Here is a 114182-nt window from a genome sequence, read left to right on the forward strand (position 1 = left end):
ATTTGGTCCCCCCCGCGCCGGGGGGTTGACCCAAGCCGCCGGCACTCCACCCCCACGGTGTGGGGCCTGCGGCTCACAACCCCCCGGGGGGGGTCGCCGGGGCGAGTCTGCCGCTGGCGGGGTGGAAGATCCCCGCTCGATTCCAGAGCCGGTGCGCCCGGGTCATTCGAAGTCGGCGGTAGGGCTAGCCGACGTTCTTGGCGAGCAGGAGGTCGAGGACCCGGGTGTATTGGTCGGGGAAGTCCATGGGAACGATTCCGTAGTGGGCGGACTGGGTGGTGTGGGAGGTCAGGTAGTCGGCGAGTTTGGGCATGATCGCCGCCGCGTTGTCCTTGGGCCAGGCACTGTCGGCGAAGCTGGTGAAGTTGATGTACTCGAGGGTGTTGGCGGGGTCGGCGGCGGCCTTGTCGAGGCAGGCTTTGACGTAGTCGAATTTGTCGCCGCCGGAGGAGCCGAAGTTCGAGGAGCCGGAGTCGAGGCCGGCCAAACCGTGGTCCTTGTAGTGGTCCTGGAGATGGATCCGGTCGGTGGTGAAGACGCCGTTGTCGCCGCCGGGCCATTGCAGGCAGCCGAGGGAATTGGCGAACTGGGCGATGAGGACGATGCGGCCGCGGGCCTCACCCAGCGCGGGGAAGCGATTCTCCAGCCAGAACAGTGAGCGGTAGCCCTTGGTGTCCAGGTAGCCGTTGAAGATTCGCGCGAAATCGGCGCCCACGTCGTTATTGGTGCCGTCCTCCTTCTTGACCCGCATGACGAGGACTTCGCCGGGATTGCCGGCCAGGAAGGTTCGGCACTGGTCGAGCACCGTATCGAAGGTGATGCCCTGGTAGAAGGCGCTGTGGTACACGCCGAAGGAGTCCGCGGTGTGGTCCTGCAGGCCGTTGCAGCGGATGTCCAGGAAGCGGATGCCGTGCGCGAATTGGTCCGGGAGCGACCAGTTCTGGGTGTGCGCCCACTCGGTGCCGTTGGTGGCGCTGGTGCAGCAGGAGTCGTGGGTGCCGGGGATGGTGAGGCGCAGCAGCGAGGTGGCGTCGGGGAGCGTGGACATCCACGCCTGCGGTGGTGCGCCGACGGTACGCGCGTGCGGGATCGCCTGCGCCGCAGGGCTGGTCAGGCCGGTGGCGAGCGCGCCTGCGGCGGCGGCCAGGGTGGTGCGGGCGAAGTCTCGGCGGGTCAAGCTCATAGGGCGGGGAGCCTAACCTGGACAATGGACCAAGATTGCCGTTTTGCTCGAATTGAGTGATCAGCCCGGTTCGGTGGTCACCGTGATGGTGGTCCAGCCGCCCACGTGGATGCGGTCGCCTGCCTGGAGTGGCACAGGAGTTTTCGGCGGGATGGGTTGCGGGCTGTCATTGAGGCAGGTGCCGTTGGTGGAGCCCAGGTCGGTGACCGTGAGCGTCCCGCCGTCGATGTGCAGGATGGCGTGCGAGCGCGAGACCGCGATATCGGCGGGCGCGACCGAGAGGTCGATATCGGGGTGCACGCCCTGCGAGACGCTGCGCTTGCCGATCAGGATATTGGGCCCCTGCAAGGGGATTCGGCGGTCGGGGTAGTAGGCGGGGAAGTCGACCCGCTCCAGATCGGGCCCTTTCTGCGCCTGCATGCGCGCGTAGTGCGCCCGGTCGGCGGAAATGGTGGCGACCCAGACCAGCGCTGCGGCACCGTTCTCGACCGCCCCGGATTCGCCGCCGGTCGTCGCCGGTTCCGCGCGCACCGGTGGCGCGGGCGGAGGCGCCGGCAGCGCCGAGTCGTGTCCGCAGTTCTCGCAGAATCGCCCCTCCGAGGGCGCCCCGCAGGACGGGCACACCGCGAGTTGCGGTGCGGCGCCACCGAATGGAGCGCCCATCGGCGCACCACAGAAATCGCAGTAGTCGGTGGCGGCGGTCTCGTGCCCCTCGATGCAGAGCGCCATCACGGCTCCTTGCGGACTCGGGCGGTCTTGGTGGAGCGGACGTCGAGGGCCATCTCGTCGGCGGGATCGATCTTGTTGCGCAGTCGGATGGTCCCGGTCCGCTCGTCCACCACGTCGACGACACTGAGCAGCAGCTTGGCGGTGTTCTCATTGCCCGACTCGCTGGCCAGGTGGTACGCGCGCTGGAGTTTGGCCGTGGCCGTGGCGAAGTCGCCCTGTTTGCGCGCGGTCAGGCCCTCCTGAACGGTCTGGGCCAGCTCGGCCTGTCCGGTGTAGTGCGCGACCCGGCGGCTGATGATCGCCGACTTGTCGGTATCGGTCGTCCAGGCCGCCTTGACCAGACCCTGCCCGAGCACGTCGCCCTCGGCCAGCACGCTCACCCGCGCGGCCAGCTTCTCCCGATCCGGCGCGGCAGGCTCGAGCTCCAGCTGGATGTGATAGTCGCGATCCTCGGCGCCCCAGGAGCCCAGCGGATATTCGCCCACCTGCGGTCCCACCTCGGTGCGTCGCGCGGTGAGATCCTCGATGAACGGCGCGACCTGCTTGAGGAACACGATCTTCGCACCCACCGGTGTCCACACCCGCATGGTCAGGTCCGGAATCGCCTTCTCCATCGACGATTCCATCGTGGCCGCGAAATCCTGGGCCAGCAGATCCGCGGTCGCCACGGTGTCGATCGTCCCGTGCAGCGCGGAGGCGATGGGGCGCACCTCGTTCGGCTCCCAGTCCACCCCGACGCCGCGGCAGTCGCAGGTGAAGACACCGATGGACTGGCGGATCTCCTCCGCCAGCCGCTCGGGCGTCTCGTGCTCGTTCTTGCCGTCGGTGAGCAGGATGGCGTGCACCATGGCCCCCGGATGCTGCTGGGCGATCAGGCGTGACAGTCCCAGCCAGGTGCCGATCGCGGTGCCGCCGTGCGGAACCAGCTTGTCCAGCGCTCGCCGTGCGTTGGCGCGCTCCTGCGGGCTGGCCACCGCCGAGGGCCCGCGGTGCGGGAACACCACCTGCGCCTTGTCGGTGCCCTCCACGATCGCGAACCGGGTGCCGTCGGGCATGACGTCCAGCGCCGCCAGCGTGGCCCGCCGGGCGCCCGCGAACTTGTCGGCCGCGCCCATGGACCCGGAGGTGTCGATGATCAGGATCTCGACCCGCGGCGGCGGCACCACCGACACCACCAGATCGCCGGTGGCCTCGACGGTGACGATGGCGTCGACCGTGCGCACCCCCTCGGCGAGGAAGGCGTTCTGGTCGATGGCTACCGAAATGCCTTTGTTCTCAGCGGAAGTCACGGTGTGTCTCCTGACGGTGCGAGGGACGGGACGGGTACGAGGGCGACGGTGATGTTGTCCTTGCCGCCCGCACCGAGCGCGTGCTCCACCAGGGCGCGCGCCGCGGGCAACGGCGCCAGCGAGCCGGTGAAGCGGGACAGGGCCGCTGCCTCCGGGAGGTAATTCCACAACCCGTCGGTGCACACCAGCAGCACCCCGGGCGCGTCGGTGTGCAGGGTGCGCACGCAGGTGGGCGACCACTGGTGTTCGCTGTCGGCCCCCAGCCAGCGGGTGAGCACGTGCGCGTGCGGGCCGTCCATGGCGGTGGCCGCGTCCAGCACGCCGTTGTCGACCATGGCCTGGGCGAGGGAATCGTCGACGGTGAGCCGGTCGGAGTCGTCGCCGCGTAGCCAATAGGCGCGGCTGTCACCGACATTCGCGACGGTGATGTCCGCGCCGCCCTCGGCGTCGAACTGCACGATCGCCGACACATAGGTGCACGACGGCGCTTTCCCGCCCGGCGAGCCGACCGCCTTGACCGCGTCGGCGGCGGCGGTGAGCCCGGCCATGACGCAGTCCTCGGCGGGCTGGTCCGCGGCGAGGGCGGCCAGGCAGGCGTCCAGCCCCGCCCGGGCCGCGGCACCCGAGGCGGCCTGCGGATCCTCGGAGGTCGACACCCCGTCACAGACCGTGATGACCGCGGCGGCCGGACGATTCGGCACCGCGCCCTCCAGCACCGCCGCCGCGACCGCGTCCTCGTTGCGGGCGTGCAGCAGGCCGCGATCGGTGATCAGGCACGCGGTGCCCAGGTCGAATTCGAAGCGATCCCGCTCGGGCCCGAGCTCACCGCAGGTGGCGCAGTAGCCGTCCGGGTCGAATTCGCTTCCGCCGCAGCCGGTGCAGTCGGGCGGCGGACCGGATTCGACGGTGGCCGTGGTGCCGGTGGGGGCGAGCCGGGCACTGCGCGCCGCCTCGGCCACCGGCACGGTCGAGCCGGAGCCGGGCCGGAATTCCTTGGGCGGCAGCGCGATCGCCCGGATGCCGAGTTTGCGCCCGCAGGCCTCGCAGAACCGGTCGGTGTCGGCGACGAAGGTGCCGCACTGCGGGCAGCGGGCCGTCACAGCAGCGTCCTCGGGCGCACCGCATTGGCCTGCTCCACCAGGGCGATCCGTTCCCACATGTCCTCGGTCTCGTGCGCCAGGTCGCGATAACAGCGTTCCAAACCGGTGCGTACCCCTTGTTGATCGAGCGCCACCCCCAGCAGCGGGGAGTGGTCGGTGGGCACCCTGCCCAGGCGCAGCCAGCGCAGCGCCGCGTCCAGGACTCGCAGACGGGCCTGCGCGGCACGGCGTTTCGAGTCGAGGGTCAGACTATCGATGCGTTTGCCGGCATCGCGAACCAATTGTTCGGTCAGCTCGGCGGGCTCGGCGACGGCCAGCAGCGTCTCGACGGCGGTGACCCCGGCCTCGGTGTGCACCGCCGAGGCGGCGTCGACCTGATCGAGCACGGTGACCGCGCCCGCCCGGTCGCCGGTCGCGCGCCGCAGCCGGGCCGCGCCGAAGGCGGCGCTGGTGAAGGAGCGGTCGGTGCGCCAGACCAGGTCGTAGTAGCGGGCGGCCCGCTCGCGCGCGGTCTCGGGGTCCAGTCCGTCCGCGGCCATGAGCTCGGCGGTGACCGCCAGGGCCAGCTTCGGGGCGGCCTCGCCCGGCAGGGCGCTGTAGAGGGCGTCGAATTCGGCTGCGGCGGAGGGCCAATCGCGCTGCAGCAGGCGGGCCAGGCCCGTGAACCAGGTCAGCCGCCAGTCGCCGGACAGCGTCTCGCCCACCGCGTCCAGCCGGCGCAGCGCGTCGTCCGGATCGCCGAATTCCAGTGCGGCGCGGATCAGCCGGAGCGGGATCTCCACCGACTCCTCGCGGCCGGTGACCACCGACTGCAGGCCGGCGGTGATCTCGCGCTCCAGGTCCTCGGGCGTGACCGCGCTGGTGGAGGCCAGCAGTGCCGCGCCGCTGTCGCTCGGGTCGACCAGCGGAACCGGCAGCGCCGCAATGAGGGCGCGAGGATCGCCGGGCAGCTGGTCGCCGACGCCGAAGACCCCGCGCGGCGGGCCGAACCGGGTGGACAGTCCCGGCCGGGGCCGCCCGTCCTCGGTGGCCAGCACCTCGCGCAGAATGCCGGTGAGCTGATCGCCCATCTCGGTCATGGAGGTGAAGCGCGCGTCCGGCTCGATATCGGTGGCGCGCACCAGGAACCGGTACAGCGATTCGTGGCGGGCCATGAGCGGTTCGAGCTCGGGACCGGGCAGCGGGCCGAGTTCGTTGTTCACCGGAGGGATCCGCATGATGAGCGCCGCCAGCGTGCGGCCCACCGTGTACACCTCCGACGCGACGGTCGGGCCGGTCTGCGCGATCTCCTCGGCCTGGTAACCCGGTGTGCCGTAGATGGTTTCGGTCTGATCGTGCAGGCCGACGACCGCGCCGAGGTCGATGAGCTTGAGCTGCTCCTCGGTCTGCATCACATTGTCGGGTTTGAAGTCGCAGTAGGCGAGCCCGCGGTCATGGAGGTACTCCAAGGCGGGCAGCATCTCCAGGATGTAGGCGATGGCCCGCGCGGGCGGCAGATACCGCTGATCGGCCGTGCGCTGTTCGCGCAGCAGCTGTTTGAGCGACTTGCCGCCCACGTACTCCATCACGATGTACCCGACCGGCTTGCCGTCCGGCCCGGTGTCCTCGGCGAAGTTGTAGATCCGCACGATATTCGGGTGATCGACCTGCGCGAGGAACCGCTTCTCGGCCACGGCCGCCCGCATGGCGTCCGCATCGCCGGTATTGAGCAGGCCCTTGAGGACCACCGGCCGGTCGTCGACCTTGTGGTCCACCGCGAGGTAGATCCAGCCCAGGCCGCCGTGCGCCAGCGGGCCGAGCACCTCGTACTGGCCGCCCACCACATCCCGGCCGGACAGCTTGGGGGTGAAGGAGAATCGCGTCCCGCAGTGGGCGCAGAAGCCCTCGGCGCGGCCGGGCTGACCATTGCGACTGCGCCCGACCGGCCGATTGCACCTACCGCATTCGCGATGGTTCTCCGGCACCTCCGGATCGACGAGCACGGCCTCTGCCGGATCCCGGCGCGGCACCGACGGCACCTTGACCATGCCCGCGCCCAGCCTGCCGCGGCTGGCCCCGGAGGCTCCCGACCGTCCGGTGCGCACCGAACGCCCACTGCGGGATGACCGGCCGCTGACCGTCGATCCCGTGCTCATCGCCGACGCGTGCCCGGTGTCGTGCGCGGTGGCGGCCGGCGCCGACGGCGGCGCGGGCGCGCTGCCGCACACATCGCAGTAGCCGTCGAGAATCGTTCCGGTGCAACCGGGTTCGGCACAGCGGTCGGAGCCGACGGCGCTCGCCGCGCCGGCAGCGCTCGTCCCGGTCGATGTGGTCGGCCCGCCCCCGGTGACCGCGGGCGCCGCGCTCGGGGCGGTGCCGCAGACGGTGCAATAGCCGTCCTCGATGGTCCCGGTGCAGCCGGGTTCGGTGCAGTTCATGATCGCCTCCCCGATTTCTGGTCGATGAGCTGGCGGTAGTCGGTGATGGCGCGGGTGACCGCGGCCAGATCGCAGGGCCGGCGCGAGAGCAGCCCCGCCGCGATGCGGGCGGCGGCGAGCACATCCTGGTCCTCGGCCACCCCCAGCCGGGCGGCCTTGGCCCGGTAGGAACTGAACCGCCCCTTCAGTTCCATCCGCCGATCGAGCAGCCCCTGCGCGAGTTGTTCGTTGCGGGTCGCGGTGTCGAGTGCCCCGGTGATGCGTTGCCGCAGCTCCCACAGCACCGTGGGCACGGACGGATTGGCTTCCAGCGCGGTCAGTTCCGCGCTGTACACGGCACTGTCGTCCGGATGCCGGGGGAGCGGCGCGGCCAGGATGGTGCGCTCCACCTCGGTGCGGGCGCGATCAGCCCGCTCGTAGGTCTTGCGCAGCGCCTCGACCCGGGCCCGGGACCGTTCGATCGCCGCGTCCCAATCCGCCGAGATGGCCCGCAGTTCGGTCAGCACCGTCGCGGCCTCGCGCATACGCCGGGACAGCTCGCCCAGGCGGCGGTCGAGCGCATCGGGTGCCAGCGCCAGGGGATCGGTGGCGACCTGCATGGCGAGGGCGTCGATATCGCTTGTCAGCGACTGCAATTCGGGAATCGACATGCCGGTGCGGGTCAGCTCCGCCTGCAGCGGCGCGATATCGGTCATCACCCGGGTGTGCACCGCCTCCACCGCGTCGAGCACCCGCACCACGGTCGGGAAGGCCGCGCGCATGCGGTCCAGCATCTCGGTGATGCCGATCAGCTCGATCTGCTCGCGCGGCCCGCTCAGCGAACGCTGTGACATCGGAATCGTGCTGCGCGACACCTCGACCGGCTGTCCGCGCAGCAGGCGCGTGAGCTCCGCCCGGTCCAGTGCGTCCAGGCGTCGCCGTCCGCGCGCGGTCCGGGCCTGGTCCAGCACGGTGCCCAGCCGCCCGAAGTCCTCCCACATGAGTTCCAGCGCCGCCCGCGCCGGCGCCCAGCGCTGCTCGGTGACACCGGTGGGCGGGAAGCGGCGCAACAGCACCAGCCCGGGATGCTTGTCCAGCTCCACCAGGGTCGCGGCGATGGTCTCGATTTCGCGTGCCCGCTCGGCGATTTCACGATCTATCTCGGCGACGCTGAGAATGTGCCCAGGATTCTCGTGCATGACCGGCTCAATCGCTGTACTTGGGCGCCGGGGGACCGTTGGACGGCCCGAGCACGCTCAGCCGCTGGTTGTAGATCCGCTGCCAGGTACCGTCGGCGCGCACCCGCTCCAGCACGCCATTGACGAACCGCACGAGATCCGTGTTCTGCTTCTGGACTCCGATGGCGTACACATCGGTGGCCATGGCGTCGCCGACCACCTCGAGATTCGGGTCCTGGATCTTCAATCCGTACAGCAGCGGCAGGTCGGTGCTGGCGGCGTCGACCTCGCCCTGCTGCAGCGCGGTCAGGCAGTCCAGCCAGTTCTCGATCCCGATCACGATGGGGCGCTGGGGAAGTGCGAACACCGCGTCCAGCGTCGTCGAGTTGGGGATGCCGCACACCTTCTTGCCGCCCAGATCGGCCGCCGAGCGAATGCCCGAGCCCTTGGTCACCAGCACCCGCTGGTCGGTCTCGAAATAGACGGCGGAGAACTGGACCTGCTGGCGGCGCGAGCAGGTCGGTGTGAAGTTCTGCACGACCAGGTCGACCTCGTTCTTCGCCAGCGCATCCGCGCGGTGGGCGGAGTCGATGGGATGCAGGTCCACCCGGCCCGGGTCGCCGAACAGGTCGCGGGCGATCTCGTGGGCGAGATCGATATCGAAGCCCTCGAGCTCGCCGGTCGACGGATTGCGGTAACCGAACAGGAATTGGTTCTGGTCCACCCCGATCCGGATCTTCCCGCCGGCGACGATGTTCGCCATCGTCGACCGGGCGGGCATGGACCCCGGCTGCGGTTGCGGACTCAGCGGCCGCAGGCTCGCGGTCGGGTTACAGGACTGGTCGGCGCGCTGGTTGGGCGCGGTGGCGAGGACGGTCGCGCCCACCGGCAGCCGGCTGCCGGACGGCAGCTGGAAGGGCGCGGCATCCGGCGTCGACCCGCACGCGGCGGCCAGCAGCGCCACGGCTGCCACCATCAGCATCCGCATCCGCTTCACAGGAACTCCTTCAACCGCGGCCACACCCCGACGACGATCGATCCCGCCGCCGCCAGCAGCAGCACCAGCGTGCCCAGCGGGCTCAGGGTGAGGGCATTTCCGGCCGTGTTCACATCGTCGCGCACTTCCTGGCGGGTGCGCTCGAGTTCGGTCTTCAAGGCGTCGTCGAGGGCGGTGAACTGGGCCGCGGATCCCGCGCCGTCGGTCTTGATCGACTGGTCGACCGCCCCGCGATAGTCGTTGGACTTGTAGGCGGCGAGCTCCTTCTGATGGCCGTCCTGCCAGCCCGAGAAGGCCTTCGACGCCGCGGAATTGCCGCTCAGCAGGCCGGCCAGATCCGCGCGCAGCTGGTCGCTGCCGGCGGTGAAGCGCTGCTCGCTGGCGTCGAGGTCGCCGCGGGTGATGAGCTGCAGCGTCTCCTCGGTGCGCGCCTGCTGGGCGAGAATCCTTGCCTGCGCGAGCTTTTCGAAGCGGGCAGTGGCGCCGGTGTCGATGGCCGCCGTGGTCGCGGCCGTGGTGGCGAGGATCCATAGCAGCGCGACCACCGTCAGACCGCCGGCCGTGACCACGCCCGGATTGATCCAGCGGTTGGTGCGCCGCACCAGAATCCACGAGCCGTAGCCGCAGGCCGCGAGCAGCAGCACCAGCGTGCCCGCGCTCCACCAGGGCAGCCCGGTGATCGCGCCCTGATCGCTGTGCAGCTGTGCGAGGCGAATGTGCTCCAGTTCGCCCGCGTCCTTCAGGATCGAGCCCTGCATGAGCGCCGACGCCTGCCGCAGATACGCGGAGCCGACCGGCAGGCCCTGCCGGTTATTGGCCCGCGCCGCCTCGACATAGCCGGTGTAACTGGGCAATTCGGCCGAGATCCGGCCCAGGATGGTACGGGTCTCGGCGTCCGCGGCGCCGGTGGTGGCCTCCGCGAGCGCGGCGGCCGCGTCGGTCAGCGCGTTCTCGTAGCGGATCCGCACCTCGGGCGACTCGATCCCGCCCGAGAGATAGGCGGTGGACGCCGCCGCGTCGGCCGTGGACAGTGCCACGTACAGCCGCTGTGCGGCATTGGCCAGCGGTTCGGTGTGCGCCAGGACGGTGTCGTGGCGAGTGATCTTGGTGCTCTGCTGATCGGCGGTCACCAGGCCGCCGAGCAGGGCCAGCAGTGCGAGGGCAGCGCCCACCGCACCGATGACGCCGGGCGCGGTGCGCACGAAGCGTCGCGTCCATTGCATGCCCCCGCGAGTGATCGCCGCTGAGCGACTGCGAATGGTCGCCGGTAAGCGACTCCTCAACTCCGTTTCCCCCGTTCGACCGGCCGGTGCTCCCCGTAGCCAGATCGTACGGTAGCGATCGCACCCTGTCGATCGAGTTCCAACCGGTCGGAATTCGCTGAGTGGATCCATCATTTCGAATGCACGTGCATTCATGACCGGACCATGAAATCCAGATTTAACCGCGTGTAATCGCCGGGAAATGTTCCGGCACAACACTTGGTTCACCCGATGTGACCTTAGACACCTTATGTCACAACGTAATTTAGTGCTGGAGCGAGTCTGGTGCCTGCCCGCTCCGCGGTGAGGTAGCGCTGAACCATGTCACCGTATCCCGACTGGCTGAATCCCGGCGACAATGCCTGGCAGTTGGTAGCCGCGACTCTAGTCGGCCTGATGAGCATTCCCGGTATCGCGATCTTGTACGGCGGTCTGGTGCAACGCAAATGGGCCGTCAATACCATGCTCATGGCGTTCACCGGATTCTCGCTGGTCCTGGTGGTGTGGGTGCTGTGGGGCTTCAAGATGGGGTTCGGCGAGCCCGTCAAACTGGGCCCAGGAATACTGCGGGCCGCAATCGGCAAGCCGCACACAATTCTGAGTTCCAATAATCAAGAGCAGGCCGTGATTCCACTGCTCGACGGACTCATGCCCAAGTTCCGATTCTCCCAGACCACGCTGGCCTACTTCCAGTTCGTGTTCGCCGGCATCACACCGCTGTTGTTCCTGGGCAGCGTGATCGGGCGCATCAATTTCAAGGTGTGGCTGATCTTCGTCCCACTCTGGTCGACACTGGCGTATTCGGTCAATGCATTCCTGATCTGGGGCGGCGGCTGGTGGTCGCAAATGGGTGCGCTCGACTACTCCGGTGGATATGTCATCCACTTGGCCGCGGGCACCACGGGCTTCGTGGCCGCGGCGGTCATCGGCCCGCGGCTGACCCGCGACCGGGAACGAGCGGTGCCCAACAACCTGCCCATGGCCGCGGCCGGGGCGGGCATCCTGTGGCTGGGCTGGAACGGCTTCAACGGCGGCGACCCGTACTTCTCGGGCGCGGATGCCTCACTCGCGGTGATCAATACCAATCTCGCCACCGCGGTCGCGGTGCTGACCTGGGTGATCTGGGACATGCTGGCCGGTCCGTCGCGGCGGCCCAATTTCCTGGGCGCGGTCAACGGCATGATTGCCGGCCTGGTCGCCATCACCCCGGCGGCCGGCTTCGTGAACAGCTTCGGGGCCATGGTGATCGGTCTGATCGCCTCGACCCTGGTGTGGCTGTCCTGGAACAAGCTCGGGCGCACCCGGCTGTTCCGCAAGGTCGACGACACCCTCGGCGTGGTGCACACCCACGGCGTGGCAGGGCTGGCGGGCGGCATGCTGGTCGGTGTGCTGGCCGACCCGAACATCCGGGTGTACCTGGGGACCGGCGGCGCGGCCGACGCCACCTACGGCGGCTGGCTCTACGGGCACAATCCGAAACTGCTGCTCTGGCAGGCGGGTGCGGCCGCGACGGTGATCGTCTGGGATGCGTTGGTCACCTTCGTCATTCTCAAGGTGCTGAGCCTGTTCATGAGCCTGCGCATGCCCGACGAAGTGCTCGAGACCGGTGACGTCGGAGCACACGAAGAAGAGGCGTACCCGGACGACACGCTCGTCCACGCGCAACCGTCCGTGCGGAAAGCGGTGCGAACGGAAGCGGCGGTGCGGCAGGACGGAGCGGAGATTCCGGCCAAGGAATCCTGATGTCGGCGCCGCTGCACCTCGGCGGCATGATCGGTTATCACAATATGGACCCGGGCGGCGGTGCGGACGCGAAACTCCTCACGCTGGTGGTGCCGCCCGGCCTGTTCGATCAGATCAAACAGGCCCTCGCCGCCTTCGGTGTGCGGCGCATGGTGGTCACCCAGGTCTATCGCGTGGACGACCGTGACAACCGCGTCGAAAGCTATCGCGGACAACGCTTCGAAACCGATGTCTCCGCCGGCCTGCGAGTCGAATTACTCGCCCGGACCGAGGATGTCACCGATCTGGTGCGCATGATCGGCCGGATCGGCTCCAACCACGAAGCCTCCAATATCCAGATCTGGATGATCGACGCCCGCCGGTTGTGAACGGCGGAAAACTCGATTGCCGCGCTCCCGCCCCGATCGCATGGCCGGGGCGGGAGTGTGCCGTGCTGATTCGAGCCGGCGCGGCAATTCGCCTGTGGGAGTTCTGGTTTGGCGGTGCTGTCGGCCTTCGGCGTGGTCGCGGCACGTGATCGGCGCGCCTGGCTGGTCGAGACGGGGGAGGCGATCGACCACGACGGGCCCGAGGGCGCGGCGGTCGTCCTGGGCGCATGGGACAGCGATCCCGCCCGCGTGGCCATCGCCTGCGCCGACCTGGCCGGGCTCATCGAGCTCGGCGGCACGGTAATCGCCGGGGCCGGAATCGATCTCGGCGACGGCTCGCAGTGGGCAGTCGGCAACAAGATCAGGGAGCTCTCAGCGGGGGAAATCGCCGACAGATTTCCGCAGTGGGTGCTCCCTGATCGTGGTTGCTGCGTGCTCGTGATTCGGTCAGAGCTTGGTGACGGCGTCCAGGACTTCCTCGGTGGTGGCGGTGACGCCGAGGCGGGGGAAGATCTTTTCGACGGAGTGGGCGTGGGCGGCGGGGTCGCGGTCGGCGGCGGCGTCGGTGGCGACGATGACGTGATAGCCGTGTTCGTGGGCGGCGCGGGCGGTGGATTCGACGCCGATGCTGGTGGCGATGCCGCCCAGGACGATGGCGGTGACACCGCGGCGGCGCAGGTGCAGGTCGAGGTCGGTGCCGTGGAAGGCGCCCCACTGGCGCTTGGTGATCCGGATATCGGTGGGCTGGATGTCGAGTTCGTCGAGGAGTTCGTCCCAGCCGGGCGGCGGGGTGAAGGCGCCGGCGGGCTGCATGGTGCGGCCGGGCGGCATGTCGCTGCCGTCCGCGGCGAAGGTGACGCGCACCAGGACGACCGGCAGGCCCTTGTCGCGGAAGGCCTTGGCCAGCTCGGTTCCCCGGCGCACCACCTCGTCCGCGGGGTAGGGCTGGGTGGGGGCGGCGACGATACCGCGTTGCAGGTCGATGAGGACCAGAGCGGTGTTGGGATCGAGCAGGGTGTCGGTCAAGGTGCAATCCTTCTCTGGGAGTGGTGATTCCGGTCAGTCTTCGGTGAGCCGGGCGAGCAGCGGGATCGCGGCGATGAGCGAATCCTGTTCGCCGGGCGAGAGTTTGGTCGCGATCGCGGTCGCCAGCCAGTCTTCCTTGGCGTCGTGCGCCAGCCGCAGCAACCGCTGCCCGGCCTCGGACAGTGACAGCAGCACCTGCCGCTGATCGGTCGGATGCGGCGCGCGCACCACCAGCCCGCGCTCCTCCAGCACGGCGAGGGTGGTGCGCATGGACTGCGGCCGCACCCGCTCGGCCCGCGCCAGATCGGCGACCGACATCGGCCCCTCGTGTCCGAGGCGGCTCAGCGCCACGGCCTGGGAGGGTGTCATCTCGATTCCGGCCCGGGCCGTCCGCAACTGCCGCAACAGCCGGCTCGCCGCCACCCGCAGCTCGCTCGCGGCGGCGGCCACTGCTGCGGCCGACCTGTCCTCTCCGTTCGTGCTCACCGGCCCAGAGTGCCATAAACGAAGTCAAACTTGCAAGTTTGCCTGTCGAATTTGTGATCCGGCCACGTGGTCGCGGAGGAAGCTGGTGATCTCCGCGCGCGCCGCTCTGGCCTGTGGGACCAGGCCGGGCATCGTGATGAAAGCGTGTGTCGCACCGGGGTATTCGGAAAGCTGTGCGAGCGTGCCGGACTCGCGCAGCCGCTCGGCGTAGCGACGGCCCTGGTCTGCCAGCGGGTCCAGGGTCGGCACCACCACCAGCGCCGGGGCCAGCCCACCGAGGTCGTCGGCACACATCGGCGATACCGCGCGAGGATCGGAGCCGGGCGGTACTGCCAACCGCCGGAACAGGTTCAGCTTCGGCAGGCTGAGCGTCGGACTGTCCGCGTACCGGGAGATCGACGCGTAGTCATCGAACGACCCGGCCAGATCGCTCGCGGGGTTGACCAGTACCTGTGCCCGCAGCGTCAGGCCGGACGCCTTGGCGCGGATCGCGGACAGCGCGGTGATCAATGCGCCCGTGCTCTCCCCGGCGACGGCCACCCGTGTGGGGTCGATTCCCCATTCCCCGGCGTGATTCACGATGTGCCGCAGCACATCCCATCCGTCATCGGCGGCCGCCGACAGCGGAATCCCCGGCGCGAGCAGACGATGCTCGACCGACACGACGACCGCGGGCAGCCGCGCCGCGAGATGACTGTTCCCCCAATCGCATTGCGCCGCCGTTCCCGCGAACCCGCCACCGTGGACGTGAACCACCAGTGGCAGCGTGCCGCCGCGTTCGCCCGACGGCCGGTACACCCGGACCGGGATCACACGATCACCCAGCGCCACCTCTTCCCAATCAATAGTGGTGCCGCGCTTCGGAAAACCGGTGATCACCCGCACTGCCCGCGACCCGAAGAGACGATTGGCCGCCGCACTGTGGCTAGCCAACTCCGCCGCCGTCAGCGTCTCCCAATCCGGGTCCTTGCGCAGGGCGTGCAGCAGCCGAATGCCCAGCGGCGGCCGCTCGCCCTCGCCCGCCCCGTTCGTGTCATTCCTGTCGTGTCTGAACATGCCCCTCAGCTTCGGCGGCACGCCGCCGGAGGTATTGAACAAATGTTCTCGATCCGGGCCACGGGGGCCCGGCTGAAGTCTGTCCGAATGCCGCCAACGCGATGGCTGATTCCCGCCGGTCATCGGGGATCGGCTGGGCCAGAGTAGGTGAGGAAGAGAGAAGACGACGAAGGAGGAAGCGATGCGCGTGTACACGACGATGGCCAGCCCGGTCGGGGAGTTGCTGCTGGTCGGGGAGCTGCGGGGCGACTCGGTGGAGCTGACCGCGGTGTCGATGGCCGGGAGCAAGAGCATTCTGGTGGAGGGGGAGTGGACCGCGGACGCCGAAGCGTTCGCCGAGGTGGTGGGGCAGCTGACCGCCTACTTCGCCGGGGAGCGGAGCGAGTTCGATCTCCGATTCGGCAGCGCCGGAACCGATTTCCAGCGGCGCGTGTGGAGTGCCCTGGAGGAGATCCCCTACGGGACCACCACCACCTACGGGGAGATCGCGGCGCGCATCGGCGCGCCCAGGGCAGCCGTACGGGCGGTGGGTTCGGCCATCGGCGCGAATCCGCTGCTGATCGTGCGACCCTGTCACCGCGTGATCGGGTCCGACGGCTCGCTCACCGGCTACGCCGGGGGAGTGGAGCGCAAACAGCAACTGCTAGACCTCGAGCGGGCGGCATGACCACCGCCGCCCTCGGCTCGGTGTGGGCCGGCCGGGTCGCCCAGCAGGAATGGGCGGCCCTGGCCGGCGAGCTCGACGACCAGGGCCACGCGCTCACCGGTCCGCTGCTCACCGCCGCCGAATGCCGGACCCTCGCAGGGCTTTACGACGAGGAGGAGCATTTCCGTTCGACGGTCGACATGGCCCGCCACCGCTTCGGCTCGGGCGAATACCGCTACTTCACCCATGACCTCCCGGAGATCGTTGCCGAGCTGCGGTGGGCCCTGTATCCGAAACTGCTTCCCATAGCCCGGGATTGGGCCGTCCGGCTGGGCCGGCCCGGCACCTGGCCGGAACGCCTGGACGAGTGGATCGCCCAGTGTCATCGGGCCGGTCAGGTGAAGGGCTCGCAGATCCTGCTGCGCTACGGTCCCGGCGACTGGAATGCCCTGCACCGGGACCTGTTCGGCGACATGGTGTTTCCGCTCCAGGTCGTGATCGGCCTGGACGCACCGGGCGTGGACTACACCGGTGGTGAATTCCTCATGGTCGAGCAGCGCCCGCGCGCGCAATCCCGCGGCGCGGCCATGGCGCTGCCGCAGGGCCACGGCCTGATCTTCACCACCCGCGATCGCCCGGTGCGCGGCACGCGCGGCTGGTCGGCCGCGCCCATGCGGCACGGGGTGAGCCTGGTGCGTTCCGGTCAGCGCCACACCCTGGGCCTGGTCTTCCACGACGCCTGAGAGGGAGAGCGATGGCGTACACCCTGCTCGGCGCGGACGGCCGCCCGTATGCCAGCCGGACCCCCGGCGTCCTGGGCGGCCATCGCCGCCTGAGGATCTACGGCCGCCTGGACTGTCCGGCCGCGCTGCGTGCCCTCGCCCGCGGCGGCTACACCGCCCACCGGGTCTTCTTCGCGGACGAGGCGACCGCGGTCGCGGCCGGCTATCGCCCCTGCGCGGTGTGCTCGCGGTCGGCCTATCGGGAGTGGCGGGCCGGGCTCGTCGACTGATCGAGACCGGTTGGTAGCTAATACGCTGGACCCCATGCTGACCACGTTGGCCGTGGAGAACTACCGGTCCCTGCGCAAACCGCGGGTGCCGCTCGGCCGCCTGAACGTGGTCACCGGCCCCTGGGGCATGGTCCCGCACCCGACCGCAGCTGCTGGTGCTCAACGAGCCCGTGACCAGCCCGCATCCGGACCTGCCCACCCGCTGGGCCGGCTCGTCGCCCGCGCCGCCGAGGACACCCAGCTGGTGGTGAGCCATTCGGACGAACTGATCGGCGTCATCGACGAGTACGCCGACGACGCGACCATGATCGAATTGCTCGAACAGGAAGGCGTGACGACGGTGGCGGGACAGGAAACAGCGGATGAACCGCCCTGGTCTTGGCAGGACCGGTAGTCGCTCGGTGACGTGGAAACCTATTCTGGGGACGTGAGTGTGGAAACCATCGGTGAACCGGGACCGCTGCCGCGTGGCCGGCACGGGCTGACCCGCGAACAGGTGGAGGCCTCGCAGTACCGGCGCCTGTGCACCGCCGTGCTGGAGGCGGTGGGTGAGCTCGGCTTCGCGGCCACCACGGTCGCCGATATCGTGAGCCGGGCGCAGGTGGCGCGCCGCACCTTCTACGCGGTATTCGGCGGGAAGGACGAATGTTTCGCCGCCGCATACGATCTCGCGGTCGGCGCGGCACTGGAACAGTTGCAGGAGACCGTCACGGGCCTCCAGGGCGTGAATTTCGCCGACCGGGTGCGGATCTCCTTCGAGATCTATCTGGGCGTGCTGTCCATGCAGCCCGGCGCGGCCCGCGCGCTGTATGTCGAAACCCTGGCGGCCGGACCGGGATTGGTGGAACACCGGCTGCGCGTCCACGAGCGATTCGCGGACTACATCATGGCGGTGGCCCGGGTCGGCGTGCGGGACGGCGATCTGACCGCCGAACCCGATCGGCAGCTGGTCGACATGCTGCTCGGCGGCATCGACGATCGGGTGCGCGCCTGCCTGCACACCAAGGGCGCCCAGGCGCTGCCCGAACTGGCGCCGTTGTTCACCCGCACGGCCATGGCCATTGTGAACACACCCGCCCCCTGACGGCTGTTGGTCGCCACAATCGCCCGGCATCCACGCCGGGCCGCGCTGTCACCTGGCACAGCGCCCGTGACACGGGCCACAGCACGCTCCTACGGTCGCAATCGGATTCGACGCGTTCGGTCGGATCCGCCGGACGCAGTAGGAGATTTCATGAGGCCGACCATCCGTACCCTCGGCAGTGCCGTATTCGCCAGTGCCACCGCCTTCGCGGTCGCGTTCTCGACCGGCGTCGCGCGCTCCGAGCCGGATTCCATCGCCGACTCCGGCAGCAGTTCCGGCTCGGCGACCGTCAGCACCGCCTCCGACACCGTCGGCGTGGGCCCGGAGATGTCGTCCTTCCTGGCCGCCTTCGGCTACGGCCTGACCCACCCGGATGCCGCGCCGCCCGGATCCAATGACTGGAACTGCAAACCGACCCCGGAGCACCCCAACCCCGTGGTGCTGGTGCACGGCACCTGGCTCAATACCTACGACAGCTTCTCGTTCCTGTCCCCGCAGATCGCCCGCGCCGGATTCTGCGTCTACGCCTTCAATTTCGGCCGCGAGACGCCGCTGGGCGGCGGCGGTGTCGGGCCGATCCTGCCGGGCCGCTTCGGTGTCGGGCCGATGGAGGACTCCGCCCGGCAGCTCGGTCAGTTCATCGATCGGGTGCTGGCCGCCACCGGCGCGCCCGCGGTCGATGTGATCGCCCACTCCCAGGGCGGACCGGTCACCAGCCAGTACCTGAAATTCGAGGGCGGCCTCGGGAAAGTCGGCAAGGTCATCAGCTTCGGCGCGACCACCCACGGCACCTCGCTGCTCGGCATCGCCACCCTCGGGCGCATCATCACCGATCTCGGCCTGAACATCCTCGGCTTCTACGAGCCGCTGATCGGCCAGGCCAATACCGAGCAGGTCCTCGGCTCGCCGTTCTACGCCAAGCTGAATGCCGGCGGCGACACCGTGCCCGGCGTGGCGTACACCGCCGTCGGCACCACCCACGACGAGATCTCCAACCCCTACGAGTGGACCTTCCTCACCCCGGGCCCCGACGCCCCCGTGGAAAACATCACGCTGCAACAGGATTGCTCTGAGGACGTCTCCGACCACCTCACCATCATGTACTCGCCCCGGGCGGCCTCCATCGCGCTGCACGCCCTGGACCCGGCCGCCCATCCCGACCTGGTCTGCACCTTCAACCCCTGGATGATCGGCGGCAGCGGGCACATCTGAGCGACGTCCGGGGGCTCTCGCTCCCGAATCACCAGCACGAGGGAGGCCGGGGACTTGCCCCGGCCCTCTGGCTTCTCTCCGAAAGGATCACGATGACGATCGGCGATGCCGTCGAATCCGGCAGTTTCACAATGGAATCCGACCCGCCGCGCGGGCATCCTCTACTACCCGGTGAGGATCCGTTCTACCGTTCGCCGATCGACCTGGGATCGGTTGCGCCGGGCACGATCCTGCGGTCGCGGCCGGTGCGGCTCGGCCTGTTCGGGCGCATTCCGCAGCGCGTCCGAGCCTGGCAATTGCTGTACCGCAGCACCGATCTCAACGGCCGGCCGGAGGCGGCGGTCACCACCGTCCTGCTGCCCTGGGACGCGGAACCCTCCGCTGATCGCCCGCTGGTGTCGTTCCAGTGCGCCATCGACGCCGTCGCGCCGAAATGCTTCCCCTCCTACGCTTTACAGCACCGCGCTCGCGCGCTGGGCGCCATCCCGCAGGTGGAGTTCCCGCTCATCGCCGCCGCACTGGCCCGCGGCTGGGCGGTCTCGGTGCCCGACCACGAGGGCATCAACGGCCACTTCGGCGCGGCCCGCGAGCCCGGCCACCGCGCCCTCGACGGCGTGCGCGCCGCCCTGCGCTTCGCACCGCTGGGCCTGCATCCGCGCACCCGAATCGGCCTGTGGGGCTACTCCGGTGGCGGTCTGGCCACGGTGTGGGCGGCCGAACTCGCCGCGAGCTACGCCCCCGAACTCGATATCGTGGGCGCGGTCGCGGGCTCACCCGTGGGTGATCCCGCCTCGGCCTTCGTGCGCCTGAACGGTTCTCCCTTCGCGGGATTCGCCATGGTGTTCACCTCCGGGCTGCGACGCGCCTACCCGGAACTGGACGACTGTGTCCAGGGTCTGGTGTCGGCGGAGTACCTCGAACTGCTCGACCGCGCCGAATCGATCGCGACGTTCCCGCTGCTGGCCCGCTATGCCGGGCGAAATGCCAACCGGCACATCAAAGGTGGCCTCGGCGCGCTGCTGACCCGGCCCGAGATGCGGGCGGTGCTCGAGGACATCCAGCCGGGCGCGCAGGCTCCCGCCATGCCGCTGTTCGTGGTCCAGGGTGTCAACGACGAGGTGATCGCGGTCGCCGATGTCGATGCGCACGTGCGGCGCTATCACGCCCGCGGCGCGCACGTCCGCTATCTGCGCGACCGGCTCAGCACGCATCTTCCCTTGCAGTTCATCGCGATTCCGGTGATGGTGGACTGGCTGGCCGACCGTCTGGCCGGCCGCCCGCTGCCGCCGTCGGAGGTGCGCACCGTCTGGTCGGTGGCCGCGTCGCGGCGCGCCCTGTCCGAGCACCGTCACTTCGCCGCGTTGCTGGCGACCATGGTGTCCGGCCGCCCGATCCGCACCCGCTCGGACTTCCGATAGCTGCGCGCCACCAGCGCGGACCGCAGGTACCACAGCCCGGACGGCTGGGCCGGATCGAATCCGGTGAGCTGCCCGATCCGTTTGAGCCGATTGTCGACGGTATTGGTGTGCACGCCCAGCACGCGCGCCGTATGCCGTCGGCTCAGGTCGTTGCCGATATGGCGGCGCAGGGTTTCCAGCAGTTCCGGGTAGGCGTCCAGCGGATCGAGCAGGGTGCCGAGGTATTCGCGGGCCGGGCCCGGCCGGGTCAGCTGGTACTCCATGGCCAGGTCGTCGAAGCGGTGCAGGCCGGGCGCGCACTCCAGGCGGTGCACCATGTCCAGCAGCTCGTGCGCCTGCTCGGCGGCCTCCGGAATGCGATGCGTCTCGGTGTGGATGACGGTGGCGGTCACCGGAACCTGTGCGGCCGTGGACAATCCGTCGACCAGGTCGCCGATCTCGGCGGGCGTCACCTCGGCCGCGGGTAGCAGCACCGTGCCTCCGTCGGCGCTGAGCAGCGACAGCGCCCGGCCCCGACCGCCGCGGGCCAGCTCGGACTGGACCCGCCGCAGCTTGCGGCGGGCCACCACCTCACCGTCCACCCGGGGATCGTCCTCGCCCGGATGCGACGGAATGCTCAGCGCCAGCACGTAATACGACTCGTCGATCTCGATGCCGCCGGCGCGGGCCATGGTCGAGGCGGGATGCCCGGCCAGCAGGGCCGACGCCACCGTGTGCACCGCGGTGTGATGCTCGGCCACCACCGCCCGGTGCTCGCGCACATAGGACACCGCGAACGCCGAATCCACGATGGCCAGCACCTCGAACAGCCGGCGCGCGGTGACCGCGAGCCGGGCGTAGTCCTCGGGCCCGGTGGCGTCCACGATGAGATCGAAACCCACGGCGAAGCCGTCGTGCACGGCGCGGTGGATGGTCCCGATGGGAATGCCCTCGCGCGCCCAGTCCGCGCCCGCGCGCTGCAGGCGTTCGACCTTGGCGCTCACGTCACGGCCCTCCAGCACCCCGGCCGCGAGTTCCAGGCAGGTGCGGGTGACGGCGGTGACCTCCCCCCGCAGCGCGTCCCCGGGCAGGGTGCCGCAGCGGGCCACATGTTCGGCGAAGTGCGCGACCAGGGCGGCGGACAGGCCGCGCGCATCGCGTAGCGGTCCGGAAATCGGTGCGGCCGTGAGGGGTTGCGTTGCCTTGATCATGCGCGAATCCTCCACAGCTGTCTGGGAACGCGAGCGTTCCTACTGGCCCGTAACTGTAGCGTGGGTCACCTGACGCGGCAATATCGATTGACCGCTTCCGCCGCGGGCGGCCCATTGCCGCGGCCGTTTCCGGCACGGGTCAGGAGTACGATCGGCCGTATGGAAAGCGCGGTTCCGGCAGCGGATGCCACCGAGATCACCGACAAGCGACTGCTGCGCGGCTCGCGCACCCGCAAGGTGGTGCTCGGCCGGGCCGTGGACATCGCCTCGCTGGACAGCCTGGAGGGCTTGAGCTTCGGTCGCCTGGCCACCGACACCGGCCTCAGCAAGGCGGGCATCCAAACCCTGTTCCGCACCAAGGAAGCCCTGCAGCTCGCCACCATCGACTACTTCCGCGCGGTCTTCATCGACACCGTCACCCGGCCCGCCCGGGCGAAACCCCGTGGCGCCGAACGCCTGCGGGCCCTGATCGAGCTGTGGCTCGACTACGCCACCGGCCCTTGCTTCGAGGGCGGCTGCTTCCAGTCCGCGAACCTGGCCGAATTCGACAGCCGCCCAGGGCCGGTGCGCGACGCGCTGGTGGCCAATCAGCAGGACTGGCTCGACCTGCTGGCCGGTGAGCTGTCCTACGCCTGCGACCATGGCGAAATCGCCGCTCTGGATGCCGATCTGGCGGCTTTCCAGATCGACGCGGTGCTCGCGGCGGCGAATACCGCACTGCGCCTGGGGGACGACAGTGCGGTGTCGAAGGTGCGCCGGACCGTCGAGGGCTTCCTGGCCAAACCCTGATCAGCGGCTGCGGTCCTTCGGTTTCGGGCCCCCGCGCACGATCAGCAGCCGGGCTTGGTCCAGAACGCCGTGCCCTCGACCTGCACCACCGGGCATGCGGTCTTGTCCCGGCTGCGTCCGGCATTGCTGTCGACCGTGCTCACGAGGGCGTCGGCCCGGGTCCGGCCCATCAGCGGGTGATTCTTCAGCACCGCGTCGACGGTGCCGCCGTCCGCCTCGATGGTGAACGGGCAGGACACCGTCGCCGTCCCGTTTCCCGGCATCGGCTGGACGCCGGCGCACAGCGGTGTCGGCATGACGATCCCGTTGACAGTGAGCACCATCTGGTACCACACGGAGATCTCGTCCGGGTGCGACGCGGGGATCGCCGCCGCGCCGAAGGGTTGCCGTGCGCTGGTCAGGGTTTCGATCGCGGTGCAGTCCGGTCCGCACGGGTCGCTCCAGCTGCCCGCGACGGTGATCTTCGTTTCCGAGTCGGTGGCGTTCTCGGTCTCCGCGGCCGCGGTCCGGAGATCGCGGTAGAGCCCGGCCACCTCGTCGGCGCTCAGGGGCGCCACCCGGATGTCGAAGGCCGGCTCGGTAATTCGATCGACCTGGCCGGAGCTCACATAGGTGGTGATGGCGCCGCTGATGATCGGGGTGGACCGGTGGCCGTCGATGGTGATGGGCACGCCCGCCGTGACCGGCCGGTGCGCTTCCGCATTGGGGTCCAGATGCCGCCCCAGGGTCGAAGGAGTCAGGGCCGCCGGCAGATCGAGGCCGCCGATCGCCGGGGGTTCGAGCAGCTGCTGGCCGTCGGAACGGGCGGCGTCGTCGGCGGAGAAGCCGTAGGCGATCCAGGCCTCGGTGTTGCCCCGCACGAAGGTCTTGTCGCCGATTCGCTGGTACGACAAGGCTTTTCCGGGAGCGAATTCGAGAGTCCCGGACGCGTCACCGACATTCGTGACCCGCAGGTCCACAGTCGCCTTCTTCCCGTCCTGCCCGGTCAGGCGGCCGGTGTAGTGCGCTCCGGGCGCATTGATCAGGGCCAGCCGGGCGCTGTTCAGATCCGCGCGGGAGGCCGCGGCCGGCGACCGGTGTGACTGCCCGATGAGCAACCATCCCGCGATCGCGAAACCCGCCACCAGGACCACGACCAGGAAGAGGATCACCGGCCACCAACGCCGGCGATCGCCGGGATCCGCCGCGGCCCACATTCCGTGCACCGACTCCACTGCCGGGTTCTCGACTGTCATTCCTGCCCATCCACATACCGATCGCTCGCGCGTTAGCGCCGCGTGCACTATAAGCCGCCCGAAGCTGTGAACGGGGTGCGAAATGGCCTGTCGAGTGGGCGAATTGTGACAGTCACGGCATGATCGGGGAGTGGTGAGTTTTCCCGGCAGCAGTGTCCTCGTAGGGCGGGCGGCAGAGGTGTCCGCGCTGGTCGAGGCGGTGGGTGATCCCGGTACACAGACGGTGTTGATCGCGGGGGAGGCCGGGATCGGGAAGTCCCGGCTGGTGGGGGAGTTCACCGAGCGTTTGGACTCTCGGGCGCTGGTGCTGCTCGGTCGCTGCCCGGAGCTGGGGACCGGGGGTGTGGCCTACGCGCCGTTCCTGGCGGTGCTGCGCGGGCTGGTGCGGCAGCTCGGCGGCGAGGCGGTGGCCACGCTGCTGCCACCGCATCCGGCGCTGGCGAACTGGCTGCCGCAGTTGGCCGTTCACACCGGCGGCGCCGCCCCGGAGGCCGACCGCATCCGGCTGTTCGGCGAAATCCTCACGCTGCTGGAGCAACTGGCCATGACCCGGCCGGTGGTGCTCATCCTCGAGGATCTGCACTGGGCCGATGACGCCAGCCGTGAACTGCTCACCTTCCTGGCCGCCAATCTCGCCGACGCGGACGCCCTGCTGGTCGGCACCTACCGTCCCGGCGAGGCCGGCCCGCTGCGCGGCCTGGTCGCCGAACTGCGCCGCAATCCGGGCGTGCGGGTGCTGGAACTGCACCCGCTGACCCGCCACGAGGTGGGCCGCCAGCTCGCCGCCCTGCTCGCCCGCGAGCCCGAACCCCGGCTCATCACCAAGGTTTTCGAACGCAGCGGCGGCAACCCGCTGTTCGTCGAGGCGCTCGGCCAGTGCCCCGACCAGCTGCCCGCCGATCTGACCGACCTGCTGCTCGGCTTCCAATCCGGCCTCTCCGCAGACGCTCTCGCCGTGGTGCCCCCGGCCGCCGTCCTCGGCTCCCCGATCCACCACGAACTGCTGGCCGCCATCGTCGACCTACCCCCGGGCGAACTGGACCGCGCCCTACGGGAATTGGTCGACCGCCACCTGCTGCACACCACCGAGACCGGCTACGAATTCCGGCACGGCCTCATCCGCCAGGCCATCTACGACCGGCTGCTGCCCGGTGAGCGCACCCGCCTGCACGCCCGCGCGGCCGCGGCGCTGCGCGCCCGCGGCGAGGCCCTCGACGCCGAATCCCGTGCCGACCTGGCCCGTCACGCCCGTGCCGCCGGCGATCTGGAGCAGGCCCTGCGTGCCTATTGGTCGGCCGCCACCACCGTCCCCGCCACCCACCCGGAACGCCTCCGGCTCCTCGAACAGATCCTCGTCCTCTGGGATCGGGTGCCCGATGCCGAACAGATCCTGCCTACCACGAAACTGGCTGTCCTGGAACAGATCGTCGATGTCGCCGTGGCCTGCGGCGCGACCGAGCGCGGCATCGCCGCCGCCGACGCGGCGCTGGCCCTGCTCGACCCCACCGGCGACATAGCCCCGGCCGAGTCCGCCACCGGAAGTACCGAGTCGAGGTCGGGCCACCGCTCGGCCGACCGGGACGATGGCGAGCGCGCCGTCGATGCGGACGCCGACCGGTGCGAGGTCGAGCGGGTGGCGCGCATGTATCGGCGGCGGGCGTACCTGCGGGGGACCACCGGAGCCGGACCGGGAACGGATCTGGTGCGGGCACTGCAGCTGCTGCCGGTGACGGGTGCCGGTGCGGAGCGGGCGGAGGCGCTGGTGCAATCGGCCTCCGCGCGGATCTTCCGAGGGGACGCCGCCGGGTCGGCGTCGGACGCCCGTGCGGCGCTGGTTATCGCCCAGCGACTGGGGGCGGACGCCCTCGTGGCGCGGGCGCACGCCCATCTCGGGCTGGCGGGTGCCGCCGCGGCGGAGGTGGCGGGGGATGGTTCATCCGGGCCGGAATCGGCGGCCGCGAATGAAACCGACTGGGCGCTGGATCATTTCGCCGAAGCTCACCGGGCGGCCGCCGGGGCCGGGGACGCGCGGATCGTGGTGGATGTCGCCACCTGGGAATCGGCGGTGCTGGTCGCGGCCGGGCGGTACGACGCCGCCATCGCCGCCGTCCGGCAGGGACTGCGGGCCGCGCACGAGTCGTTCCGGTTCTCCGAGTCCGCACCGATCCTGTTCGTCAAATGGGCGCAGGCGCTCGCCGCGCTCGGCCGCTGGGACGAGGCCCGGGCCGTGGTCGACGAGACGCAGTTCGACCTGTTGCCGCCGCTCAGCCGGGCGGCGCTGACCCTGTGCCTCGCGCGAATCTCCCTGGCGGAAGGGAACATCGGCGCGGCGCGGGCAGCGGCGGCCGAGGCCGGTCGGTTGCTGGGTGACAGCCGGTGGGCCGCGCAGTATCGGCTAGAACTCGCCGCATTGACCTGCGCCGTGGACTCGGCGGCGGGCGACGAGACCGGGGCGGCGGCGGTGCTGGCCGGCGTGCTCGCCCAAGGGGACGGTGCCGCAACCCTGTTCGCGCATCCGCACGACGCATGGCCGCTGGTGGCGCTGGCCGCCCGAACCGCCGGAGCGCCCGCGGAACTGCTCGCCCTGGGGGACACGCTGCCCGCGGTGTCGCCGGTCGATGCCGCCTATCGCGCCGTCTTCACTGCGCGGCTGGCCGGTTCGGCGGCGCGCTGGTCGGAGGCGGTCGCCGCCTGGCGCGCCGTCGAGCGGCCGCACGAGATCGCCGCCGCGCTGCTGGACGGGGCGGAATCGTATGCGGCCGAAGGGAATCGAGCGGCTGCAGACCTGGCCGTGCGCGAGGCCGCCGAGATCGCGGCCAAGCTGGGTGCACTGCCCCTGCAGGAGGCGGCCGCACGGCTGGCCGACCGTGCCCGCCTCACCGCCGGGCGAACGGCGGAAGCGCCGAAACCGCACGGTGGCTCCATGTCCGGCCGGCACGGCCTGACTCCGCGCGAGCTGGAGGTGCTGCGGCTGGTCGCCAAGGGCATGAGCAATCGCGGCCTGGCGGCCGAGCTGTTCATCAGCGCGAACACCGCCGGTGTGCACGTCTCCAGGATTCTCACCAAGCTCGGCGTGGCCAGCCGGACCGAGGCCGCGGCCTTCGCGCACGACCACGGCCTGCTGGCGTCCTCCGATGACAACGACTGAGGCTCAGGGCAATCGGGACGGCAGGTCGAAGAGCCGGAAGATCTCCTCGACCTGGTAGGCGATCAGGTTCGTGACCAGGCCGTCGCGGATCGTGAAGACCTGCAGGGTGTGCAGGGCGTACCCGTCGCCGTCGCGGACGTAGGCCGCCAGTGCCGGTTGGCCATTGGCCCCGATCGGCACCAGGCGCCAATCGCTGCCGTTGATGTCGAAGACGCGCGCCATGAACCCGATGTAGTCCGCGCGCCCGACGTACCAATTGAGCATGGGCGGCATCTCCATGATCACGTCGTCGGACAGCAGCTTCTCCAGCGCCGCCAGATCGGCATTGCGGAAGGCGGCGACATAGCTGTCGACCACGGCCCGCTGCTCGGCGCTCTCGGACACCTCGTCCTCGCGAATGCCGCTCTGGCTCAGCGTCTTCCGAGCTCGCTGTAGCGCGCTGTTCACCGCCGCCGGGGTCATGTCCAGCGCCCGCGCCACCTCGGCGGCCGGCCAGTCGAGCACCTCGCGCAGCACCAGCACCGCCCGCTGCCGGGCGGGCAGCTGCTGCATGGCCGCGACCAGCGCCAGCCGCAGACTGCCCTGGGCCACCGCGGCTTCCGACGGATCGCCGAGCAGCGCGTCCGGAATCGGTTGCAGCCAAGGGATTTCCCCGCCGTGCACCAGTGCCTCGCGCGGGTCGTCACCGGGTTCGTGGCCGAGTCCGGAGGGCATGGGCCGCCGCCCGCGCTGTTCGAGCGCGGTCAGGCAGGCATTGGTCGCGATCCGGTACAGCCAGGTCCGCATCCCGGCCCGCTTCTCGTCGTAGCTGTCGCGTGCCCGCCAGGCCCGCAGGTAGGTCTCCTGCACCAGATCCTCGGCGTCCTGCACCGACCCGAGCATGCGATAGCAATGCGCGAGCAATTCCCGTCGGTAGCGGCCGGTGTCCGCCTCGAAGTCCACGTTCGCCATGCTCTTGCTCCTCGAATCCGGGCCTCTGCTCCTCGAATCCGGGCCCTGCCGAACTTTGTACACCCGCGGCGATGAATCGGGCACGGCCCGCCGGTAGGTACTCGTGAGCCGCTCACCGCGGCCGCGATCCGAGGAGGAAACCATGACCGACACCGCCGTACCGACCGACCGCGAGGCCGTCCTCGACGTCCTGACCAACCTCTACCGCGCCTGGGCCGCCAATGACGCGGATGCCTTCGTCGCCGACTACGACCCCGACGCCACCACCGTCGTGCGGGGCGTGGTGAACGTGGGCCGCGAGGCGGTCCGGACCTCCATGGCCGCGGGTTTCGCGGGCCCGCTGCGGGATTCGCACACCGTCGACGAACCGCAATCGGTCCGCTTCCCGGCCCCCGGCACCGCCATCGTGGTCAGCCGCAGCGCGGTGGTGCCCGCCGGGGAGACCGAGCCAGCGGCCGACGGCTGGATCGTGGCCACCTGGGCCCTGATCCAGCGCGACGGCCGCTGGCTGGTGACCTCGTACCACAACTGCCCGGTGTAGCCGCCCGAATGTCCGGCGCGACCCGGACATGAGCGAACCCCCTCCGGACAGGCGCCGGAGGGGGCTCGCACACGCATTCCCGTCGCCGTTACGGCACGACCTCGACGGTGTCACCCGGGTTCAGGTAGTTGAAGAACTCGCGCGCCCCGTCCGGCGTCATGCGGATGCAGCCGTGCGACTTCTTGTCCACCGGTCCGATGTGGAAGGCGATGTCCCCGTTGAAGAACACCGCGTATTCCATCGGAGCGTTGTGCATGGTGCTCCAGTGGAACGGCTTCTTGAACGACACATGGAATACGCCCGGCGGCGTCTCGAATCCGGGCATGCCGTGCGAGATGGGCGTGGGGCCGAAGACGACCTTGCCGTTGTCCATCAGCCACGCTTCGTTGCTGCCGAGCTTGAGGCAGGCGCGAGTACCCGCCGTCTGGCACGGCGCGTTGACATCGCTGGGTGCGATGCCGGGGACGATCGCCGGAACACCGGGAACGTCCGGACCACCGGGCCACAATGGTTCGGCTTGCGCGGGCGCGGCCGCGAATCCTGCGACCGCCACACCGGCGATGACCGCCGATCGCGCCGCCAAGCCGAGGGAACTTCTGCTCATCATCGAGTTTCGACCCTCTCCTAACCTTGGCCCGCCACCCTGTTCGATGCCGCTCTCAGGGCAAAGGGACATTGTTCGTTGGCACAAGCATGGGACCACTGGGTACCGGTGATCATTCTGACTGGTGGAAATCGAGATTCGCGGGATAAACCGCGACAGGCGCGCCGACACGCCCGAATTCACCGAACAGGTGGCAGCGTGCGCTGATTCGGGTCGACTCCGGTCGGCCGGTGCGCGCCATTGTTGGCGACATCCGGGCGCGGCGCGTTGGCGGATCCGCGAATCTGCTGGTCGTCGGGCGGATTGTCGCAGTAGTTCCAGCTGCTGAAGACGGGCACCGTGGCGATGGACGGGGGCACGGTCCGGGTCGGATAGTTGCACCACGGCCGCAGCCAGGCGTCCACGATGGTGTAGAACTCGCCGTCGTGGGCGGGCACGCCGATGGCGGAGGAGCCGACCACCAGCGCCGGGAAAAGGGCGCGCAGCGCGGGCACCCGCAGCAGCGCGGCCCGCACGATGGCGGACATGGTGGTGGCCAGGCTATGGATCGGATCCATGTTCCGGTCCAGTACCGCATCGAAGATGCCCAGCTGTCCGGGTGCGCGGTCGAGGAGTTGCCGCAATTCGGCGTCGGCGGCGCGGGCCTGGTCGACCACGATCGACGTATTGCGGGTCAGCGTGCCGAGATCGGGCTGCGCGTGCGAGGTGGTGCCCGCGATGACGCGCAGATTCTCGATGAGGCTGACCGTCTGCGGCAGCCGGTTGTCCAAACCCGTGGTGGCGATGCTCAATCCGTCGATGAGTCCGCGCAGCTGATCGGGCCCGCCGCTGAGCGCGGTGTCCAGATTATCGAGGATCACCGCGTACTTGTCCGGATCGATCTGCGCGATGAGTTCGCTGGTGTTCGTCAGCGTCTCGAAGACGGGTGTCGGCGTGGTGATCTTGCCGGGGTTGAACCGCACCACCTGCCCATCGCGCAGATAGGGCGGCTTGTCGGTGTTGGGCCGGAAGTCGATGTACTGCTCGCCCGCCGCCGACAGCGCCGAGACCGCGATCTTGCTATCGGCCGGAATCCGGTACCGCTTGTCGATTTCCGCGACCGCCGACACCAGGGCGCCGCCGTCGCCGATCTGGATCGCCTTGACCGATCCCACCCGGTAACCGCGCCAGGTGACGTCGTTACCCACCTGCAAACCGCCGGAGCGATCCAGCTGAACGGTGACGGTGTAGGTGCTGCCCGGTGCGCGCACCCGCGCCACATGGATCGCCAGATACGCCGCCCCGACTGCGAGTAGCAGGATCAGAGCCAGGTTCGACATCAGTGTCTTGTGCCCGCGCAGCACGCTCAAATGGCCCGCCTCCACCGCTGATCAGCGCTAAAAGGATCGATGCATAGCAAACACCAGGCGAAACTGCGCGCTATCTAACCACAGTCGGGGCGTGGAATCCGGCGTGGGCGGGCCCGGGCGGGGCGGACCGCCCTCGGGCACAGGGTGAGTGGTGGATCAGCCCTTCCCGTGTGCGGCCAGGTGGGCCTCGATGGCCTTCACGGCGAGGCCGACGCCGTCCTCCGCGGCGATCCGGGCGGCGAGCCGAGTGGCATTGTCGCGCAGGGCGGTATCGGTGGTGGCGCGCGTCAGCGCGGCGGTGAGCCGGTCCTCGGACAGTTTCGAGTAGGGGATGGTGGCCGGGCTGACGCCGACATCGATCAGGCGTTGCGCCCAGAACGGCTGGTCGGCGTACACCGGCGCGCCGATGGCCGGCACGCCCGCGCGCAGTCCCGCGGCCGTGGTGCCGGCCCCGCAGTGGTGGACCAGCGCCGACATGCGCAGGCCCACGCCCAGTCCCGTCAGCGGGGCGATGTCACCGCGGCTGCCGATGCCGACCAGGATGATCCTGCTCATGGCACCGCCACGGTCTCGAGGATCGACAGCCACCGGGTGACGATGGCCCGCATCCGCTCGGCGCCCAGTCCGCCGTCGGGCGAGTGCACCGAATAGTGCACCTGCTCAACGCCTTCGGGCTTGCTGGTGCCGAGGAACATGCTCAGATCGAACATGGTCAGCCGGGACTGTTCGCGCGACTGCGCGTCCGGAATCCACACGCCCACATCGCCGAGGAAGTTGAAGTAGAACTTGGGGAAGTTGAAGGTCAGGAAGTGCGGCCAGCTTTCGGGGTGATGCCAGCAGAGCAGGGTGAAGTCCTCCGGGTGCGGCGGATAGGTGGCGATGGCGTCGCGCAGGCGCGTCCCGAGGCTGCCCGATACCGGCCGCAGCAGCCAGGGGTAGTCGTCGGAGATCCAGGCGACCGTGCGCGACAGGTCGGTGCCCGGCCGCAGGCGGCTGTAGCGGCCGTGTTTCTGCACCTGGATGGGCCGCGCCACACCGGTGGCGTCCTCGATGGCCAGTCCCAGTGCCACGAGCAGGATCCGGGTGTAGCTGGCGTCGTACGCGGCGGGCAGCTCGACCAGCAGCCGCTGGGCGAGCGCGCCGTCGATGACGCCGTCGAAGTGCGCCGATTTCGGTGTGGCCGAACGGATCTGCTGGTTGGGTTCGCTGTCGGATGCCGCCAGCCAGTAGTCCCGTTCGCCCACCCGGGTGGGTGCGTAGCCGTCGAGGAACTCCGCCCATTCCGAGCCGGTGGTGGTCTCGGGCGGTAGCGAGATCGCCTCTCCCGCTTCCCATTGCCGGACGTAGGTGGCGATGTCGTCCCACAGCACCCACATGGCGACGCCGTCGATGGCGACGTGGTGGGCGGTGAACAGCAGAATGTTCACGTCGTAGGAGCGGGTGAGCAGTACCGCGGTGACGACCTTCCCGGCGGGCGGATCCAGCCGCAGGTTGGCCCGGGCGGACTCCGCCTCGATCAGTTCCATGAGCGCGCCGGGGTCGAGGCTCTCGATATCGATGGTCCGCACGTCGACGCGGGCCGGGTCGATGACGCCACCGGATTCGGGTTCGATCTCGCAGGCCGCGCCCTCGCCGTAGCTGTAGCGACTGCGCAGGGCCTCGTGCGTGTCGATCAGGGTATTGACCAGCCGCTGAGCCTCTTCCAGCCCCATCGCCACCGGCACCGGGCAGGGAATGGTGACGCCGAAGACGGCCGGGTTCGGGTCCCAGGTCAGGAATTTCTTGGTGGCGGCCGTGAGCCGGCCGGGGCGCAGATCGGTCATGCTTGTCCTAGCGATCGGGTACTTCGGAAGCGAAAAGTGGTGTGGGCCAGGGTGACCGGTCGATGCCGGTGGGCTATCCGACGGCGGGAGCGAGCTCGATGCGTGAGAGCACTTCGTCGCCGAGCAGGCGCAGGGCGGCCCAGCCCTCCTCGATCGGCAGCCCGCCGATCAGGGGGTTGATCAGGATTTCGGTACGGCCGCCCGCGATCTGGTCCCGTAGCTCGCCGGGGGTGAGGATCTCCAGGTAACCGTGCGCCCGTAGCGCATCCACCGAATCCGGCACCGTCTCGTGCGGGCGCGGCACCCCGTCCCGCCGCCACGACGCGTACTCGCGGATCTCGGTCAGAATGTGCGGGCCGTAGCTGTGCCAGGCCGCGTCCGGATCGGTGTGCAGCAGGGTGAGTCTGCTGCCGGGCTCGGGCTTGTGAACGAAACCCGCTGTGCCGCAACGCACCAGCTCGCGGTAGTAGAGTTCCTCTACCTCCGGCATGGCCATCGGCAGCGAGAGCGGCAGCCCGAACCGCGCCGCCCGGCGCGCGGCCGCCGCGCTCATCCCGGCGATGAGCAGGTGCGGATGGGGTGTGCTGCAGGGCTTGGGCGTGACGTCGAACGGTTGCCCATGGATCCGGATGGGTTCGTCCCGCCAGGCCGCGATCATGATCTCCAGGGCCTCGTCCATCAGCTTGCCCCGCCGCGTGAAATCTCGGCCCAGCGCGGCGTATTCCTCAGGCCGGTAACCGATTCCGGCGACCACGGTCAGCCGACCGCCGCACAGATTGTCCAGCACCGCCAGGTCCTCGGCCAGCCGCACCGGCTCGTACAGCGGCACCAGCAGCGCGCCGATGCTGATCCGCATCCGCTCGGTCCGCGCCGCCACTGCGGCGGCCAGCAGCAGCGGCGCGGGCAGCCACCCGGTCCCCGAGCCGTGGTGCTCTTCGCAATTGACAACCGTGAACCCGACCTGATCGGCGTACTCCGCCATCTCCAGCGCGGCCCGGTATCGCTGGCGATGCCCGGCCGCCGGGTCGTTGACAGTGGTCATGTTGAGCCGGAGCGCGGCCACCACGTTCATTCAGTCAATATCGATGCCGAAACCGCTGTCCGGCAACACTCTTCGCCGCCCCAGCCAGGTACTCGGCGCGGGCCCGCAACCACCGGGGGAGGCTCGCCGTCCACCGGTGCTATCGGCAGGGGTACCGGGAGCGTCAGGGGGATGCGACAGGGTGCGGGTTGTCGTCGAGGAGGCCGAGTTGCGCTGCGCGGACCCCGATCTGGAAGCGGCTGCGCACCTCGAGGCGGATCATGAGATCGGCGATGTGGCGGCGGTAGCTGCGCAGCGACATGCCCAGCCGGCGGGCGGCGGCCTCGTCGATCAGCCCGAGGTTGAGGGTATTGAGCACGGCGCGGGCGGTGGAGGTGATCTCGACGCCCGCGGTATCGAGGTGCCCGGCCAGGCCGTGGCCGGACTGCCAGCTCAGCAGGGCGAACTGGTGCAGGGCGCGCAGCAGGGCGGGTTCGCGGACCAGGTAGGCGTAGGGGTGGCCGGCTCCCGCGCCGCTCCACAGCACCGCCACGGTGCGGTCGATGATCAGCACATTGTGAAAGTCGTTGTCGGTCACCCGGATCTGCGCGCCCTGCGAGGAATGCCGCAGCAGCGGCCGGCGGTCGCGCAGTTCCAGATAGTCGGGGGAGTAGAGCAGCCGCACCTGCTTGCCCGCGGCCAGCAGGTCGTCCACGACCACCTGCCCGAGCCGCAGGTGATCACTGGAGTGGGTGGGATTGGAGACCGCTACCACCGCCTCTCGCCGGGTATGGCGGAGCAGGTGGTGGACGTCCTGACCCCAGCGCCCCTCCTGGCTGAACCGGACGATGCCGGTGGCCAGGGCGCCGGTCTGCTGTCGCTGCATCACTTCCCCGATCCTGACACGGGCACCGGTCGCTCCCGGTGGATCTGGCAGCTTCCTGCCAGCCGGGCGGATCCGGCCTCGCGGCTTCCTACCTTTCAGCCTATGCACATCAGTTTCAGCGATGAACAGCACCGGCTACGCAAACGGCTGCGCGAGTATTTCGCCGACTTCGTCACCCCGGAGGAGCGGGCGGCGCTGCGCTCGGGTCCGGGCGGCGAGCACGGCGACGGGACCGTCTACAGGGAGGTGGTGCGCCGGCTCGGCGCCGACGGCTGGCTGGCCCTGGGCTGGCCGGAAGAGCATGGCGGACAGGGCCGTCCGATGCTCGACCAGCTGATCTTCCTGGACGAGGCCGCCGCCGCGGGCGTGCCGGTGCCCTATCTCACGGTGAACACGGTCGGGCCGACCATCATGCGCCACGGCACCGCGGAGCAGCGGGCGTACTTCCTGCCGAGGATCGCGCGCGGCGACGTGCACTTCTCCATCGGCTATTCCGAGCCGGATGCCGGGACGGATGTGGCTTCGCTGCGCACCCGCGCCGTACGCGACGGGGACGAGTACGTCATCACCGGCGAGAAGATGTGGACCAGCCTCATCGAATACGCCGACTACGTGTGGCTGGCCGCGCGCACCGACCCCAGCGCCGGCAAGCACGCCGGGCTGTCGATCTTTATCGTTCCCACGGCGGCCCAGGGGTTTTCGTGGACCAAGGTGCACACCATGGCCGGGGTCGGCACCAGTGCCACCTATTATTCCGAGGTCCGGGTGCCCGCCGCCAATCTGGTGAGCGGGGAGAACCAGGGGTGGGCGCTGATCACCAATCAGCTCAATCACGAACGCGTGGCGCTGGCCTCGGCCGCGCCGCTGCAGGAATCGCTGCGGCAGGTGACCGAGTGGGCGCGCGCCACCGTCCTGCCCGACGGCTCCCGCGTCATGGACGCGGAATGGGTGCGGCTGCATCTGGCTCGCGTGCACGCACACGCCGAATATCTGAAGCTGCGGAACTGGCGGACGGCGTGGGCGGCCGATCGCGGTGCGCTCGGCCCGGCGGATGCCTCCGCCACCAAGGTCTTCGGGACCGAGTTCGCCACCGAGGGATACCGGCTGCTCATGGAGGTGCTCGGCGCCGAGGCGGTGATCCGCGCGGATTCCCCGGGCGCGCTGCTGCGCGGGCGCATCGAACGCTGTCACCGGTCCGCGCTGATCCTGACCTTCGGCGGCGGTGTGAATGAGGTGCAGCGCGACATCATCGCGAAGAACGCCCTCGGCCTGCCCGTCACCCGCTGAGAAGAGGAGTAGCACCATGGATTTCGAATACACCGACGCGCAGCGGGAACTGTCAAAACTGGCTCGCGAGCTGCTCGCCGACTGGGCCGGCCTCGAACGCGCTCTGGAAATGACCTGCGAATATGCCTGCACCAGAAAGCAATTCGACAAACCCATCGGCTCGTTCCAGGCCGTGCGCCAGCGCCTGGCCGACGCCTATATCGATGTCGAAGCCGTCCGCCTGACCCTCTGGCAGGCCGCCTGGCGCGAATCCCACGGGCTCCCAGCGGAATCCGAGGTCGACGTGGCGAAATTCTGGGCGGCCGAGGCCGGTCACCGCGTCGCCCACACCGCTGTCCATATCCACGCCAGCACCGGGATCTACCTGGACTATCCGATGCAGCGCTACTTCACCGCGGCCAAGCGCGCCGAGTTCGAGGCGGGCGGCGCCACCGCGCACCTGCGCACACTGGGTGCGCGCCTGGACGCGGATCTGTCCTGAGAGATTCGGGGAAGGGACCGGAGGCGCCGCCGGCCGGTGCCGGCGGCGGCTATCCGATCAGCATGAGCCGGATGCGCACCCCTCGTGCGCACGCGGACATGACCTCATCGCGCGCGAGTACCCCGGGTGTTGCAGACCCGGGGAACCCGCGTGTCTGCACGCTCCCACGGGCCGATAAAAAGCGAATAAACATTCTCTATCCGGTGGCCGGTCCCGGTGCGAACAGCGTCGCCAGTGTCGGTGCGGGCAGCCCGGCGCGGCGGAAGATCTCGGCCGCGTCGGCGTGCTCGCGGGCGGCGGCCTCGTGATCGCCGCGGGCCGTGCGGGCGGTGGCGCGCAGGGACAGCGCTCGCGCCCGGTCGAGGGGATCGGCCGCCTTGCTCAGCAGTCGCAGGGCCTGGGTGGCCTCGCTTTCCGCGGCGGCGTCGTTCCCGGCGCGCAGGTGGATCTGGGCCAGCCGGGTGCGCGCCCAGCCCTCCCACAGGCGCACGCCATTGCGATGGGTCATGCGCACCGCGTCCTCGGCCAGTGCCAGCGCCAGCGCGTGGTCGCCGAGCATCGAACGGGTGGCGGCCAATTCGTGGGTGGCCCAGCCCAGCGCCACCGCGTTCGACGACTCCTGGGCCAGCGCGATGGCCCGCTCGGCCACCGCCACCGCCTCCGCGTACTGGCCGGATTCGCACAGCGTGCGGGTGGCCAGGGCCAGGATCCACGCCTCCAGCGACCGATCGTCGAGCGCGCGGGTCCAGGCGATGGCATTGGCGTAGTGCCGATGCGAGTCCTTGGTATTGCCGGTGCGCCGATCCGCCACCCCGAGCAGGATCTCGGCCAGCACCTGCAACCGGCGCTCGGCGTCGTCGGCGGGCTGCGAAATCGGTTGCAGGAACTCCAGACTCGCCTCCACCTCGCCCAGCCCGATCTGCATCATGGCGCCCAGCGCCACCCGCAACCGACGCGCGCTGGCGTGGTCACCGTCGCGGATCGCGGTGTCCAGCAGGGCCTTCAGGCCGTCGGCGAGCTCGCGGGCGCGGCTGCCGGTATCCATGAGCTCCGACATCACCCAGGCCAGATCGGCCGCCAGCGCCATCGCCCGCCCGCCGAGCCGGGCCGCCTGGCGGTGCAGCGCGATGATCACCGGCCGTTCGACATCGTTCCAGGACTGGCCTTCCGCCCCGCCGGCGAAGGTGTGACCCGGCACGGTGGTGGGCACCAGCAGCAGCGTGGTGTTGCTGTAATCCAGTGCGCCGAGCAGGTTCTTGGTGCTGGCCAGGTAGTAGTCCAGCAGCCGGATCACGATCTCCGATTCCCGTTCGCCGAGATCGCGGTTCGCGGCGGTCCCGGCCAGCCGGGCCGCGAACAGCCGCAGCAGGTCGTGGAAGCGGTAGCGGCCGGGCGCGGGCGTCTCCAGCAGGCTCAGATCCACCAGCGATTCGCACACCAGCTCGGCCCGCGCCACCGGCACGCCCAGCAGCGCCGCGGCCCCGTCGACTGGGAAGTCCGGCACATCGGCGCGGGCCAGCACGCGGAACGCCCTGGCCTGCTCGGTGTTCAGCTGCCCGTAGCCGAGGCGGAAAGCCGCCTCCAGGGTCAGGTCGCCGGTCTGCAGCACCTCGAGGCGCTGGCTCTCGTCGGCCAGCCGCTCGGCCAGCGAGGCGATGGTCCACTGCGGCCGCACCGCCAGCCGCGCGCCGACGATGCGCACCGCCAGCGGCAGGCAGGCGCACTGCTCGATCACCGCGTTGGCCGCATCCCGTTCGGCCGCAACGCGTTCGGCGCCCAGGATGCGGGTCAGCAACGTCATGGCCTCCTCGCGCTCCAGCACGTCGAGGCGGGTGCGCCGCACCGCGGGCAGTTCGGTGAGCGCGGAGCGGCTGGTGATCAGCACCGCGGTACCCGGCGTGCCGGGCAGCAGCTGCGCCACCTGGGCGCTGTCGCGGGCATTGTCGAGCACCACCAGAATCCGCTTGTCGCTCAACAGTGTTCGCAGGTGTGCGGCGCGATCGTCCACGGCGGGCGGAATATCGCCCTCGGCGACCCCGAGCCCGCGCAGGAATCCGCCCAGCGCGTCCCCGGGCGGGATCGGTTCGGGGTCGACGCCGCGCAGGTTCACATACAGCTGCCCGTCGGGGAACCGGTCGCGTACCTGATGGGCGATGTGCAGGGCGAGGGTGGTCTTGCCGACTCCGCCCATCCCGCCGACCGCCGAGATGGCCACCGCCGGTCCGTCGCCGGTGAGCTGGGCCGCGATCTCCTCCGCGACCCGGGACCGGCCGGTGAAATCGGCGATGTCGGGCGGCAATTGGGCCGGGGTGACCACCGCGCGGGCGGGCCGCACCACGGGCGCCAGCTCGGCGCGCAGGATTCGCGCGTGCACGTCACTGAGTTCCGGTCCGGGCTCCACGCCGACGCCCTCGACCAGGGCGCGGCGGGCGCGCCCGTATTCCTCGAGTGCCTCGGCCTGGCGGCCGGAGTGGTACAGCCCGGTCATGAGCAGTGCGCGGAAGCGTTCCCGCAGCGGATGCTCCTCGATGAGCGGCCCGAGTTCGGCGACCGCCTCGGCGCTGCGGCCGGTTTCGATATCGAGGGCGAGGCGGTCCTCGAGGATCGAGAGCCGCCACTGTTCGAGCCGGGCACGCTGCCGCTCGGCATAGGGCCCGGGCAGTCCGCCCAGCGCGGCGCCCCGCCAGCGGGCCAGCGCCGACTCCAGGGTGTCGCGGGCGCTGCCCGGATCCTCGTAGCGCAGCCGCTCGGCCGCGGCGATCTCGTCCTCGACGTCGTGAATATCGGTGCGCCCGGGCGGGAGTCGCAGGGCGTAGCCGTCGCCGATGGAGATCAGCAGGGTGGAGGGTCCGCGGTTGACGCGGTCGGGTTCCAGTTCGCGCCGGAGTTTGGCCACGTGGGTGCGCAGCGCGGGCACGGCGCGCAGCACCGGGTCCTCGCCCCAGATCCCCTCGACGAGCTCGGCGGCGGTGACCGCCTTGCCCTCGCGCAGGAGCAGTGCCGCCAGCACGGCACGCCGCTGTGGCGGACCCAGGTCCAGGGGCGTGTCCCCACGCCATGCGCGGACCTCGCCCAGTACGGCAAATCTCAGCAAACCGACCTCCCCGTTCGGGAGTCTAGAGGGGTCGAGACAGCGACGATTCGCCGACTATCCTGCACCGATTCACGCCTTCTCTAGGGGAATGGGTCCGTGGTCCGGACCGTCACCCATCCTGCGCGTCGCATCGGCCATTGGTGGGTCATTGGCCGCTTCCAAGCGGCGAGTCCGACTCTGATCGCGGGCGCCGCACCGAGACGGACGCCCCCGATCGTCTGGAGGCACCCCATGCGGCTGAAGTCCGCCACCGTCATCGCCGTGTGCGCCCTGGCCCTGGGGCTGGCCGCCTGCGAGGCGCGGCACGCGTCCACCGGTCCGGGCGGCGTCGGCACGCCGGCCTCGACCGTGGCACCCGCCGCCGACCAGCAGCGCGGGCACGGGCGCTTCGTCGCCACCACCGAGCACCTGACCAGCAGCGGCAAGGGCAGTGTCGGCTTCGACATCGACGTGCCGCAGGTACGGGTCGAGGGCGCGGGCGTGAACTGGTCCGCGGGACGGGAATTCAACGACGCCATGGTGCAGGGGCTGTGGACCTACGTCGACCAGCAGCAGGACCCCGCGGTGATCACCGACCCGAACAAGTCGAGCGCGGTCGAGCGCATCGGGACGCACGTGCTCAGCGGGGTGCTGTACCTGCGCGTCGACGTCCACGGCGCGCACCCGGAGGACCGGCTGTTCTCGCATGTCACGAATATCGATACCGCGCAGGAGATCACGCTCGCGAGCCTGTTCACCAACGAGCAGCAGGGGTTGAATGTGCTGGCGGCGCAGACGAAGACGCGGCTGACCCGCACCCGGGTCGCCGATGTCGTCCGGTTCGACGACGTCAAGGCCGCCGCCACCACCTTCGAGGTCTGGACCGCCACCCAGGCGGGCCTGCACGTGTACTTCCCGCAGGGGCAGATCGGGCCCGAGGCGGCCGGCGTCGTCGACGTCACCGTCCCGTGGTCGGACCTGAACGGCGTGCTGAAGCCGGGCATGCTCGCGGTCCTGTCGAGCTAGGCCGGTCCGGCCGGCCGCCACGCCGATCGAAACCGGACAGCCGGTCCTGCCTGCCACGTAACCTGTGGACGTGGCAATCGGTGACACGTCGCGCGGCGCGGCGCGGCCCGGAATCGCGCTGGCCACCGTCACCGCGGTCCTGTTCGTGACCTTCCTCGACACCACCGTGGTCTCCGTCGCGCTGGCCGACATCCGGTCGGAGCTCAGCACCGATGTCGTGCTGCTGCAGTGGGTCGTCAATGCGTACACCCTGGTCTTCGCGAGCCTCATGCTGGCGGCGGGATCCCTCGGCGACCGGTGGGGACGCAAGCGGGTCATGGTCGCCGGGTTGGCGATCTTCTGTGCGGGATCGGTGATTTCGGCGCTGGCGGCGAGCGTGCCGATGCTCATCGCCGGGCGAGCGGTCATGGGACTGGGTGCGGCCGCGTCCGAGCCGGGCACTCTGTCGGTGCTGCGGCAGATCTTCCCCGATCCCCGCGCCCGCGCCAAGGCGCTCGGGGTGTGGGCGGCGGTGTCCGGTCTCGCCCTGGCCGCCGGGCCGGTGCTCGGCGGCGTACTGGTCGGGTCGTACGGCTGGCGATCGATCTTCTGGTTCAATCTGATCCTCGGCGTGGTGGTGCTGGCCGCCGCGCTGCGGTATGTGCCCGAGAGCGCGGATCCGCAACCGGGGCAGCTGGATTGGCTCGGCTCGCTGCTCGGCGCGATCTTCCTCGGTGCGGTGATCTATGCCGCGATCAGCGGGGAGAACCGCGGATACGGCGCGCGCTCGGTGGTCGCGCTGTTCGTGCTGGGCGGGCTCGCGTTCCTCGCGTTCGTCGCCGTCGAGAACCGGGTTCGCAACCCCGTCTTCGACTTTCGCTATCTGCGGCTCCCGCCGGTGCGCAGCGCACTGTTCGTCGCCTTCGCGGTCTACTTCGGGGTCTTCTCGATCTTCTTCTTCACCGCGCTGTATCTGCAGGTGATGATCCACTACTCGGCCGGGCGGACCGCAGCGGTGTTCGCTCCGATGGCCGTGGCGCTCATGCTCGGAGCGGTGGCCGCCGGATTCTGGGTCGCACGTACCGACGCCCGCACGCCGATGTTCGTCGGCTGTGTCGTGGGTGCGGCGGGCATTCTGCTGACCCGGCACGCGCTGGACGGCACGGTGGAGTTCGCGCCGCTGGCCGCCACCCTGGCCGTCGCCGGTCTCGGGTTCGGCGTCGCCGTGGTGCCGCTCACCGCGGCGGTGTTGACCGGTGTACCCGCCGAGCATTCGGGCATGGCGGCCGCGGCCACCAACACCATGCGCCAGGTCGGGGCGGCCGTGGGCGTCGCGGTCCTCGGCTCGCTGGTCAACGGTTTTCTCACCGCCGATCTGCGGATCCGCCTCACCGAGCTGGGCCTGCCCGCCGACCTGCAACCCATCGCCATCGACGCGGTCGAACGGGGTCGCATCCCACCGGGCCTCGACCTGGCCACGGCCATCAAATACGCACCGCACGTCCACGAGGTCCTGCAGACGGCGACCGTCGCCTTCCGGCACGGACTCGATGTGGCGCTGGTGGTTTCGGCGCTGGCGATCCTGACTGCCGGGGCGTTCACCGCGCTCACCGGGCACGACGCCGACAGCGGTGGACGGGAACCCGGCACACGGTGCTCGGAGCAGTGACCCTGGCGCTGCCCGTCCTGAGCCTTGGCTTCTACGCGCTGATCGGGGCCGAGGTGATTCGCTTCCGCCCTGGATACAACGTGCGGCGATGGGCGACGGTGTTCCCGCTCGGTATGACCTCGGTCGCGGCGCTCTCGACCGGCGCCGGACTGTCGCTGTCCTGGGCGCGGACCCTCGGCCGTGAGCTGCTCGTGGTGGCGATCGTCGTCTGGCTGCTCGTCGCGGCGGAACTCGCCGCGACCCGCCGGCCCGGCCGTACCGAGCCCACTCAGCTCACCGGGGCGTCGGATCCCTGAGTGACGTTGTGCCGGATGGCGATCGGGAAAATCGATTGCGCCCGAGCCGATCCGCCCGGCACGATCGTCGGCATGTTCGCACAGTCCATCGCCGCATTCCCCGCAGTCGCGGGCGCGATGGCTGCTGCCCTGGTGGTCTTCGCATTCGACGGCGCACGACGCTGACCTTCTCCGGGACGTCCCGGGACCTCAGACGGGGAAGGTCGGCTCGCTGCTGAGGTCCCCTCGAAACCTTGACTCCCGGTTGGAGAACCGATCATGGCCAAGCAGGCCTATGTCCGCACCAAGCCGCACCTCAACATCGGCACCATGGGGCATGTCGACCACGGCAAGACCACACTGACCGCCGCCATCACCAAGGTGCTGGCCGAGCGCGGCGGCACCGCCTTCGTCCCGTTCGACCGCATCGACCGGGCGCCGGAGGAGATCGAGCGCGGCATCACCATCAATATCGCGCACGTCGAATATGAGACGGCCACACGGCATTACGCGCACGTGGACATGCCGGGGCATGCCGACTTCGTGAAGAACATGATCACCGGCGCGGCCCAGCTGGACGGGGCCATCCTGGTGGTGTCGGCGGACGACGGTGTCATGCCGCAGACCGCCGAGCACGTGCTGCTGGCCCGGCAGGTGGGCGTCGAGCACATCGTGGTCGCGCTCAACAAGGCCGACATCGCCGACGGCGAGCTGCTGGAGCTGATCGAACTCGAGGTGCGAGAGCTGTTGTCCGCCAACGGTTACGACGGCGACGGCGCTCCCGTGGTGCCGGTGTCGGGGCTGCGGGCGCTGCAGGGTGACGAGCACTGGTCGGTGCAGCTGCTGCGCCTGCTCGACGCTGTCGACGACTATGTGCCGATGCCGGTGCGCTACCTCGACGCGCCGTTCCTCATGCCGGTGGAGAACGTGCTCACCATCACCGGTCGCGGCACCGTCGTGACCGGTGCGGTGGAGCGCGGGCGCGTCCAGGCGGGCGACCGCGTCGCGGTGCTCGGCTTCGGCGGCACGATCGAGTCGGTGGTCACCAGCCTCGAAACCTTCGGCCGGACCATGGAATCGGCCGAGGCGGGCGACAATGTGGCGCTGCTGCTGCGCGGCGTGCAACGCGGTCAGGTGGCGCGCGGCCAGGTGGTCGCGGCGGTCGGCAGTATCGCGGTGCACACCGGGTTCACCGCGCGGGTGCGGCTGCTGACGGCGTCCCAGGGTGGTCGGCGCACGCCGATCGTCACCGGATACCGGCCGCAGTTCTTCGTCCGCACCGGTGACGTCTCCGGTCAGGTGGCGGTGCCGGAGGGTCGCGCGATGCCGGGCGAGACCGTCGAGGTGGCGGTCACGCTCGACCGCGCCATCCCGCTGGAGCCTGGGCTCGGCTTCGCGGTCCGTGAGGGCAACCTGACGGTCGCCGCGGGGACGGTCCTCACCGTCGACGGCTAGCGGCGAACGGATCCCGGCCACCCAGTGTGGCCGGGATTCTCTCATCCGGCGTGCGAATCGTCCTCGACGATGGGGTCCACCGAGGTCTCGGTCGCCGAGGCGTTCATCGACAAATGCGTTCTCGAGCTGAACGCCGGTCGGCTCACGCCGGCCGATGCGGCCAAGGCCAAACTGTGGGCTTCGGAGATGGAATTCCGGTGCATCGATCGGTGTCAGCAGCTGTTCGGTGGGTATGGGTACATGCGCGAGTATCCGATCGCGCGTGCGGCGGCTGATGCGCGTATTACTCGCGTGTATGGCGGCACCTCCGAGATCATGCGCGAGATAATCGGCCGCGACCTGCATCTGACCGATCGGTTTCGGGGTGGGAATTAGCGAATTATAGTGCGATACTGGACAATTCGGATTCCTTTGCACGATCTTCGGACGCTGGGGGTGTGGACTGGGGCGAGCAGATATCTTTATCTCTTTGGTTCTCGGCGTCTTTGATTCTTATCGTTTGAGCCCTTGGGCGGTTGCGATCAGCCGCTCCATCGCGGTGCGGGGCAGGATGCGGCGAATTGCGAACATCAGCGGGGCATTGCTTCCTACCGCATAGAGCGGCTTCGGCCGGTCCGAGTCGGCTGCTGCCACAATGGTTTCCGCGACTTTCTCGGGCGGGATGCCCTTGCTCATCTGACTGTCGAGCTTGGCCATGAACTTGGTGAACTCTGCGGTGTGCGGAGAGCCTTCGGCGATGTACTTCATCCGTCGCTCGCTCAGGCCGGTGTCGATCTGGCCGGGTTCCACGGTGGTGGTCCAGACTCCGTACGGCGACTCTTCGAAACGGGCGGCGGTCGCGAATCCGCGCAGTGCCGCCTTGGTCGCCACGTACGAGGAGCGGTAGGGCATCGGAAAACTGCCCAGCATGGAACCGACCATGACAACCCGCCCGTAGCCTCGCTCGCGCATCCCGGGCAGCACCGCCTGTGTCAGCGATACCGCACCGAACACGTTGAGCTGGAACAGCCTTTCGATCGCTTCCCGGGGCAGTTCGGCGAGCGGTCCGGCCTGGCTCTCTCCGGCATTGTTGATCAGTATGTCGATTGCGCCGAGTTCGGTGGTGAAGCGGTCGATCGAGGCGAGGTCGGTGATGTCCAGTGCGCGGTATTCGACTCCGGCCACGCGGTCGGCTGCGGCGATGGAGTCGGGGTTGCGGCTGGTGCCGATCACCTTGTGGCCGCGGGCCGCGAAGGCAGCGGCGGTGGCCTTGCCGATGCCGGAGGACGCGCCGGTGACCACCACGGTACGGGTCGTGTTGCTGCTCATGCGGCAGACGTTATCGGGCTCGGCGGGACTCCGGCCAGGTGGTGGGTCGGTGTTGCATCCGGATGTCGGGCCATGAGCGCAGGACCTCGGTGCAGAGGGCCTGGCGGTGCTCCGCAGCCGTCTCGCTGGTAACCGACCGGATGCCGAGCCAAATGCCGATGCCGAAGGCGGATGCCGCCAGCGCGGGAATTAGCAGGATGGCGGTGAAGCTCATGGTGGGCAGGCCTCGATTGCTGGTCGTCGTCCGGACCGGATGTCGATGAATCGCACGGGGGCACCGGCTGTTACGTGACGAATCGCGTGTCGACCGAAACGCATCATGTGTCGCATTCGAATCTGTCGGTTGCGCCACACCGGACGGTCTCTCGTTGATATGTTTCGCCAACCCGATGGGGAACAGACATTTGGTCGGGAGTAGTCGAAGAGGACGACGCGTACATGTTCGACTGGGATCTAGTCAGGAACACCTCCGGCGTGCACATCGTGGCGCGGCTCGCAGAGGAACGGGGGATGCCGGTGGGGGAGTGCCTGGCCGGCACGGGAGTTCCGCCCGAGGCGGTGATCGATCGATACGCGGAAGTGTCCGCGCGGCAGGAACTTACGGTGGTGCGCAATCTGCTCGCCCGATTCGGGGACGAATCGGGGCTGGGCGTGGAGGCAGGGCTCCGCTATCGCGTCTCGCTGCATGGACCGTGGGGGCTGGCGCTGCTGGCCAGCCGCACGCTGCGGGACGCCGTGCAGGTTGCCCTGCACTGCGTGGAGCCGGCCTTCGCCTTCGGGCGGTTGAGCTTCGAGGAGGCGGACGGCGAAGGGCGGCTGCGGTTCGATGATTGGGAGTTTCCCGAGGAGGTCCGCGCCTTTCTGGGCGAGCGGGTCATGACCGGTGTCCAGGTGATCGCCCGGGAATTGTTCTCCGTGGGAGTTCCGGTGCGGCGCTTGAGTTTCCGGCACGGCGCGCCCGCCGATACCACGCGATATCGGTCGGTCTTCGGGGTGGAGCCGGACTTCGGCGCGGCCGGCACCGAGCTCGCGTTCGACGCCGCCCACCTGGATGTGGCGCTGCCGCAGGCCAACGAGTGGGCGCGCAGTCGGTGCGAGCAGATGTGCCGGGACCTGCTGGCCCGCCGCCACGCTCGTACCGGCGTCGCGGGCGCGGTGCGGGATCTGCTGATCCGCACTCCGGGGGTGCTTCCGGATCAGTCGGCGGTGGCGGCCGAGATGTATGTCAGTGCGCGCACGCTGTCGCGGCGGCTCCACGAGGAGGGCACCTCCTTCCGCACACTGCTCGACGAGGTACGGCAGGCGCTGTCGGAGGAACTGCTCGACCGGACCGACATGACCACCGAGCAGGTGGCGGGGCGGCTGGGCTACGCCGAGGCCGCCTCGTTCATCCGGGCCTTCCGGCGGTGGCAGGGTTGTCCGCCGCAGGAGTATCGCGCGCGCGGGAGGATGCCCGAGCTGGTGTAGCCGCGCCGCTCGGTGTCAGTGCTGCGCGGTCAGGAAGGTGCCCGCGTGCAGCGTGGTGCCGAAACCGGGCGCGAACTCGCCGTACTCGTAGACCAGGTGGCCGCCGACCACGGTGGCGGCCACCGCACGGTCATTGCGGTTGACCATGCGCTGCAGGCCCGCGACGCCGGGGAACGGCGCCTCGGCGTAGGCGCTGCTGGAGCCGTCGAAACCGGCGGGGTCGATGACGGCGATATCGGCGCGGGCGCCGACTCGCAGGTGACCGGCGTCCAGGCCGTACCAGTCCGCCAACTCGCCCGTGACTCGGTGGATCGCGGTCTCGAGCGGCAGGAATCCGCGCTGGTGCACGCGTTCGAGCAGGCGCAGCCCGAAGTTGTAGAAGGCCATATTGCGCAGGTGCGCACCGGAATCGGCGAAACCCACCTGCATCATGGGCGAGCGCTGCAGCCGGTCCAGGACCTCCTCACGGTCATTGGCGATGACCGTGCGCCACCGGAGCTTCGGGCCGTGGGTGACCGCCAGATCCAGCAGGGCGTCGGCCGGATGGATGCCGCGTTCGTCGGCTACCGCGCCGAAGGACTTGCCGACGGCCTCGGGCTCGGGGCAGGACACGATCACCGCGTCGTACAGATCGCGATTCCACACGCGTGGGCCGTACTTCTTGGCCAGATCCTTGCGGAAATCGCGGCGATAGGATTCGTCTGCCAGTAGTTCGCCGCGCTTCATGACATCGCGGATATTGAGTGCGGCGACCCCGGAACCGAACTCCTCGAACACCACCAGATCCACGCCGTCGGCATACACCTCGAACGGGACCGGCAGATGCTGCCACCGGAAGCGTGCTCCGCCAACGGTATTCACGATCCAGGCCGCGGTGGTGGCGGCACGGGCGACGGTACGGTCGGCCTTGACGTCCATGCCGGCGATGAGGGTGGTCTTGAGCGGCTTGCGGAACCGGCCCGCGCTCTCCGCGAAGTAGCGGGCGATCTCGGCGCGAGCGGTGAGGTTGGGCGTGCTCTGATGCACGCGGCCGCGGCGGCGCAGGATCGTATTGAGGGCGCGGTACTCCCGCCAGGTGGCATACGTGGACGGCAGCTGCCGGGTGGGGAATCGGACGCCCTCCAGCTTGGAGAACGAGCTTCGAATCGTGGACAGACCCAGGAATCCGGCGTCGAGGGCGTCGTCGAGCATGGCGCACATGCGGGTCAGCTCGGCCTCCGTCGGACGTGCCGCGGCGTCCACCGCGCGGGGCAGGCCCATCACCGTGACGCGCATATCCGAATGTCCCAGGAACGCAGCGATATTCGCGCCGAGCGGGCGGTCGGCGATGGTCTTCGCGTAGGAGTGCGGGCCGTCCCAGTCCTTGTGCTCCTCGACGGCCGAATGCACCGCGTCCCACGGTAGCGCCTCGACGCGAGCGAACAGGTCGGCGCAGTCCTCGGCCTCGGAATACACGGTGGACAGCGAGCAGTTCCCGAGCACGACCGAGGTGACCCCGTGCCGGACCGATTCTCCCAATCCGGGATTCCCGAGCACCTCGGCGTCGTAGTGGGTGTGCACATCGAGCATGCCCGGTATCACCCAGCTGCCGATGACGTCGACCGTGCGCTCCCCGTCCGGAATCTCGCCACCGATGACCGTGACCTTGCCGTCGGTCACCCCGACATCCGCGCGGACCGGCGGCTTCCCGGTGCCGTCGAACACCGTGCCACCGCGTATCACCAAGTCGCACCGAGCCATCGCCATCACCCTGTTCCTCAGCTCGCCGTTGAGGGTTTTTTACAGGCTATAACCGAAATGTGCGGTTGGTCACGGTTCATTGCGGCGGAAAAATTATCGTCGCGGCCCACGTCACAGGACCACGGCCCGGGAATGTCCATCGCGTCCCAGGTCGCGGCGCTCCATGACGTCACGCCGGAGATCGAATCGGATTCCGGCGGAATGGTTTTCATCCTCATCTTAGCGATCGGCGAACGGCGCTCAGTGAGGCGTGGGGCAGAACGGTTCGCATGATGCGGGTGGTGCCGGTGCCGGTGCCTGTGGTTCCTCGAAATGCGCGGAATTCACCAGCAGCAGAACTGCGATGGCGAATACGAGCACCGCGGTGCAACCGAACGCCACGAATCCCCAGTTGAGTCTCGGGAAGGTGATGACCTTGGTACCGTCTTCGACGACGAGGAAGAGCACCGTGGCATTCCCCGGCGATCGGGACAATTGGGACAAAACGGTGTGACGCCACCAGTTTCCAGTCATGGCAGCACTCGCCCCTTGCTGAATTCTGTTGGGATTCTGCTGTGAGTACAGCAATCTCCAGGCTACGCCCGAAAAATCGCCATAGCAATCTGCTATTTCACGATTTCCGCTCGGTCCCTGAGTAGTTCTGCGGTGGCGCGTACCCCGTCGCCCGGTGAGTATGAAAACCATTGCCGGACTATCCATGTGGGAGAGCCATGAACACCGACGCACGACGGCCCACAGGGCTGGGCAAACGAGCCTGGCTGACAACGCAGCTGGTCCGGCGCATTCTCCGCACGCTGGCGTGGTCGAACTTCGTCCACGTCACCGTGATCGGCCGCGACCGGATCCCGAAAACCGGCCCGGCCATCATCGCGAGCAACCACATCTCGATGCTCGACGCGGTTTTCCTCTGGGGAGCGCTCCGCCGCCGCGCCATCGCCATTGCCATGGCCGAACTGTGGTCCTGGCCGGTTATCGGCTGGCTCGTCCGCCGACTGGGCCAGATTCCCGTCATTCGCCGCGACTCCGACTCCGGCCGCGATGCCATGGCCCAAGCGGAGCAAATTCTCCACCACGGCGGTGTGCTCATCATCTACCCGGAAGGCCGCCTGGTTCCGCCCGGCGACCACGAACCCTACAAACCCGGCGTAGCCAATCTGGCCTTGACAAGTGGCGTCCCCATCATCCCGGTAGCCACCACCGGCACCGACAATGTCCTCCCCATCCGCCGCGCCGCCACCCCCGCCCGCCCCTTCAATCGCCGCCACCCGGTAACCATCCACTTCGGCGCGCCCATCAACCCCGCCGACTTCGACAATCCCGAAAAACTCCTGGACCACCTCCGCCACCAGATCGAATCTCTCCAAACCCCTTGACTCCGGCTGAGGTCGCCGCGTGAATGTGCAAGTAATCCCAGGCCGACTGCTCCAAGCACCGACACCCGGGCGACCAGGATTGCCGCGCCTTCGGTGAATTCATCGGTCCCCGAGGTGAACTCGCGTGCTACGCGTTCGGCCGGCCGGTTGGAGCCGACCCGCACGACGGGAGCCCGTTCTTTCGGTCACCATTGGCGCCGCGGATACTCTCTCGCGCCTGACCGGCAGCACAGCCGCAACCGTCGACGGCCCCGTCGGGCACCGCTACCACGCGATCGACGAGGACCCGTCTCTGATGGATGTCCTGAACCTCGAGCCGGGCTCCACTCGGGAAGAGCGCGGCTACGGGAGTATCGCGTCGGCTTCTATTTCGACCAGGAGTTCCGGGTCGATCAGCTGGGAGATTTGGAGCATGGTGGCGGCGGGGCGGATGTGCGCGAAGACTTCGCCGTGGGCCTTGCCCACTTCTTCCCAGCGGGAGATGTCGGTGACATAGATTCGGGTGCGGATGACGTTTTCGAGGGAGGCGCCGACTTCGGTGAGGGCGGCGGCAATTCGGCGGAGAGCCTCGCGGGTTTGTTCGGCGATATCGTCGCCGCCCACGGGCGGGCCGTCGGGGGTGGCGGCGGTGGTGCCGGCCACCACGATCCATTGGCCGACGCGGACCGCGCGCGAATAGCCGACGATCGGCTCCCATTGGGCACCTGAGGAAACAAGCTGTCGAACGGTCATCGTCCTATTCTGCACACTGCCGGGAGTGTTCAGCAGCCCGGAGCTACCTCCGCGCTACAGGCCGACGCCGTGGCGGAAGTGGTGCGTCCTCGGTCGGGCAGGGCCTGGCACAGGGCTTCGAGTGCGGGGCCGAAACCATGGCCGGAGGGGGTGCCGTAGCCGATGACCAGACCGTCGCGGTGCGGCATGGAGGCGGCGGGGTGACGATAGCGGCACAGGCCGTCGAGGGCCAGACCGCGGCGGCGGGGCGGCATGCAGGGTGGAATCCTCTGTGCCGTCCGGCAATTCGAGGACGGCGTGCAGTCCGGCGGCGATGCCGCTGACCCGCATCTCGCGAGAACACTTGGCGGACAGGACATTGTCGATCAGTGAATCAGGGAGCGCCATCCAGCCCAGCCGCAGCGCGGGGGACAGGCTCTTGCTGACCGAACCCAGGTAGACGATCCGATCGGGGTCCAGTCCCCGCAGTGCGCCGACCGGCTGCCGGTCGTAACGGAACTCGCCGTCGTAGTCGTCCTCCAGCAGCACCGCACCGGACGCGCGTATCCAATCCAGCACGGCCGCCCGGCGTTCCGGATGCAGCGGGCCGCCCGTGGGGTACTGGTGTGCCGGGGTATCGCCCTGGGCGCGCTGGCGGGCGGCATCGCGGTCGACCACGCGGGCCCGCTCAGCCTGCTCTGGCTCGAGGGAGGTTCGATCCTGGCCGCCGTGTCGATCCTCGGCCGAGCCCGGACTACCTGGCACGCCACCACCTAGCCGGTCCGGTCTCCCCGATCGCGGTGGACGGCTCGAGGGGTGGTTCGATCGGGGTATGAGCGACGGTGGAGAAGCCAGGCGAGTTGTGTCCGCAGAGCGTGAGGTAGCCGCCGGGGCCGCGCGGATATTCGAATTGATCGCTGATCCGGCGCAGCAGCCCCGCTGGGATGCGAACGACAATCTCGCACACGCGGAGCCCGGGCAGCGGGTGCGGTCGGTCGGTGACGTTTTCGAGATGACGCTCACCCTTGGAGCGGTCCGGGAGAACCTGATCGTCGAATTCGAGGAGGGCTGCCGAATCGCCTGGATGCCTTCGGAAACCGGGGCGCAGCCGATCGGGCACCTGTGGCGGTGGGAGCTGGAGCCGTTGGGCGACAACCGGACCCGCGTGACACACACCTTCGACTGGACCGATCTCTCCGACGAGAGGCGCCTGGTCCGGGCGCGCGCCACCACCTCGGAGATGCTGCGGGGATCGGTGGATCGGCTGGCGGCGCTGGCCGAAGAGGAGTGATCGGCAAGCCGGGTGCCAGGGGACCTCAGGAGGCCGCTTCCTGGAGCTCGCGGACCGCGGCGGTGGTGTAGCGGTAGTCGTCGAGCGGGAAATGCCGGTTCTCCCAATACATTTCCAACTGGGTCGAAGGCCGGAACGCCGCGCCGTCGCCCTGGTAGTTGATGTAGTAGGTGTTCGAGGTGATACAGCCCTGGGTGAACAGGTGGGTCCGCTTGGCCCGCCTGTCCATCCGCGCGAAGTACTCGTCGTGCGGCTGCTGCCGCACCTCCACCCGGGTCGCGCCGCGCCGGCGAGCCTCTCCGATGACCCGGGCCGCATGCGCCGAGGTCGATTCGATCAGCGGAATATACGAACCGGGCGCATAGGCGTAGGGCCCGACGATCAGGAAGGCATTGGGGAACCTGGGCACCGACACCCCCTGATAGGCCTGGAAGCGGTGCTCGTCCCAGAACTCGCCCAGTTCGATCCCGTCGCGACCGTAGAACGGATAGGGCGGCGTGTACCCCTTCTCCATCACCTTGAATCCGGTGGCGCACAGCACCATATCGAATTCCCGCTCCCGCCCGTCGGCGCTGACGATGCCGGTCGGCGTGAAATGCTCGATGGCCTCGGTGACCAGATCGACATGCGGGAGGGTGAACGTCTTGAAATACGAGTTCGAGATCGACGGCCGCTTGCACCCGAACCGGTAGTCCGGCGTCAGCTTGCGGCGCAGCTCGGGATCGCGCACCTGACTGAAAAGGAAGGCCTTCATGACGGTTTCGGCCGCCGTCATACCCATTGACGTCAGCCGCGGATAGTTGGAGATGGCCAGCCCTGCCCCCAGCCCGGCGTTCACGCCCGCATTGCCGAGAAAGCGCACCGTCCGCTGGAGCGGCGCGAAATTCAGCACCGCGTTCGCGACCGGCCCCATGGGGAAGTCCACCTTCGGCCCGATCCAGATGGCCCGCCGCTGATACACGGTCAGCTGCGCGACCTCCTTGGCCAGTTCGGGAATCACCTGCAGCGCCGTGGCTCCGGTGCCGATCACCGCCACCCGCTTACCCCGGTAGTCGTAGTCGTGATCCCACCGGGAACTGTGCACGATCTTGCCGATGTAGTCGCCGATCCCCGGAATATCCGGATTGTGTGGCTGCTCCAGCCCGCCGACCGCGCCGATCACATAGCGTGCCGTGATCTCCGTGCCGTCCTCGAGGGCGATTCGCCACAGATCGCGTTCCTCGTCGAAAACCCCGAGCACGACGGCCGATCCGAGCCGCAGCTTGCCGCGCAGCCCCTGCCGATCGACGACTTCCTCCGCGTACCGCTGCAATTCCGCGCCGGGCGCGAAGAATCGCGACCAGTGCGACCGCGGCTGAAACGAGAAGTTGTACACCGGCGACGGAATATCCACGGCCACACCGGGATAGGTATTGGCCAGCCAGGTGCCGCCGACCTTCGGCCACTTGTCGACCAGGACGAAGTTCTCGACTCCGATGCGGCGCAGTGCGACACCCGCGCCGATCCCGCCCAGACCCGCACCGACGATCACGACCTCATGGGTGGGCCGGGGCTGGGAACCATTGGTAGCGCTCATGACTGAGACCTCACGTTCTGGATGGATCGGATTCGAGAGCGACGCCGGATTCGGCCGCCGCGCGCGCGATGACCTCCGGAAGCTGGTGCCGCCGTAGCTTGCCCGCGGTCGTGCGCGGCAGTTCGGCCACGAACACGATGTCGCGCGGCACCTTGTAGCCGGCCAGCGTGGCCTTGATGTGCCGTTGCAGGGTGCGTGCTCCGGCCCGCGCCCCGGGCCGGAGCACCACGGCCGCCGCCAGCCGCTGCCCGAAATCGTCGTCGGGCACTCCGACGGCCCCGGCGTCGGCCACCGCCGGATGCGCCAGCAGCGCCTCCTCGACCTCCTGCGGGAAGACGTTCTCGCCGCCGGAGACGATCATGTCGTCGGAGCGGCCGTCCACGAACAGCCTGCCCTCGGCATCGACATGCCCGAGATCACCGGAGTCCATGTGCTGTCCGACCATCGTCTTTGTCCGGCCGTCGCTGTAGCCGGCGAACATGCCCGGGTTCTTGTTGACGATCCGCCCGGTGACACCGGCGGGTACCTCGCGGCCGTCACCGTCGACGATGCGGATGTCCACGATCCCGGTCAGCGGCCGCCCCACGGTCCCGGGCGCGGCCCGCAGATCCGCGGGCGTGGCGAAGGTCCCCGCGCCGGTCTCGGTGGAGGCGTACGCGTTGAACAGCACCTCGCCGAACTCGTCCATGAAGGCGGTGGCCAGCCAGGCCGGCAGGGGAGCGGCGCCGCACACCACCATCCGCAGGCTCTCGAGGTGATGGCCGCGGCGGTCCGCCGCCGGGAGATCCATGATCCGCTTGATCATGGTCGGCACCAGGCAGGCGATCTGCACACCGTGCCGCTCGATATCGGCGAGTACGGTTTCGGCGTCGAACCGGTCGTGCACGATGGCGGTCGACCCGAGCAGGAACGCCGCGGCGAGCGCCAGGAATCCGTAGGTGTGATGCAGCGGCGGTGCGATCACCATGGGCCGTCCGAGCCGCGGAATGGTTTCGATCCGGGCCAGGTCGCCGAGCGCGAGCACCATGCGCGGGCTCAGCCCGGCCAGTACAGACCGCGCGCCGAGTGTGCGGGGCGCGCCCTTGGGTACTCCGGTGGTGCCGCCGGTGAGCAGAATGATCGCGCCCCCGCCCGCGGGTTCGCGCATCGGCGGCCCGCCCGCGGCGACCAGGTCCGCGACGGTCGGCAAGCCGTCCGCGGCGCCTCGCACCACCACCCGCCGACCCCGGTATCCGGACTTGTCGATCGCGGTCTGGAATTCGCCGTCGTACAGCAGCAATTCCACGCGTTCGCGGTCGAGCACCTCACCGATCTGCGGCCCGGCGAAGCCGTAGTTCAACGGCACCAGATCCGCCGAGAGCCGCGCCGCCGCATAGGCCGCGATCACGAATCCCCGGTGATTGCGGCACAGCACCCCCACCCGCTGCCCGCGCCGCACATCCCAGCGTGCCCGCAGCGCCGCCGCCAGCCTTTGCACCTGCCGATCCAGCTCGGCCGCGGTGATAGGGCCGTCGTCGTCGATCATGGCGGGCCGATCCGGGAATCGCGCGGCGCACACCGACAGTGCCGTGGCCAGTCCGACCCCACCGCGCAATGCCCGGGCCAGCTGAGGAATCCGGGTGGGCGGCACCAGGTTCAGCGCGCCGCTGGCCGGAATCCACCCGGCCACCGTCACCGCGTCGTCGAGCAGATTGGCGGCCCGCTCGACCCGCCCGATCGGCCCGGCCCAGTCGACCGGCCGATTGTTCCAGTTCCCGGCCTTGGCGTAAGTGGTCAGCAGCCGTTGTGCCGCACGGGAATTGTCCAGTGCATAGGACAGGGGCGCGCTCGCCCGCTCCCACCACGGCCGGATCGCCAGCGGACGGTCCACGATCGCCCGGCACACCATGCTCGCCGCCTCCTCGGTCGACATGCTCGGGGTGTAGCGATAGATCCGGTACGGACCCAGCATGTCCGAGCGCACCAGCTGCAGGTGAATGGTCGTGACATCGATGCCGTCCGCCCGCAATTCCGGTGCGGCGCCGCGCATCCAGGAATTGAACGCGGACTTGGAGGCGATATAGGCCGTCCAGCCGACACCCGGGCCGTGCACACCGGCGGTACTGATATTGACGATGTGCCCCTGCCGGCGCGCCCGCATGGACGGCAGCAGGCTCAGCACCAGGCGCATGGGGCCGAGGAAGTTGATGCGCGCGGTGTCGTCGAAATTGTCCCAGCGGTCCAGCGAATCCGACAGCCAGCGGCGAATCGATCTACCGGCATTGTTGACGAAGACATCCACGTGCCCGTGCTCGGCCAGGACGCGCGTGATGAGTGCCGCACAGGCCTCGGGATCGGAGAGATCCGCCGGATAGGGGTGGACGGTTCCCGGGAATTCCGCTGTCTCCGACCGTAATTCGGCCAGCAGGGACTCGCGGCGGGCGACCGCGAGCACGGTCGCGCCATTGGCGGCCAGGCGGCGCGCGGTGGCCCGCCCGACGCCCGAGGACGCACCCGTCACCAGGATCACCCGGCCCGTCACGGCCGGTGCCAGGCGGCGGTCGCTGATGCCGTATCCGGCCGCGCCCAGTGCGATCCGGACCGATTTCGGCAGCTCCATCATGGCTCGACTTCCTTGTCGAACGGCGGGGTCAGGCGGGCAACCGCTCGAATTCGTAGTCGGCGAACGGGAAGTGCGGTGGTCCCGAACCGGATGTGCGGATGCAGCCCGAACCGCCGCGCCACCGCCATGTGATGCCGCTTCACCTCCGCGCCGGAGGCGAACAGTCTGCTCCAGTTGGGGTTTCGCGCGAACGAGTACTGATACGCCAGGGTCGGGATATCGACTTCCAGCCCCGGGTGATGGTTTTCGTGCCGGCCGCCGACCTCGTCGGCCCGTTCCAGCACGACGAAGTCGCGCACCCCGGCCCGCTTCAGCTCGACCCCCGCGGCAATGCCGCCGGGCCCCGCGCCGATGACGGCGACCTCGTGGTCCGGAGCCGAAAGCTCAGGAGGGCGGATGTCTTTGGATGCACTGGTCACGACGGGGACCTTCCGGACAGACTCCGGCGCTACGTTGCGCCTGTCATCCCAGGGTAGTTCTGTCTGGGACAGTGATCAAGACCTGGGGGTGACGGTGCGCCCGCAAGCCGGTCCGGTGCGGCTCAGCCCGCCGCGAACCCGGTTGCCGCCGCTCCCGCCCGGCGCAGCCGCACGGCCTCGAGATCGGCCGGCTGCCCGCCGCGCGCCCGATGCCGGTCCATGACCGCGCTCAATTCCGGTGACCAGCGCAGGATCTCGGCGCGCATCGGCCCGGTCGTCCCGAGCTGCGCGACCAGCCCCAGCAGGGTGACCAGTCCGCGCTGGAACGGCATCAGATACGCCGGTATCCCGAGCTGGCGGTACACATTGTCCAGCCTGGGGCTCATGGCGTCGCGGGTGCGGCCGCGCAGCCACTCGGTATCGACCCGGGACGTCTCGTGCCGCAGCAGTTCGGTGAACGGCAGCAGCTTCTCGGCCAGCCCCGCGCTGTCCAGACCGCGCTGCTCGTCGGTGAACCCGTGGCTGCGCGTGGCCCGGTCCAGCTCGGCCGGCCCGCCGTTGATGAGCGCGTCGGCCAGGTCGTGCACCAGCGCCGGGAACTGGGCCGGCGGCCACGGCGGGCAGGCTCCGAAATCCACCACGCCCAGGCGGCCGTCGGGCAGCACCCGGAAATTGCCCGGATGCGGATCGCCGTAGAGCAGCCCCGAGCGCGGCGCGGACGACCAGAAGAACCGGACCGCCAGCATGCCCACCCGGTCGCGCTCGGCCTGCGCGCCCGTGGTGATCAAGCGGGACAGCGGAATTCCGTCCAGCCACTCGCTGACGATCACATCGCCGCACTGCGCCACCACCTGCGGCACCCGGAAATCCGGATCCCCGGCGTAGGCTTCGGCGAAGCGGCGCTGGCTCTGTGCCTCGGCCGCGAAGTCCAGCTCCATGCGCAGGCATTCGGCCAGCTCGTCCACCACCGCGCGACCGTCGGCGTGCGGCGCGAAAACCGGTGTCAGCCAGGCCAATCCGCGCAGCCGCTGCAGATCGCTGTCCACGGCCGCGCGGGCCCCGGGGTACATGACCTTGACCGCCACCGCGCGGCCGTCGTGCCAGATCGCGCGATGCACCTGGCCGATGGTGGCCGAGGCGGCGCGGCGATCGTCGAATTCCCGGAAGTTGTCCCGCCAATCCGGGCCGAAGGACGCCGCCAGCACCGTATGCACGGTGCGCGGGAGCATGGGCGGCGCGGCGTCCTGCAGCCGGGCCAGCGCGATCCGATAGGGCTCGGCCAGCTCCGGCGGCAGGGCCAGCTCGTAGATGCCCAGGACCTGGCCCAGTTTGGCGGCGCAGCCCTTCAATTCGCCCAGCACCTCGGCCATGTGCTCGGCGGTGCGCAGCTGGATCTCCCGATCGATCTCACCCGCCGACCGGCCCAGCACCCGCTTGCCGGCCCCGGCCGCCTGCCGCCCGGCGTAGGCCAGCGGCACCGCGGCCAGCTTCGCGGTGCGAATCACCGTGCGGGCAGGCGGATTCCCGCCGATGTCCGCATCCCCCCGTCGCGCACCGCTTCGCCGCGAACTCATCGATCAACCAACCCCTAGCGCGCGTTTCGATCGAATGCGCATCAGGGAGTCTGCCACGAAGTGAAACTATGCGGTACGAAAACCTGTACGCCTCGGTACCGCGTCCTGAATGGTGGGATGCGCGAAGGGAATCCGCTGGTGACGGGTCAGTGCCGGGCGGTGACCAGGGCCAGATCGGTGAGCCGGTGTGCCCGGGCGACCTCGGCGGGCGTGAACGGCTCCCCGGTACGCAGGAAGGTCATGGCCGCGAGATCGTCGTGCGGACCGATCTCGAGCAGGGTGCCGCCGGGCACACGGCCCGGGTCCGGATCCGGAATGTATTGCGCACCCAGCAGTTCGGCGATCACCAGCGGCAGTTCCGCGGGGTCGGCGGCCACCCGGGCGGCCAGTCCCAAGGCGCGCGTCTGGCCGTCGACCAGGGTGAGCGCGGATGCGGGCCAGATGCCGGCGGCGACGCCGCCCGCGCGGGCGATGGCCTGGGTCAGCCGCTGCGGGCCGATCTCGGCCGGTGTCGAGACCACCAGCTCGTCGAGCACGCCGTTCTCCAGGTGATGCACGTGTACGGCGAGGATGTTGGCCCGCCGGTCGGCGAGCTGCTTGGCCAGCAGTTCCAGCCGCCCGGGCTTGTTGTCGAGGTGCACCCGGATGCGCCAGAGCCGCTCGGCGCTGTCGAGACGGTGGCGGTGGCGCAGTTCCGGGGCGTGCAGCCAGCGGCCGAAATAGCGCATGGCACCGGGTTCGACCACCCAGATGACGAGGATGGTGGCGGTGACGGCGAGCACGGAAACCGTTGCCAGATAGGGCAGTTCGAGGTGGACGACCAGGGCGTGCAGCGCGAGCTCGACCGGGAACACCGCGGCGAGTTTGGCCAGCGCCATGCGGGTGCGTTTCGGATGGGGCAGACGACCGCAGACTTCGCAGGCCAGCGTATGAATCTCGGTTTGCCTCATGTTCACCACAGTGCTGGACGCAGGTTTCCCCGACTGTGGTGCGGTGTAAAGAAGGGGTGACGGATCCCGGCAAACCTCTTGCGGCAGCTGGCCATTCGGTGAAGCCGGCCACAGTCGCGCCGGAGCTGTGCCCCGGCACACATCGATTGCCCTCTATTTGGGCGGTAGCGTCTTGGCGAAATCGACCCCGCGCCGCACCCACTCGTCGAGCACATCGTCGTCGGCGACGGTCGCGGTGGTGACGCGCAACCACCCGTGCATCTTCTTGCCGCCCATCTCCATCGGCTCGACCGACCCCGCCCGCAGCAGCGCCGCCGAGATGTCCGGATCGGTGCGCACCATCAGCCCGCCCTTGCCGCTGGCCGCGACGGCCATATTGCCGCCCACCAGAAACGCCAGGCCGCCGAACATCTTCTTCTCGACCACATTGACCAGTTCGGGCCCGAGCGCGTCCCGGATCCGGTCGGCCAGCTCCTCGTCGTATGCCATACCCGGCATTGTGACCCACCCGACCGACAGTTCCGGCCCGCGGCGCGCTCGGGGCCCGGCCGGGCGCGGACCGGAGAGACCATTCCGGCAGGTGTCGCCTTTCCGACGGTGGAGGTGCGGGTCAGCGATGTGCCGCCACCGTGGAGGGGTCGGCGCTGCTGGCGCCCGCGCCACCGATTCCGTGCCCGTCGTCGCGGAAGACGTACTGCGCGCGGCATATTGGAAGGCGGCGCACGAGGGCATCGACGGGGCCGCCATCGATCCGCTCGATGGGCGCACGGTCCCGGTCGAGGACCTGCTGACCCGCCCTGGACCAGTTGGACGACCTTGCCTTCGTCACCGACACCGTGGCCGCGCTCCTGGCGCGCGGCAACGGGGCGCGGCGTCAGCTCACTGCCTTCCGAACCCGCGGCCAGCTCTCGGACGTGGTGGGTGAACTCGCCGAGGCCACGCTCCATACGTGCCGATAGTCCCCGGTGTCAGGGCATCGGCTGGTCGTCGACGATCATGTCGTAGTTGACCTTCGAGCCCTCCACGTTCGTGGTCTTGGCGGTGACGCCCCAGCGGGTGCCGTCGGATTCGGTCACCACGCACCGGATGGTCGAGCCGGTGGCGCCGCGCAGCAGGCCGTTGCAGGTGGAGGACTGCGCGGCGGCGCCCACCTTCGACTGGTAGAAGTTCGAGACACTGGCAGCCACGTCGTCCGGCGCGACGAAGGCGTCGGTCAGGGTCAGGTCGTAGTAGACGTCCTTGCCGTCGACCTTGGTGACCTTCGCATTGATCGCCCAGGTCTGCCCGTCGGCGGACGTGGCGGTGCAGGTCTGGGTGGCGTCCACCTTGGCGGGCAGACTGCCGTCGCAGGCCACGGTTTTCGCGTCCTCGTGCGACTTGTCCTTGTAGAAGCTGGTGGCCTTCGTCTGCACGTCACTCTTGCTCACCGAGTCCGAACCCGATGATGAGCAACCCACGGCGAGAAGCGGCACGAACGTCAAGACCAGAGCGGCTGTCAGTTTTCTCATGGACAACTTTAGGCGCCGGTTCGCCGGGAAAATCTTGAGAATGAGCTTGCGAAAGCGGCGAATCCGGCGTGTCCGGGGCTGGCGCGCCGCGGTGCGGGGCGGATTAGGGAACTTGACAGGGGACCGGTCCGGCGACCTCCGCCGGACCGGTCCTGCTGCCGCGATGCGTCAGTTCACGCGGGCGCGCCACTCCTCGAGCTGTGGGGATTCCGCGCCGATGGTGGTGGATTCGCCGTGCCCGGTGTGCACCAGGGTCTCCGGCGGCAGGGTGAGCAGGCGGTCGGCGATCGAGTCGACGATGGTGCCGAAGTCCGAGTAGGACCGCCCGGTCGCACCTGGCCCGCCGTGGAACAGGGTGTCGCCGGTGAACACCACGCCCAGGTCGGGGGAGTGGAAGCAGACCGCGCCGGGGGCATGTCCCGGGGTGTGCAGCACGTGCAGTTCGGTCCCGCCGACCTCGATCACCTGTTCGTCGGACAGCTCGCCGTCCGGACTGGTCTCCGGATGCGTGTGCTGCCACAGCACCAGGTCGTCGGGATGCATGAGCACGGGAGCGCCGGTGGCCCTGGACAATTCGGGCGCGACACGAATGTGGTCGTCGTGCGCGTGGGTGACCAGGATGGCCTTGACCTTGCGGGTGCCGATGACATCCAGGATCGCCTCGACATTGTGGGGCGCGTCGATGACGACGCACTCCAGGTCGTCCCCCACCACCCAGACATTGTTGTCGACGTCGAAGGTCTCGTTGTCGAGACTGAAGGTGCCGACGGTGACGGCGTGGTCGATGTGCGCCATCAGAACACCACCACCGAGCGCAGTACGTCGCCGTGATGCATCTTGGTGAAGGCGGCCTCGACCTCGTCGAGGGCGATGGTCTCGGAGACGAACCCGTCCAGGTCCAGGCGGCCCTGCTTGTAGAGCTCGACGAGGTAGGGGAAGTCGCGTGAGGGCAGGCAGTCGCCGTACCAGGAGGACTTCAACGATCCACCGCGCGAGAAGAAGTCGATGAGCGGCATCTCGAGGGTCATCTCCGGTGTCGGCACGCCGACGAGCACCACGGTGCCCGCCAGATCGCGTGCGTAGAACGCCTGTTTCCAGGTTTCCGGGCGGCCCACGGCATCGATCACCACGTCCGCGCCGAAGCCGTCGGTGAGTTCCTGAACCCGTTCCACCGCATCCTCTTTGGCGGCGTTGACGGTGTGGGTGGCCCCGAATCCGGTGGCCCACTCCAGCTTCCGCTCGTCGATGTCGACCGCGATCACGGTGGTCGCGCCCGCCAGCTTCGCGCCCGCGATGGCCGCGTTGCCGACCCCGCCGCAGCCGATGACCGCGACCGAGTCACCGCGGCCGACCCCGCCGGTATTGATGGCCGCGCCCAGCCCGGCCATGACACCGCAGCCCAGCAGCCCCACCGCGGCCGGCGACACGCTCGGGTCCACCTTGGTGCACTGCCCGGCGTGGACCAGGGTCTTCTCCGCGAACGCGCCGATGCCCAGCGCGGGGGTGAGCGGGGTCCCGTCGGTGAGCGTCATGGGCTGGGACGCGTTGAAGGTCGAGAAGCAGTACCAGGGCTTGCCCTTGCGGCAGGCGCGACACGAACCACACACCGCCCGCCAGTTCAGGATGACGAAATCGCCGGGCTCGACATCGGTGACGCCCTCGCCCACCGATTCCACGATGCCGGCGGCCTCGTGCCCGAGCAGGAACGGGAATTCGTCGTTGATGCCGCCCTCGCGGTAGTGCAGATCGGTGTGGCACACCCCGCAGGCCTGCACCCGCACCACGGCCTCACCCGGACCCGGGTCCGGGATGACGATGTCGGTGACTTCCACCGGGGCGTTCTTCGAGCGTGCGATGACGCCGCGCACAGTTTGGGACAACGAAATTCCTTCCTGGCTAACCGCAATGCCTTCGACTATCGCATCCGACCCCGCCCACGTCATCTATTACCCCGGGTGACGGAAAATGAATCCCCTTGTGGCCGATCGCAACCTGTGGCCTTTCACAACAGGGATTCCGCGGCGGCTTCGGCGATCGTAGCGGCCACGAGGGTCAGGGCCGGGGAATCGAGCCGCCATTGCTGCCAGTAGAGCGGGACATCTACGAATACCTTCTCATCCAGCGAGATCAGCTCGTCCTCGGGGCGGATCATGAGGTCGGGGATCATCCCCCAGCCCATACCGGCGCATACCGCGTCATTGAATCCGGCCGAGGACGGGATGTAATGCCGGGGCGGATCCACGGGCTTGCGGGTGTAATGACGCATGAGCCGGAACTGCAGATCGTCCTTGCGGTCGAACAGCACCACGGGCGCGTGTGCGAACGATCTCGCATTCGGGCCGTCGGGAAACCAGGTGCGGGCGAAGGCGGGCTGTGCCATGGGCCGATAGCGCATGGCTCCCAGCCGCCGCACCGTGCAGCCCTGCACCGGCGCGGCGGTGGAGGTGATGGCCGCCATGACGGTGCCGTCGCGCAGCAGGCGGGTGGTGTGTTCCTCGTCCTCGCGATGGACGTCGAACGACACCCCGGCGGCGGCGCGGCCGAGCGCCGGAATGACCCAGGTCTGCAGCGAATCGGCATTGACGGCAATGGGAATGACCACCCGGGCGGCGCCGGGCTGGTGCACGTCGCCGAGTTCGCGCGCGGTATCGCCGGTGAGCAGCTGGATCTGGCGGGCCAGCCGCAGCACCGTCAGCCCGGATTCGGTGGGCTGCACGGGTTTGGTGCGCTGTACCAGGATGCGGCCCGCGGCGTCCTCCAGCGCCTTGATGCGCTGGCTGATTGCCGACGGTGTCACGCTGAGCCTGCGGGCGGCGGCGTCGAAGGTGCCCTCGCTGATGACGGCGTCGAGCGCGCGCAGTTGGTCGAGCTGCAGATCCATAGTAAGAGATCGTAATGGTGCCTCAGAATCTTTAGCTGGCCTGGTGCTGGACGCCTGCCCTACTTTCGAGCGTGTGAACGCATCATCGGCGGCCCTGGCGGCCATCTCGGGACTCGGATTCGGCCTGTCGCTCATCGTGGCGATCGGCGCGCAGAACGCCTTCGTGCTGCGTCAGGGGATCCGGCGCGAGCATGTCCTGCCGGTGGTCGCGGTGTGCATCGGCTCCGACGTGATCCTCATGACCCTGGGCGTCGCGGGCTTCGGGGCGATCGTGAACTCGGCCCCGATGATCATGACCATCGCCAGGTACGCGGGGGCGGCCTTCCTGCTGGGCTACGCCGCCCTCGCCGCCAAGCGCGCGTTCTCGGCCTCCGCCCTGTCCGCGGGCGGCGGCGCGCCCATCGCGCTGGGCGCGGCCGTGGCCACCTGCCTGGCCGTCACCTGGCTCAACCCGCACGCCTATCTGGACACGGTCGTGCTGCTGGGATCCTTCGCCAATACCTATGCCACCCCTGATCGCTGGTTCCTCACCGCGGGAGCCATTGCGGGCAGTCTGATCTGGTTCGTCTCGCTCGGCTTCGGCGCTCGGCTGCTGGCCCCGGTCTTCGCGAAGCCGCGTGCGTGGCGGGTGCTGGATTCGGTGATCGCCCTCGTCATGACGGGTCTCGCTGTCGGTTTGCTGATGAGCTGACGCCCTGGACGACAGTGACGGCCGGCCATAGAGCACCTGTCAGGAAATCGCGCTCAGGACACGGGTTTCCACGCGCCGACGTAGTTGCCGTTGTTGTTTCCGTTGGTGGGCAGGCAGGTGACGGCCCGACCGCTGGAGGACTTGGCCACCACGTCCTTCTTGAGATTGCAGATCGTGCCGGGCTCGTGCGTTCCGCTGGTCACCGGGCCCGGGCTGTCCCACACATAGGTCGGCGTGGTCGATCCCGCGCGGCGGGAGCACAGCAGCTGGGTGCCGTTCGGGGCGTAGCCGAAGGTCCCGGCCTCGGTCGCGTTGCACGGGAATCCGAGTGAGGGCGTGCTGACCGACAGCCAGCGGAGCGTGTCGTCTCCGGACACGGTGCAGGTCAGGACGGAGCCGTCGCCCGCGACAGCGGTCTGACCGGCCTGGCTGCAGGTCCCACTGACCGCGGCCGCGCTGGTCGTCGTGGCCGTCGTCGTCGTGGTGGTTGTGGTGGTCGTCGTGGTGGTGGTGGCCGTGTCGGGCGCCGTGGTCACCTCGGCCGCCCGCGCGGTTGTCGTGGGTGACGCGGGTGTGGTTGTCGTGAGCACGATTCGCGTCGGCGCGGGGCCCTTCGTGGCATTCGGGGCCGCGTCCCAGTTGCCGTGACCGGACAGGAGCAGGCCGCCGATGGCCAGCAGCGCTACGACGATCGTGGCCGTGAGACCGATGATCACGTACCGGCTGGCCTGCGAATTCCGCGGCCGGGCGCCGCCGGGCCCGGCCTGCCGCCCGTCGTGGTCGTCGCGCACCGCGTCGAACACGACGGTGTCCTGCGTCCACAGCTCGTCCTGTGGATGATAGCCCGGTGGTATCGAATTGCCGTTCATCCCAATAGCTCTCGTTCGGATCCCGCTGTCATCACCGGGCACCCCGGAGGATAAACGGCGATCCTGTCGCGCGGTAGCCGGGATTTATCGGCGAATGTCGGCCAGCCGCACCGGCCTGCCCTGATGCCGGGACAGCTCGCAGGCCTCGGCGATGTAGAAGGCCTCCAGGGCGTCGGCGGGCGGGCACGGATTGGCCAGCCGGCCGGTGATCACGCCCAGGAAGGTGGTCAGCTCCTCGGTGTAGGCGCCGTGGAAACGGTCCATGAAACCCGGATAGGCGGGCAGGCCCGAGGGCGATTGGCCGGGTTCGACCGAGTGCAGCGGGGCGCGCTCGTCGAGTCCGACGATGGCATTGCCCTTGGAGCCCAGCACTTCCAGCCGCACGTCGTAGCCCGCGCCGTTGTAGCGGCTGAGCGCGACAGTGGCCAGTGAGCCGTCGTCGAGGCGCAGCACCACCGCGGCGGTGTCGACATCGCCCGCCTCGGCGAAGACCCGGTCTCCGCGATTGGATCCGGTGGCGTAGACCTCCACCACCTCGCGGCCGCTGACCCAGCGGATGATGTCGAAATCGTGGACGCCGCAATCGCGGAACAGGCCGCCCGAGCGCGGAATGTACTCGGCGGGCGGTGGCGCGGGGTCGAGGGTGGTGGCGCGCAGAGTGTGGATCCAGCCCAGGTCCCCGGCGGCGACCGCGGCGCGCGCGGCCCGGTACCCGGCGTCGAAGCGGCGCTGGAAGCCGATCTGGACCGGCACGGTCGAGCGCTCCACGCGTTCGACCACCTGCAGCGTGCCCAGAATGTCGGCGGCGATGGGCTTTTCGCAGAAGACCGGGATGCCGCGGTCGACGGCGGCGGTGATGAGGGCCGGGTGGGAGTCGGTGGCGGTGGTGATGACGAGGCCGTCGATGCCGGCGGCGAACAGCGCCTCGATATCGGGCGCGTACTCCACCTCGAGCTTGTCGGCTGCGGCGCGGGCGCGTTCGACATCTGTGTCGGTGACGACGACCGCGCTCACACCCGGTAGGGCCCTGAGGGTTTCGGCGTGAGAGGTGCCGATGCGGCCGGTGCCGGCGAGGCCCACTGTGATCGGGGACATGGCGATGGCTCCTGTCAGTCGCGGGGTGGGGCGGTGGTCGAGCGGACGACCAGTGACGGCTCCAGGCGTTTGCGCACCGGGTCGGTGCGGTCGGCGCGCAGTCGCTCGGTGAGGGCCTCCACGGCCAGCCCGCCGATGCGGGTGCGCGGCTGGTCGATGGTGGTGAGCGCGACGTGCCGCAGCGCCGCCAGCGAGGTGTTGTCGTACCCGACGACCGAAACGTCCTCGGGCACACGCAGTCCCGCCTGTTCGAGCGCGGCCATCGCGCCCACGGCGTTGAAATCGTTGCCGCACACCAGTGCGGTGGGAAAAGTGCTGGGGGAGAAGATGTTCAACAGGGTGCGGACGGCGGCCGCGCCCGCCTCGTCGGTGTGCTCGCTGGGGATCACCATGGGTTCGAGGTGGTAGCGGGCCATGGCGGCGGTGTAGCCCTTGCGCCGCGGCGGCGCCGCGAAGGCCGCGCCGCCGTCGAGGTGCACGATGCGCCGATGCCCCAGGGCGACAAGGTGATTCACCGCCAGTGCCGCGCCGAGCTCGCCGTCGTCGTTGACGGTGTCCACGGCCGGGCTGGTGGAGGTGCGCGAGACCAGGACGACCGGGCAGCGCGCCGCCGCGTCGCGAATGGCGGAGGCCGGCAGCACCGGGGAGAGCAGGATGACCCCGCCCGGGCGGAAGCCCAGCAGGCTCTCCAGTGCGGTCCGTTCCCGCGTCGCGCTGCGGCGTCCGGTATTGAGGATGAGCTCCAGCCCGGCCTGCCGCGCCGCCTCGTCCATGCCCTCGACCACATCGGCGAAGAAGGGATTGCGCAGGTCGGACACCATGACTCCGACGATATTGGAGGTGCGGCTGGCCAGCGACCGCGCCATGGCGTGCGGTTGGTAGCCGAGTTCGGCGGCCGCGGTGAGCACCGCGCGGCGGCGGTGCTCGCTGACCTTGGGGGAGTTCCGCATGACCAGCGAGACCAGCGCACGGGAGACGCCGGCGCGGGCGGCGACGTCCTCCATGGTCGGTCTGGTCATGGTCGCCTCCCGTCGGTATCGATGTGTGTCGCACGCTACAGCCTTGCCGTGGCCCGGGGCAATGGAGCGCTCTAATCGGATATTCTGGACATCTGTGTCCAGTGCCATTTTGCCTGGAAGACAGCGTTTTCCGTGATTAGTCACTACTTTTCGGCACATGTCGAACCCTTGACACCAGAGTGAGCCAGGTTACATTGTTGGAGCGCTCCAACGAGCCTCACCGATGGCCAACGACGGGTCTGGGAAGTGCCGATGACCGAACCGCTCCATCCACTGCGTATCACCCCCCTGCGCATCGCCGCCGCGCCGATCTCCTGGGGGGTCTGCGAGGTCCCCGGCTGGGGGCATGTCCTGGAACCGGACATCGTCCTGGCCGAGATCGCCGGCCTCGGCCTCACCGCCACCGAGTTCGGCCCGCCCGGCTACCTACCCGACGACCCCGTCGAGCTGCGAAAGACCCTGAGCACCTACGGTATTGCGCCGATCGGCGGCTTCCTCGCCCTGGTGCTGCACCGCGAACCCGACCGGGCCGTCACCGCCGCCCGTGCCGCGGCCGAGCGGTTCGCGACAGCCGGCGCCGAGATCCTGGTGCTGGCCGCGGCCACCGGACAGGACGGGTACGACACCCGGACACCCCTCGGTGATCGTGAATGGCGGACCCTCATCGATACCGCGGCCGCGGTCGGCGAGATCGCCGCCACCCACGGCCTGCGCGTCGCCCTGCACCCGCACGTGGGCACCCACGTCGAGACGGCCGCCGAGGTCGATCGCTTTCTCGCCGACTCCGGGCTGGACCTGTGTGCGGACACCGGGCACCTGCTCATCGGCGGCACCGACCCGGTCGATCTGGTCCACCGTCACGCGGATCGCCTCGGGCACATCCACCTCAAGGATGTCCGCGCGGCCGTGGCCGCCGAAGTACGCAGCGGCAGTATCGAATACAGCGAGGCCGTCCGGCAGGGGCTCTACGTTCCGCTCGGTACCGGAGATGTCGATATCGCGGCCCTGGTCCGCGCGGCGCACGCTGGGGGATACCGGGGCTGGTACGTGATCGAGCAGGACACCGCATTGCGTCCCGGCGCCACCGCCGAGGGCCCGACGGGTGACGCTCGGCGAAGTCTGCGACACCTGGCCGAGATCGGTGCTGGTCTCGCCTCGGCTCGGATCTAGTGGGAGGTGACGACGACGATGTCCGCAATCTCCCGATCGCGCCGCCCCCGCCGGCTGCGCCTGTCGCCCTGGCTCGCGGCGGCTGCCGTACTCGCCGCCTGCAGCGGCCCCGGCGCCGATGTCACCGGACCCGCCCAGGCCCCGGTCGCGGTGGGCACCCTGAATTCGGTGGCGGTGGTGACCCACGGCTCGCCCGGTGACGCCTTCTGGAACGTGGTCAAGAACGGTGCGGAAGCCGCCGGGAAGGACCTCGGCGTCCGGGTCGAGTACAACTCCTCGGGCGATCCGACCCAGCAGGCCAAGCTCATCGACAATGCCGTGGCCCAGGGCGTGGACGGGCTGGTGGTGTCCATGGCCAACCCGGACGCGCTGAAGCCGTCGGTCGGGAAGGCCGTCGCCGCCGGGATTCCCGTGGTGACCATCAACTCCGGCGAGGCCGAGAGTGTCCCGTTCGGGGCCATCGGCCACGTCGGCCAGAGCGAGCGCCTGGCCGGTGAATCCGCCGGGAAGCGGCTGGCCGACGCCGGAAAACACAAGATGCTGTGCGTGATCCACGAGGCCGGGAATGTCGGCGCGAACGAACGCTGCGCCGGCGCCACCCAGGGCTTCGGGGCCGCGACCACGCTGCAGGTGGATATCAACAACCCGACCGATGTCCAGTCGCGCATCAAGGGCGCGCTGGAGGCCGATCGCTCCATCGACGCGGTGCTGACGCTGAATTCGCAGATCGCCGCCCGCGCGGTGGACGCGGTGCGGGAGTCCGCCTCGAAGGCGACGGTGGCCACCTTCGACCTGAATTCCGATGTGGTGAGCGCGATCCGGGCCGGGACACTGCTGTTCGCGGTGGATCAGCAGCAGTACGAGCAGGGCTATCTGCCGGTGGTGATGCTGAAGCTCTGCAAATCGAACCTGAACACCGTGGGCGGCGGCCATCCGGTGCAGACCGGCCCCGCGTTCGTGGACAAGAGCAATGTCGATGCCGTCGCCGCGCTGGTCGGCCAGGGCACGCGGTGAACCGGCCGGGAGACGATGAGATGACAACGACGACAACGACATCCGAGACCACGACGGTCGCGCCGCCGCCGGATCGGCTGGCCATTCTCAACCGGCTGGTGGCCCGCCCCGAGGTGGGCGCGCTGCTGGGCGCGGTCGTGGTCTTCGTGTTCTTCGGTCTCGTCACCACGAAATTCCTGAAGCCACTGGGTATTTCGACCTGGCTGGACGACGCCTCCACGCTCGGCATCATGGCGGTGGCGGTGGCCATGCTCATGATCGGCGGCGAATTCGACCTGTCCACCGGTGTGATGACCGCCTCCACCGCGTTGATCACCGGGCTGCTGGCGGTGCACGCGGGCTGGAATGTCTGGCTCGCGCTGGTGGTTTCGCTGGCCTTCGCGCTCACGGTGGGTGCGCTCAACGGGTGGGTGGTGATGCGCACCGGATTGCCGAGCTTCATCGTCACGCTGGGCACCTTCCTGGCACTGCAGGGCCTGAATCTCGGTGTGACGCGCTGGGCCACCGGCACCGTGCAGGTGTCGGGCGTGCGCGGCGCGGACGGATATCAGTCCGCCGGTTGGGTTTTCGCCTCCACCACCAAGATCGGCAATGCCAGCATCCAGGCATCGGTGGTGTGGTGGATCGTGGTCACCGCCATCGCGGCGATCGTGCTGGCGCGCACCCGCTTCGGCAACTGGACCTTCGCGGTCGGCGGCTCGCTGCCCACCGCCCGCGCGGTGGGCGTGCCGGCCACCCGCACCAAGATCCTGCTGTTCATGACCACCGCGTTCGCGGGCTGGATCGTGGGCGCGTGCAACCTGCTGCGGTTCGCCGGCGTGCAGGCCAATCAAGGTGTGGGACTGGAATTCCAGTACATCATCGCCGCGGTGATCGGCGGCTGCCTGCTCACCGGCGGGTTCGGTTCGGTGGTGGGCGCGGCCATCGGGGCGCTCATCTTCGGCATGGCGCGGCAGGGCATCGTGCTGGCGGGCTGGAACAGCGACTGGTTCATGCTGTTCCTCGGCGTGCTGCTGTTCTCGGCCGTGCTGGTCAACAACGCATTCAAGAAGCGGGCGGAAAGGGTACGCCGATGACCGCGACGGACAACGACAGCGCCGGGACCGCGGTGCCGCTCATCGAAACGGCCGGCATCGGAAAGAGCTACGGCGGCGTGGTGGCGCTGCGCGACGTGTCGACGGTGGTGAAAGCCGGTGAGGTCACTTGCGTGCTGGGCGACAACGGCGCGGGCAAATCGACGCTGATCAAGATCCTCGCGGGCGTGCACCAGCACGACACCGGGGAGCTGCGCATCGAGGGGCAATCGATGCGGTTGTCCTCGCCGCGTGCTGCGCTGGACCTCGGCATCGCCACCGTCTACCAGGATCTGGCGGTGGTGCCGCTGATGAGCGTGTGGCGCAACTTCGTGCTCGGCTCCGAGCCGGTCAAGCGCTATGGCCCGCTCGAGCTGCTGGACCGCAGGCAGGCGCAGGACATCGCGCGAAAAGGTCTGGCGGACATGGGGATCGACATCCCCGATCTGGAGCAGCCGGTCGGCACGCTGTCCGGCGGTCAGCGCCAGTGCGTGGCCATCGCGCGGGCGGTGCACTACGGGGCCAAGGTCCTCATCCTCGACGAGCCGACCGCGGCCCTGGGCGTGAAGCAGGCCGGTGTGGTGCTGCGATATGTCGTGCAGGCCCGCGATCGCGGACTGGGCGTCGTGCTCATCACCCACAACCCGCATCACGCCTACCCGGTCGGCGACCGCTTCCTGCTCCTCAAACGGGGCGCCACGCTCGGCAGCTACGAGAAGTCCGCGATCGATCTCACCGAGCTGACCCGGCAGATGGCCGGCGGCGCCGAACTCGAGGCGCTGCAACACGAATTGGAGCGGGTGGTGCCGTGACCGAGCTGGAGGTGCTGACGATCGGCCGGGTCGGCGTCGACCTCTACCCCGAGCAGAGCGGGGTGCCGCTCGCCGAGGTGACGACCTTCGCGAAATTCCTGGGCGGCACGGCCACCAATGTGGCGGTGGCGGCGGCGCGGCTGGGCCGCCGCGCCGCGGTGCTGACCAAGGTCGGGCCGGACGGGTTCGGGGATTTCGTGCGCGACGCCCTCGAAGGATTCGGGGTGTCGGCACGGTACGTGGGGACGGCGGCGGGACTGCAGACGCCGGTGGTGTTCTGCGAACTGAAGCCGCCCGCGGACCCGCCGCTGCTGTTCTATCGCGCGCCCATCGCGCCGGACCTCACCCTCACCGAGGACGAGATCCCCTGGGACGTGGTCGATTCCGTGCCGCTGCTGTGGGTGACCGGGACCGGGGTGAGCGCCGAACCCGGCCGCACCACCCAGCGGGCCATCCTGGAACGCCGGGCCCGGCGCGGGCACACCGTGCTGGATCTGGACTACCGGCCCATGTTCTGGCCCGATGCGGCGACCGCGCGCGCCGAGATCGGCTGGATGGTCGATCACGTGAATGTGGTGGTGGGCAACCGGACCGAGGTGGAGGTGGCGGTCGGCACCGCCGATCCCGACGCGGCCGCCGACCGGCTGCTGGCCCGCGGAGTCCGGCTGGCCGTGGTCAAACGCGGCGCGGAGGGCGTGCTCATCGCCACCGATTCCGAGCGCTGGACGGTGCCGCCGTGCCGGGTGGAGGTGCTGTGCGGGCTGGGCGCGGGCGACGGATTCGGGGGCGCGCTCATCCACGGGCTGCTGTCCGGCTGGGCTCCGCATCGCCTGGCCGCCTACGCCAATGCCGCCGGCGCGCTGGTGGCATCGCGGCTGGCCTGCGCCGATGCCATGCCGACCGATGCCGAGATCGAGGAGATGCTGTGCACCTGAACGACGCGCGGTGGTACGAACTGCTGCACACCCGCGCCACCGACCCCGAGGCCGTCCGGCGCGCCTACGCCGACCGGCGGCGACGCGCGAACCTGCTGTCGGACCGGGGAACCCTGTTCCTGGTGGCGGCCGACCACCCGGCCCGCGGCGCGCTCGGCGTCGGCGCCGACCGCACCGCCATGGCCGACCGCCGCACCCTGCTCGAACGGCTGCTCATCGCGCTGGCCAACCCCGCGGTCGATGGCGTACTCGGCTCGCCCGACATCGTGGAGGAGTTGCTGCTGCTCGACGCCGTGCACGAGAAGATCGTCATCGGCTCCATGAACCGCGGCGGGCTGGCGGGCGCCGACTGGGAGATCGACGACCGCTTCACCGGGTACGACGCCGAAGCGCTGGTGAAGTACCGCCTCGACGGCGGGAAAATGCTGCTGCGCCTGGTCGATTCGGATCCCGGCACCATCCCGACCCTGGAGGCCTGCGCCCGCGCGGTCTCCGAACTGGCCGAACACGGGCTCATGGCCATGGTGGAACCCCTGCCCTACGCCCGCGACGCCGACGGTGCGCTGACCATGCACAAGGACTCCGCCTCACTGCAGCGAGCCATTACCGTCGCCTCCGGCCTCGGGGTCACCTCCGCCTACACCTGGCTGAAAATACCTGCGCCCGACGACGTCTCGGTGCTCGACGCCACCACACTCCCCGTCGTCATCCTCGGCGGTGCGCCCTCCGGCGACCCGGAATCCGATCTCGCCTCCTGGGGTGCGGCCCTGCGCCACGATGTCGCGCGCGGCCTGGTGGTGGGCCGCAGCCTGCTCTACCCGCCGGACGGGGATGTCGCCGGCGCGGTGCAGGCCGCCGCCCAGGTGCTGGAGGCGGCACGATGAGCTCGATGCCGAAGGACCTGCATCGACCGGCCGGAACGCTGGCGGATTCGGGCGATCCCGTGCTGCTGACTCCGGAGGACGCGGGCTGGGCCTACGCCGGGTTGCGGGTGCTGCGGCTGGCGGCGGGGGAGCGGCGGGTGGTGAGCACCGGGGACTTCGAGGCGTTCGTGCTGCCGCTGGCCGGAGCGTGCACCGTGCGGGTGGACGGGCTGGTGTTCGAACTCGCCGGGCGGGATTCGGTTTTCACCCGCGTGACCGACTTCGCCTATGTGCCGCGCGACGCGGAGGTGGAGCTGACGACCGTGGAGGGGATCGAGGTGGCGCTGCCGATGGCGCGCTGCACGAAACGGCTGGACCCGAAATACGGTCCGGCCGAGCGGGTTCCGGTCGAGGTGCGCGGGGCGGGGCGGGCGACGCGGCAGGTCACCAACTTCGGGACGCCGGGCGCGTGGACGCACGCCGACAAGCTGAACGCGTGCGAGCTGCTCACGCCCGACGGGAACTGGTCCTCGTATCCGCCGCACAAGCATGACGAGGCCTCCGAGTGCGAGGTCGTCAACGAGGAGATCTATTACTTCCGCATTGCCGGGCGCGACGGAATCGCCACGGGGCCAGAGGGTTTCGGGATGCACCACATCTACACCGCCGACGGCTCACTCGACGAGACCGTGGCGGTCCGGGACGGCGATGTGTTCCTGGTGCCGCACGGCTATCACGGTCCGTGCACGGCCGCGCCCGGATACCCCATGTACTACCTGAACGTGCTGGCCGGGCCCGCGCCCGAGCGATCCATGGCCTTCTGCGACGACCCCGCGCACGCCTGGATACGGACGGCATGGGCGAGCCAGGCGGCGGATCCGCGGTGCCCGGTCACCTCCCACGAAGGACGGCTCGCATGAAGCTCACGACCGCGCAGGCCCTGGTGACCTGGCTGATCGCCCAGCGCTCGGAAACCCTCGAAGGCGACGAAGTGCCGCTGTTCCCCGCGGCTTTCGGCATCTTCGGGCACGGCAATGTGCTCGGCCTCGGGACCGCGCTGGCCGAGCATCGCGACGAGCTGCCGCTGTGGCGCGGGCACACCGAGGAGGGCATGGCCCTGGCGGCGGTCGGGCTGGCCAAGGCCACGCAGCGGCGGCAGGTCGGGATCGCCACCTCCTCGATCGGGCCCGGCGCGCTGAACATGATGACGGCCGCCGGTGTGGCACACGCGAATCGGCTGCCCGTGCTGCTGCTCCCCGGGGACACCTTCGTCAGCCGCGCGCCCGATCCGGTGCTGCAGCAGGTCGAGCACTTCGGCGACCCGACCGTCACGGTCAACGACGCGTTTCGCCCGGTGAGCCGTTATTTCGACCGGATCACCCGGCCCGAGCAACTGCTCGCGACCCTGCCGCAGGCGGCGCGGATCCTCACCGACCCCGCCGAGGCCGGGCCCGTGGTGCTGGCCCTGCCGCAGGACGTGCAGGCCGAGACCTACGATTTTCCGGACGCTCTGTTCGTGCCGGTCGTCCATCACGTGCCGCGTCCGCGGCCGGATCGGCGCGGCATCACCGAGGCCGCCCGTGTCCTGCGCGACGCGAAGCGTCCCCTGCTCGTCCTCGGCGGTGGCGTCCGGTACTCCGGTGCGGGCGGGCAGGCGCTGGAATTCGCTCAGCGCCACGGGATTCCGGTGACCGAGACGACCGCGGGCCGCACCCTGGTCCCGCACGACCATCCGTTGTACGCGGGACCGCTGGGCATCACCGGGGCGGCGTCGGCCAATACCCTCGCGGCGGCGGCGGACGTGGTGCTGGCGGTCGGCACCCGCCTGCAGGACTTCACCACCGCGTCCTGGACCGTCTTCGCGCCGGAAGTCCGTCTGGTCCACATCAATACCGCCCGCTTCGACGCCGTGAAGCACGGCGCGCTGGCCGTGGTCGGCGATGCCGACGCCACCCTGCGCGATCTGGAACCCGAAGTCGGCGAGTGGCTCGCCGACCCGGACTGGACGGCACGGGCCGCCGCGGTCCGGGCGGACTGGGACGCGCACATCGACAAACTGCGCGCACCGACGCCGGGGACGCCCAGCTATGCGCAGATCGTCGGCGCCGTGAACGATCTCAGCGGCGCCTCCGACTACGTCATGACCGCCTCCGGCGGGTTGCCCGGCGAGCTGGTGGGCGGCTGGCGCGCGGCCGGCGGCGTACCGACGATGGATGTCGAATACGGCTTCTCCTGCATGGGATACGAGCTCGCCGGCGCCTGGGGTGCGGCGCTGGCCCGGGCGCAATCCGGCGCCGCGGAACCGGAGGGTCTGGTCACCACCCTGCTCGGGGACGGCTCCTACCTGATGCTCAACTCCGAGCTCTTCTCCGCCGCCTTCGCCGGGCATCCGCTGGTCGCGGTGGTCTGCGACAACGACGGGTACGCGGTCATCGCGCGACTGCAGCGGGGACAGGGGGCCGAGCCCTTCAACAACTTCTACGCGGATTGCCGCACCAATCACGCCACCCCGCCCCGGGTCGACTTCGCCGCGCACGCGCGGGCATTGGGTTGCGCGGTGTTCACCGCGAGCGAACTCGGCGAGTTCCGCGACGCCTACACCGGCGCGCGCGACGCCGCCCGCACCGGGCAGCGGCCCGCGGTCGTGGTGGTGCGCACCCGCCCGTCGACCTGGACCGAGGCCGGCGCGTGGTGGGAAGTCGGTGTGCCGCAGCATCTCTCGGGCCGCGCCGAATACGACCGGAACAAGCCCGGGCAACTGCGCTACACACGTTCCGGATGATCGACGCCGCCACGCCCGGGCGCTCGGAACTCCGGGCATCCCGCCGGTTGGGGCGACCCGCGCGCCGAATATATGGCAGACTCGGCGCAAACACGCGGACGGTCGCCGATCGGGAAGGCGCGTGCACGGGTTACGGGAGTTTGAAGGTCGCAATGGATCTCAGCGCCATCGAGCGCCAGGTGGCCGCGGATCGCGGGGCCGCGCGGGACCGGACGCCCGAAACCGAGCTGGCACTGGCCACCTCGCTGTGCGAGCTCGCCCGCGCGCTCATGGCCACCAAGAACGACCCGGCCCAGCGGGATCGGTCGGCGTCGGCTCTGGAACCCGCGCAGGAAGCGGTGCTCATCCGGCTGCGCTGGCTCACCGCCGGGCATGTCACCGCGCCCTTCGCCGCCGAGGTGACCGAGGCGCTGCGGTTGTTCGAGCAGGCCGCCCGCACCATCGGGCACCGGGAGCTGGCCACCTCCACCATCCGCAATGCCTGCCAGGCGTATCGGCATGTGGCGCAGAACTATCCGCTCGCGGCGGGCGCGTCCGCGGACGCGCTGTCCAAGTGCAGCGTGTGGCTGTGCCGGCTGGACCCCAAGGCCGCGGTCGCGGCGGGGGAGGACGCGGTGCGCATCCGCGCCGGGCTCTTCGCCGCCGACCCGGAGCAGGCCAACCGCTACCTCGCCTCGTTGAACACCCTGCTGCGCACCCTCATGGTGGGCCGCCAGCGCAAGCAGGCGCTGGCCATGTACCGCGAGTGCTACGCGGGTGTCACCACCCCGGCCATGACGCAGCGGCTGCGCGAAATCCGGGTCGAGGACATCGGATTCACCAGCAAGACCGTCACTGCCCTGCGCAAGCTGGAGTGCGCCACCCTCGAACGCGCGGGCTACCTGACCCAGCAGCAGATCCTCTATCAGACGGCCGGTGATCTGGCCACCATCGAGGAGATCAACTGGCAGCTGGCGCTGGTCGGCCTCAAGCCGATCGCCGCGGGCGCGCTGCCGGACCAGCCGTCCAAACCGGTGGAGATCAGCACCTCCTTCGGCGCGCTGAGCGTGCGCTGCTCCTCGCGCAATGCCGTCACCCTGGTGCGCGCGGCCATCCTCGCCGCCTACACCGCCGACGGCGCGCAACCCGTGCCCAGCTCGGCGTATCTCGGTGTCGACGAAAAGCACTGGAGCACACCCGAACCCGAGTCCAACCGCGCCGAACGACTGGGCGGGGACGTGGTGCTGATCGAGAAGGTCTCCGAGCACTGGGTCTCGGTGAAGAGCCTGAACTGGGAGGTGGCTCCGGTCGGCCGCCACCCGCTGGCGCTGCGGCTGTCGCAGGAGTGGCCGGTTGTCAGCGTCACCACCACCGAGCAGATGTCCTACGAGCTGTGCTGGTACGAAGGCGGCGCCGCCACCCAGTACGCGGCCCTCGGTCTTCCCGCGGCCCAGACGCCGCTCGAAAAGCCGCTGGCCCCCTTGGATTTCAAGGCACTGTCCGACTACGGCGCGGACTACGCCTCCGAGACCCAGGTCCGCTCCGCGTTCGGTAATACCACCATGTTCACCAAACTCACCTGCCTGCCCGGCAGTGGTATCCGCCAGGCCGCCGAGGCCGGGCCGCTCGCCTCGTACGGCTCCAACATCCTGTATTTCCGCGGCGCCGACGAGTAGTCGCGAGCTGTTCGCCACCCCACCGGATATCTCCACGAGGTACCCGGTGCCGGTGCATGTCGTGCTGGGAACTGGTTTGCAAAACTAGAACATGTTCTAATTCGGTCATGAACGGATTCGTGAAGGGTGAGGTCGATCCCGCCTTCCGGGCTGTGCGCGAGGTGTTCGAATCGAGCTTCGCCGACGGGCGGAACGCGGGGGCGGCGCTCGCCGTTTTCGTGGACGGGCAGGCGGTCGTCGATCTGTGGGGCGGCGTGGCGGATGCGCGGGCGAACCGGCCCTGGGAGCGGGACACCCCCGTGGTGACCTTCTCCTGCACCAAGGCCCTCACCGCCACGGCCGCCCTCGCCGTGGCCCACGACCGGGGAATCGGCTGGGATGAACCGGTGACGACCTGGTGGCCGGAATACGGTGCGGCGGGCAAGGAATCGACGACGCTCGCCGACCTGCTGGCCCACCGCGCCGGCCTGCCGGCCTTCGACCGCCCGGTCTCGGTCGAGGAGGCCGCGGATCCGGCGGCCATGGCAGCGCTGCTGGCGGCGCAGGAGCCGATCTGGTCGCCCGGCGCCGAACACGGCTACCACGCGCTGACCTTCGGGTGGCTGGTCGGCGAATTCGTCCGCAGGCACACGGAATCGACGGTCGGCGACTACGTGCGCCGCCACTTCGGCGCGGAGCTGTGGATCGGCGCGCCGCCCCACATCGCGCAGCGGTCCGCGCGCACCGCCTTCCCGCCCGCTCGGGAGATGGCCTGGGCCGACCCCGGGCCGATCGACGCGGATACCGTCACCAGGATGGCCGCCGCCTACCGCGACCCCGGTTCACTCGCGATGCGCGCCTCCACGAATCCCGTTGGCTCGTACAACAAGCCGGAGGTCCTGGCGGGCGGCTGGCCCGCCTCCGGCCTGGTCGCCACCGCTCGCGCGCTGGCCCGCTTCTACAGCGACCTGGTGAGCGGCACGCTGCTGCCCACGGCCGTGTTGCGCGACGCGGTGCGTGAGCAGGTGCGCGGTCCCGACTCGGTGTTGTTGCTGGAGAGCGCCTTCGGGCTCGGATACATGCTCCCGTGTGAGAACTTCATCCTCCCCGGGCCTGCCCGGTCCTCGGCGTTCGGCCACCCGGGCGCGGGCGGCGCACTCGGCCTCGGCGACCTCGACAACCGTGTCGCGATCGCCTTTACCCCGAACCTGCGCCGCGACTGGCTCTCCGGCGATCGCCGCGCCCACGACCTGGTCGCCGCCACCTACAGCGCCCTGTAACCGGCAGGCCCGGATGCCGGATGGCATAAGCCATCCGGCATCCCTGCACGCGGCGCGGTCCGGGCACTCCGTCGGGAAGTCTCGATGGGCGCCGAGCACCTGTTGAGCAGCAAAATGCGCTACGGGTTGAAGTGTACGAAACGGTTTCGTACACTTCAGGGGTCCTGATGATCGGCAGTGCGGGGAGGGCTGAAATGTCCAGTGTTAGAGCGCATCTGATGATGTGCGCGATGCGAGTGCTGTGTGTTCGGCGTGGTCTCGACGGAGACGAGCGGATTCGGCGGTCGATCGCGGCGGATCGACGGAAGGGTCCCGCCGTGCCATCGGCCGCGCTCCGGGCGCGGCTGGACGTGCGGGAGGGCGAGTTCGGGGGACACGGCGTCTATGTCCTGGGTCCGCGATCCGGGCAGCCTCGGCGGCGAGTGCTGTACCTGCACGGGGGCGGGTGGGTGCGGCCGATCACCGACCCGCACTGGGAGACGATCGCGAAACTGGTGGAGCTGCTGGACTGTTCGGTCACTGTTCCGATGTATCCGCTGGCACCCGAGCACACCGCCCGGGAGATCTTCGCGTGGCTGATATCCCTCTATGCCGACCGGGCATCCGGCGACGAGCTGACGCTCATGGGCGATTCCTCGGGCGGCAACCTCGCACTGTCCCTGGCGATGCAGGCCCGCGACCGCGGGCTCCCCGCACCGGCGCGGCTGGTCCTGCTCTCGCCGCTGGTGGACGCGACCGTCAGTGATCCGCGGATCGACGAACTCGACCGGATCGACCCGATCATCCCCGCCCGCGGGCTACGCGTACTGACCCGGATGTTCGCCGGTCATCTCGACCTGAGTGACCCCGTGGTCAGCCCGCTGTTCGGGAGTCTGGACGGCCTGCCCCCGATCGCCCTCTTCAGCGGGACGCGCGAGATCCTCAGCGCCGACGCCCATCGGCTCCGGTCGAAGGCGACAGCGTTGGGCTTTCCGCTGACCTGGCACGAGTATCCGGGGATGCCGCACGTCTGGCCGCTGTTCCCGATTCCGGAGGCGCGGCGGGCGCTCGACGAGATCGCCGCCTTCGTCGTCGGTGCCGGCGGGATCGATCGGGGCCTGTCACGGGTGCCGGGATCAGCGGGGTGAACGAAACCGTGTCGTACTCTTCAGTCGTGGTTCGAGGACAACAGCGTGTCGACGCGATCTTGGCGGCAACCGTGGACCTGGTCGCCGAGCGCGGCTATCCGGCATTGACCATGGACGCGGTGGCCGCGCGTGCCAATGCCAGCAAGGCGACCATCTATCGCCGCTGGCGCAACAAGGCCGAGCTGATCAAGGCGGCGCTGGACGCCCACGACGCCCAGCAGAATGCCGACATCCCGGATACCGGCAGCCTGCGCGGCGATCTGGTGGCGGTGCTGGAAACATTGCGCGACAAGGCGTCCGACCAGATCGCCGCGATGATCGAAGGCCTGATCGCCGCCATGCGTCATGATCCGGAGCTGGCCGCCGCGCTCCGGGAGCACACCGAGAACGAGGAACTGTCCCCGTTCCACGACGCGCTGCACCGCGCGATCGCCCGTGGCGAGCTACCCGGGGACACCGATACCGAACTCATCCACGACGTGGCCGAGGCAATGATCATGCGCCAGTTGCAGATCGGCGCCCCCTTCGATACCGCCTTCATCGACCGCCTCGTCGACGACGTCCTACTCGTCCTACTCCAGCATCGAGGAACCACGCAGTGACCGTTCTGATCGTCGGCGCCGGCCCGACCGGGCTCACCCTGGCCTGCGACCTGGCCCGCCATCACGTCCCGTTCCGCATCGTCGACAAGGCCGCCGGAGTCTTCCCCGGTTCCCGGGCCAAGGGTCTGCAACCGCGCACCCTCGAGGTGTTCGAGGACCTCGGCGTGCTCGACGCCATCCAGGCCGGCGGCGAGCCCTTCCCGAAATTCCGCCTGTACCACGGGCGGGAGGTGGTGTGGGAGCGCACGGTCTCCGAGATGCTCGGCTCCCCCCGCCTCACTGCCTCACCGGCGGTGCCCTATCCCGACACCTGGCTCATTCCGCAATGGCGGACCGAGGAAATCCTGCATGCCCACCTGACCGAACTCGGCGGGCAGGTCGAGTGGAACATCGAAATCATCGGTGTCACACAGGATTCCACCGGCGTCACAGCGCACACTGCGGACGGTGAGATTCGCGCCGACTATCTCGTCGCCGCGGACGGCGGACACAGCACCGTACGGAAGGCGCTCGGCGTCGGTTTCGCGGGCGACACCTTCGAGACCGAACGCACCCTGATCGGTGACGTCCGCGCCGACGGCCTGGATGGCCGGTTCTGTCACATCCTGACCGGGAACGGCGCGGTGGGCGACCGCTTCTCGCTGTGGAACCTGCCGGACAGCGACCACTACCAGTTCGTCGCCTCGATGCCCGCCGACCAGGTGCCGGACCTGACCCTGGACGGGGTGCGCCGGCTGTGCGCGGACCGCTCCGGCCGCACCGACATCCACCTGCACGATCTGCGATGGATCTCGCTGTACCGGGTGAGCGTCCGCATGGTCGACCGGTATCGGGTGGGCCGGGTGCTGCTGGCGGGCGACGCCGCCCACGTGCATTCCTCGGCCGGGGGACAGGGCCTCAACACCGGGGTGCAGGACGCCTACAACCTCGGCTGGAAACTCGCGGCCGTGCAGGCCGGTGCGGACCCGCAACTGCTGGACACCTATACGGCCGAACGAATGCCGGTCGCGTCGGCCGTGCTGGGCCTGACCACACAGCTGCACCGGCAGGACTTCCACGGCGGCGGGGCACCGGCCATCCACCAGCTCGATATCACCTACCGCAACGGTCCGCTGGCGCTCGACGACCGCAGCGAACCGGGCGAGCTCCGCGCCGGGGACCGTGCCCCCGACGGACTCTCCTCCTCCGGCACAAGGCTTTTCGACGCCTTCCGCGGACCGCATCACACCCTGCTGGCCTTCGACGCCCCCACCCCCGACCTCGGCGTCCACGCGATCGCGGTGCCGGTAGGCGAGGGCTACGACGTGGCACCCGGCACCTACGTCCTGGTCCGCCCCGACGGCTATGTCGGCGCGATCAGCGAATCCGCCGAAGTCATCGGAAAATACCTGCGGCGATGACTTCGGGGGGTGCGTTTCCGGGCCACTCGGCACCTTCGCTGCGAGTGCCTGGAACACGCAATTTGTCGCAACTGTCCAGTGCGGATTTCGGTAACAGTGATTCAAGTCACTCATGACCGCTACCCTGTTTTCACCCGGCTGCTCGTGCTGCGTCGCGAAGGGCATTTCGGCTGCACGAAACGCCGTGGAGAGAAAGGCGTCTCGAACATGAGTAGCACATCGACCGCGGTACACCCGGCCGCGGACTTTCCCCCGCCGACGCTGGTCACCGGGCTGTGGCGGCGCAAGCTGCCGCACTATCCGGAAACGCCCGCCCGATCCTGGTATCTGTTCCTCGTTGTCGTCGTGTCGGTCGCGCTGTACTACCAGCTGTTCGTGTCCGGCGCGGTCGGCAACCAGCTGATCGCCTACTTCAATCTGAGCTTCCGGTACTTCGTCGGCATCTTCATCATCGGCGCGGCCTTCGGGGCCGTGGCCTCGGTGGTGACCGGGGTGCTCGACCGGTGGGGGCGGGCCAATATCGTCGCCTACGGCACGGTGATCACCTCGCTGCTCACCCTGTTCGCGCAACCGCAGTGCACGACCAAAGAGGCATACCTGGCCGTCTACTGCATGATCAGCATCGTCGAGGGCGCGGTGCTGGTGGCCACGCCCGCGCTGGTGCGCGACTTCTCGCCGCAGCTGGATCGCGCCTCCGCCATGGGGTTCTGGACCCTCGGCCCGGTGCTGGGCGCGCTGGTCACCACCGAGATCTCCACGCACACCCTCGACGCCCACCCGGACTGGCAGTTCCACTACCGGCTGGCCGGCGTGATCTGCACGGTGATCTCGGTGTTCGGCCTGATCGGGTTGCGTGAGCTCAGTCCGAGACTGCGCGACCAGATCATGGTGTCGCTGCGCGACAAGGCGCTGATCGAGGCACGGGCGCGCGGACTGGATGTCGAGGCGCTGGAACGCAATCAGTGGAAGCAGATGATGCATCTCGACATCGTCGGCTCGGCGCTGGCCATCTCGATCTTCCTGGCGTTCTTCTACACCATCGTCTCGTTCCTGCCGGTCTATATGGCGACCAACTTCGGCTTCACCGCCGCACAGGCCAATTCGCTGGGCAACTGGTACTGGATCGCCTCCGCCATCTCACTGGTGCTGACCGGCATCGTGTCCGACGCGATGAAGGTGCGCAAACCGTTCATGGTCTTCGGCGCGATCATCAGCATCATCGGTTGCTACCTGTTCCTCAGCTACACCGACAAACCGGGCACCGACTACTACACCTTCGCGGCAGTCATGAGCTTCACCGCCGTCGGCACCGGCATCGCCTACTCCACCTGGATGGCGAGTTTCACCGAGACGGTGGAGAAGCGGAATCCGGCGGCCACGGCGGTCGGGCTCGCGGTGTGGGGCGGCGTGCTGCGGACCGTAGTGACGTTCGTGCTGCTGGGTCTGCTGTTCGTGGTCACCGCCGCGGGCACGCTGGTGAACTACGGACCGCGGCTGCAGACCATCAATGCCAAGTACCACGAGGAGATCGCCACCATCCAGACCGTCGGCGCGGATACGCTCACGGCCCTGGGTAAGAATCCGAACGACGAAGCGGCACAGGTCGCCGCGCTGGTGAAGCTGACGGGCGATTCCGCCTCGGATGTGAAGACCACCGTCGAACTCAATGCCAAGTACCCGGACGAGCTGGCCACGCTCCAGGCGATCGACACACAGGTCCTGGTGAAGCTGATGACGAACCCGAACGATCAGGCGAGCGCGGCGACCGCGGTCGGCCAGGTCGCGAAGAAGTTCAATATCCCGCCGGATCAGGCCATCGCCCGGATCGCCGCCGCGCAGAAGGTTCCGGTCGATCAGCTCGCGGTGGCGTCTCAGACCGGACCGGCCCTGACGGCGGCGAGCGCCAAGCTCGAGGCCGTGAGCGCCATGCCCGCCGACGATCTCGCCTATCTGTCCGCGCACGGCCAGGACGTGAAGCAGGCCCAGATCGACTCGCCCAAGCAGTGGAAGCGCTGGTGGTGGATCTGCCTGGTCGCGCAGATCTGCTTCATCCCGTTCGTGTTCATCATGGCCGGACACTGGAGCCCGAAGAAGGCGGCCGAGGAGGCGGCCGAGCACGACGCGGCCGTGGAGCGTGAGCTGGCGACCATGACCGAGTAGGCGGAAACCGTGCAGGCCCCCGCCCATGAAGTACAGTTATTGAAGTGACGAATCCGGTAGCCGCGACCTTCGATCTGCTCGGTGATCGCCTGACGCTGACGATCCTGCGGCACGCCTTCGTCGACCATGCGCGCCGGTTCACCCAGTGGGCCGATCGCACCGCAGCGCCGCCGGCCGTGCTCTCCGCCCGGCTGGCGGCGCTCGTCGATGCCGGGGTGCTGGTGCGCACGCCGCGGCCGGGCTCGGCCGATCGCTACGAATACCGGCTCACCGACCTGGGTTTGGCGACCTGGGAGATCCTGGTGTGCGTCTGGTCGTGGCAGCGGGAGTGGACGGCCGAGTGGGCGCTGCTGCCGGAGTTCACGCACACCCGGTGCGGGCATCGCGGCCCGCCGGTCGTCATGTGCCGGGGCTGCGGCCGCGACGTCACCGCCCACGACACCGAGGTGGAACTGGATCGGGATGCGCTGTGGCGCCTCACCTCCGGCCGCCGGCGCTCGGTGCGGGCGGCCACGCTCGCCCGCGGCGACGCGCGTTTCGACGAGATCATGGAGGCCATCGGCGACCGGTGGAGCGCGGCGGTCACCGGGCTGGCCCTGGCCGGGGCGCGGCGGTTCTCGGATTTCCGTGCGGCACTGGGCATCTCGCCGACCACACTCACCGAACGGCTGGCGCGCCTGGTGGATGCGGGCATCCTGCAGCGGCCCGAGCCGGACGGGCGCGACTATCGGCTGACCCCGCGCGGGCGGGCGCTGTTCGGGGTCTTCGCCTTCCTGCTGGCCTGGTCCCGGCGCGCACATCCGGAAAGCCCGGAAGCGGGGCTGAGCCTCCGGCACAAGGAATGCGGCGCGGTGCTGGTCCCCGCGCTGCGCTGCCGGGGCTGCGCGGCCGTGCTCGGCCGGCGGGACGTGCGCTTCGAGCCGCCGGCCGAGCGCTCGGCTCTTGACAGCCCTCAGTGAGACGCGTATCACTTCATTAACTGTAGTGAATCTCGCCGGGTGTCGACTCCCGGTTGCTGGAGGCTTCGCATGCCGCTCAACGAAGAACTCGTCGCGCCCGCCGCCGAGGCGCTCACCAACCCGTATCTGGAAGGCCCCTACGCGCCCTGCGCGCAGGAGACCACGGCCACGAATCTGACTGTGCTGCACGGGGAACTGCCGGCCGACCTCGACGGCGTCTATGTCCGCAACGGCCCCAATCCGCAGTTCGCACCGATCGGCCGCTACCACTGGTTCGACGGCGACGGCATGCTGCACGCGGTCCACTTCGAGAACGGCCGGGCCACCTACCGCAACCGCTTCATTCGCACGGGCGAGTTCGATGCCGAGCACGCGGCGGGAACCGCGTTGTGGCGCGGCGTGATCGAACCCTGGGACCACAATCCGCCCGGTGACCGCCGCGAACGCAATGCGGCCAATACCGATGTCGTCTACCACCACGGCAATCTGCTGGCCCTGTGGTACCGGGCGGGCAAGCCCTACGCGCTCGACCCGGTCAGCCTCGAGACCCGCGGCGTCGACACCTTCGGGGGCACTCTGCGCGGCGAGGTGTCGGCGCACGCCAAGGTGGACGAGCGCACCGAGGAACTGCTGTTCTTCGATTACGGCATCCATTCGCCGTATCTGCGCTACGGGGTGGCCGACCCGGGCGGCACCGTCACGCATTTCACCGGGCTGGAACTACCCGGCCCGCGCCTGCCGCACGACATGGCGATCACCGAGAACCATTCGATCCTCATGGATCTGCCGCTCTACAACGATCCACGCGCGGCCGCGGCCGGCCGCTTCAAGATCTTCTTCGACCGCACGCTGCCCAGCCGGTTCGCGGTGTTGCCGCGGTATGGCGAAGGGGCGCAGGCGAAGTGGTTCGAGGCCGAATCCGGCTACATCTACCACACCGTCAATTCCTGGGAGGAGGGCGAGGAGATCGTCCTGGTGGTCTGCCGGGTCTCCGAACCCAGCCCGGTGTCCGACCGCGCTCACCCCCTGGCCCAGCTGCTGGCCTATCTGCGCCCGGAAGCCAAGCTGCACAGGTACCGCTTCAACCTGCGCACGGGCGCCACCAGCGAGGAGGTCATGGACGACGTCAACACCGAGTTCCCCGCCATCGATCAGGGCCGCACCGGCCGCGCGGGCCGCTACTCGTATCAGATGCGGCTGTCGGTCGACCGCACCATGATCTTCGACGCCGTCATCAAATACGACATCCGCACGGGCGCAAAGCAGACCGCGCCCTTCGGCGACGGCATCTTCGGCAGTGAGCTCACCGTGGTCCCGCGTCCCGGCGGCACCGCCGAGGACGACGCCTGGCTCACCATGTTCGCCCACAACAATCACACCGGTCTCGGCGAGGTGTGGATCTACGACGCCGCCGACCTCACCGCGGGCCCCGTGTGCCGCCTCGGCCTGCCGGTCCGGGTCCCGCTCGGCTTCCACGCCACCTGGGTCAGCGGGGACCGCATGCGCGCCGCCGCCCGCCCGCTCTCCTGAAAGAGGTTGCCCGCGTGCCCCTTCCGCATCTGAGTGTCAGCCTCCCGTACTGGCAGAACCGCGAACCCCTGGACGCCCTGCTGGTGGCCGAGGCCGCCGACAAGCTCGGCTTCCACCGTCTCTGGGTCGGCGAGATGGCGACCTTCGACGCTTTCGCCCTGGCCACCGCCATCGGCCGGGCACCGGGCCGGATCCGGCTGTGCCTCGGCCCGCTCGCCGTCGGCGTCCGCAGCCCCGCGACCATCGCCATGGGGACGGCCACCGTCGCCGCCCTCACCGGCCGCCCGGTCGACATCGCCCTCGGCACCTCCAGCACGGTGGTGGTCCGCGACTGGCACGGCCGCCGAAGGCACCGCACCGCACGGCATCTGGAGGAGACGACCCGTATCATGCGGGCTCTGCTGGCCGGGGAGAAGGTCGAATACGACGGCCTGATCGAACGCATACGCGGATTCCGCCTCCGCCTGCCCGCCCTGCGCTCGACCCCGGCCCGCAGCGGGTACGGACCGGATGGGTCGGCCGAGGTCGGCTGGCCCAGTGTGGGATCCGAGCACGGCCGGGCGTCCTCGAACGGCCATGGCCGAGAACATCGGTCGCGGGTCCCCACGGTCGGCCCGTCGGCCGGCGGCGAGATCATTGTCGCGGCCTTCGGCGAGCGGGCGCTGGAGGTCGCCGCGCGCTGCGCCGACCGGGTGGTGCTGAATCTGGTGACCCCGGCCCAGGTTGCCCGATGTGTCACCGCGATAGGCGAATTCGCCGCGCGGGCCGGGCGCGCGGCGCCGCCGGTCTCGGTGTGGGTGATCGCGGCCGCGGATCCCGACCCGGATATGTACACGACCGTCCGGCAGGGTGTCGTCGGATACCTGCGCGCCCCCGGGTATGACGCCATGTTCACCGAGGCCGGGTTCGCAGACGTGGTCCGGCTGGCGCACGGCGGAGCCCATCCGCGTGAGGTGCTGGCGGCCATTCCGGATGAATTGCCCGCGGCCGTAGGTATGTTCGGCGATACGCGAACAGTGGCTGCCCGCCTGGGCGAGTACGGGGACGCGGGGGCCGACGAGGTGGTCATCGTGCCGGTGACGACCGCCGACGACCCGGCCGGATATCGGACCCTCGACGCGCTCACCGGGATCGTTACGGGTTCGGGCCCCGGAGTGCCGGAGACTGGCGGAGAAGAGTCCGACCCGGAGTCGGCAGAACAGCGGAGGCATATCGATGAGTGAGGCGTTCGTCTATGACGCGGTGCGGTTGCCGCGGGGGCGGGTGCGCAAGGGTGGGGGCACCTTGGCGGAGGTTCCGCCGTACGAGTTGTTCGGGCAGTTGCTGGCGGCGCTGGAGGAGCGGGGCTGTCCGCCGGCGGCGGTCGACGACGTGCTGGTCGGGGTGAGTACCGCGGTGGGGGAGCAGGGCGCGAATGTGGCCCGGGCCGCGGTGTTGTGGGCGGGATGGCCGGATTCCGTGCCGGGGGCGGTGGTTTCGCGACTCTGCTGTTCCGGTCTGGACGCGGTGGAGGGCGCGGCGGCGCGGGTGGCGGCCGGATTCGCGGATGTGATCGTCGCGGGCGGGGTGGAGTCGATGTCGCGGGTGCCGATGCTGGCGGATCGGCCGGCCATCGCCGGGGACGCCGATCTGGGGGAGCGGACCGGGTTCGTCACCATCGGGGTGTCGGCCGATCTCACGGCGGCCGAGTACGGCATCACCCGGCCGGAGCTGGACGCCTTCGCGGTGCGGTCACATCGAAAGGCCAGCAGCGCGGCCACATCGGCGTCGGTGATCCCGGCACGCAAGGGCGGCACCGTGCTCCTCGCCGCCGACGAGGGGGCGCGGCCGGACGCGTGCGCGTCGGCCTTCGCCGCGCTGCCCACCCTGTTCGGAGCCGATCCGTCCTGGGAGCGGGTGGCCCGCCGGACGCCGCAGGCGCGGCGGCCCGTCGCCGGCCTGCACACCATTGCCACCGCGCCGCAACTGGCCGACGGGGCTTCGGCGCTGCTGCTGGGCAATCGGCGCGCCGAGCACATGCTCGGGCGGCCGCCGGTGGCGCAGATCGTGGGCACGGCCCAGACGGCCGTCCGCTCACCGCTGCTGACCGCGCCGACCAGTGCGGCCCGGGTGGCCCTGCAGCGGGCGGGCATCTCGCCCGCACAGCTGGATGTGATCGAGGTGAACGAATCCTTCGCCGTCACACCGCTGGTGCTCATGCGTGAGCTGGGAGTGGACGCGGCGCGGGTGAATCCGTCCGGCGGTGCGGTGGCGGTCGGGCATCCGCTCGGCGCGACCGGCGGGATCCTCATCGCCCAGGCGCTGGACGAACTGCGCCGCCGCGACGGCGAGCACGCGCTGGTCGCCATTCCCGCCGCGCTCGGGCTCGGCTCGGCCGTGGTGCTGCGCCGCATGACCTGACCCACCGCCCGCACTGTCACCGGACCAGCTGCGCCGTCACCGGACCAACTCATCACCAGGGAACTCCGATGGTCGAAATCTCCTCCTCCGCAACGACGTCCCCCGCCCGCCCGGTGCACGTCTGCCATCCGGCGGATACCGTGCGCACCTACCTCGAGCGCGGCTGGTGGCAGCCCGAGACGATTCCCGACGTCTTCCGCCACCGCGTCACCGAGGCCCCCGACGCGCCCGCCATCACCGACCCGGCCAACCTGGCGGACCTGACCGGCGCGCAACCGCGCACCCTCACCTGGCGCGAACTCGACGACCACGTCACCGATATCGCGGCGGTCCTGCTGGCCAACGGGATTCGCCAGGGGTCCACCGTCGCGATCCAACTGCCCAACTCGATCGCCCTGACCGCCGTGTACCTCGCCCTGTGGCGGCTGGGCGCGGTGGCCACGCCGATGCCCGCGTCGTTCCGGCGGCACGAGCTGTCGGGCATTGTCGCGGCGACCGCGGCCGAGGCCGTCATTACCGTTGGGGCGCTGGGAGATCGGGCACTCGCGGCGGAGGCCCGGACCGTTCTCGGCGGGCAGGGCGCTGTCTTCGCCTTCGGGCCGGGAGTCCCCGAGCAGGCGATCGCCCTCGACGGCCCGGTCGGCGCAGCTGCCCGCAAGCGGGTGCGCGACTACACCCGCACGCTCCCCGTCACCGTCAACGATCGCATCACCATCTGCTGGACCAGCGGCACCGAGGCCGCGCCCAAGGGCATCCCGCGCTGCCACGGCGACTGGCTCGCCGTGGCGGGCGGCGTCCAGGACGGGCTCGGCATGACCCCGGATTCGGTGGTGCTCAACCCCTTTCCCATGGTGAACATGGCCGGATTCGCGGGCTCGTTCCTGCCGTGGCTGCTGGCGGGCGGGCATCTGGTCCAGCATCACCCGCTGGATCTGCCCGTGTTCTTCCGGCAGCTCGCCGAGCACCGGGTCACCCACACGAGCATGCCGCCCGCGCTGCTCACCATGCTGCTGCAGAACGACGCCCTGCGTGCCCGGGCCGACCTGTCCTCGCTACGCACGGTCGGCTCCGGCGGCGCGCCGCTGCCGCCGCCGGTGGTATGCCGCTGGCAGGAGGAACTGGGCATCCAGGTGATCAACTTCTTCGGATCCAACGAGGGCGTGAGCCTGCTGGGCGCACCGGCCGATCTACCGGATCCCACCCTGCGCGCCCAGCATCTGCCGTATTACGGTGCGGCCGGCGTGCGCTGGTCCACCAGGCTGGCGGACCGGACGGCGGTGAAACTGGTCGACGTCACCACCGGGGCGACGGTCACCGAGATCGGCGGACGCGGCGAACTGCGCCTGCGCGGCCCGGCCGTCTTCGGCGGCTACCTGCCCGGCACCGCCACCGCCGAACCCTTCGACGACGAGGGATACCTGTGCAGCGGTGACGTTTTCGAACGATGCGGCGACGGCGGCCGGTACCTGCGCTTCGTCGACCGTGTGAAGGAGATCATCATCCGCGGCGGCATGAACATCGCGCCCGCCGAGATCGAGGGCCTGCTCATCGACCATCCCGCGATCGCGGATGTCGCCGTGGTCGGCTACCCCGACGCGGTGCTCGGCGAAAAATGCTGTGCCGTGGTCGTTCCCGCGCCCGGCGCCACCGTGACCCTCACCGACCTGGTCGAGCATCTGCAGGCCCGCGAGGTCGCCTCGTTCAAACTGCCGGAGCGCCTGGAGCTCACCGACACGCTCCCGCGCAATCCGGTCGGCAAACTGCTGCGCCGGGAACTACGCGCCCGGCTCTGACCACTCTTCGATCGCAGGAGGACCCCGTGTCCGTGCACATTCTGGGCGGCGGCCAAACCGATTTCGCCGTCAACTGGCACCGCGTCGGCCTCGGCTTCGACGCCCTGATCCGCGCCGTCCTGGACGAGACGCTCGCCGCCGTCCGCCTCGACGCCACCGCGATCGAGGTGATCCACGTCGGCAATGCCTTCGGCCAATTGTTCACCGGCCAGGGCCAGCTCGGCGGCATGCCCGCCACCATCCATCCGGAGCTGTGGGGCATTCCGGCCGCCCGCCACGAAGCCGCCTGCGCTTCCGGCAGCATGGCAGCCCTCGCCGCCATGGCCGATCTCGAATCCGGCCGCTACGACTGCGCACTCGTGATCGGCGCGGAGCTGGAGAAGACCGTCCCGGGCGGGCAGGCGGCCGCGTACATGGGCGCGGCGGCCTGGGCGGGTCATGAGACGCAGGACACCGACCTGGTGTGGCCGACCCAGTTCGCCGCCATCGCGGCCGAATACGACCGGCGCTACGGCCTCGATCCCGCGCACCTGCGCGCCATCAGCGCGCTCAATATCGCGAATGCCCGCTCGAATCCCCGTGCCCAGACCAGGAATTGGTCCTACACCGACGCGAGCTTCACCGCCGACGACACCGCCAACCCACCGGTGGCCGGCGTCCTGCGCCGCCAGGACTGCAGCCAGATGACCGACGGCGCGGCGGCCGTGATACTGGTCTCGGACCGGTTCCTGCAGCGGCACAGCACCATCCGTCCCGACACCACCGCGCTGATCTCGGGCTGGGGCCACCGCACGGTCGGCCTTTCGCTCGACGCGAAGCTCCGCGCCTCCGCCGCCGAACCCTATGTCTTCCCGCACCTGCGCACCGCGGTCCTCGACGCGCTGTCCCGCGCCGGTCTGGCCGATATCCACCAGCTCGGCGGTCTCGAGGTCCACGACTGCTTCTCCATGTCGGAGTACGTGGCCATCGACCACCTCGGCCTCACGGCGCCCGGCGAGAGCTGGAAGGCCGTGGAATCCGGCGACATCACCCGCACCGGCAGCCTGCCGATCAACCCCGGCGGCGGGCTGATCGGCATCGGCCACCCGGTCGGCGCGACCGGCGTCCGCATGCTCCTCGACGCGTACCAGCAGGTCACCGGCCGGGCGGGCGACTGCCAGCTCCCCGGCGTCACCCGCTACGGCACCGTGAACATCGGCGGCAGCACCACCACGGTCGCGAGTTTCATCGTCGAATCCGTGGCCGGCTGACCCGGGACGGCCCGGAGTCGCCGCCGCGCCGGGCGCGAGCCGTGCGAACCACGGTCACCTCTCACGCGGCGAGTTCGGCCCTCACCCGGCGAGTTTGGCGGGGTCGCGCACCGCGCCCCTATCGGCCGAGGTGGCGAGCAGAGCATAGGTTTTCAATGCGAGCGAGATCGCACGCTCGCGGTGGCGCGGCCGGTAGCCGCCGTTCGACTCCAATTCCATGCGGCGGGTGGCCAATTCGGCGTCGTCGACGTGGAGGATGAGGGAGCGCGACGGGATGTCGATGGTGATGGTGTCGCCGTCCTCGACGAGCGCCAGCGGGCCACCCGCCGCTGCCTCTGGGGAGATGTGGCCGATGGAGCAGCCGGAGGAACCGCCCGAGAAGCGGCCGTCGGTGATCAGCGCGCACTCCCGGGCCAGGCCCAGGCCCTTGAGATATGAAGTCGGATACAGCATTTCCTGCATGCCCGGCCCGCCGCGCGGACCCTCGTAGCGGATGACCAGCACGTCGCCCGCCTTGATCCGGCCGGACAGGATCGCCTCGACCGCATCCTCCTGCGACTCCACCACCACGGCGGGACCGGTGAAGGTGTGCATGTGCGCGGCCACGCCCGCGGACTTCACCACCGCTCCGTCGGGAGACAGGTTGCCGCGCAGCACCGCGAGACCGCCGTCGCGCGAATGGGCATGGGCGACATCGCGAATACAGCCCGCCGCGGCATCCAGATCGAGGGTGTGCCAGCGCTCGGACTGGGAGAAGGCGCTGGCCGACCGCTTGCCGCCGGGAGCGGCGTGGAACAGCTCCCGCGCCGCCGCGGAGGGGCGCTCGGCGCGCACGTCCCACTCGGCCAGCCAGGCGCCGAGTGAATCCGCGTGCACCGCATGCACATCGCGGTGCAGCAGTCCGGCCCGGTTCAGCTCGCCGAGCAGGGCCGGGATGCCGCCCGCGCGGTGCACGTCCTCGATCAGATAGTCGCCGTTGGGCGCCACTTTGCACAGACACGGCACCTGCAACGACATCTTCTCGATCTCGGTGAGCGTGTAGTCCAGCCCGGCCTCCTGCGCCGCCGCGAGCAGGTGCAGCACCGTGTTGGTGGATCCGCCCATGGCCAGGTCCAGGGCCATCGCATTGTCGAAGGCCTGGTGGGAGGCGATATTCCGGGGCAGGACCGAGGCATCGTCCTCGTCGTAGTAGCGGCGCGCCAGCTCCATGACCGTGCGTCCCGCCGCCCGGTACAGCTCGGCCCGTGCGGTGTGGGTGGCCAGCGTGGTGCCGTTGCCCGGCAGCGCCAGGCCCAGCGCCTCGGTGAGGCAGTTCATGGAGTTGGCGGTGAACATGCCCGCGCACGAGCCGCAGGTCGGGCAGGCGTTCTCTTCGATGCGCTCCAGATCCGCGTCGGACACCTCGGGCGAGACCGCCTCGGCCATGGTGACGATGAGGTCGAGGCGGCTGCGCACCGTGCCGTCGACCAGCACCGCGGTGCCGCCCTCCATCGGTCCGCCGGAGACGAACACGGTCGGGATGTTCAGTCGCAGGGCCGCCATGAGCATGCCCGGAGTGATCTTGTCGCAGTTGGAGATGCACACCAGTGCGTCGGCGCAATGCGCGTTCACCATGTACTCGATCGAATCCGCGATCAGGTCCCGGGACGGCAGCGAGTACAGCATGCCGCTGTGCCCCATGGCGATTCCGTCATCGACCGCGATGGTGTTGAACTCCCGCGCGATACCGCCCGCCGCCCGCACCGCCTCGGAGACCATGCGGCCGACCGGCTGGAGGTGGGTGTGGCCCGGCACGAACTCCGTGAAGCTGTTCGCGATCGCGATGACGGGCTTGCGGCCGATATCCGCCGAGGGCACGCCGCTGGCCCGCATGAGGGCGCGGGCCCCGGCCATGTTCCGTCCGTGCGTGACCGTACGGGAGCGCAACTCGGGCACGATGCCACCTCCTCCTCAATCTGCAACCGAATGGTTGCAACCGTGTGGTTGGAGTTTGCCACGACCGTGGGCCCGAACGCAACCGTGTGGTTGGAGATGGTTGGATGGACGCCATGGCGTGGGATACCGAGAGGACCAGACGGCTGCTGCTCGAGGCGGCGGTACTCGAGTTCGCCGAACGCGGACTCGACGGCGCCCGGGTGAACGCCATCGCGGCCCGCGCCGGGATCAACAAGGAACGCATCTACCAGTACTTCGGCGACAAGCGTGGCCTGTTCGAGGCCGTGCTCACCGATCAGCTCGAGCAGCTCGCCGCCGCCAGCCCGCTGACCGCCGACAAGGCCGGCGACCTGGCCGAGTACGCCGGGCACGTCTTCGACTTCCACCGCACCCACCCGCAGTTCCTGCGCCTCATGTACTGGGAAGGGCTGCAACCGCAGGACGGTCAGCTGCCGGGCGAGTCCGCCCGAGCCTCGCACTACGCGGACAAGGTCGCCGCGCTGGCGGCCGCACAGCGGGCCGGGACCCTCCCCGGCGACGTCGCGCCCGGCTATCTGCTGTACGCGGTCGCGGCCCTGGCCGCCTGGTGGTTCGCCGCCCCGCAGGTGGTCCGGATGATCCTGGGCGCGGACACCGATAATCCCGACGCCCTGCGGGCAGCGCTCGTCACCCTGGTGCGCCGACTCGAGGTACGGGACTAGCGCCGCGCCAATGCCCTCGAGGCTCCGGCCTCGCCGGACGCGAGCGCATCCGCGAGAGCGGTGAGAACCGGCGCGCAGCCGGTGTCGAGGGTGAGGGCGGCGAGATCGTGGGCGCGGGTGCGGCCGCGGTTGACGATGACGACCTGACGTCCCGACTTGGCAGTGCGGCGGGCGAAGCGCGGTCCCGACATGACCGTCAGCGAGGAGCCGACGACCAGCAGGACGTCGGCGGCATCGACCAGGTCGAAGGCGGCGGCGACGCGGGGCTTGGGGACGGACTCCCCGAAGTAGACGATGTCCGGTTTGAGGAGGCCACCGCAGTGCAGGCAGTCGACCATCCGGAATGAGCCGGTGTCGGCCACGACCGCGTCGGCGTCGGGCGCCACCTCGAGACCGTCGAGGGGAACCGATTCGGCGAAGCCGGGATTGGCGGCCTCGAGCCGCTCGGCCAATGCCATCCGGGAGGTGAGCGCGTCGCAGGTGAGGCAGCGGACCCGGGCGTAGACGCCGTGCAGGTCGATCACCCGGCGATGACCGGCCTTGGTGTGCAGCAGATCCACGTTCTGGGTGAGCAACCCGGTGACGATGCCCGCCCGTTCCAGACGGGCCAGCGCGCGATGCGACGGATTCGGCCGGGCCGCGTCCATTCGCCGCCAGCCCACATGATTGCGGGCCCAATAGCGTTGGCGGAACACGGGATCGCCGACGAACTGCTGATACGTCATCGGTGTCCGGGGCGGTGCGCCGGGGCTGCGGTAGTCGGGGATCCCGCTGTCGGTGGAGATGCCCGCACCGGTGAGCACCGCGACCCGGCGCCCGGAGACCAGGTCCAGCAGGCGATCGAGCTGCTGCGCGGAACCGGAATCGGGCATGCGGCCAGCCTACGACGCGTCCGTCGGGTGCCGCCGGTCACGTCGTGTCACATCCGCCGGCGCTGCGTCGTCAGCTTGGCAGGACGCCACCACAGCGGCGGCGCGAGACGAAGGAGATGGTCATCATGGCGAAGACGGTTCTGGTCACCGGCGGCACCGGCACCCTGGGCAGCCTGGTCACCCCGCTGCTGTGGGAGGCCGGCGTGCACCTGCGCGTGCTGAGCCGCACCGCGCGGGCGGCGCAGGACGGCATCGAGTACGTGGCCGGCGACCTGCAGACCGGCGCGGGTATCGCCGAGGCGGTCGCCGGCGTCGACACCGTCCTGCATCTGGCGGGCACCACCAAGGGCGACGGTGAGAAGGCCCGCATTCTGGTCGAGGCCATCCAGGCCGCGGGCGTGTTCCCGCACCTGATCTACATCTCGGTGGTCGGCGCGGACCGGATCCCGGTCGAGAGCGCCATCGACCGCCAGACCATGGCCTACATGGCATCGAAGCGGGATGCCGAACTGGTGGTGGAGAATTCGGGCCTGCCGTGGACCACCCTGCGCGCCACCCAGTTCCACGACCTGCTCTTCACCATGGTCTCGGCGCTGGGCAGGATGCCGCTGGTGCCGGTCTTCGACTTCCGCTTCCAACCCATCGAAACCGCCGAGGTGGCAGCACGATTGGTGGAACTGGCCCTGGGTGAGCCCGCGGGCCTGGTCGCCGAGATCGGCGGCCCGCGCGTCTACACCATGAAGGAACTCGAGCGCAGCTACCTGGAGGCTACCGGTCGCCATCGCCCGGTCTTCACCATGAAGGCCCCGGGCAAGGCGGCCCGCGCCTACGCCGCGGGCGGCAACCTCACCCCGGAGCACGCCGTCGGCGGCCGCACCTGGGAGGAATTCCTGGCCGCCAAGCTCGCGGCCGCGTGAGCGGACGACATGCGGAAACCGGTGTCAGCGCGGTCCGTTGGTGTTGAGGTACACCACCGGACCGTCGAACCGGCCGTGCGCGTTCATGTCCAGCAGCGCGGCCATGGCCTTCGCGGTGTAGACCGGCTCCAGCCGCATGTGCTCCCGATCCTCCGAAAGCGCCTGTGCCGTAGCTGCTTCCGGCATCGGATAGCCGTATCCGGGACCGAGGTAATCGGTGACGATATCCAGATTGGCGGTGGGGGAGAGGTTCTCGGGTAACCGCGCGCCGCGGGCCCGCAGCAGCCGCTCGGCACGGCCCGCCAGCTTGGCGAGCGCCGGTTCGTCGAGGCGCAGCGTGTCGTTCACGACCACACAGACCACCCGCGTGCGCAATCCGGCCAGCCGCAAGCCGAGTGACAACCCCGCCGCCGTCCCGCCCGACCCGACCGGGATCACGATGTGGCCCGGTTCCGGGAGCGCCCCGATGCTCACCTGATCCGCCAATTCCAGTGCGGCCTCGACATATCCGAGCGCACCCACCGGCGACGACCCGCCCGCGGGCAGGAAGTAGGGCGGTCGCAGGCCGGTGAAATGCCGGCCCAGCAGGTACGGAGCACTCAGGATGGTGCGCGCTTTGGAGTGGGTGAAGTGCAGCTCGGCGCCCGAGGCCCGCAATCGCTCGAGTTGCGCCCGCACATGCTCGTCGACCGGCTGATCCACCAGCGCCAGCACGGTTTTCAGCCCGTGTTCGCGCCCGTACAGCGCGGTCGCCAGTCCCCAGTTGGTGCCCAGCCCGCCCACCGTCACGATGGTGGTCCGCCGCCGGCGCAGTGCGTCGGGCAGCAGCCATTCCAGCTTGCGGACCTTGTTGCCACCCCAGCCGCCGTCACCGAAAGCGCTGTCGTCCTTGAGCCAGATGTCCGCGCCCGCCGTGTCGAGCGCCTCCAGTCTCCGCACCGGCGTCGGGCCGGTCCCCAGCCTCACATGGGGCAGGGTCCGCTGGAGCTCGGGATAGTGGCGATGCAGGTGCGGGGTCATCACGCCAACCATATCGACTGTCCAGTTTTTCGACGAGTGTGGCGGGCAGCACACGGGCGCCGAATTCGCTCCTGCTACGTTCCGAACTGTCATCAACTTCGGCAAGGAGAGTTCATGCCTGGTGTAACCGATCGCGTCGTCATTGTCACCGGAGCCGGTGGCGGACTGGGCCGGGAGTACGCATTGTTGCTCGCCCGCGAGGGCGCGCTGGTCGTCGTCAACGACCTCGGCGGTGCGCGCGACGGCTCCGGATCCGGGCACAATATGGCCGACGCCGTGGTCGAGGAGATCCGCGCGGCCGGCGGCACCGCGGTCGCCAACTACGACAGCGTCGCCACCGAGGAGGGTGCGAAGGCGCTGGTCCAGACCGCGATCGACAGCTTCGGTGCGGTGCACGGCGTGGTCAACAACGCGGGCATCCTGCGCGACATGAGCTTCGTCAAGATGACCGCCGAGGCCTTCGAGGCCGTGCAGCGCGTGCACCTGTTCGGCTCGTTCTACGTCACCCACGCCGCCTGGCCGCACTTCCGCGAGCAAGGATTCGGCCGCGTCGTCATGGCCACCTCCACCTCCGGCCTGTACGGCAACTTCGGCCAGGCCAATTACGGCGCAGCCAAACTCGGCATGGTCGGCATGATGAACACCCTCGCCATCGAGGGCCGCAAGTACGGCATCGGCGTCAATGCCGTCGCGCCCATCGCCGCCACCCGCATGACCGCCGACATCGCCTCGGCCGAGATGCTCGAGAAGCTGCCGCCGGCCCAGGTCGCGCCCATCGTCGGCCACCTGATGAGCGAGGACTGCACCGACTCCGGCATGGTGCTGGTGGTCGGCGGCGGCTCGGTGCACCGGACCCAGCTGTTCGCCAACCAGCCCGTGTTCTTCAGTGAGGTCCCGACGATGGACCAGGTGCGAGAGAATTGGAGTCGTATTACCGATATGTCCGACGCTCGGCCCGGGGTGAACCCAGCGGGCTGAGCCTGCTCGAGGGGGCTCGCCATGAGCGAGAACACGTGGGACGCACTGGTTGTCGGAGCCGGAGCGGGCGGGCTGTGCGCGGCCGCCCGGCTCTCGCACCACGGCTACCGCACCCTGGTGGTCGAACGCCTGGACCGGATCGGCGGAAGAGCCTCCACCACCGAACTCGACGGTTTCATCGTCAACACCGGCGCGGTCGTCGTCGAACTCGGCGGCATCACCGAACGGACCTTCGAGGAGGTGGGCGCGAAATTCGAAGTGCGCCCGGCGGATCCGCCGATCCTGTACCGCATCAACGGCCGTGACGTGGATGTCACCAGCGGCGGCTGGGGGCTGCTCATCTCCCAGCTGACCCGCCAGGGGGCCAAGCTGCTCACCGGAATCGGCGCGACCCGCACCGACGGCGGGCTGTCCGACCGGGAGCTGTCCACCGCCGACTGGGTGCGGCGGTACACCAAAAACGATGCGGTGCAAGGAATCTTCCGCAATATGTGCGGCTCGATCTTCGCGGTCGGCTCGGAGGAGCTCCCCGCGCGCGTGTTCCTCACCTACTTCACCCGTGCGTCGGCGTTCAAGAAGCTCGGCTTCTGCCCGGAGGGCACCATCGGCCTCTGGAAGGCCCTGGCGGAGGTGGTGGAACGCAATGGGGGACAGGTGCGCATGGGCAGCGAGGTGCAGCAGCTGCTCGTCGAGGACGATCGCGTCGTCGGGGCGCGCATCCGGCGCGGGGGTGGAACCTCCGATGTCTCCTGTGCTTTCGCGGTCAGCGACATCGGGCCGTCCGCCACACTGGATCTCGTTGGCCCCGAACACTTTCCGTCCGACTATGTCGGCTCGGTGCTGCAACGCGATCTGCCGTGCGCCATGATCTCGGTCAACTTCGCCAGCCGGGAACCGCTCATCGACGCGCCCGGCCTGCTCAGCTTCGCCCGCACCAGGCGGCTGTGCTACGTCGCCAACTTCACCGCCACCTGCCCGGAGATGGCCCCCGAGGGCTGGCACCTCTACGTCGGCACCGGGGTGCCCAAGCCGTCGGTGGGCGACTTCGACTCCGAGGCCGAAACCGCGCTCGTGCTCCAGGATCTGCGCGAGGAGATCCCGGGCTTCGACACGGCCCGCATCCTGTCCATCGCCGTCACCCGCGACGACTGGCCACCCCAGCGCACGGTCGCCGGCTACGACCTGCCCCACGACACCCCGATCGCCAATCTCTGGAACGTCGGCGACGCGGTCAAGGAGTACGCCAACGGCGGCATCACCGCCTGCACCGAGACCGCGAAGATCGTCGTCGACGAGATCATCGCCAGCGGCATCGGACGCCGCGCGTCCTGAGTCCTGCGGACCCGCTCAGCCGAGCTTCTCGGTGATTCCGGGGAGCCGGTCCACCATGGCCACAACGTAATCCGCGACGATCCCGATCAGCACGGGCCGCTCCACCTTCAGGCCGCCGTCGAGCCACACCAGGATCAGCTCGGCCGCGCCGCCGGTGATCAGCTGGGCCAGTGCGGTCAGGGCGGTGTCGTCGCCCTCGGGAATATCGAGCAGCACCCGCGTCTGCTCGATGAGCAGCTGCGCCACCCGGCGCATGCCCTCGAAGCGGCGGCGCATGAGCAACTCGCTGCCGTAGGCCTGCGCGAAGGCGATGTTCGCCCGGCGCGGATCGTCGGTCACGGTGATGATGAGCGCCGCCACCCCGGCCCGCAGCTTCTCCTCGGGCCCGCCGGGGGTCTCGGTCATGGCCGTGCGAGCCTGCTCGAGGGCCGCGCCCTGCACCTCGTCCAGCAGCGCGGAGGCCAGCGCGTCCAGGCCGTTGAAGGATTCGTAGAAGAAGCGCGGCCCCACCTTCGCCTGCTCGCACACCCCGCGCACGGTCAGCGCGGCCAGCCCCTGCGTGCCGACGATCTCGAGGGCCGCGTCCAGCAGCCGTCGCCGGCGCTGCTCCCGACGCTCGTCGGTCGTGGTGCCGCGATAGGTCCCGTTGAAAGCTCGCGTCACCCTGACAGCTTGGCACAGAAATCGGGAAACGACCGTTTACGGAAACTATCGTTTCCGCTACCGTTGAGGCATGGCTGTGCGAAAAGCCGTGGTGAACCATCGAATTCAGTGCCGCGCCGCCGGGGTACTGGAGCGCTATCCCAGCGTGCCGCGGGCACTCGCGACACCGCCGCCGGGCAGCGGGCTCAAACCGGTGATGGGTGACTACGGCCCGCCCGGCATCGGCCACGTGGTGAGCACCCTCGCCGACCCCCTCACCTTCGGCCGCGACCGGATGCGCCGCTACGGCCCCGTGCAGTGGATGGGCGTCTTCGGGCGGCAGGTGGTGGGCATCGGCAGCCCGGCCGCCGTGGAGGAGGTGCTGCTGGACCGCAAGCACGTGCTCTCCGCGCAACAGGGCTGGGAATTCCTCATCGGCCCGTTCTTCCGCGGCGGAATCCTGCTGCGCGACTTCGACGATCACGCCTACCACCGCCGTATCCTGCAGCAGGCCTTCACCCGCCCGCGGCTCATCGGCTACCTCAACCTCACCACGCCGCGCATCGTGCGCGGCGTCGACTCCTGGCAGCCCGCCCCCGATTTCCCGCTCTACGACCATGTCAAGCGCATGCTGCTGGAACAGGCCACCGTGGTCTTCGCGGGCGCGGAACTCGGTCCCGAGGGCACCCGCCTGTCCCAGGCCTTCGAGGACGCCGTGCACGGCGGCAAGGCCATCATCCGCACCAATATGCCCGGCGGCGTGTGGAATCGGGGCCTGCGCGGCCGCCGGCTGCTCGAGGACTACTTCCGCCGGGAACTGCCCGCCAAGCGCGCCGGCGACGGCGAGGACCTGTTCAGCGTCCTCTGCCACGCCGAGACCGAGGACGGCGAATCCTTCACCGACGCCGACATCGTCGACCACATGATCTTCGTCATGATGGCCGCCCACGACACCAGCACCCTGGCCATCTCCATGCTGGCCTACGAACTGGCCCGGCACCCGGAATGGCAGCAGCGGCTGCGCGAGGAATCGCAGGGACTGGGCAAACCCACCCTCGACTACGCCGACCTGGACCGGCTGCCCGCCCTGGAGATGGCCTTCCGCGAAACCCTGCGCATGTACGCCCCGGTCGGCCAGATGGTGCGAGAAGCGCTGGAGGACACCGAGATCGCCGGGTACTTCATCCCCAAGGGCGCGCTGATCATGGTCGGCTCGTACTCGATGATGCGCAGCGAGGAATACTGGCACGACCCGGACGTGTTCGATCCGGAACGCTTCGATCCCGCACGCGCCGAGGACAAGTCGCACCGCTACGCCTGGCCCCCCTTCGGCGGCGGCGCGCACAAGTGCATCGGCCGGTACTTCGGCGGCATGACCGTCAAGGCCACCATGCACCGCATGCTGCTGAACTACCGCTGGAGTGTGCCGGACGGCTACCAGGTGCCCCTGGTCGCCGGTACCGGCCCGACGCCGGCGGACGGCCTGCCGATCCGCCTGCGCCGGCTCTGAGGCTCACCCGCGCCCGGCGACCGCCGAATGGCGGGTCACCGGACGTCGCGCGGAATCCCGAGTTCGATATCCAGATAGCGCAATTCCGGATCGCGGCGGCGGCCGTTGCGGAACGCGCGGAACACCAGATCCTGCGGATGCCCGACGGTGAACACCTCGGTGAAGGTGGCCACCGTCCGCCGCGGCGCGCCCTCCAGGCTGGGATTGAACCCGGTCTTGGCCAGCGGCCCCTCCCAGATGAGCGCCGCCCCGCCGGGCACGCTGTGCGGGGCGAAACTCCAGCCCAGCTCGCGCATGCGCCGATCGAATTCGCCCGCGCCCAGTCCGGCCACATCCCAGCCGCTGGCCTCGTTGAAAAGCTGCCTGCCGTGCAGGAATTGGACGAAGCACGGGTCCGGGCCGGGGTGCGGAGTGCTGAGGTTGATCACCCCGTCCCAGGGCAGCGTGGTCAGCGCCCAGCTCAGCCTGTCCTCGAAGTCGGCCCAGTTCGAACACGCCACCGGCGCGTCGCGCTCGCTGGGGCGGTCGGCGGGCAGGCCGTAGCTGCCGCTGCCGGGCGCGTCCATGCTCCAGGTGGCGAAACGCAGCCGGTCCCCGTCCATGTCGAGCCCGTCGCGCAACACCGCCACCACGGATTCGGCCACGCCGCGCCGATGATCGACCGACTCCCCGCGCTGCCATCCGGTGCTCCATTCGCGTGCCAGCCGCGGCTGCTGGTGCACCCGCTGCATGGCCCGCCACTGCGGATCCGGTGCGGTGGCATCGGATTCCGAGGGCAGCGGCACCGGATCCCAGGTGCCGTCGGGCTGCGCGCGCAGCACGGTCAGCAGCGCTTCGGCCTCGGCGGCGTCGTCGGGGACGGCGATCAGCACCTCGATCTCGGTGCCCTGCTGCGCGAAATGCACACGGCGGCCGGTGAGTTCGTCACGAACCTGAACGAAGCGCGGGTTCCATCCGAGTCCGGACTCGTCGGCGTCCTCGTCCTCCTCGAGAAAAAACGGCATCCATTCGATCAGCACATCCCATCCCTGCGAACCCACCTTGCCTCCCTCCGGGTTCTCGCCAAACTACCCGCCGGACACCGTTCGCGCCCCCCGGTAGGTACCGGCCAGGCTGTGCACTGTGGTAGAACCTGTTCTAGTTTTTCGACCTGAAGGACCGCGAATGAACTGGTACACCGGCAATACCGTCTACGACACCGTGCTCACGATCGCTTTCGCGTTCGCAGCTTTCGTGCTGATCGGCGGCCTCTTCGGGCAGAGTCCCTACGGCCGCTTCGCCACCGCCAAACTCGGACTCAATCTCAATCCGAAGCTCGGCTGGTGGTTGATGGAGATTCCGGCCACCGTGGTCTTCGCCGTCGCGTACCTCAGCGGTCCGCGCCGCTTCGAGCCGACTTCCCTGGTGCTGGCGGCCATCTGGATTCTGCACTACGGCAACCGCGGCTGGTTCTTCCCCCTCTCCATTCGCCAAGTGCCCGGCAAGACCAGCAGTTTCAATGTTTCCGTGCTCGGCATGGGCATGTTCGTGACCGCGCTGCACGGCTACCTCAATGGTGCGCTCTTCAGCCACGATTATCTCGGGCAGTACGACACGAATTGGCTGACCGACCCGCGCTTCATCATCGGGCTGATCGTCTACCTCTGCGGTTTCGCGCTGCTGGTGAGCTCGGAGCGGATCGTCCGGAATCTGCGCGACAAGAACAACCCGGGGGCAACGGAATACAAGATCCCGTACGGTCTGGGATTCCGATTCGTCACCAGCCCCACCTATCTCGGCGAACTGGTCGCCTGGGCCGGATTCGCCATTCTCACCTGGGCGCTGCCCGGCGTGGTCATCTTCCTGATCACCTTCGGCAATCTGGTGCCGCGCGCCTTCGCCACCCACACCTGGTACCGGGAGAAGTTCGAGGACTACCCGGCGGAGCGAAAAGCGCTGGTGCCGTTCGTCATCTAGGGTCGCCGAGCACGCCGTGGCGCAGCGCCTTGTCACGGTACATGGCGACGTCCACGGCGTGCATGAGCTCGTCGATGGCGGTGGAATCGGTGTCCACCAGTGCGGTGCCGATGCTCGCGCCCACCTGCACCAGCAGCCCCGTCACGTCGAACGGATCGCGCAGCGCGGCCAGCAGGCCGTCCGCGACGGTGTCCAATTCGTCCTGACCTGTGCAGTTTTCGACCAGGACGATGAACTCGTCGCCGCCCAGCCGCGCCGCCACCCCGTTCGGCGGCAGGGCCCGGCGCAGCCGCTGGCCCACCTCGCACAGCACCCGGTCGCCGGCGGTGTGGCCGCGGCGGTCGTTGATCTCCTTGAAGCCGTCCAGATCCAGGTAGCAGACCCCGACCTGGCCCGTGGCCGCGGCGAGACGGTCGAAGAACAGCAGGCGGTTGGGCAGGCCGGTGAGTGAATCGTGGTGGGCGTCGTACCAGAGCTGATCGGCCAGCTGCTTGCGGTCGGTGACATCGACGGTGACGCCGATCAGGAAGCGCGGCTTACCCTCGCTGTCGCGGACCACCGTCATGGACAGGTCGATGATGGTGTGCGTGCCGTCCGGCTTGGTGTGCCGGGTCTCGAAGCGGAAGCGGTCGATCTCACCGGAGAGCAGGCGCTGGAACAGGGAGAACGCCTCACCGATGTTCTCGGGGCCGAGAATGTCGGCCACGGTACGGCCGGGCATGGATTCGGCGGGCACGCCCAGGGTCTCGGCGAAGGCGTTGTTGACGTCGACCACCTTGCCGGTGGCGGCATCGACGGTGCCGATGCCCACCGACGCCCCCTCGAAGATGGCCTGGAACCGCGCCTCCGACAGCTGCCGGCGCGCCTCGGCCTCCTGGACCGCGGTGAGGGCGGCGCCGAGCGTCGTCTCCTGTTCGGCCAGCGCCACATTGCGCAGCCCGGCGGTGAACTCGGCGGCGAATTCCGCGGCCAGTTCGATGGCGCGATCGCGGACCGGCCCGTAGTCCGCGCAGCCGGGGTCGGGGCAGGCGTCGGTCACCAGGTCCTTGCACAGCACCAGCACCGAGCGGTGCACGGCCAGCGGGTCGCGGTAGTTGGCGGCCACCAGGGCGACCGCGGCCTCCCGCGCCACCGACATGTCCCCGGTGCCGCGCACGGCCGCGATCAGGCGGTCACCGAAACCGTCGAGCAGCTCCTCCACCTGGGCCCGGGTGAGCGTCGGCGCGACCGCGCCATCGAGAGCGTCGGCCCATCGGACCGCCAACTCGTGTGCTGCCACCGGTGACCCCCTGCCCCTGACTCGTCCGAACCACTCAGACCTTGCGGCCCACACCCGCCAGACCTAGCGAACGGCCCGGCGCCTCATGCTGGTCACGGTCGGATTCCGGCCGCCACAGCGGCAATTCCACCACACCGGGCTCGATCGGCTCCCACTTGCCGAACAGCGCGGCGATCTCGTCGCGGCTGCGGAACTGCAGTCCTATCTTGCTGACATTGTGCGAGTTCTCCACCAGCTTCGCCGCGTCGTCGGGGCGCGTGGCCGAGGTGAGATGCGAAATCGCGACGTAGCTGCCGACGGCCACGGCGTCGTGGAGGGCGTTGACCTTGTCGATGGGGGCGTAGTCGTCGCTCATCAGGTGCAGGACCGCAATGAGAAGGATGCCGACGGGTTGGTCGAAGTCAATGATGCCGGTGCCCCGCGCCTGCTCCAGCAGCGCCGCGGGCTCGCGTAGGTCGGCCTCGATGGCGGCCGCCCGGTCGTTGCCCCGCAGGATGGCACGGGAGTGGGCCACGGCCACCGGATCGATATCGACGTAGAGCACCCGGCACTCCGGATCGATGGCGTGCGCCACCTCGTGCACATTGCCCGCGGTCGGAATGCCGGAACCGATGTCGAGGAACTGCCGTACACCCGAATCCACCAGGAAGCGGACCGCGCGCCGCAGGAAGGCCCGATTGCTCAGCGCCAGCCGCGGCAGGTCGGGGACCAGCGACTTGCCCGCCGCGGCGGCCTGCCGGTCGACCTCGAAATTGTGGGAGCCGCCCAGTAGCGCGTCGTACATGCGCGCGGGGCTGGGCCGGGTCATATCCACGCCCTCCGGGGCCCATGCCGGTCGTTCCATCCCGAATCCCTCCTTGCCGCAACGATGGAGCGCCCGCCGGCGGTGCGGGCGGGCCAAAGATCCGGGCAAATCCGGTGTTCGGGATCACCCGGACGGTGTAGGGCGAATGTTAGTCCCCGTTCACCAGAAACCTTGCAGCGATACCACTCTCGCCCTGAGGTGGGAGAATGCTCACCCGGCGGTTGACGCCGCGCAGGTGCTGTGCGTGAGCGGGGGTACGCAGACCCCGGTCACATCCGCGAGCAGCAGCCGCGCGCCGAAGGCCAGTGAGCACAGCGCGATCGCGCCGAAGGCCAGCACCCACAGCAGGCCCGGGATCCGGGTCAGGTGGGCCAGCTGGTCGGCGTCGGAGTTCGGCTCGTGTGCGCGATTGCGCTGCAGCTCGATCACCGGCCGCACCGCCGCCAGCAGCAGGAACCAGGCCGCCAGATACGCCAGCGCCGCCTGGGTGGTGTCGCTGCCGAACCAGGACACAGCGAACACCACGCCGCCGGTCACCAGGATAGACAGCAGGCCGTACCAGTTGCGCACCTTCACCAGCAGCACCAGCAGCAGCGCGATGGTCAGCCACAGCATGAGCGTGAGGCGATGCGCGCCCAGCAGCGCCGCGTAGGCCAGTCCCAGCAGCGCGGGCGCGGGGTAGCCGGCCGCGGTCGTCAGGATCATGCCGAGTCCATAGGGTTTCCCGCTCGACACCGTGAGTCCGGAAGTGTCCGAATGCAATCGGATGCCGTTGAGCCGCCGCCCGGTGAGCAGCGCCGTGAACGCGTGCCCGCCCTCGTGGGCGATGGTCACCGCATTGCGCAGAATCCGCCACGTCGGCCGGAACGCCACCAGCAGCAGCGCCACCACACCGGTCCCGACCACCAGTTGCCACGGCGGCGGTGACTGTGTGGTGGACAGCCGATCCACGACCGTGCTGCCCCGCTGAACGAATTCCGCTGTATTCACCGCCGCACCCTATCGACTCCGGCCGGGAGCGACCACAGCTCGCGGCCCGGCCGGCCGGGCCGGCGGCGCACCGGTGCGGATCCGCCGGGTCGCGGCGGCGCGGAGCAGCAGCGGCACAGGCGGATTCAGTTCACGAAGATGTCAGGTCCCGGACGGCGGATATCAACGCGCACAGCCGTTTTGGGGACTACTCTGCATATCGGCAGTGACACCGGGTGCCCGTCCGGTACTGCCCGGGTGGGTCTCGCCGGTATCCCGAGGCATGGTCCCCGAATAGTTGATGCCGCCGGAATCCCATCCCCTGCTCCGGCGGCATCGCCGGGCAGGGGTCTGTCGGTTTCGCCGTCCGCGGTTCAGGCCGCGGCGTAGGGCCTCGGATCCGGCGTGGTTTCGTGCTTGGCGTCGGCGCTCGCGCCCGGTGCCCGGTGGGCGCGCAGCCGGAAGGCGATGCATTCCAGCAGTTCGCGGGTGTGCACCGGCAGGAGCAGGCATTCCGAAGCACCCGCGGCCAGGATCGTTTCCAGAAATTCGGGATTGTGGTCGGTGCTGAGCGCGATGATGGGCGCGGTGGTCCGCGCGCGCAGATCGCGGCACAGCTCGGCCGCCGCGACATCGGGCACCGCCCGGTCCAGCAGGATGACATCGGGTTTCAGGCGGTCCTGGGTGCGCAGGGCCTGCCGTCCGCTGGCCGTCTGGAAGGTGTGGTAGCCCGCCGCGGCGAGCACCAGCACCGTGATCTCGGCGACGGCCGGATTGCTCTCCACCACCAGGATCTTCGCCGGCGCGGTGGCTCGCTCGCTCTGTGGTGAACGCGCATGTGCCGTTGTTGTCGATTTCTGAACTCTGTTCATGATTGCGGTCCTCCGCTCGGCGGGATCCCCCGACCCATGCCGTCAACCGTCGAGCGAAACATCACCACGTGGGCAATTCGTTCCGACTTTGCCCTTTGTGCAATCGACGGAACCCGACGCTATCTCGTTGCCCGTCCGTTATGCCAGGAAAATGCAAGAATTTGCCGAATGATCGCTGAAGTCTTCCTGGCTCGGCCACTGGCCGTTCACTTACCGTACACTTCAAATTCACTGCCCGGTTGGCTTTGTGGCCAGGTGCAATGGTGAAGGCCAGAAGCGGATCGCCTGCTCAGGACCGGAATCGGCGGGATTATCTGCTCTCGCCGGGGAACCACGGCACAACGCTGCCGTAGCGGATCAATTGCCCGTAGCACTGCGGCTCGGCCGGTTTCCACGCGAGGTCGAGTAGCTGTGCGGCGGCCTGCGCCGGAGTGGGTGCGCGGGTGACGTCCCACCACAGCGCCGAGGTGGGAAAGGGCCCGGGCATGTGGCCGGCGAGAATCCCTCGGACGTGGTACGCGTGAATGTCGTGGCCTTCGGTGATGCGTCCCTGACCGCGCTGCGTGTCTTCCGGGAGGTGGCCGAACGCGGAACGCTCACCGCCGCGGCGACCGCGCTCGGGTACACCCAGTCGGCGGTATCGCGGCAGATCGCGGCGCTGGAGCGGGCGGCGGGCACCGCGCTGCTGCAGCGGCGCCACGACGGGGTTCGGCTGACGCCCGCCGGTCAGGTGGTGGCGCGGCGCGCGGCCGCGGTGATCGACCAGATGGACGCCACCGCAAGGGAATTGGCCGGACTGCCGGAGGATCGGGCCAGCGTGCGGCTGGGCTGGTTCCCGACGGCCGGGGCCTGGCTGGTGCCGCACGCGCTGGCCGAGTTGCGGCGAACGCATCCGGGGATCACCGTTATCACCCGCGAGGGCCGTACGCCCGCCCTGGTGCGGGCGCTGCGTGCGGGCACGATCGATCTCGCACTGGTGTCCTCGGCGCCGCCGTTCCGTCCGCTGGACGGCGAGACTCCCGCCCTGCTGACGCAGGTCCTCGCCGAACGCCCACTGCTGGTGGCGGTTCCGGCGGACCACCCGCTCGCGCGCGGCGACTACATCGACGTGCGCGACCTGCACGGCCGGCACTGGATCGCGGGCTCGCACGGTGAGCACGCCATGGGCGTCTGGCCCGGGCTCGGCGAGCGTCCCGAGATCGTGCACACCGCCCACGACTGGCTCGCCAAACTGCAGCTCGTCGCCGCCGGCGCCGGGATCACCACCATCCCCGCCTCCGCGCGCCCGGCCCTGCCCGCCGGCGTCCGGGCCCTCCCGGTCCGGGGTGGCCCCACCGAAACCCGCCGACTACTGCTGGCCCGCCTGCCCGCATCCATGCCCGACCCGGCTGCGCGTCTCGCTGCCGCCCTCCGCACTGCCGCTGTGGGCTGACGTCTGTCCGGAGCGCGGGAACCGGTGCGGGGGGCCTCATTTCGGTGTCGGCTCGCGGGAGTAACGGCGTCAGGACGGTTTGTTGTGTCCGATCCCCGGGGCGAAGTCTCGCCATTCGCGCGCCCAGGCGGCGTGGTGGCGGTGCAGGAGAATGCGGTCGGCACACCAGACCAGAACGGTTGCGCCGCAGCAGGTTGCGATCATTGTCAGGATGGCGGTGTCGATGCCCTGGACCACCGCGTCGGACGTGGGCCGCGGCGCGGTGGTGGCCCGGCCCGAGGAGTCCAGCCACTGGGTCACCGTGCTGCCCCGCTTCGCCGAGTTCGGGACGACGACCACGGCGATATCGTTGCGGCCGTGGGAATTCCACGCCACGGTGGCCTGCAGCGGTCCGGACGCCACCACCCCCTGGCCGACCGGAACCGCGATGCGGAGGGGATCGGAGACGACCGTGGCCGTCACCGCGGTTTTGGCGGCGTTCTCGGCGCGGATGTGCGCTCCGGTGGTGGTGGCGGCCGAGATTCCCACGACGACCGCCAGCGGAATGGAGGCCACGGCCACGAGCACCGCGACCAGCCGCCAGGCCGCCTGCAGACGGTCCGAGGAACGCATCAGCCGATTGCGGCTCCACGGCGCGTTCCGGTGGATCCGAACGGGTAGCGACGCCGAGCGCGGCATCGTCGTTCGCCTCCTTCGATGGATCAGTCGCGGCCGAGAGCGTGCGCGAGCTGAGCCTTGGACATGCCGGATCGGCCCTTGATATTGCGCTGCTTGGCCTCGTTGTAGAGCTGGTCCCGGGTGAGTCCCTTGGGACCGCGGCGCCCCGAGCGCTGGCCTCCACGCTGCTGCGGGGACTTGCCCTCGAGCGACGTCCGGCTCGCGGTCGCGGTCTTGCCGGCGCGGGCGCGGTTCTTGTTCACGGTACGAGCACCGATCTCTTTGGCGCGCTTGGGCGATGCGCTGCGGTCCTCGGCGGAATCGCGGATGTGTTCGTACTGACGTTCCTCTTTGCCGGTCCATTCCTTGGGCATGATTCCGCCTTTCGGTCAGGGGAGGGGGCCATCGGTTTCGTCGGTCCATTCGATGCCGCGATACCCGGACAGGGCGTGGTGAAACGGGCTGGGAGTAGCCACCCCGGCGGTCAGGTGGCAGACTGAGTGCAGGTTGAGACTCCAGCCGATCCCGATCCCCCATGCCTTCTCGCAGTTCGAGCGTGTCGTCGATACGACCTGCGCTCGGACACTCTCTCGTCGAGGCGGATCGGCCACTCCCTGCTGGGAGGTATGTCATGTCAACGGTGTCCCTCGCACATAGCCATGTTGCGAATGAGATGCCCGGCCGCCGCTCGCGCCGCACGCCCGATGGGAACGGGCGGCCGACCGCTGGGACCGGAATCACCGATTGCCTCATCATCGCGGTCACGGGCGAACTCGACATGAACGGGTTGCCCGCGTTCCGGACCGCGCTGTCCGTCGCCGTCGATGCCGCGCCGCCCGCGGTGATCGTGGATCTGCGTCGTGCGCGATTCCTGAGCGTGCGCAACGCGGTCGTGCTGCTCGATGCCGTTCAGCGTGCCACCCGGTGTGGTGTCGGCATTCTCGTACCGAACGCGCCGCGCGCCGTCGAACGAGTACTCGACGTGACCGGAGTCAGGACCCTGGTCCATCGCGAGCAGGACCTGTCGAGCAACTGATCGGCGGATCCGGCCCGGTCCTGCTCTCGACCGCGCACGAGCAAATACCCGATTGATGAATTCCGCCGGTTTCCCGACCGCTTCGCGGGGTACGCGATGAACGAAACGGGGACCGATCGCAAAACGGGATTGATTCGATGGGGTGGTGACCGATGAGTGAATCGCCACAGGGTGACAGGATCGGGGACGGCCGAACGCCGAGCCCGGTATTCACCGACCGGCAGAACAACGGTAAGGCGCACCGGTTCACCGACTCCGCGTCGCTGGAGTCGCCCGCTCCGGCCGGTCGGGTGGCGCTGCGAATCCCGGCCGACGCCGGACAACTGGCGATGCTGCGTGCGCTCGCCGAAACCATCATGCTCACAGCCGATTTCACGATCGACGTGGTGACCGATGTGCGGGTCGCACTGGACGAGGTGGCGACGACGTTGATCGCGGCCGCCGTGCCGGACGCCTCGATCGAGTGTGAATTCCGGTTCGACGAGCAGCGGGTCCGGGTGCGCGTGGGCGCGGTGACCGGGAGCGACGCCGGATTGATCGAGCACAGTTTCGGCTGGCATTTCGTGGAAACACTGACCGATTCGATCGCGGTGAGCAGTGCGGAATTCGACGTGGTGCAGTGCGGGTACCCGGTCGTCGTGGAGCTCACCCGGCTCCGTGGGGAAGCGCTCCCGGGATAGCAGGGGCAGGAATTCGTTCGGTGTCCCAGCGCCACGATTCGACGATCTCGGATGACGAAGGGTCAGCCGGGCAGTCCGGCGCGCCGACCGACAACGGTTTCAGCGCGCGGGACGTCGTCCGCCCGGGTCTGGTGATCGGGGCGCTGGGGGTGGTGTTCGGGGACATCGGGACCAGCCCGATCTATACCCTGCGAACGGTGTTCGATCCGTCGGATCCGCACCCGGTCCCGGTGGATCCTGTCAATGTGTACGGCGTCGTGTCACTGGTGTTCTGGTCGGTGCTGATCATCGTGACGGTGACCTATGTGCTGCTGGCGATGCGGGCCGACAATGACGGCGAGGGCGGGATCATGGCGCTGATCACGCTGGTGCGGCGCTGGGCCGCGCGCGGCCGGCACCCGGCGGCCGTCCTGGCGGCGCTCGGAATCTTCGGCGCGGCACTGTTCTTCGGCGACAGCATGATCACCCCGGCCATCTCGGTGCTGTCCGCGGTCGAGGGAATCGAGGTGGTGGAACCGCCGCTGGCGAAGGCCGTCGTGCCGATCACCGCACTGATCATCGTGCTGCTGTTCGTGTTTCAGCATCGCGGGACGGCGTCGGTGGGCCGGTTGTTCGGCCCGGTCATGGTGGTGTGGTTCCTCGCGATCGGAGCGTGCGGCATCGGTGGAATCCGGCAGCAGCCGGGAATCCTGAAGGCGTTGTGGCCGGGCTATGCGCTCGGCTTCCTCGCCGGCCACTTCGCCATCGCCTTCTTCGCACTGGCCGCCATCGTGCTGGCGGTCACCGGGGCGGAGGCGCTGTACGCGGATCTGGGGCACTTCGGTCGCCGATCCATCACTACCGCTTGGCTTTTCCTGGTGCTGCCCGCCTGTCTGCTCAGCTACTTCGGGCAGGCCGCCCTGGTGCTCGGGAACCACGGGCACGTCGCGAGCCCATTCTTCCTGCTGGTCCCGGGCTGGGGGCGGCTTCCGATGGTCGCGCTGGCCACCGCGGCGACGGTGATCGCCTCCCAGGCGGTGATCACCGGCGCGTACTCGGTGGCCTCGCAGGCCGCCCGGATCGGGTACCTGCCGCGGCTGCGCATCGCACATACCTCGGAGTCGACGCCCGGGCAGATCTACGTGCCGTGGATCAATTGGCTGCTGCTGGTCTCGGTGCTCACGCTGGTCTTCGCCTTCCGCAGTTCGACCGCGCTGGCCTTCGCGTTCGGCATGGCGGTGACGTGCACGATCACCATCACGACCCTGCTGCTCGGTTACCTCGCGCACGCGAAATGGCGACTGCCGCTGTGGCTGGTCGCCGTGGTCTGGACGCCGCTGCTCGCGGTGGACCTGCTGTTCGTCGCGGCCAATCTCACCAAGCTGGTGCACGGGGCCTGGCTGCCCCTGCTGATCGGACTCGCCGCGTTCACGGTCATGACGACCTGGCAGCGCGGACGCGAGGTGGTCGCCGACGAACGGGACCGGATGGAAGGTTCGCTTCGTGAGTTCGTCGACGAGCTGTGGCACGACAGGTCGCGGTTGACGATCATCGACCGGACGGCGGTATTCCTCAACCGCAGCAAGGAAACCGTGCCGCTGGCCCTGCGCGCCAATGTCGAGCACAACGGTGTCCGACATCGCCAGACCGTCATCGTGTCGGTCGACACCGAGCCGGTGCCACGGGTTCCACCGGACGACCGCGTGCGGGTCGATCACCTCGGCTACCGTGACGACGGCATCGTCCACGTGACCGTGCGGGTCGGCTATATGGAACACCCCGATGTCCCGGCGGCGCTGGCCGGGCTGGATTCGGACGAGACAGAAGGCGAACTCGACCTCGACCGGGCATCCTACTTCCTGTCCGAGATCGAGTTGCGCGCCGCGGCGAAGCCCATCATGTCCCGATGGCGCACAAGGCTTTTCATCGCCATCAGCTATATCTCGGCCGACGTCGCCGACTACTTCCGGCTGCCCCGCCACCGCACGGTGGTCCTGGGCGAGCGGATCGAGGTATGACGCCGCGGGTCAGCTGGATGCGCGGGAGCGGGTGGCGGGCACGGGAGGGGCCGGATGGAGCTCGTAGACCGCGTATGCGGTGCCCAGCACGGGCTGGGCCACATTGCGGACCGGTATCCCACCGGGCGTCTCGCCGTGCTCGGTGCCCGCGTGGGCGTGGCCGTGCAGGGCGAGGTCGGCGCCGGCCGTGTCCATGGCCTCGCCGAGCAGGTAGGAACCGAGGAAGGGATAGATCTCGCGGGGCTCGCCGGCGAGGGTGGCCTCGATGGGCGAGTAGTGGGTCAGGGCGATGCGGATATCGGTGTCGAGCGCACTCAGCGCCGTGTGCAGTGCGTTGGCGAGATCAACGGTGTGCGAGGCGAATTCCCGCATCAGGGGTTCGCCGAAGACGCTCGCGCACCGGCCCGCGAAGCCGCCGCCGAAGCCTTTCGTACCGGCGACGCCGAGCACTGTCCCGTCGATGCTGAAAGCGACGCCCGTGCCCTCGAGCACCACGATTCCGGCATCCGCGAGGACGGCGGCGACCTCCTCCGCCGCATCCCCGTGATAGTCGTGGTTGCCGAGTACCGCCGCAACCGGGATGCCGAGCCCGGAGAACTCCCGCGCGGCGACCTGGGCCTCGGCCACGGTGCCGCACTTCGTCAGATCCCCGGCGAGGAGCAGGACATCCGCGTGCCGGTGCAGGTCCTCGAGCGCGGGACGGTACAGGCCCTGGGAATCGGTGCCCACGTGTACATCGCCAACGGCCGCTATCCGCATGTGCCACTGTCCTTTCCCGGGTCACGTCCCGAGCGTTTCGGCGGTCCCGGGTGTCCTCGGCGGGGTCACGCGGACCTCGTTGCGGATTCGGGATTCGGGAAGTTGTTCGCGTACAACGAGTTCCACCTGCCGCCGGCGCTCCTCGGTGGCCACCGTGCCGGTCAGCACCACGATGCCCGCCTGGAGCCGCACCTGGACGCCGAGTTCGGAGGTGCGGGGATCCTCGGCCAGCGCTCGATGTACGTGCGCCGTGTCATATTGCGGGAATTCGCTCATGACGGCACTCCGATCACCTCGAGGTCGGCCAGCAGGCCGAGGAATGCGCGGGCGTAGGGCGAGTGCCGGGTCTGCATGCGCACCTCGGCCCAGTCGACCTGCTCACGCAGGTCCCGGGCGATCCGGAGCAGCGGCGCCAGATCCAGCCGGTGCGCGTCGAACACCAGCATCTTGTCGATCATCAGATCGGTTCCGCTGATGACCGGCGCCACCGCGGACCCGACGCGCATGACCTCGGCGCGATCCAGCATCTCGTCGGTGACCTCGCGATCGCTGGGGCGGAAGATCAGGTCGATCAGGACGTCCCCGTCGTATGCCTTGGTGAGCCAGTCCTCCGGGGCGTCGGCGATGCGCAAACCGCCCGCGACCAGGGCGCTGCGGGCCCGGGAGACATCGGCGGGCTTGATGAACAGATCCACATCGTGTTCGGATCCCGGACCGCCGCGGGCGTAGACCGCGCACCCGCCGGCCACCGCGAATCGGATATCGGTCTGCGCGAGCGTGTTCACCGCCCTGGTCAGCGTGTGCAGCAGTTTGTCGACGGAGGTCGCCATACTGGCGCGGTACCCGCTGCGGCCTCGATCAATCACTGCGGGTGCGTCCGTATCCCGCGCGAGGGGAGGACGGTCGACGCTATTTCTTCGGTACGAGGATGCCGGTCAGGTCGGCGTCCCGGATCGGGGTGTCCGGGTTGCGCTGGGCTCGGCACATGAGTGTGATGGCCGCGATGGA

Annotated in this window: 106 protein-coding genes and 4 pseudogenes; 55 read left to right on the plus strand and 55 right to left on the minus strand. The window is 69.4% G+C overall.

The genetic code is table 11. The features are described from left to right. Positions 1–184: 184 nt before the first annotated feature. From ABZV44_RS35330 to ABZV44_RS35365, 8 genes are read right to left on the minus strand one after another with little or no spacing between them, the layout of a single operon-like run. Positions 185–1183: a phosphatidylinositol-specific phospholipase C gene (locus tag ABZV44_RS35330; RefSeq protein ID WP_354846248.1), complete on the minus strand. Its 999-nt coding sequence runs from the start codon at positions 1181–1183 to the stop codon at positions 185–187. 60 nt (positions 1184–1243) lie between these two features. Beyond that, positions 1244–1912, minus strand: coding sequence for an FHA domain-containing protein (locus ABZV44_RS35335; protein WP_354846251.1), 669 nt, complete (start codon positions 1910–1912; stop codon positions 1244–1246). Continuing rightward, positions 1912–3201, minus strand: coding sequence for a VWA domain-containing protein (locus ABZV44_RS35340; RefSeq protein WP_354846253.1), 1290 nt, complete (start codon positions 3199–3201; stop codon positions 1912–1914). Before ABZV44_RS35340 ends, ABZV44_RS35335 begins: the two co-directional genes overlap by 1 nt. Further along, positions 3198–4301, minus strand: coding sequence for a PP2C family serine/threonine-protein phosphatase (locus ABZV44_RS35345; RefSeq protein ID WP_354846256.1), 1104 nt, complete (start codon positions 4299–4301; stop codon positions 3198–3200). The genes ABZV44_RS35340 and ABZV44_RS35345 overlap by 4 nt, the downstream gene beginning before the upstream one ends. Next, positions 4298–6718, minus strand: a complete 2421-nt coding sequence (locus tag ABZV44_RS35350) for a tetratricopeptide repeat protein (RefSeq protein WP_354846259.1) — start codon at positions 6716–6718, stop codon at positions 4298–4300. The genes ABZV44_RS35345 and ABZV44_RS35350 overlap by 4 nt, the downstream gene beginning before the upstream one ends. Beyond that, the gene (locus ABZV44_RS35355; RefSeq protein WP_354846262.1) at positions 6715–7896 is read right to left on the minus strand and encodes a hypothetical protein; all 1182 of its coding nucleotides are present in this window, start codon (positions 7894–7896) and stop codon (positions 6715–6717) included. Before ABZV44_RS35355 ends, ABZV44_RS35350 begins: the two co-directional genes overlap by 4 nt. Before the next feature lie 7 nt (positions 7897–7903). After that, positions 7904–8863, minus strand: coding sequence for a glutamate ABC transporter substrate-binding protein (locus tag ABZV44_RS35360; protein ID WP_354846525.1), 960 nt, complete (start codon positions 8861–8863; stop codon positions 7904–7906). Between the two features lie 5 nt (positions 8864–8868). After that, positions 8869–10095 (minus strand): hypothetical protein, encoded by a 1227-nt coding sequence (locus tag ABZV44_RS35365; protein ID WP_354846265.1) that lies wholly within the window; start codon positions 10093–10095, stop codon positions 8869–8871. Between the two features lie 360 nt (positions 10096–10455). On the opposite strand from ABZV44_RS35365, the gene ABZV44_RS35370 reads away from it, so the two are divergent. Both ABZV44_RS35370 and ABZV44_RS35375 read left to right on the plus strand, forming a co-directional pair. Continuing rightward, a complete protein-coding gene (locus tag ABZV44_RS35370; RefSeq protein WP_354846267.1) occupies positions 10456–11877 on the plus strand; it encodes an ammonium transporter in 1422 nt (473 codons plus the stop codon). Beyond that, positions 11877–12245, plus strand: a complete 369-nt coding sequence (locus tag ABZV44_RS35375) for a P-II family nitrogen regulator (protein WP_354846270.1) — start codon at positions 11877–11879, stop codon at positions 12243–12245. Before ABZV44_RS35370 ends, ABZV44_RS35375 begins: the two co-directional genes overlap by 1 nt. A 447-nt stretch (positions 12246–12692) precedes the next feature. On the opposite strand, the gene ABZV44_RS35380 is transcribed toward ABZV44_RS35375, so the two are convergent. The 3 genes from ABZV44_RS35380 to ABZV44_RS35390 are packed head-to-tail and all read right to left on the minus strand — an operon-like array spanning position 12693 to position 14813. Next, the gene (locus tag ABZV44_RS35380) at positions 12693–13271 is read right to left on the minus strand and encodes a hydrolase (protein WP_354846273.1); all 579 of its coding nucleotides are present in this window, start codon (positions 13269–13271) and stop codon (positions 12693–12695) included. Positions 13272–13304: 33 nt separating this feature from the next. Further along, a complete protein-coding gene (locus tag ABZV44_RS35385; protein ID WP_354846276.1) occupies positions 13305–13757 on the minus strand; it encodes a MarR family transcriptional regulator in 453 nt (150 codons plus the stop codon). Between the two features lie 24 nt (positions 13758–13781). Continuing rightward, entirely contained in the window at positions 13782–14813 is a 1032-nt protein-coding gene (locus ABZV44_RS35390) for an alpha/beta hydrolase (RefSeq protein ID WP_354846279.1), read from the minus strand. Between the two features lie 181 nt (positions 14814–14994). Here ABZV44_RS35390 and ABZV44_RS35395 point away from each other — a divergent pair, with 181 nt between their 5' ends. The 7 genes from ABZV44_RS35395 to ABZV44_RS35425 all read left to right on the plus strand — a co-directional run bounded on the left by ABZV44_RS35395 (position 14995) and on the right by ABZV44_RS35425 (position 20185). Further along, positions 14995–15480, plus strand: coding sequence for a methylated-DNA--[protein]-cysteine S-methyltransferase (locus ABZV44_RS35395; RefSeq protein ID WP_354846282.1), 486 nt, complete (start codon positions 14995–14997; stop codon positions 15478–15480). Then, positions 15477–16202 carry a 2OG-Fe(II) oxygenase gene (locus tag ABZV44_RS35400; RefSeq protein WP_354846285.1) on the plus strand — a complete coding sequence of 242 codons (726 nt, stop codon included), beginning with the start codon at positions 15477–15479 and terminating at the stop codon, positions 16200–16202. The genes ABZV44_RS35395 and ABZV44_RS35400 overlap by 4 nt, the downstream gene beginning before the upstream one ends. Before the next feature lie 11 nt (positions 16203–16213). Beyond that, positions 16214–16471, plus strand: coding sequence for an Ada metal-binding domain-containing protein (locus ABZV44_RS35405; protein ID WP_354846288.1), 258 nt, complete (start codon positions 16214–16216; stop codon positions 16469–16471). Positions 16472–16505: 34 nt separating this feature from the next. Continuing rightward, positions 16506–16865, plus strand: a complete 360-nt coding sequence (locus ABZV44_RS35410) for a hypothetical protein (RefSeq protein ID WP_354846290.1) — start codon at positions 16506–16508, stop codon at positions 16863–16865. A 33-nt stretch (positions 16866–16898) separates the two neighbouring features. After that, complete coding sequence (locus ABZV44_RS35415; RefSeq protein WP_354846292.1) at positions 16899–17555, plus strand: TetR/AcrR family transcriptional regulator; 657 nt, start codon at positions 16899–16901, stop codon at positions 17553–17555. 150 nt (positions 17556–17705) lie between these two features. Continuing rightward, a complete protein-coding gene (locus ABZV44_RS35420) occupies positions 17706–18767 on the plus strand; it encodes an alpha/beta fold hydrolase (RefSeq protein ID WP_354846293.1) in 1062 nt (353 codons plus the stop codon). A gap of 92 nt (positions 18768–18859) precedes the next feature. Continuing rightward, positions 18860–20185, plus strand: coding sequence for a lipase family protein (locus tag ABZV44_RS35425; protein ID WP_354846295.1), 1326 nt, complete (start codon positions 18860–18862; stop codon positions 20183–20185). Here the strand turns inward: ABZV44_RS35425 and ABZV44_RS35430 are convergent. Further along, complete coding sequence (locus tag ABZV44_RS35430; RefSeq protein ID WP_354846297.1) at positions 20116–21375, minus strand: helix-turn-helix domain-containing protein; 1260 nt, start codon at positions 21373–21375, stop codon at positions 20116–20118. The two genes, ABZV44_RS35425 and ABZV44_RS35430, sit on opposite strands and share 70 nt — an antisense overlap. 159 nt (positions 21376–21534) lie before the next feature. Here ABZV44_RS35430 and ABZV44_RS35435 point away from each other — a divergent pair, with 159 nt between their 5' ends. Continuing rightward, positions 21535–22164, plus strand: coding sequence for a TetR/AcrR family transcriptional regulator (locus ABZV44_RS35435; RefSeq protein WP_354846300.1), 630 nt, complete (start codon positions 21535–21537; stop codon positions 22162–22164). A gap of 41 nt (positions 22165–22205) precedes the next feature. Here ABZV44_RS35435 and ABZV44_RS35440 read toward each other — a convergent pair whose 3' ends face one another. Continuing rightward, positions 22206–23399, minus strand: a complete 1194-nt coding sequence (locus ABZV44_RS35440; protein ID WP_354846302.1) for a hypothetical protein — start codon at positions 23397–23399, stop codon at positions 22206–22208. Positions 23400–23529: 130 nt separating this feature from the next. Here ABZV44_RS35440 and ABZV44_RS35445 point away from each other — a divergent pair, with 130 nt between their 5' ends. Further along, complete coding sequence (locus ABZV44_RS35445; protein WP_354846305.1) at positions 23530–26547, plus strand: AAA family ATPase; 3018 nt, start codon at positions 23530–23532, stop codon at positions 26545–26547. A gap of 3 nt (positions 26548–26550) precedes the next feature. Here ABZV44_RS35445 and ABZV44_RS35450 read toward each other — a convergent pair whose 3' ends face one another. After that, the gene (locus ABZV44_RS35450) at positions 26551–27642 is read right to left on the minus strand and encodes a sigma-70 family RNA polymerase sigma factor (RefSeq protein WP_354846307.1); all 1092 of its coding nucleotides are present in this window, start codon (positions 27640–27642) and stop codon (positions 26551–26553) included. On the opposite strand from ABZV44_RS35450, the gene ABZV44_RS35455 reads away from it, so the two are divergent. Further along, positions 27641–28039, plus strand: coding sequence for an SgcJ/EcaC family oxidoreductase (locus ABZV44_RS35455; protein ID WP_354846309.1), 399 nt, complete (start codon positions 27641–27643; stop codon positions 28037–28039). The genes ABZV44_RS35450 and ABZV44_RS35455 overlap by 2 nt on opposite strands. Positions 28040–28127: 88 nt before the next feature. On the opposite strand, the gene ABZV44_RS35460 is transcribed toward ABZV44_RS35455, so the two are convergent. From ABZV44_RS35460 to ABZV44_RS35485, 6 genes are all read right to left on the minus strand, one after another. Next, positions 28128–28643 carry a L,D-transpeptidase gene (locus tag ABZV44_RS35460; protein WP_354846312.1) on the minus strand — a complete coding sequence of 172 codons (516 nt, stop codon included), beginning with the start codon at positions 28641–28643 and terminating at the stop codon, positions 28128–28130. Between the two features lie 179 nt (positions 28644–28822). Further along, a complete protein-coding gene (locus ABZV44_RS35465; RefSeq protein ID WP_354846315.1) occupies positions 28823–29962 on the minus strand; it encodes an MlaD family protein in 1140 nt (379 codons plus the stop codon). 186 nt (positions 29963–30148) lie between these two features. Further along, positions 30149–30547 (minus strand): nucleotide disphospho-sugar-binding domain-containing protein, encoded by a 399-nt coding sequence (locus tag ABZV44_RS35470; protein WP_354846318.1) that lies wholly within the window; start codon positions 30545–30547, stop codon positions 30149–30151. Further along, positions 30544–31815: a condensation domain-containing protein gene (locus ABZV44_RS35475; protein WP_354846321.1), complete on the minus strand. Its 1272-nt coding sequence runs from the start codon at positions 31813–31815 to the stop codon at positions 30544–30546. The genes ABZV44_RS35470 and ABZV44_RS35475 overlap by 4 nt, the downstream gene beginning before the upstream one ends. A 73-nt stretch (positions 31816–31888) precedes the next feature. Next, entirely contained in the window at positions 31889–32887 is a 999-nt protein-coding gene (locus ABZV44_RS35480; protein ID WP_354846324.1) for an LLM class flavin-dependent oxidoreductase, read from the minus strand. A gap of 133 nt (positions 32888–33020) precedes the next feature. Beyond that, entirely contained in the window at positions 33021–33722 is a 702-nt protein-coding gene (locus tag ABZV44_RS35485) for a hypothetical protein (protein WP_354846327.1), read from the minus strand. Between the two features lie 102 nt (positions 33723–33824). Between ABZV44_RS35485 and ABZV44_RS35490 the strand changes: the two genes are divergently transcribed. Next, a complete protein-coding gene (locus tag ABZV44_RS35490; protein WP_354846330.1) occupies positions 33825–35009 on the plus strand; it encodes an acyl-CoA dehydrogenase family protein in 1185 nt (394 codons plus the stop codon). 91 nt (positions 35010–35100) lie between these two features. After that, positions 35101–35490: pseudogene (locus ABZV44_RS35495) on the plus strand (acyl-CoA dehydrogenase family protein); the annotation flags it as partial. A gap of 196 nt (positions 35491–35686) precedes the next feature. On the opposite strand, the gene ABZV44_RS35500 reads toward ABZV44_RS35495, so the two are convergent. After that, a complete protein-coding gene (locus ABZV44_RS35500; RefSeq protein ID WP_354846333.1) occupies positions 35687–38584 on the minus strand; it encodes a BTAD domain-containing putative transcriptional regulator in 2898 nt (965 codons plus the stop codon). Positions 38585–38815: 231 nt separating this feature from the next. Here ABZV44_RS35500 and ABZV44_RS35505 point away from each other — a divergent pair, with 231 nt between their 5' ends. The 6 genes and pseudogenes from ABZV44_RS35505 to ABZV44_RS35530 all read left to right on the plus strand — a co-directional run. After that, complete coding sequence (locus ABZV44_RS35505; protein ID WP_354846335.1) at positions 38816–39589, plus strand: RsiV family protein; 774 nt, start codon at positions 38816–38818, stop codon at positions 39587–39589. A 70-nt stretch (positions 39590–39659) separates the two neighbouring features. After that, positions 39660–41237, plus strand: a complete 1578-nt coding sequence (locus ABZV44_RS35510) for an MFS transporter (protein ID WP_354846338.1) — start codon at positions 39660–39662, stop codon at positions 41235–41237. Then, the gene (locus ABZV44_RS35515) at positions 41222–41533 is read left to right on the plus strand and encodes a hypothetical protein (RefSeq protein WP_354846341.1); all 312 of its coding nucleotides are present in this window, start codon (positions 41222–41224) and stop codon (positions 41531–41533) included. Before ABZV44_RS35510 ends, ABZV44_RS35515 begins: the two co-directional genes overlap by 16 nt. A 15-nt stretch (positions 41534–41548) precedes the next feature. Beyond that, positions 41549–41698, plus strand: a complete 150-nt coding sequence (locus tag ABZV44_RS35520) for a hypothetical protein (protein WP_354846344.1) — start codon at positions 41549–41551, stop codon at positions 41696–41698. Between the two features lie 93 nt (positions 41699–41791). Continuing rightward, the gene (tuf, locus tag ABZV44_RS35525; RefSeq protein WP_354846347.1) at positions 41792–42967 is read left to right on the plus strand and encodes an elongation factor Tu; all 1176 of its coding nucleotides are present in this window, start codon (positions 41792–41794) and stop codon (positions 42965–42967) included. 75 nt (positions 42968–43042) lie between these two features. After that, a pseudogene (locus tag ABZV44_RS35530) lies at positions 43043–43342 on the plus strand (acyl-CoA dehydrogenase family protein); the annotation flags it as partial. Positions 43343–43459: 117 nt separating this feature from the next. Here ABZV44_RS35530 and ABZV44_RS35535 read toward each other — a convergent pair. Next, positions 43460–44275, minus strand: a complete 816-nt coding sequence (locus tag ABZV44_RS35535; protein ID WP_354846350.1) for an SDR family oxidoreductase — start codon at positions 44273–44275, stop codon at positions 43460–43462. Between the two features lie 438 nt (positions 44276–44713). Here ABZV44_RS35535 and ABZV44_RS35540 point away from each other — a divergent pair, with 438 nt between their 5' ends. Next, positions 44714–45742, plus strand: a complete 1029-nt coding sequence (locus ABZV44_RS35540; RefSeq protein WP_354846352.1) for an AraC family transcriptional regulator — start codon at positions 44714–44716, stop codon at positions 45740–45742. A gap of 15 nt (positions 45743–45757) precedes the next feature. Here the strand turns inward: ABZV44_RS35540 and ABZV44_RS35545 are convergent, their stop codons facing one another. Together ABZV44_RS35545 and ABZV44_RS35550 are read right to left on the minus strand one after the other, a co-directional pair. Further along, complete coding sequence (locus ABZV44_RS35545; protein ID WP_354846528.1) at positions 45758–47482, minus strand: amidohydrolase family protein; 1725 nt, start codon at positions 47480–47482, stop codon at positions 45758–45760. A gap of 240 nt (positions 47483–47722) precedes the next feature. Continuing rightward, the gene (locus tag ABZV44_RS35550) at positions 47723–48166 is read right to left on the minus strand and encodes a hypothetical protein (protein ID WP_354846355.1); all 444 of its coding nucleotides are present in this window, start codon (positions 48164–48166) and stop codon (positions 47723–47725) included. Between the two features lie 26 nt (positions 48167–48192). Between ABZV44_RS35550 and ABZV44_RS35555 the strand changes: the two genes are divergently transcribed. Then, on the plus strand, positions 48193–48855 hold the full coding sequence (locus tag ABZV44_RS35555) for a lysophospholipid acyltransferase family protein (RefSeq protein ID WP_354846357.1): 663 nt from the start codon (positions 48193–48195) through the stop codon (positions 48853–48855). Positions 48856–49197: 342 nt separating this feature from the next. Here the strand turns inward: ABZV44_RS35555 and ABZV44_RS35560 are convergent, their stop codons facing one another. Together ABZV44_RS35560 and ABZV44_RS35565 are read right to left on the minus strand one after the other, a co-directional pair. Next, positions 49198–49587 (minus strand): RidA family protein, encoded by a 390-nt coding sequence (locus ABZV44_RS35560; protein WP_354846360.1) that lies wholly within the window; start codon positions 49585–49587, stop codon positions 49198–49200. 29 nt (positions 49588–49616) lie between these two features. Further along, positions 49617–50202, minus strand: a pseudogene (locus ABZV44_RS35565) (PLP-dependent aminotransferase family protein); the annotation flags it as partial. Between ABZV44_RS35565 and ABZV44_RS35570 the strand changes: the two are divergent. Together ABZV44_RS35570 and ABZV44_RS35575 are read left to right on the plus strand one after the other, a co-directional pair. Continuing rightward, a complete protein-coding gene (locus ABZV44_RS35570; protein WP_354846539.1) occupies positions 50164–50343 on the plus strand; it encodes a hypothetical protein in 180 nt (59 codons plus the stop codon). The pseudogene ABZV44_RS35565 and the gene ABZV44_RS35570 overlap by 39 nt on opposite strands. Positions 50344–50398: 55 nt before the next feature. Further along, positions 50399–50857, plus strand: coding sequence for an SRPBCC family protein (locus ABZV44_RS35575; RefSeq protein WP_354846363.1), 459 nt, complete (start codon positions 50399–50401; stop codon positions 50855–50857). A gap of 25 nt (positions 50858–50882) precedes the next feature. Here ABZV44_RS35575 and ABZV44_RS35580 read toward each other — a convergent pair whose 3' ends face one another. The 11 genes and pseudogenes from ABZV44_RS35580 to ABZV44_RS35630 form a co-directional block, all read right to left on the minus strand. Next, positions 50883–52433: an NAD(P)/FAD-dependent oxidoreductase gene (locus ABZV44_RS35580; protein ID WP_354846365.1), complete on the minus strand. Its 1551-nt coding sequence runs from the start codon at positions 52431–52433 to the stop codon at positions 50883–50885. A 10-nt stretch (positions 52434–52443) separates the two neighbouring features. Then, positions 52444–55035, minus strand: a complete 2592-nt coding sequence (locus tag ABZV44_RS35585) for an SDR family NAD(P)-dependent oxidoreductase (protein WP_354846368.1) — start codon at positions 55033–55035, stop codon at positions 52444–52446. 77 nt (positions 55036–55112) lie between these two features. Continuing rightward, positions 55113–55433 (minus strand): annotated as a pseudogene (locus tag ABZV44_RS35590) (NAD(P)-binding protein); the annotation flags it as partial. A 143-nt stretch (positions 55434–55576) separates the two neighbouring features. Continuing rightward, positions 55577–57028 (minus strand): AarF/ABC1/UbiB kinase family protein, encoded by a 1452-nt coding sequence (locus ABZV44_RS35595; RefSeq protein ID WP_354846371.1) that lies wholly within the window; start codon positions 57026–57028, stop codon positions 55577–55579. 146 nt (positions 57029–57174) lie between these two features. Continuing rightward, the gene (locus ABZV44_RS35600; RefSeq protein WP_354846374.1) at positions 57175–57978 is read right to left on the minus strand and encodes an amino acid-binding protein; all 804 of its coding nucleotides are present in this window, start codon (positions 57976–57978) and stop codon (positions 57175–57177) included. 153 nt (positions 57979–58131) lie between these two features. Next, positions 58132–58467, minus strand: a complete 336-nt coding sequence (locus tag ABZV44_RS35605; RefSeq protein WP_354846377.1) for a TfoX/Sxy family protein — start codon at positions 58465–58467, stop codon at positions 58132–58134. A 121-nt stretch (positions 58468–58588) separates the two neighbouring features. Then, complete coding sequence (locus ABZV44_RS35610) at positions 58589–58813, minus strand: hypothetical protein (RefSeq protein WP_354846379.1); 225 nt, start codon at positions 58811–58813, stop codon at positions 58589–58591. Positions 58814–58946: 133 nt separating this feature from the next. After that, a complete protein-coding gene (locus ABZV44_RS35615) occupies positions 58947–59486 on the minus strand; it encodes a DUF4333 domain-containing protein (RefSeq protein ID WP_354846382.1) in 540 nt (179 codons plus the stop codon). Positions 59487–59654: 168 nt separating this feature from the next. After that, positions 59655–60284 carry an MBL fold metallo-hydrolase gene (locus ABZV44_RS35620; protein ID WP_354846531.1) on the minus strand — a complete coding sequence of 210 codons (630 nt, stop codon included), beginning with the start codon at positions 60282–60284 and terminating at the stop codon, positions 59655–59657. Continuing rightward, positions 60281–61366, minus strand: a complete 1086-nt coding sequence (locus ABZV44_RS35625) for an S-(hydroxymethyl)mycothiol dehydrogenase (RefSeq protein ID WP_354846384.1) — start codon at positions 61364–61366, stop codon at positions 60281–60283. Before ABZV44_RS35625 ends, ABZV44_RS35620 begins: the two co-directional genes overlap by 4 nt. Positions 61367–61488: 122 nt before the next feature. Then, positions 61489–62367: a LysR family transcriptional regulator ArgP gene (locus ABZV44_RS35630; RefSeq protein WP_354846387.1), complete on the minus strand. Its 879-nt coding sequence runs from the start codon at positions 62365–62367 to the stop codon at positions 61489–61491. A 73-nt stretch (positions 62368–62440) separates the two neighbouring features. Between ABZV44_RS35630 and ABZV44_RS35635 the strand changes: the two genes are divergently transcribed. Beyond that, positions 62441–63058, plus strand: coding sequence for a LysE/ArgO family amino acid transporter (locus ABZV44_RS35635; RefSeq protein ID WP_354846389.1), 618 nt, complete (start codon positions 62441–62443; stop codon positions 63056–63058). 53 nt (positions 63059–63111) lie between these two features. Here ABZV44_RS35635 and ABZV44_RS35640 read toward each other — a convergent pair whose 3' ends face one another. The 3 genes from ABZV44_RS35640 to ABZV44_RS35650 all read right to left on the minus strand — a co-directional run bounded on the left by ABZV44_RS35640 (position 63112) and on the right by ABZV44_RS35650 (position 66041). Continuing rightward, positions 63112–63927, minus strand: coding sequence for a hypothetical protein (locus ABZV44_RS35640; protein WP_354846392.1), 816 nt, complete (start codon positions 63925–63927; stop codon positions 63112–63114). A gap of 84 nt (positions 63928–64011) precedes the next feature. Beyond that, on the minus strand, positions 64012–65022 hold the full coding sequence (locus ABZV44_RS35645; protein ID WP_354846395.1) for a Gfo/Idh/MocA family oxidoreductase: 1011 nt from the start codon (positions 65020–65022) through the stop codon (positions 64012–64014). A gap of 14 nt (positions 65023–65036) precedes the next feature. Further along, complete coding sequence (locus ABZV44_RS35650; RefSeq protein ID WP_354846398.1) at positions 65037–66041, minus strand: LacI family DNA-binding transcriptional regulator; 1005 nt, start codon at positions 66039–66041, stop codon at positions 65037–65039. A 252-nt stretch (positions 66042–66293) separates the two neighbouring features. On the opposite strand from ABZV44_RS35650, the gene ABZV44_RS35655 reads away from it, so the two are divergent. The 20 genes from ABZV44_RS35655 (at position 66294) to ABZV44_RS35750 (ending at position 90825) form a co-directional block, all read left to right on the plus strand. Then, positions 66294–67211, plus strand: coding sequence for a TIM barrel protein (locus tag ABZV44_RS35655; protein ID WP_354846400.1), 918 nt, complete (start codon positions 66294–66296; stop codon positions 67209–67211). Positions 67212–67229: 18 nt separating this feature from the next. Beyond that, positions 67230–68225, plus strand: a complete 996-nt coding sequence (locus tag ABZV44_RS35660) for a sugar ABC transporter substrate-binding protein (protein ID WP_354846403.1) — start codon at positions 67230–67232, stop codon at positions 68223–68225. A 20-nt stretch (positions 68226–68245) separates the two neighbouring features. After that, positions 68246–69301, plus strand: a complete 1056-nt coding sequence (locus tag ABZV44_RS35665; protein ID WP_354846406.1) for an ABC transporter permease — start codon at positions 68246–68248, stop codon at positions 69299–69301. Beyond that, positions 69298–70110, plus strand: coding sequence for an ATP-binding cassette domain-containing protein (locus tag ABZV44_RS35670; RefSeq protein ID WP_354846409.1), 813 nt, complete (start codon positions 69298–69300; stop codon positions 70108–70110). Before ABZV44_RS35665 ends, ABZV44_RS35670 begins: the two co-directional genes overlap by 4 nt. Beyond that, a complete protein-coding gene (gene iolC / locus ABZV44_RS35675; protein WP_354846412.1) occupies positions 70107–71045 on the plus strand; it encodes a 5-dehydro-2-deoxygluconokinase in 939 nt (312 codons plus the stop codon). Before ABZV44_RS35670 ends, iolC begins: the two co-directional genes overlap by 4 nt. Continuing rightward, positions 71036–71929, plus strand: coding sequence for an aldolase (locus ABZV44_RS35680; protein ID WP_354846415.1), 894 nt, complete (start codon positions 71036–71038; stop codon positions 71927–71929). Before iolC ends, ABZV44_RS35680 begins: the two co-directional genes overlap by 10 nt. Positions 71930–71934: 5 nt before the next feature. Continuing rightward, the gene (gene iolB, locus ABZV44_RS35685) at positions 71935–72828 is read left to right on the plus strand and encodes a 5-deoxy-glucuronate isomerase (RefSeq protein ID WP_354846533.1); all 894 of its coding nucleotides are present in this window, start codon (positions 71935–71937) and stop codon (positions 72826–72828) included. After that, positions 72825–74690, plus strand: coding sequence for a 3D-(3,5/4)-trihydroxycyclohexane-1,2-dione acylhydrolase (decyclizing) (gene iolD, locus ABZV44_RS35690; protein ID WP_354846418.1), 1866 nt, complete (start codon positions 72825–72827; stop codon positions 74688–74690). The genes iolB and iolD overlap by 4 nt, the downstream gene beginning before the upstream one ends. 152 nt (positions 74691–74842) lie before the next feature. Then, on the plus strand, positions 74843–76345 hold the full coding sequence (locus ABZV44_RS35695; protein WP_354846421.1) for a hypothetical protein: 1503 nt from the start codon (positions 74843–74845) through the stop codon (positions 76343–76345). 107 nt (positions 76346–76452) lie between these two features. Then, positions 76453–77604 (plus strand): serine hydrolase domain-containing protein, encoded by a 1152-nt coding sequence (locus tag ABZV44_RS35700; RefSeq protein ID WP_354846424.1) that lies wholly within the window; start codon positions 76453–76455, stop codon positions 77602–77604. A 317-nt stretch (positions 77605–77921) separates the two neighbouring features. Beyond that, positions 77922–78731 (plus strand): alpha/beta hydrolase, encoded by an 810-nt coding sequence (locus ABZV44_RS35705; RefSeq protein WP_354846427.1) that lies wholly within the window; start codon positions 77922–77924, stop codon positions 78729–78731. Between the two features lie 26 nt (positions 78732–78757). Continuing rightward, entirely contained in the window at positions 78758–79333 is a 576-nt protein-coding gene (locus ABZV44_RS35710) for a TetR/AcrR family transcriptional regulator (RefSeq protein ID WP_354846430.1), read from the plus strand. Then, the gene (locus ABZV44_RS35715) at positions 79330–80733 is read left to right on the plus strand and encodes an FAD-dependent monooxygenase (protein ID WP_354846433.1); all 1404 of its coding nucleotides are present in this window, start codon (positions 79330–79332) and stop codon (positions 80731–80733) included. Before ABZV44_RS35710 ends, ABZV44_RS35715 begins: the two co-directional genes overlap by 4 nt. A 207-nt stretch (positions 80734–80940) precedes the next feature. Beyond that, positions 80941–82893, plus strand: a complete 1953-nt coding sequence (locus ABZV44_RS35720) for an MFS transporter (protein WP_354846436.1) — start codon at positions 80941–80943, stop codon at positions 82891–82893. A gap of 44 nt (positions 82894–82937) precedes the next feature. After that, entirely contained in the window at positions 82938–83852 is a 915-nt protein-coding gene (locus tag ABZV44_RS35725) for a helix-turn-helix domain-containing protein (RefSeq protein WP_354846439.1), read from the plus strand. Between the two features lie 69 nt (positions 83853–83921). After that, positions 83922–85382 (plus strand): carotenoid oxygenase family protein, encoded by a 1461-nt coding sequence (locus tag ABZV44_RS35730; protein ID WP_354846442.1) that lies wholly within the window; start codon positions 83922–83924, stop codon positions 85380–85382. 14 nt (positions 85383–85396) lie between these two features. Then, a complete protein-coding gene (locus ABZV44_RS35735) occupies positions 85397–86605 on the plus strand; it encodes an LLM class flavin-dependent oxidoreductase (RefSeq protein WP_354846445.1) in 1209 nt (402 codons plus the stop codon). Continuing rightward, positions 86598–87782, plus strand: coding sequence for an acetyl-CoA C-acyltransferase (locus ABZV44_RS35740; protein ID WP_354846448.1), 1185 nt, complete (start codon positions 86598–86600; stop codon positions 87780–87782). Before ABZV44_RS35735 ends, ABZV44_RS35740 begins: the two co-directional genes overlap by 8 nt. Before the next feature lie 68 nt (positions 87783–87850). Continuing rightward, positions 87851–89575, plus strand: a complete 1725-nt coding sequence (locus ABZV44_RS35745) for a class I adenylate-forming enzyme family protein (protein WP_354846451.1) — start codon at positions 87851–87853, stop codon at positions 89573–89575. A gap of 26 nt (positions 89576–89601) precedes the next feature. Next, positions 89602–90825 (plus strand): acetyl-CoA acetyltransferase, encoded by a 1224-nt coding sequence (locus tag ABZV44_RS35750; protein WP_354846454.1) that lies wholly within the window; start codon positions 89602–89604, stop codon positions 90823–90825. A gap of 81 nt (positions 90826–90906) precedes the next feature. On the opposite strand, the gene ilvD is transcribed toward ABZV44_RS35750, so the two are convergent. After that, positions 90907–92760 (minus strand): dihydroxy-acid dehydratase, encoded by a 1854-nt coding sequence (gene ilvD / locus ABZV44_RS35755; protein WP_354846457.1) that lies wholly within the window; start codon positions 92758–92760, stop codon positions 90907–90909. A gap of 104 nt (positions 92761–92864) precedes the next feature. Here ilvD and ABZV44_RS35760 point away from each other — a divergent pair, with 104 nt between their 5' ends. Beyond that, positions 92865–93461 carry a TetR family transcriptional regulator gene (locus ABZV44_RS35760; protein WP_354846460.1) on the plus strand — a complete coding sequence of 199 codons (597 nt, stop codon included), beginning with the start codon at positions 92865–92867 and terminating at the stop codon, positions 93459–93461. On the opposite strand, the gene ABZV44_RS35765 is transcribed toward ABZV44_RS35760, so the two are convergent. Then, on the minus strand, positions 93458–94333 hold the full coding sequence (locus ABZV44_RS35765) for an NAD-dependent protein deacetylase (RefSeq protein ID WP_354846463.1): 876 nt from the start codon (positions 94331–94333) through the stop codon (positions 93458–93460). The genes ABZV44_RS35760 and ABZV44_RS35765 overlap by 4 nt on opposite strands. Before the next feature lie 125 nt (positions 94334–94458). Between ABZV44_RS35765 and ABZV44_RS35770 the strand changes: the two genes are divergently transcribed. After that, positions 94459–95250, plus strand: coding sequence for an NAD(P)H-binding protein (locus tag ABZV44_RS35770; protein ID WP_354846465.1), 792 nt, complete (start codon positions 94459–94461; stop codon positions 95248–95250). Between the two features lie 24 nt (positions 95251–95274). Here the strand turns inward: ABZV44_RS35770 and ABZV44_RS35775 are convergent, their stop codons facing one another. Beyond that, positions 95275–96270 carry a pyridoxal-phosphate dependent enzyme gene (locus ABZV44_RS35775; protein WP_354846468.1) on the minus strand — a complete coding sequence of 332 codons (996 nt, stop codon included), beginning with the start codon at positions 96268–96270 and terminating at the stop codon, positions 95275–95277. 114 nt (positions 96271–96384) lie between these two features. On the opposite strand from ABZV44_RS35775, the gene ABZV44_RS35780 reads away from it, so the two are divergent. Continuing rightward, a complete protein-coding gene (locus ABZV44_RS35780; protein WP_354846471.1) occupies positions 96385–97248 on the plus strand; it encodes an SDR family oxidoreductase in 864 nt (287 codons plus the stop codon). A gap of 21 nt (positions 97249–97269) precedes the next feature. After that, positions 97270–98580 carry an FAD-dependent oxidoreductase gene (locus tag ABZV44_RS35785; protein WP_354846474.1) on the plus strand — a complete coding sequence of 437 codons (1311 nt, stop codon included), beginning with the start codon at positions 97270–97272 and terminating at the stop codon, positions 98578–98580. Between the two features lie 15 nt (positions 98581–98595). On the opposite strand, the gene ABZV44_RS35790 is transcribed toward ABZV44_RS35785, so the two are convergent. Continuing rightward, positions 98596–99243 (minus strand): TetR/AcrR family transcriptional regulator, encoded by a 648-nt coding sequence (locus ABZV44_RS35790; RefSeq protein ID WP_354846477.1) that lies wholly within the window; start codon positions 99241–99243, stop codon positions 98596–98598. 70 nt (positions 99244–99313) lie between these two features. Here ABZV44_RS35790 and ABZV44_RS35795 point away from each other — a divergent pair, with 70 nt between their 5' ends. Further along, a complete protein-coding gene (locus tag ABZV44_RS35795; protein ID WP_354846480.1) occupies positions 99314–100732 on the plus strand; it encodes a cytochrome P450 in 1419 nt (472 codons plus the stop codon). A 35-nt stretch (positions 100733–100767) separates the two neighbouring features. Here the strand turns inward: ABZV44_RS35795 and ABZV44_RS35800 are convergent, their stop codons facing one another. Then, entirely contained in the window at positions 100768–101772 is a 1005-nt protein-coding gene (locus ABZV44_RS35800) for a hypothetical protein (protein WP_354846483.1), read from the minus strand. Between the two features lie 124 nt (positions 101773–101896). Between ABZV44_RS35800 and ABZV44_RS35805 the strand changes: the two genes are divergently transcribed. Further along, on the plus strand, positions 101897–102688 hold the full coding sequence (locus tag ABZV44_RS35805) for a 3-oxo-5-alpha-steroid 4-dehydrogenase (protein ID WP_354846486.1): 792 nt from the start codon (positions 101897–101899) through the stop codon (positions 102686–102688). On the opposite strand, the gene ABZV44_RS35810 is transcribed toward ABZV44_RS35805, so the two are convergent. The 5 genes from ABZV44_RS35810 to ABZV44_RS35830 all read right to left on the minus strand — a co-directional run bounded on the left by ABZV44_RS35810 (position 102681) and on the right by ABZV44_RS35830 (position 107100). Then, the gene (locus tag ABZV44_RS35810) at positions 102681–103967 is read right to left on the minus strand and encodes a sensor domain-containing diguanylate cyclase (protein WP_354846489.1); all 1287 of its coding nucleotides are present in this window, start codon (positions 103965–103967) and stop codon (positions 102681–102683) included. The genes ABZV44_RS35805 and ABZV44_RS35810 overlap by 8 nt on opposite strands. 34 nt (positions 103968–104001) lie before the next feature. Next, positions 104002–104811 carry an SAM-dependent methyltransferase gene (locus ABZV44_RS35815; RefSeq protein ID WP_354846492.1) on the minus strand — a complete coding sequence of 270 codons (810 nt, stop codon included), beginning with the start codon at positions 104809–104811 and terminating at the stop codon, positions 104002–104004. Between the two features lie 171 nt (positions 104812–104982). Then, the gene (locus ABZV44_RS35820; protein ID WP_354846495.1) at positions 104983–105762 is read right to left on the minus strand and encodes a M50 family metallopeptidase; all 780 of its coding nucleotides are present in this window, start codon (positions 105760–105762) and stop codon (positions 104983–104985) included. 353 nt (positions 105763–106115) lie between these two features. Beyond that, complete coding sequence (locus ABZV44_RS35825; RefSeq protein ID WP_354846498.1) at positions 106116–106613, minus strand: response regulator; 498 nt, start codon at positions 106611–106613, stop codon at positions 106116–106118. Between the two features lie 310 nt (positions 106614–106923). Then, positions 106924–107100: a hypothetical protein gene (locus ABZV44_RS35830; protein WP_354846501.1), complete on the minus strand. Its 177-nt coding sequence runs from the start codon at positions 107098–107100 to the stop codon at positions 106924–106926. Here ABZV44_RS35830 and ABZV44_RS35835 point away from each other — a divergent pair, their 5' ends adjacent. Beyond that, positions 107101–108045: a LysR family transcriptional regulator gene (locus ABZV44_RS35835; RefSeq protein WP_354846504.1), complete on the plus strand. Its 945-nt coding sequence runs from the start codon at positions 107101–107103 to the stop codon at positions 108043–108045. A gap of 69 nt (positions 108046–108114) precedes the next feature. Here ABZV44_RS35835 and ABZV44_RS35840 read toward each other — a convergent pair whose 3' ends face one another. Both ABZV44_RS35840 and ABZV44_RS35845 read right to left on the minus strand, forming a co-directional pair. Next, complete coding sequence (locus tag ABZV44_RS35840) at positions 108115–108657, minus strand: hypothetical protein (protein ID WP_354846507.1); 543 nt, start codon at positions 108655–108657, stop codon at positions 108115–108117. 89 nt (positions 108658–108746) lie between these two features. Next, positions 108747–109076, minus strand: coding sequence for a plasmid stabilization protein (locus ABZV44_RS35845; RefSeq protein ID WP_354846510.1), 330 nt, complete (start codon positions 109074–109076; stop codon positions 108747–108749). A gap of 257 nt (positions 109077–109333) precedes the next feature. On the opposite strand from ABZV44_RS35845, the gene ABZV44_RS35850 reads away from it, so the two are divergent. The 3 genes from ABZV44_RS35850 (at position 109334) to ABZV44_RS35860 (ending at position 112415) form a co-directional block, all read left to right on the plus strand. Beyond that, complete coding sequence (locus ABZV44_RS35850; protein WP_354846513.1) at positions 109334–109738, plus strand: STAS domain-containing protein; 405 nt, start codon at positions 109334–109336, stop codon at positions 109736–109738. Positions 109739–109890: 152 nt separating this feature from the next. After that, positions 109891–110418 carry an anti-sigma factor gene (locus ABZV44_RS35855; RefSeq protein ID WP_354846516.1) on the plus strand — a complete coding sequence of 176 codons (528 nt, stop codon included), beginning with the start codon at positions 109891–109893 and terminating at the stop codon, positions 110416–110418. A 131-nt stretch (positions 110419–110549) separates the two neighbouring features. After that, positions 110550–112415, plus strand: coding sequence for a KUP/HAK/KT family potassium transporter (locus ABZV44_RS35860; protein ID WP_354846536.1), 1866 nt, complete (start codon positions 110550–110552; stop codon positions 112413–112415). Positions 112416–112424: 9 nt separating this feature from the next. Here the strand turns inward: ABZV44_RS35860 and ABZV44_RS35865 are convergent, their stop codons facing one another. The 3 genes from ABZV44_RS35865 to ABZV44_RS35875 are packed head-to-tail and all read right to left on the minus strand — an operon-like array spanning position 112425 to position 114004. Next, a complete protein-coding gene (locus ABZV44_RS35865) occupies positions 112425–113174 on the minus strand; it encodes a metallophosphoesterase (protein WP_354846518.1) in 750 nt (249 codons plus the stop codon). A 21-nt stretch (positions 113175–113195) separates the two neighbouring features. Next, positions 113196–113450, minus strand: a complete 255-nt coding sequence (locus ABZV44_RS35870) for a BON domain-containing protein (protein WP_354846520.1) — start codon at positions 113448–113450, stop codon at positions 113196–113198. After that, on the minus strand, positions 113447–114004 hold the full coding sequence (locus tag ABZV44_RS35875; protein ID WP_354846522.1) for a hypothetical protein: 558 nt from the start codon (positions 114002–114004) through the stop codon (positions 113447–113449). The genes ABZV44_RS35870 and ABZV44_RS35875 overlap by 4 nt, the downstream gene beginning before the upstream one ends. Between the last annotated feature and the right edge of the window lie 178 nt (positions 114005–114182).

The organism is Nocardia sp. NPDC004860 (assembly GCF_040609015.1).
GTDB lineage: Bacteria > Actinomycetota > Actinomycetes > Mycobacteriales > Mycobacteriaceae > Nocardia.

Coding starts and splice junctions, on each gene's coding strand:
- ABZV44_RS35330 (WP_354846248.1), bottom strand. CDS start 1,183: ATGAGCTTGACCCGCCGAGACTTCGCCCGCACCACCCTGGCCGCCGCC.
- ABZV44_RS35335 (WP_354846251.1), bottom strand. CDS start 1,912: ATGGCGCTCTGCATCGAGGGGCACGAGACCGCCGCCACCGACTACTGC.
- ABZV44_RS35350 (WP_354846259.1), bottom strand. CDS start 6,718: ATGAACTGCACCGAACCCGGCTGCACCGGGACCATCGAGGACGGCTAT.
- ABZV44_RS35355 (WP_354846262.1), bottom strand. CDS start 7,896: ATGCACGAGAATCCTGGGCACATTCTCAGCGTCGCCGAGATAGATCGT.
- ABZV44_RS35360 (WP_354846525.1), bottom strand. CDS start 8,863: ATGCGGATGCTGATGGTGGCAGCCGTGGCGCTGCTGGCCGCCGCGTGC.
- ABZV44_RS35365 (WP_354846265.1), bottom strand. CDS start 10,095: ATGCAATGGACGCGACGCTTCGTGCGCACCGCGCCCGGCGTCATCGGT.
- ABZV44_RS35370 (WP_354846267.1), top strand. CDS start 10,456: ATGTCACCGTATCCCGACTGGCTGAATCCCGGCGACAATGCCTGGCAG.
- ABZV44_RS35375 (WP_354846270.1), top strand. CDS start 11,877: ATGTCGGCGCCGCTGCACCTCGGCGGCATGATCGGTTATCACAATATG.
- ABZV44_RS35390 (WP_354846279.1), bottom strand. CDS start 14,813: ATGTTCAGACACGACAGGAATGACACGAACGGGGCGGGCGAGGGCGAG.
- ABZV44_RS35395 (WP_354846282.1), top strand. CDS start 14,995: ATGCGCGTGTACACGACGATGGCCAGCCCGGTCGGGGAGTTGCTGCTG.
- ABZV44_RS35400 (WP_354846285.1), top strand. CDS start 15,477: ATGACCACCGCCGCCCTCGGCTCGGTGTGGGCCGGCCGGGTCGCCCAG.
- ABZV44_RS35405 (WP_354846288.1), top strand. CDS start 16,214: ATGGCGTACACCCTGCTCGGCGCGGACGGCCGCCCGTATGCCAGCCGG.
- ABZV44_RS35410 (WP_354846290.1), top strand. CDS start 16,506: ATGCTGACCACGTTGGCCGTGGAGAACTACCGGTCCCTGCGCAAACCG.
- ABZV44_RS35420 (WP_354846293.1), top strand. CDS start 17,706: ATGAGGCCGACCATCCGTACCCTCGGCAGTGCCGTATTCGCCAGTGCC.
- ABZV44_RS35425 (WP_354846295.1), top strand. CDS start 18,860: ATGACGATCGGCGATGCCGTCGAATCCGGCAGTTTCACAATGGAATCC.
- ABZV44_RS35430 (WP_354846297.1), bottom strand. CDS start 21,375: ATGATCAAGGCAACGCAACCCCTCACGGCCGCACCGATTTCCGGACCG.
- ABZV44_RS35435 (WP_354846300.1), top strand. CDS start 21,535: ATGGAAAGCGCGGTTCCGGCAGCGGATGCCACCGAGATCACCGACAAG.
- ABZV44_RS35440 (WP_354846302.1), bottom strand. CDS start 23,399: ATGACAGTCGAGAACCCGGCAGTGGAGTCGGTGCACGGAATGTGGGCC.
- ABZV44_RS35455 (WP_354846309.1), top strand. CDS start 27,641: ATGACCGACACCGCCGTACCGACCGACCGCGAGGCCGTCCTCGACGTC.
- ABZV44_RS35450 (WP_354846307.1), bottom strand. CDS start 27,642: ATGGTTTCCTCCTCGGATCGCGGCCGCGGTGAGCGGCTCACGAGTACC.
- ABZV44_RS35460 (WP_354846312.1), bottom strand. CDS start 28,643: ATGAGCAGAAGTTCCCTCGGCTTGGCGGCGCGATCGGCGGTCATCGCC.
- ABZV44_RS35465 (WP_354846315.1), bottom strand. CDS start 29,962: ATGTCGAACCTGGCTCTGATCCTGCTACTCGCAGTCGGGGCGGCGTAT.
- ABZV44_RS35470 (WP_354846318.1), bottom strand. CDS start 30,547: ATGAGCAGGATCATCCTGGTCGGCATCGGCAGCCGCGGTGACATCGCC.
- ABZV44_RS35475 (WP_354846321.1), bottom strand. CDS start 31,815: ATGACCGATCTGCGCCCCGGCCGGCTCACGGCCGCCACCAAGAAATTC.
- ABZV44_RS35480 (WP_354846324.1), bottom strand. CDS start 32,887: ATGAACGTGGTGGCCGCGCTCCGGCTCAACATGACCACTGTCAACGAC.
- ABZV44_RS35485 (WP_354846327.1), bottom strand. CDS start 33,722: ATGCAGCGACAGCAGACCGGCGCCCTGGCCACCGGCATCGTCCGGTTC.
- ABZV44_RS35490 (WP_354846330.1), top strand. CDS start 33,825: ATGCACATCAGTTTCAGCGATGAACAGCACCGGCTACGCAAACGGCTG.
- ABZV44_RS35505 (WP_354846335.1), top strand. CDS start 38,816: ATGCGGCTGAAGTCCGCCACCGTCATCGCCGTGTGCGCCCTGGCCCTG.
- ABZV44_RS35520 (WP_354846344.1), top strand. CDS start 41,549: ATGGCGATCGGGAAAATCGATTGCGCCCGAGCCGATCCGCCCGGCACG.
- tuf (WP_354846347.1), top strand. CDS start 41,792: ATGGCCAAGCAGGCCTATGTCCGCACCAAGCCGCACCTCAACATCGGC.
- ABZV44_RS35535 (WP_354846350.1), bottom strand. CDS start 44,275: ATGAGCAGCAACACGACCCGTACCGTGGTGGTCACCGGCGCGTCCTCC.
- ABZV44_RS35540 (WP_354846352.1), top strand. CDS start 44,714: ATGTTCGACTGGGATCTAGTCAGGAACACCTCCGGCGTGCACATCGTG.
- ABZV44_RS35545 (WP_354846528.1), bottom strand. CDS start 47,482: ATGGCTCGGTGCGACTTGGTGATACGCGGTGGCACGGTGTTCGACGGC.
- ABZV44_RS35550 (WP_354846355.1), bottom strand. CDS start 48,166: ATGGTTTTCATACTCACCGGGCGACGGGGTACGCGCCACCGCAGAACT.
- ABZV44_RS35555 (WP_354846357.1), top strand. CDS start 48,193: ATGAACACCGACGCACGACGGCCCACAGGGCTGGGCAAACGAGCCTGG.
- ABZV44_RS35560 (WP_354846360.1), bottom strand. CDS start 49,587: ATGACCGTTCGACAGCTTGTTTCCTCAGGTGCCCAATGGGAGCCGATC.
- ABZV44_RS35570 (WP_354846539.1), top strand. CDS start 50,164: ATGCAGCGGGCCGCCCGTGGGGTACTGGTGTGCCGGGGTATCGCCCTG.
- ABZV44_RS35575 (WP_354846363.1), top strand. CDS start 50,399: ATGAGCGACGGTGGAGAAGCCAGGCGAGTTGTGTCCGCAGAGCGTGAG.
- ABZV44_RS35580 (WP_354846365.1), bottom strand. CDS start 52,433: ATGAGCGCTACCAATGGTTCCCAGCCCCGGCCCACCCATGAGGTCGTG.
- ABZV44_RS35585 (WP_354846368.1), bottom strand. CDS start 55,035: ATGATGGAGCTGCCGAAATCGGTCCGGATCGCACTGGGCGCGGCCGGA.
- ABZV44_RS35595 (WP_354846371.1), bottom strand. CDS start 57,028: ATGAGTTCGCGGCGAAGCGGTGCGCGACGGGGGGATGCGGACATCGGC.
- ABZV44_RS35600 (WP_354846374.1), bottom strand. CDS start 57,978: ATGAGGCAAACCGAGATTCATACGCTGGCCTGCGAAGTCTGCGGTCGT.
- ABZV44_RS35605 (WP_354846377.1), bottom strand. CDS start 58,467: ATGGCATACGACGAGGAGCTGGCCGACCGGATCCGGGACGCGCTCGGG.
- ABZV44_RS35615 (WP_354846382.1), bottom strand. CDS start 59,486: ATGAGAAAACTGACAGCCGCTCTGGTCTTGACGTTCGTGCCGCTTCTC.
- ABZV44_RS35630 (WP_354846387.1), bottom strand. CDS start 62,367: ATGGATCTGCAGCTCGACCAACTGCGCGCGCTCGACGCCGTCATCAGC.
- ABZV44_RS35640 (WP_354846392.1), bottom strand. CDS start 63,927: ATGAACGGCAATTCGATACCACCGGGCTATCATCCACAGGACGAGCTG.
- ABZV44_RS35645 (WP_354846395.1), bottom strand. CDS start 65,022: ATGTCCCCGATCACAGTGGGCCTCGCCGGCACCGGCCGCATCGGCACC.
- ABZV44_RS35650 (WP_354846398.1), bottom strand. CDS start 66,041: ATGACCAGACCGACCATGGAGGACGTCGCCGCCCGCGCCGGCGTCTCC.
- ABZV44_RS35655 (WP_354846400.1), top strand. CDS start 66,294: ATGACCGAACCGCTCCATCCACTGCGTATCACCCCCCTGCGCATCGCC.
- ABZV44_RS35660 (WP_354846403.1), top strand. CDS start 67,230: ATGTCCGCAATCTCCCGATCGCGCCGCCCCCGCCGGCTGCGCCTGTCG.
- ABZV44_RS35665 (WP_354846406.1), top strand. CDS start 68,246: ATGACAACGACGACAACGACATCCGAGACCACGACGGTCGCGCCGCCG.
- ABZV44_RS35670 (WP_354846409.1), top strand. CDS start 69,298: ATGACCGCGACGGACAACGACAGCGCCGGGACCGCGGTGCCGCTCATC.
- iolB (WP_354846533.1), top strand. CDS start 71,935: ATGCCGAAGGACCTGCATCGACCGGCCGGAACGCTGGCGGATTCGGGC.
- iolD (WP_354846418.1), top strand. CDS start 72,825: ATGAAGCTCACGACCGCGCAGGCCCTGGTGACCTGGCTGATCGCCCAG.
- ABZV44_RS35695 (WP_354846421.1), top strand. CDS start 74,843: ATGGATCTCAGCGCCATCGAGCGCCAGGTGGCCGCGGATCGCGGGGCC.
- ABZV44_RS35700 (WP_354846424.1), top strand. CDS start 76,453: ATGAACGGATTCGTGAAGGGTGAGGTCGATCCCGCCTTCCGGGCTGTG.
- ABZV44_RS35720 (WP_354846436.1), top strand. CDS start 80,941: ATGAGTAGCACATCGACCGCGGTACACCCGGCCGCGGACTTTCCCCCG.
- ABZV44_RS35730 (WP_354846442.1), top strand. CDS start 83,922: ATGCCGCTCAACGAAGAACTCGTCGCGCCCGCCGCCGAGGCGCTCACC.
- ABZV44_RS35740 (WP_354846448.1), top strand. CDS start 86,598: ATGAGTGAGGCGTTCGTCTATGACGCGGTGCGGTTGCCGCGGGGGCGG.
- ABZV44_RS35745 (WP_354846451.1), top strand. CDS start 87,851: ATGGTCGAAATCTCCTCCTCCGCAACGACGTCCCCCGCCCGCCCGGTG.
- ABZV44_RS35760 (WP_354846460.1), top strand. CDS start 92,865: ATGGACGCCATGGCGTGGGATACCGAGAGGACCAGACGGCTGCTGCTC.
- ABZV44_RS35765 (WP_354846463.1), bottom strand. CDS start 94,333: ATGCCCGATTCCGGTTCCGCGCAGCAGCTCGATCGCCTGCTGGACCTG.
- ABZV44_RS35770 (WP_354846465.1), top strand. CDS start 94,459: ATGGCGAAGACGGTTCTGGTCACCGGCGGCACCGGCACCCTGGGCAGC.
- ABZV44_RS35775 (WP_354846468.1), bottom strand. CDS start 96,270: ATGACCCCGCACCTGCATCGCCACTATCCCGAGCTCCAGCGGACCCTG.
- ABZV44_RS35780 (WP_354846471.1), top strand. CDS start 96,385: ATGCCTGGTGTAACCGATCGCGTCGTCATTGTCACCGGAGCCGGTGGC.
- ABZV44_RS35785 (WP_354846474.1), top strand. CDS start 97,270: ATGAGCGAGAACACGTGGGACGCACTGGTTGTCGGAGCCGGAGCGGGC.
- ABZV44_RS35795 (WP_354846480.1), top strand. CDS start 99,314: ATGGCTGTGCGAAAAGCCGTGGTGAACCATCGAATTCAGTGCCGCGCC.
- ABZV44_RS35805 (WP_354846486.1), top strand. CDS start 101,897: ATGAACTGGTACACCGGCAATACCGTCTACGACACCGTGCTCACGATC.
- ABZV44_RS35815 (WP_354846492.1), bottom strand. CDS start 104,811: ATGGAACGACCGGCATGGGCCCCGGAGGGCGTGGATATGACCCGGCCC.
- ABZV44_RS35825 (WP_354846498.1), bottom strand. CDS start 106,613: ATGAACAGAGTTCAGAAATCGACAACAACGGCACATGCGCGTTCACCA.
- ABZV44_RS35830 (WP_354846501.1), bottom strand. CDS start 107,100: ATGCCCGGGCCCTTTCCCACCTCGGCGCTGTGGTGGGACGTCACCCGC.
- ABZV44_RS35840 (WP_354846507.1), bottom strand. CDS start 108,657: ATGCGTTCCTCGGACCGTCTGCAGGCGGCCTGGCGGCTGGTCGCGGTG.
- ABZV44_RS35845 (WP_354846510.1), bottom strand. CDS start 109,076: ATGCCCAAGGAATGGACCGGCAAAGAGGAACGTCAGTACGAACACATC.
- ABZV44_RS35850 (WP_354846513.1), top strand. CDS start 109,334: ATGTCAACGGTGTCCCTCGCACATAGCCATGTTGCGAATGAGATGCCC.
- ABZV44_RS35855 (WP_354846516.1), top strand. CDS start 109,891: ATGAGTGAATCGCCACAGGGTGACAGGATCGGGGACGGCCGAACGCCG.
- ABZV44_RS35865 (WP_354846518.1), bottom strand. CDS start 113,174: ATGCGGATAGCGGCCGTTGGCGATGTACACGTGGGCACCGATTCCCAG.
- ABZV44_RS35870 (WP_354846520.1), bottom strand. CDS start 113,450: ATGAGCGAATTCCCGCAATATGACACGGCGCACGTACATCGAGCGCTG.
- ABZV44_RS35875 (WP_354846522.1), bottom strand. CDS start 114,004: ATGGCGACCTCCGTCGACAAACTGCTGCACACGCTGACCAGGGCGGTG.